Raw genomic sequence first — 113615 nt, 5'->3', positions numbered from 1 at the left:
CAGTCGTCGGGGCGGGTGAGCGTGAGGGTCGTCGGAGAAGAAGCGTTCATGGCGTTCGAATACAGCGCGATTACAACGATTACGGGCTAAAACAAGGCAACAACACGCAAATGCTGCGCAGCAAGGCAGATCGGGCTGACCGGCGCGCGCATGCGGCGCAACAGACAATGCGCCGCGCAGCCGCGCCCCCGAAAAGGAGGGCCCGCCAGCCGCAGCCGGGTGATATCCTTGGAAAATCATCATTGTACCGGGCCGCCAGGCAACCACGCGGGTCGCCACGCCCCGCCGTACCACGCATCAGATATGTGCCAACTTCTCGGAATGAACTGCGCCGCGCCGACGGACGTCACGTTTTCCTTCACCGGATTCGCAGCGCGCGGCGGCGTCACCGATCACCACGCCGACGGCTGGGGCATCGCGTTCTTCGAAGACAAGGCCTGCCGCCTCTTCATCGACCACGAAGCGTCCGCGCGCTCGCCCATCGCCGAAATGGTCAAGCGCTACCCCATCAAGTCGCGCAACACCATCGCCCATATCCGCAAGGCCACGCAAGGGCATATCCTGCTCGAGAACTGCCACCCGTTCATGCGCGAACTGTGGGGCCGCCACTGGATCTTCGCGCACAACGGCGACCTGCAGGACTTCAATCCGGCGATGTCGGGCGTCTATCATCCGGTCGGCACGACCGATAGCGAACTCGCGTTCTGCGCGCTGCTGGAGGGGTTGCGTAAAGCGTTTCCGGGTTCGCAGCCGCCGCTCGACGAACTCTTTGCCGCGCTCGAATCGCTCACGCGCGACATCACGCAGTTCGGCGTATTCAATTTTCTGATGTCGAACGGCCAGGCGCTTTTCGCGCACTGCTCGACGCATCTCTACTACCTCGTGCGCCGCTGGCCGTTCTCGACGGCGCATCTCGTCGATGCCGACGTCTCCGTCGACTTCGCGAATTACACGACGCCGGAAGACTGCGTCGCGGTGATCGCCACCTCGCCGCTCACCGACAACGAAGTCTGGACGCGCTTCGCACCCGGCGATCTGCTGATGTTCCAGCATGGCGACGTGGTCGCACAGGCGCGCGTGCCGGTGCCGCAACGTGTGCTCGACAAGCTGAAGAATCCGTCGACGGATGCCTCGGCGAGCGCGCCTTGCCCGCCGCCAGCCAGCAAGACCGTGGACGTCGCAACCGCTGCCGCGATGCAGACCTGGGGCGACTAGCGTCCGCTGCAGCACAACGCAACGCAGCGCAAAGTAAAACGCCGCGCGGGCCATCGAGCTCACGCGGCGTTCTTCGTTTCAGCGCAACGCCGGGTACCGGAATCAGTGCAGGATCTTCGCGAGAAAATCCTTCGCCCGATCCGACTTCGGATTCGCGAAGAAATCCTGCTTGCGGTCGTCCTCGACGATAGCCCCCTGATCCATGAAGATCACGCGATGCGCGACCTTCTTCGCAAAGCCCATTTCGTGGGTCACGCACATCATCGTCATGCCTTCCTGTGCGAGTTCGACCATCACGTCGAGCACCTCGTTGATCATCTCGGGGTCGAGCGCCGAGGTCGGCTCGTCGAACAGCATCGCGATCGGGTCCATCGAGAGTGCGCGCGCAATCGCCACGCGCTGCTGCTGGCCGCCCGAAAGCTGGCCCGGAAACTTCTCCGCGTGCGCGCGCAGGCCCACGCGGTCGAGCAGTTTCATGCCCTTCTCGGTCGCCTCGTCCTTGCTGCGGCCGAGCACCTTGATTTGCGCGAGCGTGAGGTTTTCGGTGATCGAGAGGTGCGGAAACAGCTCGAAGTGCTGGAACACCATGCCCACCTTCGAGCGCAGCGCCGACAGGTTGGTCTTCTTGTCGCCGACGCTCTGGCCGTTCACGAGAATCTCGCCCTGCTGGAACGGCTCGAGGCCGTTGACGGTCTTGATGAGCGTCGACTTGCCCGAGCCCGACGGCCCGCACACCACCACGACCTCGCCTTTCTTCACTTCGGTCGTACAGTCGGACAGCACCTGAAAATGACCGTACCACTTCGAAACGTTCTTGATTGAAATCATCTTGCGACCTTTTTCTGAAAGCCTTTCACAAGGCCCGACGCGACCACGCAAATGACGAAATAGCAGGCGCCCGCGAACAGTACCATCTCGACGGTCGTGCCGTCACGGTCGCCGATATTCGCCGCGGTGCGGAAGAAGTCCGCGAGGCTGATCACGTAGACGAGCGAAGTGTCCTGAAAGAGCACGATGGCCTGGGTGAGCAGCAGCGGAACCATCGCACGAAACGCCTGCGGCAGCACGATGTAGCGCATCGCCTGGCCGTAGCGCATGCCGAGCGCGAACGACGCGTTCACCTGCCCGCGCGACACCGCCTGAATGCCGGCGCGAATGATCTCCGAATAATAAGCCGCCTCGAAGAGCGAGAACGCCACCATCGCCGAAGCGAGCCGGATGTCGATGTCCGGCGAAAGATGGAGCACGCTTTGCAGCACTTGCGGCACGATCAGGAAGAACCACAGCAGGACCATCACGAGCGGAATCGAGCGGAACACCGTCACATAGGCGTTCGCGAACCATTCGAGCGGCTTGACGCCCGAAAGGCGCATGAGCGCGAGCAGCGTGCCCCACAGAATGCCGACGATGATCGCGCACAGCGTGATCTTGACCGTGACGATCGTGCCGGTCCACAAGGTCGGCAGCGCGCCCGGAATGCCGCTCCAGTCGAAATGATGCATCACTTGCCTCCGATGTAGCCCGGCAGCCGGCTCCGCCCTTCGACCCAGCGCATGAACGCCATGACGACAAGGTTAATCAGGACATACGCCAGCGTGACCGCGATGAACGACTCATAGGCCTGCGACGTATAGTCGACGAGCTGACGCGCCTGCGCGGACAGATCGAGCAGGCCGATCGTCGACGCCACGGCGGAATTCTTGAAGATGTTGAGGAACTCGGAGGTGAGCGGCGGCACGATGATGCGGTAGGCGACCGGCAACAGCACGTAGCGATAGGTCTGCCATTGCGTGAAGCCCATCGCGAGACCGGCGGCGCGCTGGCCGCGCGGCAGCGCGTTGATGCCCGAGCGCACCTGCTCGCACACGCGCGCGCCGGTGAAGAGGCCGAGGCAGATGATCGACGACGAAAAGAACTGCGCGTTGGGGGGCAATTGCTTGAACCAGTTGCCGAGCGACGGCGGCACCAGTTCCGGTATCACGAGATACCAGATGAAGAACTGGACGATCAGCGGGATATTGCGAAACACCGCGACATAGACGGTGCCGACGCCCGAGGCCCATTTGTTCGGCACCGTGCGCAGCACGCCGAAGAGCGATCCCACGACGAGCGCGATCACCCATGCAGAAAGCGACACGGTGACCGTGACCCACAAGCCCGAGATCAGCCACCCGAGATAGGTGGTGGGCTCGCCGGTCGAGACCGGGCTGAGCAGAATGCCCCAGTTCCAGTGGTAGGACATGAAGCGTCTCCCGTGAGAAGAGCGGAAGAAGCAGGGCTTCTTCCGCTCCGCACCAAAATCCGGAACGGAATAAAGGCGTAATGGACGGGCGACGTCTAGTCGATCGCCTTGTCGTTCGGGTTCTTGAACAGCGCCCGCATGTCGTCGCTAAGGGGGAAGTTGAGGTTGAGGCCCTTCGGCGGAATCGGCGACTCGAACCACTTCTTGTAGATGACTTCGCCTTGACCCGAGGTCTGGACCTTCGCGATGGCGTCGTCGGCGACTTTCTTGAACTCGGGATCGTTCTTGCGCATCATGCAGCCGTAAGCTTCACGCGACTGCGGCGTGCCGACAATCACGAAATCGCCCGGATTGTTCGACTTCGCACGCTCGCCCGCGAGCAGTGCATCGTCCATCATGAACGCGACCGCGCGGCCCGTCGAGAGCGTGAGGAACGATTCGCCGTGGTCCTTCGCGCTGATGATGTTCATGCCCATGCTCTTGTCCTGGTTCATCTTGCGCAGAAGACGCTCGGACGTCGTGCCTGCCGTCGTGACGACGGTCTTGCCCTTCAGGTCGGGGAAATCCTTGATGCCTGACTCCTTCTTCGCCATGAGGCGCGTGCCGATCACGAAGATGGTGTTCGAGAACGCCGCCTGCTGCTGACGCTCGGCGTTGTTCGTGGTCGAACCGCACTCGATGTCCACCGTGCCGTTCTGCACCAGCGGAATCCGGTTCTGCGACGTGACCGGCACGAGCTTGACCTTCAGGTTCGGCATGTTCAGCTTCTGCTTCACCGCATCGACGATCTTCAGCGCGTAGTCCTGCGAGTAGCCGATCACGTTCTGCTTGTCGTCGTAATACGAAAACGGAATCGACGATTCGCGGTGGCCGAGCGTGATGACGCCGGTGTCCTTGATCTTCTTGAGCGTGCCGGAATCCTGGGCGTGGGCGCCCGCGGCGACGAACCCGAGCGTGGCGCAAACGAGCACAACCTTCTTGATGTTCATTTTGCTCTCCTGTGCGAGAAACGCAGCCAGTTTAGCAAGGTAATGATTTTGAAAGAATTAGCCTGTGCCCTGGTGGCGGCAGGCGCCGTCGCCCGGCAGCGTCTGTCAGCGTCCAGCGGCGCGGGGCATGGCGCGCCGCCCGGAAATGCAAAAGCGGACGGCCCCGCCAAGGTCCCGTCCGCTTTTGACTACTGCGCAAGCAGCGGGTGCAAGCGCACCCGCATCGTTCCGGTCAGGGATACAGGCCGCGCATTTCACGCGCCATCAGAATGCGTTTGCAAGCAACGATGAACGCCGCCGTACGCATCGATACGCCCTGCTCGCTCGACACTTGCCAGACTGCGGCGAACGCTTCGCGCATCACGCGCTCGAGACGCTCGTTGATCTCCGCTTCGGTCCAGAAGAAGCTCGAGAAGTCCTGCACCCACTCGAAGTACGAAACGGTCACGCCGCCTGCATTCGCCACCACGTCCGGGATCACGAGGATGCCCTTGTCGTGCAGGATGTCGTCGGCTGCCGTCGTGGTCGGGCCGTTCGCGCCTTCCACGATGATCTTCGTGCGGATCTTCGCCGCGTTCTTCTCGGTGATCTGGTTTTCCAGCGCAGCCGGGATCAGGATGTCGGTCTCGATGGTCCAGAACTCGTCGTTCGAGAGGACATCGGCGCCGGCGAAGCCCGCCACGCCGCCCGTCTTCGCGACGTGCTCGAGCAGCGCGACCGAGTCGATGCCGCTGCTCTTGTAGAGCGAGCCGGTGTGATCCTGCACCGCAACGACGCGCGCGCCGGCTTCCTGGAACAGACGCGCAGCGATACCGCCCACGTTGCCGAAACCTTGCACGGCGATGCGTGCGCCTTCGATCGACATGCCCTTGCGGCGCGCCGCTTCGCTGCCGACGACGAACACGCCGCGGCCCGTCGCTTCGCGGCGGCCAAGCGAGCCGCCGAGCGAGATGGGCTTGCCGGTCACGACGCCCGTGGCCGTTTGGCCCTGGTTCATCGAGTACGTGTCCATCATCCACGCCATGATCTGCTCATTCGTGTTGACGTCCGGCGCGGGAATGTCGGTATTCGGTCCGATGATGATGCCGATTTCGCTCGTATAGCGGCGCGTCACGCGCTCGAGTTCGCCACGCGAGAGCGTGCGCGGATCGACGCGGATACCGCCCTTCGCACCGCCGTACGGCACGTTCACAGCAGCGTTCTTCACCGACATCCATGCGGACAGCGCCATCACTTCGGAAAGCGTGACGTCCTGGTGATAACGCACGCCGCCCTTGCCGGGACCGCGCGAGACGTTGTGCTGCACGCGATAGCCTTCGAAGTGCGCGACGGTACCGTTATCGAGTTCGATGGGTACGTCGACGATCAGAATGCGCTTCGGGCGCTTGAGCGTTTCGAGCCAGCGCGACAGCGAGCCGAGATACGGCGCGACGCGATCGACCTGGCGCAGGTAGTTGCCCCAGGGACCGAGGTTGTCGGCCTGGAGATAGGAAGGAACCGATGAAGGTGCTGCGGACTGCATTTGCGATGACATGAACGCTCCGACGTCGAACAGGTGGTGCCATTGTCAGAAAAGGCCCACACGAAATCCAATGCCGTTTGATCATCCCGTTATGCATTTCGCGCATAACGTACGTAAAAGCGAAAAAGTGTGTTGCACATACGCACTTATGGTTTCGCTGGCTTCATCGGTTTGCTGTCCGGTTTGTTGTCCGCCTGTTTGTTGTCCGCTTGTCACCCGCCCTTAGCGAGTTCCTCGCGCACCGCATCCCACACGCCGCCGACAAGCGCGCGGCGAGCTTCGTCCGGCGCGGCGAGCTTGTCGCGGTAGAGGCGGATTTCCATGTCGAGCGTGAACTGCCCGCCGGGCGTGCCGCGCGTCGCGCGGTCCAGACGGATCAGATGGCCCTCCGCGACAGCGTCCTCCACCGCGCTGCTCGGCAGGAACGCAATGCCGTGGCCCGCGAGCGTCATCGCCTTGAGCCCCTCGGCCATGTCGGTTTCGTAGACACGGTCCAGATAAAGGCGCGTCGGCGCGTTGCCGATGATCACCTCGGTCATGCGGCCGAGGTAGGCGTTCGGCGTGTACGAAAGATAGGGTGTGGGCGCATCCGGCGTGCCGGGCAGCGTGTAGCGCGCGCGACCGGCGCGCTGTACGGCGGAGTACGGACTGATCGATTCGATGCCGAGCGTGAGCGTGTCGTAGCGTGCGGGATCGAGCGTCACGGGATGGCTCGGATGGTGATAGCCCATCACGAGATCGCAGCCGCCCTCGACGAGCGAGAGCACCGCGTCGTGCACGTTGAGCGCACGCAAACGCGTGTGGATGCGGCCGAGCTTCCCTTCGAGGCGCAGCAGCCAGCTCGGAAAATACGTGAGCGAGAGCGTGTGCGGCACGGCGAATTCGATCGTCGCCACGGGCGCTGTCGTGTGACCGCGCAGCAGCGTGCGCGCCTCGTGGAACTGCGAGAGCATCGCGAGCGCCTGCTCGTTGAATACCTGGCCCGCGGCCGTGAGGCGCGTCGGGTAGACGGAACGATCGATCAATTCCGTGCCGAGCCATGCTTCGAGCGCCTGGATGCGTCGCGAGAACGCCGGTTGCGTGACGTGCCGTAGTTCGGCGGAGCGACTGAAACTATGCGTTTCCGCCAGCGAAACGAAGTCTTCGAGCCATTTGAGTTCCATGCGAATTGCGCGGCCGATAACGTAAAGTCCGCATTCTAGGCCCACCGGCGCACGTCATGGGCGTGACTGTGCCGTCTTGCATCAGGCCGGCGGCCAGCGCAGCCGCCGGGTCACGCACAGCCACCGTACAGTCATGTGCCGCCCGGCGGGCGCTGGCCGCCTGGGGCGTGGTGATAAAATACGCGGTTCCCGCCGTCTTTCATCCGACCATCATCTGACCGTAACCTCCGCCGTTACGTCCCCATCATGTCCGACACCCGTCCCGATACCCTCTTTGCGCTCACCGCGCTCTCTCCGCTCGACGGCCGCTACGCCGCGAAAACCGAAGCGCTGCGCGACTGGCTTTCGGAAGCCGCGTTCATGCGCCACCGCGTGACGGTGGAGATCCACTGGCTGATCGCGCTCTCGCACGCCGGTTTCGCGGAAATGCCGCGCTTTTCCGAAGCGTCCGAGCAGTTCCTGCTCCAGCTCGCCGCGAACTTCACGGCGCACGACGCCGCGCGCATCAAGGACATCGAGCGGGTGACGAACCACGACGTGAAGGCCGTCGAATACTGGCTCAAGGAATCGGTGAAGGGTCAGCCGGAACTGGAGCGCGCGAGCGAGTTCATCCACTTCGCCTGCACCTCCGAAGACATCAACAACACGTCGCACGGCCTGATGCTCGCGGGCGCGCGCGAACACGTGATCCTGCCCGCGCTGCGCTCGGTGCATCAGCGCCTCGTGGCGCTCGCGCATGCGCACGCCGCACAGCCGATGCTGTCGCGCACGCACGGCCAGCCCGCCAGCCCGACCACGCTCGGCAAGGAAATCGCCAACGTCGCCGCGCGCCTCGCGCGCGCCATCGAGCGCATCGAGAAAGTCGAGCTGCTCGGCAAGATGAACGGCGCGGTCGGCAACTTCAACGCGCACCTTTCGGCGTACCCGGAATTCGACTGGGAAGCGTTCTCGAAGGAAGTCGTCGAGCAACGCCTGAAGCTCACGTTCAATCCGTACACGATCCAGATCGAGCCGCACGACTACATGGCCGAACTGTTCGACGCCGTCTCGCGCGCGAACACGATCCTGCTCGATCTCGACCGCGACGTGTGGGGCTACATTTCGGTCGGCTATTTCAAGCAGCGCACGAAGGCTGGCGAGATCGGCTCCTCGACGATGCCGCACAAGGTCAATCCGATCGACTTCGAAAACTCCGAAGGCAACCTCGGCCTCGCGAACGCCACGCTGCGCCACCTCGCCGACAAGCTTCCGGTCTCGCGCTGGCAGCGCGACCTGACCGACTCGACGGTGCTGCGCAACATCGGCGTCGCGTTCGGCTACTCGCTGCTCGCGTACGACGCGCTGATCCGCGGTCTCGACAAGCTCGAAGTGAACCCGCAGCGTCTGAACGACGATCTCGACGCGACGTGGGAAGTGCTCGCCGAGCCGGTGCAGACGGTGATGCGCCGCTACGGCATCGAGAATCCGTACGAGCAGTTGAAGGAACTCACGCGCGGCAAGGGCATTACGCGCGAAGCGCTGCAAACGTTCGTGAGCGGCCTCGCGATTCCCGACGACGCGAAAAAGCGTCTGCTCGAGATGACGCCCGCGTCGTACGTCGGCAAGGCCGTCGAACTCGCGAAGCGTATTGCGTAAGCGCGTTTCTTGAGTTCATTGCCGCGGCGGTCGACTCAGTCGCAGCGGTCGACTCAGTCAACCTCGCGGCAATAAAAAAGCGCTCGACTCGCCGAGCGCTTTTTTCGTTTACCGCTGCGCGAACCGCCTCAGCCCTGCGTGTTGCGCATTGCCAGTTGCTTCATGACTTCGTCGACGATCTGCCCGGGCGTGTGTTCCACGTTGACCACGATCGCCTCCTCGGCGCCCGGCTCCTCCAGCGTGTCGAGCTGGCTCTGCAACAGCGACGGATCGAAGAAGTGTCCGGTACGCGCCCCGAGCCGCGCGTGCAGCACCTCGAAGGTGCCCTTCAGATAGACGAAGCACACGTCGCGATCGGTGCCGCGCAGGATGTCACGGTACGAACGCTTGAGCGACGAACACGTGAACACGGCCGTTTCGCGCGCGCGCTGTTTCTCGTCGATGGCCGCGCGGATGGTGCGCAGCCATGGCCAGCGGTCGTCGTCGGTGAGCGGAATGCCGTCGTGCATCTTCTTCTTGTTGGCTGCGCTGTGGAACGCGTCGCCATCGGTAAAGCTGCAGTGCAGGCGCTCGGCCAGCAACTCGCCAATACGTGTCTTGCCTGCTCCCGACACGCCCATCGCAATCAAAATCATTTTCGGCTCCTGTCGACCAGAGTGAGCGCTTCAGCGCTTACTCTGGTCCCATGCAAAGCTGGCAACCCGAGTCAGTGCTTCGGCGCCTGCTCGGGTTCCATACAGAGTATTCGCTCGTTACAGCACAGCGGCCAGCGCAAAAGTCAGCCCAAGCCCCATCAGGGAAATAATCGTCTCACACAGCGACCACGTCTTGAAGGTCTGCACGACTGTCATGCCGAAGTACTCCTTGATGAGCCAGAAGCCGCCGTCGTTCACATGCGAGAAGATCAGCGAGCCCGAACCGGTCGCGAGCACGAGCAGTTCGGGCCTGACCGTCGAAGCGCTCGCGGCGGCAATCGGCGCGACGATGCCGCAGGCCGTCGTCATTGCGACGGTGGCCGAGCCGGTCGCGAGCCGGATCAGCGCCGCGACGAACCAGCCGAACAACAGCGGCGAAAGGTGAGCCGACTCCGCCACCGCGACAATCTCCTTCGAAATGCCGCTGTCCATCAGCACGCGGCCAAAGCCGCCGCCCGCGCCGACGATCAGCGTGATGCCCGCGATCGGCGCGAGGCAATCGCCGCAGAACTTCTGGATCTGCTCGCGCGTGAAGCCCTGTCGCGCGCCGAAGGTCCAGAAGCTCACGAGTACGGCGATCAACAATGCGACGTCAGTCGTGCCGATGAATTTCAGCAGGCCGTTGGCCAGCGTCTTCGGCGCGAAGACGAGATCCGCCCAGCTCCCGATCAGCATGAGGATCACCGGCAGCAGAATCGTGAAGACGGTAATGCCGAACCCCGGCAGTTCACTGTCGGCCTTGGGCTTGACGGCGACGAACTGCGCGGCGAGCGGATTGTCCTCGGGCAGCTTGATCGCGCGGTGAATGAGCAGTGCGAACAGCGGACCGGCGACGATCGCGGTCGGCACCCCGACGATCAGACCGTAAGCGATGGTCTTGCCGACGTCAGCGTTATACGCCTGCACCGCGAGCAGCGCAGCCGGGTGCGGCGGAATCAGGCCGTGGACGACCGACAGGCCCGCCACCATCGGCAGGCCGACGAGCAGCAGCGACTTGCCGGTACGTTTGGCGACGTTGAACGCGATCGGAATGAGCAGCACGAAGCCGACTTCGAAAAACACCGGCAAGCCGACAATCACGGCGACGAACATCATCGCCCAGTGAATGTTCTTTTCGCCAAACCAGCGGATCAGCGTCGTGGCCACGCGCTCCGCGCCGCCGGACTCGGCCATCATCTTGCCGAGCATGGTGCCGAGGCCGACCACGATCGCGATGTGGCCGAGCGTATTGCCGTTTCCGGTCTCGAACGACTTGACGATCTGATCCATCGGCATGCCGACGGCAAGACCGAGCAGCAGCGAAACGATGATCAGGACTAGAAACGGATAGATCTTGTAGCGCGTGATCAGCAGGATCAGCGCAGCAATCGCGATGAGCGCGTAGACCAGCAGCATGCTGCCGTGGGCCACTCCCATGAGACTCCTCCACAGGTGAATATCAAGACGCGTTCGCGCATGCAGCGCGCAAGACGCAATGGCCGCCGCCAAGACCGGAGGCCGAGGGGGTAGAGGTTACAACGAGTTGGGTTACGGCGTTTATAACAGCACAAACCGCGCAAGGCGTGACCCTTGCGCGGTTTGTCTCACCATCGCAAACCAGCCGGTTGTCGATGCGCCGCGCGTCCGGAGGCTACTGCTGCGAACCCGCGTGCGAAGCCCGCGTCAGCGCACGGGACGCGACAACTCGCTTGCCGCGCGCGCGAGGCGCGTGACTTCGGCCCAATCCTGCGCCGCAAGCGCGGCCTTCGGCGTGAGCCACGAGCCGCCCACGCACACTACGTTCGGGAGTGCGAGGAAATTCGGCGCGGTTTCGGGCGTGATGCCGCCGGTCGGGCAGAACTTGAGCGTCGGGAACGGGCCGTGGAATGCGTTGAGCATCGCGATGCCGCCCGCAGGCACGGCCGGGAAAAACTTCACGATCTCGTAGCCCAGCTCCATCGCGAGGATGATGTCAGACGGCGTCATGACACCCGGCAGAAGCGGCAAACCCGCTTCGATCGACGCGTCGTGCATCTCGCGCGTGAGACCCGGCGAGACGCCGAACTGCGCACCGGCCTGCTTGGCGAGCGCGCATTGCTCCGGCTTCGTGATCGTCCCGACGCCGACGGCGATATCCGGCGCGATCTGCGACGCACGCGTGATCGCATCGAGGCCGGCAGCCGTGCGCAGCGTGATTTCGAGGACCTTCACGCCGCCAGCGTAGAGCGCACGCGAAACGTGCTCGCCCTGCCCGGCGGTTTCGAAGGCGAGCACCGGAATCACCGGGCCGAGGCGGACGATGTCAGCTACGGACGTTGTTGCCATGGTTACGCTCCTTGATGTTGGGTTGCAGTCGCCTTGCGGGCGTGGGTGACCGTCGCGCCCGCAGCCTTGCCGGCCGATTTGCTGTCCGCTGCGGTACCAACTTCGCCGACGAGCGCGCCGAACACCGACGCGCCCTGCTCCGCCGGCGCCGCCGCAGCGCGAAACACGCCGAACAGTTCGCGGCCGAAGCCGACTTCGTTGCTTTCCTGATGCGCGGGCTGCGCGACCGGGCGCGCATCCCATTCGGCGGCGTCGACTTCGACGTCGAGCACGCCTTCGACGGCGTCGATCACGACGATGTCACCGTCGCGCACCTTGCCGATCGGGCCGTGCAGCAGCGTCTCGGGCGAAACGTGGATCACGGCGGGGACCTTGCCCGATGCGCCCGACATGCGCCCGTCCGTCACGAGCGCGACGTGAAAGCCCTTGTCCTGCACGACGCCGAGCAGCGGCGTGAGGCGGTGCAGCTCCGGCATGCCGTTGGCGCGCGCGCCCTGGAAGCGCACGACGGCCACGAAGTCGCGTTCGAGTTCGCCGCGATCGAACGCTTCCTGCACGGCTTCCTGCGAATCGAACACGATTGCGGGCGCACGCACCTTGCGGCGCTCGGGCGCGACCGCCGAAACCTTGATGACGCCGCGCCCGAGACGCCCCTGCATGAGGCGCAGGCCGCCGTCCGGCTGGAACGGCTCGGCGAGCGGACGCAGCACGGCGGTGTCGGCGCTTTGCTCGACGGCGTCGACCCAGGTGAGCTTGCCGTCGAGCAGCTTCGGTTCCTTCGTGTAGTGGCGCAGGCCCTTGCCCGCGACGGTCATGACGTCTTCGTGCAGCATCCCGCCGTCGAGCAGCTCGCGCACGAGGAACGCGATGCCGCCCGCCGCGTGGAAGTGATTCACGTCGGCCTTGCCGTTCGGATAGACGCGCGCGAGCAGCGGAACGGCGTCCGAGAGCGCGTCGAAATCATCCCAGTCGATGATGATGCCGGCTGCGCGCGCAATCGCCACGAGGTGCATCGTGTGGTTCGTCGAGCCGCCCGTCGCGAGCAGCGCGACGATGCCGTTGATGATCGCGTGCTCGTCGATCACGTGGCCGATCGGCGTGTAGTTGCCGCGCTCGACGGTGAGATCGAGCACGCGGCGCGCAGCCGCTGCGGTGAGTTCGTCGCGCAGCGGCGTGTACGGATGGATGAACGCCGAGCCCGGCAGATGCAGGCCCATCACTTCCATCAGCATCTGGTTGCTGTTGGCCGTGCCGTAGAAGGTGCAGGTGCCGTGGCTGTGATAGGCCGCCGCCTCGGATTCGAGCAGCACGTCGCGTCCGCACTGGCCCATGGCGAACTGCTGGCGCACCTTGGCCTTCTCGTCGTTGGACAGGCCGCTCGCCATCGGGCCGGCAGGCACGAAGATCGCGGGCAGGTGGCCGAACTGCAGCGCGCCGATCAACAGACCCGGCACGATCTTGTCGCAGATGCCGAGGCACAGCGCCGCGTCGAACATGTTGTGTGTGAGCGCAACCGCCGTGCTCATCGCGATCACTTCGCGCGAGAAGAGCGACAGCTCCATGCCCGCATTGCCCTGCGTGATGCCGTCGCACATCGCGGGCACGCCGCCCGCGAACTGCGCGACGCCGCCGTTTTCGCGGGCCGCTTCCTTGATGATGTCGGGGTAGTTCTTGTAGGGCGCGTGGGCCGAGAGCATCTCGTTGTACGCCGAGACGATGCCGATGTTCGGCTCGCGGATCGACTTGATCGCAATCTTGTCGCGGCCTTCGAGACCCGCGAAGCCGTGGGCGAGATTCGCGCACGAGAGCACGCCGCGCGCCGGGAACTGGTCCTGCGCGGCGGCGATGCGCGCGAGATAGGCCTCGCGCGTCGGCTTGCTGCGCTCGATCACGCGCCGCGTGACCTTCATCAACTGGGAATGCGGGGAAACCATCGAATCTCCTTCCTCTCGGCCTGGCGGGACACATGGACTGGATCGGACGTCCAGTCCGCAATGGCGCGATGTTAGTAGAAAAACTACAAGCATGCAATCCTGCGCAACCCTGGCGTTTGCCCTACGGGGCAGGCGCTTAATTCCCGCAAATAGCGGGCCATTCCGAATGCCGCCTGTCCGGCATTGCAATTTTGGCCGCATGGATGTAGTTTTTGTACACGACCTCCGATCCGCTATAGTCCACGGATCTTTCAGCATAGTGCGAGTTTTCCGATGCTGCTGTCCCAGGTGAAGGCCATACGCGAGCAATTGCGCCCGTCCGAGCGCAAGCTCGCCGATTACATCGTCGATGCGGCGCGCGAAGTGCTCGACCTGTCGATGACCGAAGTCGCGCAGCGCGCGGGCGTGAGCCAGCCGACCATTGCGCGCTTCTGTCACGCGCTGGGTTTCTCGGGATTTCGCGAGTTCAAGATCCGGCTTGCGCAGGCCGTGGCCGCGGACCTGCCGCCCGCGGTCTATCGCGACGTGCGCCCCGACGAGCCCGTGCCGGGCGTCGCGGCCAAGGTGCTCGACCGCACCATCGGCGCGCTGCTGCAGGTGCGCAACAATCTGTCCGCCGACGCGCTCGCCGAGGCCATCGCGCTGCTCGCGAACGCGAAGCGCATCGAGTTCTACGGCGCGGGCGGCTCGGGCATCGCCGCGCAGGACATGCAGCACAAGTTCTTCCGGCTCGGCATGCCGAGCGTCGCCTACGCCGATCCGCACACGTTCCTGATGTCGGCGGCGTTGCTTGGCGCGGGGGACGTGGTCGTCGCGATCTCGAACACGGGGCGCACGCGCGATGTGGTCGATGCCGCGCGCACGGCGCTCGACCGCGGCGCGAAGGTGATCGCAATCACGCACGGCACATCGCCGCTCGCGCGTCTCGCGACGGTCGGCCTGCACGCGAACGTCGACGAAGACACGGACATCTTCTCGCCGATGACCTCGCGCACGTCGCATCTCGCGATCGGCGACATTCTCGCGGTAGGCGTTGCGCTGCAGCGCGGCCCGGAACTCACGGAAAAACTCGCGGGCGCGAAGGAGATCATCTCGCGCCGCCGCCTCGATCCGACCGGTTAGGCGAGGCGCTTTAGAGCGCGTGAAGGAGGGAATTGCGCGGGCGCGCGGCGCATACAGGCAATGCAGAAGCGGTGCAGACGCGCCGCAAGACGACGGGCGGCATCTGCGCCGCCCGCGAGGGAAGAAGCATCAGAACGGCTTGAGCACGACGAGCGCCACGGCCGCCAGCATGCCGAGCACCGGCAGTTCGTTGAACAGGCGATACCACTTGTCGGAGCGGCGGTTCTGACCGCGCTCGAAGGTCTTCAGAAGGCGCCCGCAATAGTGGTGATAGACGATGAGCAGCACGACCACGCCGACCTTCGCGTGAATCCAGCCCTGGCCGGCCCCGATGCCCACCACGAGCCACAGCCACAGCCCGCACAGCAGCGCGGGCACGGCGATGATCGTCATGAAACGGTACAGCTTGCGCGCCATGATCAGGAGGCGCCGCACGGCGGCAGGTTCGGTTTCCATCGCCAGATTCACGAAGATACGCGGCAGGTAGAACAGTCCTGCGAACCAGGACGCGATTAGAACGATGTGAAACGTCTTTACCCAAAGCATCCGGCGATCCTTCCTGTCTTCTTGTCTTCTTGATTGACCAGAGCACGTCGGCCGGACAAATGTGGCACAAGCGGCAGCACGAGCGGCATGGACATGCACGAAAGCGCGTGGCGCGCGCCGTCGCGCACGCCGCACAGAATTATTGCCGTCCTTCGCCGTGGCCGAAGACCACGTACTTGAGCGAAGTCAAGCCTTCGAGGCCGACCGGGCCGCGCGCGTGCAGCTTGTCGTTCGAAATGCCGATCTCCGCGCCGAGGCCGAATTCGAAACCGTCGGCAAAACGCGTCGAGGCGTTCAGCATCACGCTTGCCGAATCCACTTCGCGCAGGAAGCGCATCGCACGGTCGTGATCTTCGGTGACGATGGCATCGGTATGCGCCGAGCCGTACGTGTTGATGTGCGCAATCGCCTCGTCGAGGTGCTCCACCACCTTGATCGCCAGCACCGGCGCGAGGTATTCCGTGCTCCAGTCTTCAACGGTGGCGTCCACGAGCGGGCCGACGCCCGCATCGGTGAGAATCGCCCGCGCCGCGCCATCGACGCGCAACTCGACCTCCTTGTCGCGATACAGGCGGCCAAGCGGCGGCAGCACTTCGTGCGCGATGCCGCGCGCGACCAGCAGCGTTTCCATCGTGTTGCAGGTGCCGTAGCGGTGCGTTTTCGCGTTGTCGCAGACGTTGAGCGCCTTCGCGATATCGGCGCGGTCGTCCACGTAGACATGGCAGATGCCGTCGAGATGCTTGATCATCGGCACGCGCGCCTCGGCCATCAGGCGCTCGATCAGGCTCTTGCCGCCGCGCGGCACGATCACGTCGACATACCCGGTCATCGTGATGAGCTTGCCCACGGCCGCGCGGTCGGCCGTCTCGACTACCTGCACCGCTTCCTGCGGCAGCCCCGCCGCCGTCAGCCCTTCGCGGATCAGCCCGGCGAGCGCCGTATTGCATTCGAGCGCCTCGGAGCCGCCGCGCAGGATCGTCGCGTTGCCCGACTTCAGGCACAGCGCCGCGGCGTCGATCGTCACGTTCGGTCGCGATTCGTAGATGATGCCGATCACGCCCAGCGGCACCCGCATCTGGCCCACCTGAATGCCGCTCGGGCGGTACTTGAGGTTGCTGATCTCGCCGATCGGATCGGGCAGCGCCGCCACCTGGCGCAGGCCCTCGACCATCGTCTTGAGCGCCTTGTCCGACAGCGTGAGCCGGTCGATGAACGCCGCGTCGTGGCCCTTGTCCTTCGCGCGCGCGAGGTCGCGCGCATTCGCGTCCTTGAGCTGCTGCGCTTCACGCTCGATGGCCTGCGCCACCGCTTCGAGCGCGGCGTTCTTCGCGGCAGTCGTAGCGCTCGCCATCGCGCGCGAGGCTTCGCGGGCGCGGCGGCCAAGGTCCGTCATGTACTGGTCGATATCCATATGTGTGTCGTGATGAGGCGCGTGCAGCATGTGCAAACGTAGCCTGGAAAGCACGCTGGAAAGAATGATTGTAAGGCCGGTGCCCGAGGTGCGCCCGGCCCGTCCGGTGAGCGGCGGCGAGCGCGCATGGTGCCCGGTTTGCCCGGTGTGCGGAAGCAGGCGCCGGCCTGCAAGCCTCGTGAGCCCTTGCGGCTCAGCCCGGCCTACGCGCCAGCCCTGCGGACGGCGGTCGGCCGCCCGGCTGCGTGCGGCCCGCTGGCCCTGCCGCGCCGCGCGCAGCAGGAGCGGCCGATGGCCGCGCCCCGGCACCCGAGGCACCCGAGGCACCCGAGGCACCCGAGGCACCCGCGGCGCCCGCGGCACCCGCGGCGCCTGTGTCACGCGGCGATGCGACGGTCATCGCGAGTTCGAAGAGCCCGTCCCATGCGTCGGGCGGCAGCGCGTTGCGCCACTCGCCGCGCGCCTGCGCCGACAGTCCCTTGACCTGGCGGTCGAGCCGCGCCGCCATCGCAAGCGCGCGTTCGAGCGCCGCATCGTTCAGGCGCGAAAGCGCCGGGCCGATCAGCCGCTCGCGCGGCCCCCACACACGGTTCTCGCGCAACAGCATCGCGAGCGGCTTGCCCGCCGCGACGCCGCGCTTGATGCGCAGCAGCGTGCGGATTTCCTCGACGACGGCCCACAGCACGAGCACCGCAGCCTCGCCTTCGCCACGCAGGCCGTCGAGCATGCGCGCGAGCCGGCCGACATCGCCGGTCAGCATCGCTTCGTTGAGCTTGAAGACGTCGTAGCGCGCCACGTTGAGCACGGCGTCGTGAATCTGCTCGAAGCTCAGCACGCCTTGTTCATAAAGCAGGCTGAGCTTCTGGATCTCCTGATGCGCCGCGAGCAGGTTGCCCTCCACGCGCTCGGCGACGAACTGCAGCGCACGCCGCCCGTCCTCGCCGGGCGCGACGCGCTGGCCCTGCTGCGCGAGCCGCTGGCCGATCCAGTTCGGCAGTTGCGCGCGCTCGACGGGATCGATCTTCAGCGCGACGCCGGCTTCGGCGAGCGCCGAGAACCAGGCCGACTTCTGCGTCGCCGCATCGAGACGCGGCAGCGTGACGAGCGTGAGCACGTCGGGATTTGCAGCCGACCCGGCCGCCGACCTGGCCGATGCGGCGAGCGTCTTCAGCGCGTCCGCGCCTTCCTTGCCCGGCTTGCCCGAGGGAATGCGCAATTCGACGAGCTGCCGATCGCCGAACAGCGACATCGACTGGCTCGCGCCAAGCAGCGAACTCCAGTCGAACCCGCGCTCGACCGTGAACACCGACCGGTCCGTGAAGCCCGCCGCGCGCGCGGCCGCGCGAATGCGGTCGCACGCCTCCTGGGCGAGCAGGTGCTCGTCGCCATAAACGACGTAAAGCCCGGCGAGCCCGTTTGCAAGCCCTTTCGCGAGGTGCGGTTCGAGTGCGTCGAGTCGCAGTTGCATGGATGGCGCTTACGTGTGGTCGGAGAGAATGCCGCGCATCAGAGCGGCGGCGGCGGCAGCGGCGCGGCCGGCGCCACGCCGGGCACGACCTGGTCGGGCCTCGGCGTCAGCGTCTTCAGGACCGCCAGCCGACGCGTGAGCTGATCGACGGCATCGTTTTGCATGTCGGCGAACAGCAGATCGGCTTCCGTCACTTTGGCCGTGGAGAACTGGGTGCTGTAGGTCATCGCGCGGTTCAGCGCGATCACGCTCGGCTGGATCAGCACGGTGCCGTCGGGCGTCATCAGCGTGTAGCTGAGCGAATAGTTGATCTGGTATTCCTGGACCACGCCGAGCTCATTGAGCGTAAGCGTGCTGAAACTGCGCCCTTCCGCGACGTGCAGGACGGCGTCGGCGTTGGCCATCGACTGGACCACCACCGAATCGCTGCCCCCTTCGACGAGGCGTGCGATGCGCGCCTCGACGGGCGGCGGCGCGCCGACGATAGCGAGGCGCTTGAACGCGAAGTTCTGCTGCCCGCGCAACTGGAATCCGCACGCCGAGAGCATCAGCGCGCTGCCTGCCAGTAACAGAAACGATCTGCGATTCACATAAGCTCCCGGGTTCGAGACAGGCTCGGAGCGAGGGCGGCGCGCCGCGCGTTCCGCCCTCGCCGCAGCGAGTCTCTCCACATCAATCGCCGCATCAGTCGTCGCGTCAATCGCCACGTCAAACCACGACGTTCACGAGGCGGCCCGGCACGACGATGACCTTCTTCGGCGCGCGGCCTTCCGCGAACTTCACGTACATCTCGTGCGCGAGCGCCGCAGCTTCGATCACGTCCTTGCCTGCGTCCTTCGCGACGGTCACCGCGCCGCGCACCTTGCCGTTCACCTGCAGCACGAGTTCGATTTCGGCCTGCTCCAGCGCCTTTTCGTCGACCTTCGGCCAGGGCGCGTCGAGCAGCGTGCCGAATTCGTCGGCATAACCGAGTTCCTGCCACAGACGATACGTGATGTGCGGCACGACCGGATACAGCACGCGCAGCAGCACGCCGAACGTTTCGCGCTGCACCCCGGCGCCCGCGCCCTTCGCGCTGTCGATCGCGTTGAGCATCTTCATCGCGGCCGACACGACCGTGTTGTACTGCAGACGCTGATAGTCGAAGTCGGCCTGCTTGAGCACGCCGTAGACGTCGCGGCGCAGCGCCTTTTCGACCTCCGTGAGCGCGGCGACATCGAGTGCCGCACGCGCGTTGAGCGCCTGCGCGTTCGCGTGGCCGAACGCCCACACGCGCCGCAGGAAGCGGCTCGCGCCTTCGACGCCCGCGCCCGACCATTCGAGCTGCTGCTCGGGGGGCGCGGCGAACATCGTGAAGAGACGCGCGGTGTCTGCGCCGTACTGGTCGATCAGCACCTGCGGATCGACGCCGTTGTTCTTCGACTTCGACATCTTCTCGACGCCGCCGAGCACGACGGGCTGGCCATCGGCGTTGAGCGTCGCGCCGGTCGGGCGGCCCTTGTCGTCATGCGTGACGGTCACGTCGGCCGGGTTGTACCAGGTCTTCTTGCCCGACGCATCCTCGCGATAGAACGTCTCGTTGAGCACCATGCCCTGCGTGAGCAGGTTCTTCGCGGGCTCGCCGAACTTCACGATGCCGAGGTCGCGCGAAACCTTCGCCCAGAAGCGCGAATACAGCAGGTGCAGGATCGCGTGCTCGATGCCGCCGATGTATTGATCCATCGGCATCCAGTAATCGGTGCGCTCGTCGACCATCGCCTTCGCATCCGGCGCGGCGTAGCGGTAGAAGTACCACGACGAGTCGACGAAGGTGTCCATCGTGTCGGTTTCGCGCTTCGCGTCGGCGCCGCACTTCGGGCACTTGCAGTTCAGGAAGGCTTCGGACTTCGCGAGCGGGTTGCCGGTGCCGTCCGGCACGAGGTCTTCGGGCAGCACGACCGGCAGGTCCGCTTCGGGCACCGGCACGTCGCCGCAATCCGGGCAATGGATGATCGGGATCGGCGTGCCCCAGTAGCGCTGGCGCGAGATGCCCCAGTCGCGCAGACGCCACGTGACCTGCTTGTCGCCGAAACCGTGCGCCTTGAGGTCGGCCGCGACCGCGTCCACGGCCTGCTGGTAATTCAGGCCGTCCAACTTGCCGCTGTTGACGCAGACCGCGCGCTCCTTGTCGCCGTACCACTCCTGCCAGCCTTCGAGCGAGTAGGTCTCGCCTTCCGCGGCGATGACCTGCCTGATCGGCAGTTCGTACTTCTTCGCGAAGGCGAAGTCGCGCTCGTCGTGGCCCGGCACGCCCATCACCGCGCCTTCGCCGTAGCTCATCAGCACGTAGTTGCCGATCCACACCGGCACCGCTTCGTTCGTGATCGGGTGCGTGACCGTGAAGCCGGTCGGAAGACCCTTCTTCTCCATCGTCGCGACGTCGGCTTCCGCCACGCCGCCGCGCTTGCATTCGTCGATGAACGCCTGGAGCTGCGGCTTGCCCTGCGCGAGGCGCGTGGCCAGCGGATGCTCGGCGGCGATTGCGCAGAAGGTCACGCCCATGATCGTGTCGGCGCGCGTGGTGAACACGCGCAGCAGCTTCTTCTCGCCGTCGAGCTCGTACGGGAAGCCGAAGTTCACGCCGAAGCTCTTGCCGATCCAGTTCTGCTGCATGATCTTCACGCGCTCGGGCCAGCCGAGGTCGCCGAGGTCGCCCAGCAGTTCGTCGGCGTATTGCGTGATGCGCAGGTAGTACATCGGGATTTCGCGCTTTTCCACGAGCGCGCCCGAGCGCCAGCCGCGGCCGTCGATCACCTGCTCGTTGGCGAGCACGGTCTGGTCGACCGGGTCCCAGTTCACCGTGCCGGTCTTCTTGTACGCGATGCCCTTCTCGAGCATCTTCAGGAAGAACCACTGGTTCCACTTGTAGTAGTCGGGCTTGCAGGTGGCAATTTCGCGCGACCAGTCGATGGCAAGACCCATCGACTGCATCTGCCCCTTCATGTACGCGATGTTGTCGTACGTCCACTGCGCGGGCGGCACGCCGTTGGCCATCGCAGCGTTCTCGGCGGGCATGCCGAACGCGTCCCAACCCATCGGCATCAGCGTGTTGTAGCCGTTCATCCGCAGATAGCGGTACATCACGTCGTTGATCGTGTAGTTCCGCACGTGGCCCATGTGCAGCTTGCCCGACGGATACGGCAGCATCGAGACGCAATAGAACTTGGGCTTGTCGGTCGTTTCGGCCGTCAGGTAAGCGTCGTTGGCGCGCCATTCGCCTTGCGCGGCGGCTTCGACGTCGGTGGGAACGTATTTTTCGAGCATGGTGTGGGTGGGAAACGCTGATTCCGTGCCGCGTGCACCGGAGCCGGCAAGTCCGGCAATTCCCGGCAATTCTCGTTAGGCCGGCGGGTAGCGGTGGCTTTTCTGGGCCCTTTTTACAGGGAAACGGTGATTATACCGTTGAGTTGACCGCGCTTTCCGCCCTGCGGGGTTTGGTCTGCAAGGCAAGCGTTCGGGAGAGCGCGACGGCGCACGCACGGGCAGTCCGACAGACACCGCCGGTGCCGCCGGTGCATCGGCAACGGAGCAACGGCGGCGCGCTCAGTGCTTGCCGGGCGGCGGCGGCTCGGTCACGAAGCCGATGCGCGCAATCCCAGCCTGCTGCGCCGCACCCATGACCTGTGCGATCACCTCGTAGCGCGTCTCGCGCGCGGCGCGCAACTGCAGATCGGGCTGGGCATCCTCAGCCGCCTTGCCTGCGGCCGTGAAACGCGCCCGCATCTCGTCGAGCGAGACCGGCTGGCCGTTCCAGTAGATCTTGCCGGCGGCGTCGATGGACAGCGTGACGGTTTGCGGCGTCTGCCGCGTGGAGTCGGCGGCAACCTGCGGCAGATCGAGCCGGATCGCGTGCGTGAAGAGCGGCGCGGTGATGATGAAGATAACGAGCAGCACGAGCATGACGTCGATGAGCGGCGTCATGTTGATTTCGGCCATCGGCGCCGAGCCGTGCTTCTTGTCGAGTCCGCCGAATGCCATCGAATGCTCCTTTGCGCGAGCGCTACGTCAGTCGGAGTCCGATTCGAGCGCTGTTTGCCGTCGCGGTGCCGCCCCGGCAGGCTGGCACACGTAGGCGTGCAGATCGTGCGCGAAGCCGTCGAGATCGTCGCCGAGCTGGCGCGCGAGCCGCCCGAGCACGTTATAGGCGAGCACGGCGGGAATCGCGACGACGAGGCCGAAGGCCGTCATGATGAGCGCCTCGCCGACGGGGCCCGCGACGTTCTCGATCATCGCCTGCCCGCTCGCCGCAATGCTGCCGAGCGCGTGATAGATGCCCCACACGGTGCCGAGCAGGCCAACGAAGGGCGCCGTGCTGCCCACCGAAGCGAGCAGCACCTGGCCGAATTCGAGCCGCCGCTGCGACGCCTGAAGCGCGCCGCGCAGCGCGCGCAGCACCCGCTCGCTGCGATCGACGCGGGCAAGCAGCGCGCCGGACGTATCGGCCTCGGCCGCCGCCAGCGCGGCTTCGGCCAACGGCAGGAACACGCGTTCGCGGTCATCGCTTCGCATGAGCGCGACGCCCTCCGCGAGCGTGCGCGCCTGCCAGAACCGCGCGACCGCCCGCGGCCCCTGCCGCTTCGCCCGCACGAGCATCCAGCTCTTGACGATCAGGAAGCACCAGCTCGCGATCGACATCGCAAGTAACACCCACGCCACGGCATGCGTGACGGCGTCGCTCGTCTGCAGATAGTGAATGACTCCGGTACCCGCTGCCATCGGACCTCGCTACCCGGAAAGGCGGCCTGTCAGGCTGGGAACCCGCCAGGAAACTGGCCAGGGAACCGACCGGCGCCGGGGCCGCGCTTTGGCCAGTCAGGAACGCGCGGCTCAGCGCAGGCCGAGCACGTCCTGCATATCGTACAGCCCGTGCGCCTTGTCTTCGAGAAAGCGCGCAGCGCGCACGCTGCCCTGCGCATACGACAGGCGGCTCGACGACTTGTGCGTGATCTCGATGCGCTCGCCGATGCCCGCAAACAGCACCGTGTGGTCACCGACGATATCGCCGCCGCGAATTGCCGAAAACCCGATCGTCGACGGATCGCGCTCGCCGGTCACGCCGTGGCGCCCGTAGACGGCGCAGTCGTCCAGACTGCGGCCGAGCGCGTGCGCGACCGCCTCACCCATCGCGAGCGCCGTGCCCGAAGGCGCGTCGACCTTATGGCGATGGTGCGCCTCGATGACCTCGATGTCGTAGCCGGTCGCGAAGAAGCGCGCCGCGTACTCCAGCAGCTTGAGCGTGACGTTGACGCCCACGCTCATGTTCGCTGCAAATACGATGCCGATTTTTTCTGCGGCGGCGGCGAGCTGCGCTTTCTGCCCGGCATCGAAACCGGTCGTACCGATCACCATCTTGACGTTGTGGCGCTGGGCCGCCGCGAGGTGCACAAGCGTGCCCTCGGGGCGCGTGAAGTCGATCAGGCAGTCGCTCGCGGCGAACACGGCGTCGATGTCGTCCGTGACGCGCACGCCGGAGTCCTTGCCGAGGAAGGCACCCGCGTCCTGGCCGACGGCCGCCGAGCCCTGACGCTCCAGCGCGCCCGACAGCGTGACCTCGGGTGAATTGAGGACGGTTTCGATGAGCATCCGGCCCATGCGGCCCGACGCCCCGGCGATTGCGATTTTCATGCGGACTCCGGCAACGTTGGCGCAGCACCTTCAATTAAACCAGCGCTGCGAAAAAAACACGGCGGCCCGAAGCCGCCGGCTAGACGCGAAGCGCAACTCGTTCCAGCCGGTGCGCTTCGCCCTGTAGTGCTTACGGACAGCCCGATCAGCCGCCCGTTCCCGCCGCACCCGACGCAGGCACAGCAGGCGGCGCCGTAAGCGGCGCGCTCTGCGCCGGCGGCAGCGCGTTCGGCTCGCCGGTGCCCTGCGCGCCGGCGGTCGGGCCAACCGGATTCACCGGCTCGACACCCTGGACTTGCGGCGCGGGCTGACGGCGGAACTGAACCTGCGACGGCATCGTGCCGACGTTCGGCGGCAGCGCCGACGACGTCGGCGTATTCGCGCGCACCGACGGCGTCAACCCGGACGGCGTCTGCACCGCTTCGGTCGCGCGGTTCGCGGCGGCGGCGGCCTGAGCATTGGCATTGGCATTGGCGTCGGCCGGCAGCGCGGCCGTGGCGGCGCCGAGGTCGGACGACGGCGTGCGCGCGGTGTCGGGGACGGTCGGATTGACCGCTGCGGCGGCCGCTTCCGAAGCCGCCGCTGCTGCGGCGGCGGCCGAAACCGGAGCCGGTGCGGCAGCTCTCTTCTTCTTGCCGCCGCGGTCGCCGTCGATTTCGGCGAGCAGTTCGAGGTTGGACGGCAAATCGTCGCCGCCCGACCAGCTTGCGACGCGATCACCTTCAAACTTCACGACGAAGTCACGCTGCTGCACGACCGAGGTCGAGCCGCGCTTGAAATAGAAGATGTAGTCCCAGCGGTCGTTGTGGAACATGTCGGTCAGGAGCGGCGTGCCGAGCAGCTTGATCACGTCGGCGCGCGACATGCCGACGCGCATCTCAGCCGCGGCTTCCCTGGACACGAAGTTGCCCTGGACGATGGTGATGCGGTACGGCGTGATGCGCTGTGCGACGCGCTGGGTCAGGCTGTCGTACGTGGAGCAGCCGGCCAGCGCCGAAAGCGCCGCTGCGGCCAGCAGGGTGCACGCGAGAGCACTCGAAAGACGGCCGCTCCGGCCGGTCGTTTTGGATTCTGGAATCATTTCCCTCACCGTGCGGGCTTGTCGCGAAGCCGCGCTTGTTCTACGAAGATCTGTGTCGAAGATGACCGGAACAGCAAACCGCATTAACATAAGAGCCTGGTATTGTACTCCAGGGATTAATAGTCATGACCAATCCAGCCGATCTCAAGAATATCGGGCTCAAGGCGACGCTGCCTCGACTCAAGATCCTGGAGATTTTTCAGCACAGCACGGTGCGCCACTTGACCGCAGAGGATGTCTATCGACACCTGCTGACCGAGGAGCTCGACATCGGCCTTGCCACCGTCTACCGCGTGCTCACGCAGTTCGAGCAGGCCGGGTTGCTCACGCGCAGCAACTTCGAATCGGGCAAGGCGGTATTCGAGCTGAACGAGGGTAACCACCACGATCACCTGGTCTGTCTCGACTGCGGACGCGTCGAGGAATTCTTCGATCCCGAAATCGAAAAGCGCCAGCAGACGATCGCCGGCGACCGGGGCTTCAAGCTGCAGGAGCACGCACTCGCGCTCTACGGCGTGTGCACGAAGGAGAACTGCCAGTACCGCAAGCACTGATTCAAACGCTGCGCGGTAGAGTAAAACGCAAACGCCACGGCCTTCGGGCCGTGGCGTTTTGCTTTGGACGTGCAGAACGTGCGCCCCGAAAAAAACCGCCCCCGAAGGGACGGTTTTTCGTACTACGAGGTGCGAGGCAGTGCCCGTCGTCCGGAACAGCGCGCGCTTACTTCGCGTTTGCGAGCGCAACCGTCGTGTCCAGCATGCGGTTCGAGAAGCCCCACTCGTTGTCGTACCAGCTCGACACCTTCACGAGACGGCCCGAAACCTTGGTCAGCGTGGCGTCGAACGTCGACGAAGCCGGGTTGTGGTTGAAGTCGATCGAAACCAGCGGCGCCGTGTTGTAGCCGAGGATGCCCTTGAGCGCGCCTTCCGAGGCTTCCTTCATGATCGCGTTGACTTCTTCCACCGTCGTGTCGCGCTTCGCGATGAACGACAGGTCGACAACCGACACGTTGATGGTCGGAACGCGCATCGCGTAGCCGTCCAGCTTGCCGTTCAGTTCCGGCAGCACGAGGCCGACCGCAGCGGCAGCGCCCGTCTTCGTCGGAATCTGGCTTTGCGTGGCCGAGCGCGCGCGGCGCAGGTCTTCGTGGTAGACGTCCGTCAGGACCTGGTCGTTCGTGTACGCGTGGATCGTCGTCATCAGACCGGTTTCGAGGCCGATCTTGTCGTTCAGCGGCTTGACGAGCGGTGCGAGGCAGTTGGTCGTGCACGAAGCGTTCGAGATGACCGTGTGCTCGGCCTTCAGCACATTGTGGTTCACGCCGTAGACGACCGTCGCGTCGACGTCCTTGCCGCCCGGCGCCGAGATGATGACCTTCTTCGCGCCGCCCTTGAGGTGCGCGCTCGCCTTTTCCTTGCTCGTGAAGAAGCCCGTGCACTCCATCACGACATCGACGCCCAGTTCGCCCCACGGCAGTTCGGCCGGGTTGCGGTTGGCCAGCACACGGATACGGTCGCCGTTGACGACGAGGTAGTCGCCGTCCACCGAGACTTCGCCCGGGAACTTGCCGTGCGCCGTGTCGTATTGCGTCAGATGCGCGTTGGTTTTCGCGTCGCCGAGGTCGTTGATTGCGACGAACTGGATGTCGTGCTTCTTGCCACTCTCGTAGAACGCGCGAAGCGTATTACGGCCGATACGGCCATAGCCGTTGATAGCGACGCGAATAGTCATGGTTTATCTCCTGATGGCTGAAAAATTTCCGATCCCGGCGCCGCCTGCGCCCGTACCCGGGCGTTCCGTGCGGCGCACACAGCAGCGGGCCCGCGCGAACGCGGGCCCTTAAAGCATGCTCAGTAATCGAGCGCGGCCTTCGCCGTGGCAACCACGTGCTCGACCGTGAAACCAAAGTGCTTGAACAGTACACCGGCCGGAGCCGACTCGCCGAACGTGTCGATACCGACAACGCCGCCTTCCAGGCCGACGTACTTGCGCCAGAAGTCCGTCACGCCCGCTTCGATCGCGACGCAACGCACGCCCTTCGGCAGCACGTGCTCGCGATACTCGGCGTCCTGCTTGTCGAACACGTTGGTCGACGGCATCGAGACCACGCGGGCGCCGATGCCCTCGCGCTGCAGCGGCTCGACCGCCTTCAGCGCCAGTTCGACTTCCGAACCCGTCGCGATCAGGATGATCTTGCGGCCCGGGATGTCGTCGTTCCAGTCGCGCAGCACGTAGCCGCCGCGGGCGATGTTCTCGATCTGCGCGTCGGAGCGCTCGCTGTACGGCAGGTTCTGGCGGCTCAACACGAGGCACGACGGGCCATGATGCCCGATCGACTGGGTCCAGGCCACCGCGGTTTCGACCGTATCGGCGGGACGCCAGAGCGTCATGTTCGGGATCAGGCGCAGGCTCGCGACGTGTTCGATCGACTGGTGCGTCGGGCCGTCTTCGCCAAGGCCGATCGAGTCGTGCGTGAACACGAAGATCGACGGGCACTTCATCAGCGCGGCCACGCGCAGCGCATTGCGGCTGTAGTCCGAGAACGTGAGGAACGTGCCGCCGAACGCCTTGTAGCCGCCGTGCAGCGTGATGCCGTTGAGCGCGGCGCTCATGCCGAACTCACGCACGCCGTAGTTGACGTGATTGCCCCACTTGATCCCGCCCTCACCCGCGCGCACGGGCTTCGAGGCCTTCCAGTTGGTGAGGTTCGAGCCGGTCAGGTCGGCCGAGCCGCCAAGCAGCTCGGGCATGACGGCGGCGATCGCCTCGATCGCCTGCTGCGACGCCTTGCGGGTCGCAACGGTTTCCTGGCGCGCATCGGCGCCCGCGACGATCGCGGCGGCCTTCTGCGCCCAGTCGGCGGGCAGCTTGCCGGCCATGCGGCGCGCGAATTCCGCGGCTTCGACCGGGTACTTCGCCTCGTACTGCGCGAATGCGTCGTTCCACGCGCCTTCGAACTTCGCGCCGGCCGCCTTGGCGTCCCAGTCGGCATAGACTTCCTGCGGCAGCACGAACGGCTCCCACTTCCAGCCCGACGCCGCGCGCCACTTCGCGATTTCTTCCGCGCCGAGCGCCGCGCCGTGCACGTCGTGGCCGCCCTGCTTGGTGGGCGCGCCCTTGCCGATGATGGTCTTGCAGCAGATGAGCGTCGGCTTGTCCGAAGCCTTCGCCTTCGCGATGGCGGCGTCGACCGCGTCGACGTCGTGGCCGTCCACGTGCGCGATCACGTTCCAGCCGTACGCTTCGAAGCGCCTGGGCGTGTCGTCGTGGAACCAGTTCACGACGTCGCCGTCGATCGAGATGCCGTTGTCGTCGTAGAGCGCGATCAGCTTGTTCAGCCTGAGCGTGCCGGCGAGCGAGCAGGCTTCATGCGAGATGCCTTCCATCAGGCAGCCGTCGCCGAGGAACACGTACGTGTGGTGATCGACGATCTTCGCGTCGGCCTTGTTGAACTCGGCCGCGAGGAGCGCTTCGGCGAGCGCCATGCCGACCGCGTTCGCCAGACCCTGGCCGAGCGGGCCGGTGGTCGTTTCGACGCCCGGCGTGATGCCGTATTCGGGGTGGCCCGGCGTTTTCGAGTGCAGTTGACGGAAGTTCTTCAGCTCCCCGATCGGCAGGTCGTAGCCGGTCAGATGCAGCAGCGAGTACAGGAGCATCGAGCCATGGCCGTTCGACAGCACGAAACGGTCGCGGTCGCTCCAGTGCGGGTTCGACGGGTTGTGGCGCAGATGGCGCGACCACAGCGCGACGGCGATCTCCGCCATACCCATCGGCATACCGGGGTGGCCGGAATTCGCTTGCTGGACAGCGTCCATGGACAGCGCGCGGATCGCGTTGGCCATCAATTGGGTGGTAGCTGGGGAGGCTGAGGACGGGGTCGTCATGTCGAGTCCGGGGAACGAGTGCAAAAAGCGGCATGCGCGACGCTCGCGCACCGCAGCGCGGGGATCCGGAAGCTCGGCGGGATAGCTGCTCCGGCGCACGGTGCGGCGCCGGGAGACGCAAGAAGGCCAGAGCAAACGGAAGGGGCTGCAAAGCGAAATATTCTATCAGAACATGCGGGCTATCCCTGACACATGCGCGTCACAGAAGGGCATTTTCGGGATACCTGACGGGATACATGCGGGGATAACTGAAGAGCGCGCCGGGACCGCACGGCGGCGGTTCGATACGCGCCTGTCGAGCCGCCCACCGCCGGGTTTCGGCCCGTGCGCAAAGGAACCGACAGCGCGCGGATTTCGCCCGCAAAGCGCCGTTGCGCCTGCGCTTCGGGCACGCGCGCAGGCACACCGCACGCGTGCCGGGCGCATGCCGGGCGTGTGCCGGCTTCGGCGCGCGCGAACTGTGTGACACCGCAACGAACGACAGGCGCGTTTAGCCTCGTATAATGCGGCGTTGCCCATTTTTTAGACAGCGCGGCCGGTCAGGCCGGTCGCGCCCGCATCCGTGAACGTCCCGCTCCTCTTCCATCCCGCCGCCGACGCCCTGTACGGCTTCCCCGGCGCGCACCGCCTCGCCTGTGTGGATTCGGCCTGGCAGCGCATCGAGGTCTGGGATACGCCGCAACTCGGCTGCCTGTTCGCGCTGGACGGCCGCCCGATGACGTCCGCCGGCGACGAATTCGTCTACCACGAATGCATGACGCACCCGGCCGCGCTCACGCATCCGGCGCCGCGCACGGCGCTCGTGCTGGGCGGCGGCGATGGCGGCGCCGCGCGCCAGCTGCTTCGTCATCCTGACATCGCGCGCATCGTCGTGGCCGAACTCGACGCCGACGTCGTGCGGCTGACCGGCGACTACTTGCCGCAGGTGCGAGGCGGCGCATTCGACGATCCGCGCGTCGAACTGGTGATCGGCGACGCCGCGGCGTTCGTGAACCAGACGCAGGAACAGTTCGATCTCGTCGTATTCGATCTAACCCCGCCTGATTCGCCCGCCGCCGGCCTCTATACGACGACGTTCTACACGGCGCTCAAGCGCGTGATGACCGCCGACGCGCTGATCTCGCTTCATCTCGGCTCGCCCTATCACCATGCGGCGCGTATCGGCGCACTGCTCGACGGCCTGCGCGCCTCGTTCGCCGTGGTGCGCCCGCTCGCCGCTTACGTGCCGCTCTACGGCTCGCTCTGGCTCATGGCCGTCGCGAGCGACCGGCTCGACCCGGTTGCCATCGATACGGCCACGCTGTGCACGCGTCTTGAAGAACGCGCAATCGTTAGCCTGCGCTTTTACGATGCGAATCTGCACGCCGCGCTCTTCGCTACGCCGTGGACGGTTCGCGACAAACTAGGTCGATTCCTGGATCCATAGCGACCGCAGTTCTGCAAAATTATGTTCTGCGTGCCTTGAGCGCGCGTCCCTCGGGCACTGCAGTCACCCGTCCGAACCGCGAAATCTGGAGATACTCGATGCCCTCATCCCGCCCCGCAGGCGTGCCGTGGCTGACGCCCTATCTGACGGTGCGCGATGCACGCGCGGCGATGGTATTTTTCGAGTCGGCGTTCGGATTCGTCGTGCGCGATTGCGTGGAGGACGATGGCGCAGTCATGCACGTGGAGATGACCTACCACGACCAGTTGATTGTGATGTTTGCGCCGGAGGGCGCATTCGGCTCGACGGCGCACACGCCGAAGAGCGCGGGGGCAATCGCCCCACAGTCTTTTTATCTATATGTCGACGATGTCGACGCGGTTTATGCGCGGGCCCTCGAAGCCGGCGCGAAATCGCTGAGTGAGCCGCAGAACCAGTTCTGGGGAGACCGTTTCGCACAGGTCGAAGACCTCGACGGCTACCGCTGGGCGCTTGCTCGCCACCTGCACTGAAGCAATGAGAACCTGTCTTATGCCCCGTTTTTTCGTCGGCAGCCCGCTGCCGTCCGGCGATCTCGTCGTCCTGCCCGACGAAGTCACGCGACACGTCCAGGTGCTGCGTCTGCAGCCCGGCGACACGATCGTGCTCTTCAACGGCGAGGGCGGCGAATACAGCGCCGAAATCGTCGAGATGGAGCGCCGCGACACGAAGGTGCGCGTCGATTCGTTTCGCGACGTCGAAGCCGAGCCGCCGTACCGGCTCACGCTCGCCCAGGGCATCGCTGGCAGCGACAAGATGGACTGGCTGATCGAAAAAGCCGTGGAACTGGGCGCGACGAACTTCGTGCCGCTCACCACGTCGCGCAGCGTCGTGCGCCTCTCGGGCGAGCGCGCGCAGCGGCGCCAGCTGCACTGGAAGCGCATTGTTCAGTCGGCATGCGAACAATGCGGGCGGAACCGTCTGCCCGATGTCGCGCCGTCGCGCGAAATCGGCACCTGGCTCGGCGGCATGCCGAAAACAGCGGCTGAAGGCGAGCTGCGCGTGATCCTCTCGCCGCGTGCGAACGCGTCGTTCGCGTCGCTGCCGCACGATCCGCCCAGGGGCGAAGTGATCGTGCTGGTGGGGCCGGAAGGCGGATTTTCGTCGGCGGAGGAGGCGGCCGCGGAGAGCCACGGCTTCGTTCCGGTAGGGCTCGGGCCGCGCGTCCTGCGCACCGAAACGGCCGGTATCGCGGTTCTTGCGGCACTGGCCGCGCGCTGGGGCGGCTGGTAGAAACGACAAGGCCCGCCGTTTCCGCGTTGTCTCTTTAGCGGAAGGCGGGCCTGAGCGGAGCTTGCGCGCGAGCGGTGCGCAGCTTTCTGCGGAGTGCCGGGTGCCGACGACGGGCGTCAGGCGAATGAATAGAAGACGCGGAACGGCACCTTGCGCTCGCCCCAGTATTCGGAGGCTTCGCGAAACACGTCGAGCAGCGTCTCGCGCCCGTCCTTGTCGAACTTCTGCGCGATCGGCAGTCCGTCAAGGACGACCACGAAGCCCGGTTGCTCGCCTGCCTTCTGCACGAGATCGGTCAGGCAGTCGTACAGCCCGTCGTAGTTCTTGCCGAAATGCTTCGGAAACAGAAACGACGTGGCGATGGTTTCGAGCACTTCCTGCTTGCTCTTCGCGTTCGCGCAGTAGGCGTAGAGGAAATGCTGCTCGAGGCGCTGCGCCTCGTCGTGAAGATCCTGCACGCGAAACGCGCGGATCGACTGGACGATGTTCGGCCGGACCGTCGAGAACAGGTTCATGCCTTCCTCGTCTGCTGAAGACGCGCCGCCCTCGGCGGGCGCCGCTTGTCCTTGCGCCTGATCCTGCTGATCCTGCGTCTGTCCCTGCATTTGACCCTGTTCGTCGTGCTTCATCTGCATGACTCGCTGGAACAGGTTGCCTTCCCCGGCCGCGAACGGATCGCTCGCGACCCGCGGGTCGTGCGCGTAGATGTTCTCGCTCATTCCGCTCTTCCCGGTGTCATTCAACAATTCGCTTAAAACTGGCGTAATGGTCGTCGGAGTAGTAACAGTTGCCGGTCTGCCGCAACGGGCCGCCGCAGACGATGCGACGCGCGCCGCGATTGCGCGCGCGAGGCGTCGGTACGGTGTACTCATGGTAATAGCCGCGCCGGTGGTACGGCAGCATCCGCTCGAAGTTGCCGAACACGACACCGTCTTTGGCGAACGGATAAGGACCGCCCGCCGCGATGAGTCCGAGCGTATTGACCGCTTCGGACGGCAACTGGCTGACGGCAATCGTGCCGACGTCCGCAGCAACTTCTCCCGCAACGTCTGCGGAAGGCGTGCTTCGCGCCTGCGCGGGTACGAATCCGCCCGTCGCGAAGGTTGCCGCAACGACCAGCGCTGCGGCTGTCGCCACCCGGCGAATGCCGTCGAAACAATGGGTTAGCCCAGCGGATTTACCTGCAGCGTTGCGTTTCAGCTGGGGTTCCAGTTCAGATTCCCGGCTTTGCAGCCCCGTGCGCGCCATTTACGAGATTCCCGCTTGTCGGTTTCTGCGTTCGACGACCATCAAAATTGTAAGGGTATCGCTAAAGCACCCCGGAAGCAACGTTCGCCGGGGCGGGACGGTCGCTCGTTGACTGTGCACAAGGCAGAAATCAGTAGATTTTACAAAGGCCTGACCAGAGGCCGGGCGGAGCGGCGTAAGCGGCGCGCCTGTTTCGGGCACGCCGCTTTTACGGGGCGCGATTGCTCCGGCGGCGCCGGCTTCTCCAGCCGGCGCCGATGCTTAACGCGAGGCGTTCACATCCGCGACAACGAGCGCCGCCATGTTGACGATGCGGCGCACCGTCGCCGAAGCTGTCAGCACATGCACCGGCTTCGCCGCGCCAAGCAGAATCGGGCCAATCGCGATGTTGTTGCCCGCCGCCGTCTTGAGCAGGTTGTACGAGATGTTTGCCGCGTCGATGTTCGGCATGATCAGCAGATTCGCTTCGCCTTCGAGGGTCGAATCGGGCAGGATCTCGTGGCGCATGTGCGGGTCGAGCGCGACATCGCCGTGCATTTCGCCGTCCACCCGCAGATCGGGCGCACGCTCCTTCAGGATGTCGAGCAGATCGCGCATCTTCTGCGCCGAAGGCGCGAGGCTCGAACCGAAGTTCGAGTGCGAGCACAGTGCAATATTCGGCTCGATGCCGAAGCGGCGCACTTCCTCGGCGGCCATGATCGTGATCTCGGCGAGCTGGGCCGGTGTCGGGTCGATATTGACGTGCGTGTCCACGATGAAGATCTGGCGGTTCGGCAGCACGAGCCCGATCATCGCCGCGTAGACGCTGCAGCCCTCCTTCTTGCCGATCACCTGGTCGATGAAGTGCAGATGCCGATGCGTCGTGCTGATCGTGCCGCAGATCATGCCGTCGGCCTCGCCCCGCTTCACGAGCATCGAGCCGATCAGCGTGGTGCGGCGGCGCATTTCGAGTTTCGCCATTTGCGGCGTGATGCCCTTGCGGGCCATCAGCTTCGCGTAGCTCTGCCAGAAGTCGCGGTAGCGCTCGTCGTGGTCCGTGTTGACGACCGTGTAATCCTGGCCCGCGACCAGACGCAGGCCGTAGCGCGCGGCGCGCTGCTCGATCACCGCCGGGCGGCCAATCAGAATGGGCTTCGCAAGCTTTTCGTCGACGACGATCTGCACCGCGCGCAAGATGCGCTCTTCTTCGCCCTCCGCGAAGACGATGCGCTTTTTCTCCGGCTCGACCGACCGCGCGAGCTGGAAGATCGGCTTCATGGTCGTGCCGCTTTGATACACGAAATGCTGCAGGTGCTGTTCGTAGGCGTCCATGTCCTCGATCGGACGCGTCGCAACACCCGAGTCCATCGCCGCCTTCGCGACGGCCGGCGCGATCTTGACGATCAGGCGCGGATCGAAAGGCTTCGGAATCAGGTACTCGGAGCCGAACTGCAGGTCCTGAATGCCGTACGCCGTGGCGACGACGTCGCTCTGCTCCTGGCGCGCCAGGTCGGCAATCGCGTTCACCGCCGCGATTTCCATTTCCCGCGTCACCGTCGTTGCGCCCGCATCGAGCGCGCCGCGGAAGATGAACGGGAAGCACAGCACGTTGTTGACCTGGTTCGGATAGTCGGTGCGGCCGGTGGCGAGCACGGCGTCCGGGCGCACTTCGAGCGCGAGTTCAGGGAGGATTTCCGGCGTCGGGTTTGCGAGCGCGAGGATCAGCGGCTTCGCGGCCATCCCGGTGACCATCTCCGGCTTGAGCACGCCGCCCGCCGAAAGGCCGAGGAAAATGTCCGCGTCCGCCATGACTTCGGCGAGCGTGCGCGCGTTCGTCTCGCGCGCGAAGCGCTCCTTGACCGGGTCCATCAGTTCGGTGCGGCCCTTGTAGACCACGCCCGCCAGATCCGTGACGACGATGTTCTCCAGCGGCATGCCCAGATCGACGAGCAAGTCGAGACAGGCGAGCGCCGCAGCACCCGCGCCCGACGCGACGAGCTTCACTTCCTTGATGTTCTTGCCGACGACTTTCAGGCCGTTCGTGATGGCCGCGGCGACGACGATGGCGGTGCCGTGCTGGTCGTCGTGAAAGACCGGAATCTTCATGCGCTTGCGGCACTCGCGCTCGACGATGAAGCAGTCGGGCGCCTTGATGTCTTCGAGGTTGATGCCGCCGAAGGTGGGTTCGAGCGCAGCGATCACTTCGACGAGCTTGTGCGGGTCCGACTCGTTGAGTTCGATGTCGAACACGTCGATGCCCGCGAACTTCTTGAAGAGCACCGCCTTGCCTTCCATGACCGGCTTCGAGGCGAGCGGCCCGATGTTGCCGAGGCCGAGCACCGCCGTGCCGTTCGTCACGACGCCGACAAGGTTGCTTCGTGCGGTGAAGCGCGATGCGTTCAGCGGATCGTCGACGATCGCGTCGCACGCGAACGCCACGCCTGGCGAGTACGCAAGCGAGAGATCGCGCTGGTTGAGCATTTGTTTGGTTGGCGCGATCTCGATCTTTCCCGGAGTGGGAAACTCGTGATAATCGAGTGCGGCTTCGCGAAGCTTGGTCGTGGCGGAATTCGACATGACGGGCCTGAATGAAGTGCAGATTAGAATGGCGATTCGGACCCATTGTAGCGCCATTCTCCAGCGCGCCTGGTTGCCATTACGTACGATTCCGGCACAGGTGCCGCGACCGGAATCGCTGAAAAGCCGCAGCGGCACGAGCGCTCTGCGACAGCCCGCATGCCATTCGCCATAGTCCTTTCAATATGCTTTCAGAGTTCTCCCTGATCGACCGATTCTTCGCCCGGCGCGCGCGCGCGAACACGCGCCGCGCCGCGCTCGGCATTGGCGACGACTGCGCGCTGATCGCGCCGCCCGCCGGCGAAATGCTCGCCATTTCGACCGACATGCTCGTGGAGGGCCGCCACTTCCTGCCCGATGTCGATCCGCACGCGCTCGGCCACAAGGCGCTCGCGGTGAATCTCTCCGATCTCGCCGCGATGGGCGCCGCACCGCTCGGCTTCACCCTTGCATTTTCACTGCCGAAACCGCGCGAAGACTGGCTCACGGCGTTCAGCGCGGGCCTCTTCGAACTCGCCGACCGCTTCGGCTGCGAACTGATCGGCGGCGACACGACCGCAGGGCCGCTGAATCTTTGCATCACGGTGTTCGGCTCTGTGCCGCCAGGCGCCGCGCTCCGGCGCGATGCCGCGCAGCCCGGCGACGACATCTGGGTTTCCGGCACGCCAGGAGACGCGCGCGCGGGACTCGGCGTGCTGCGCGGCGAGTGGCAGGCCGATGCCGCCGACGCCGCCGTGTTCCGTCACGCGCTTGAGCGGCCCGAGCCGCGCATTGCGCTCGGCCTCGCGCTGCGCGGCGTGGCGCACGCGGCGCTCGACGTTTCGGACGGGCTCGCGGGCGACCTGCTGCACATCCTCGAGCGCTCGAACGCCTGCGCGCGCATCGATGTCGATGCGCTGCCGCGCTCGGCGGCGCTCGCGCGCCTGCCGCAAGCGGTGCAACGCCAGTGCGCGCTCGCGGGCGGCGACGACTACGAACTGTGCTTCACGGCGGCGCCGGGCGCGCGCAGCGCGGTCGAGGCAGCCGCGCAACATGCGGGCGTGCGCGCGACGCGCATCGGTACAATAACTGTCCTCGACCCGGCCGATCCGGCGCGCGCGAGGCCGGGCATCGCGTGGCACGACGGATCCGGTGCGCCGCTCAACCTCACGTTGCAAGGCTTCGATCACTTCCATGCAGACTGACCCCACGCCGACGCCCGCCGACAACCTGTCCGGGTCCGCGCTGCCGCCAGCCGCGCCGGACGACCGGGCTGCGGGCGCGATGGCAGCCGCCACGGCCGGCGCTGCGGCAGGCACGACCGCAGGCGCCGCTGCGGGCACCTCGGCGGGCACCGCAGCGTGCGCAACCGCCGCCGCGCGCCCGCGCCGCGCCGACGCGCAGTTCATGCTCACGCATCCGTTTCATATCATCTCGCTCGGCTTTGGCTCGGGCCTGTCGCGCATCGCGCCGGGCACGGCCGGCACGCTGTTCGCGTGGCTGTCGTTCGACGTGCTGAGCCGCTACCTGACGGTGATCGACTGGGGGCTCCTGATCGTCCTCGGCTACGTCGCCGGAATCGGGATCACCGGGTTCACGGCCCGCAAGATGCAGGTCGACGACCCGTCTGCGATCGTCTGGGACGAGATCGTCGCCTTCTGGCTCGTGATGCTGATGGTCACGCCCGTCGATTTCAACGGAAAACTCGCGGCTTTTCTCACCTTCCGCTTCTTCGACATGGTGAAGCCGCCGCCCATCCGCTACTTCGACCGCCGCTTCAAGGGCGGTTTCGGCATCATGTTCGACGACCTCGTCGCCGCGTTCTTCACGCTGCTCGTCATCGCGCTCTGGCGCATGTCGGTCTGAAACCCGCGCTCCGGCGCTCATCGGATAACGCACCATGGCTACCGATTCCGTCGTTCACCAACTCGCCATCCGCGTCGGCAACAAGCTGCGCGACGGGCGTCTGATGCTCGCCACCGCCGAATCGTGCACGGGCGGCATGGTCGCCACCGCGATCACCGACATCTCCGGCAGCAGCGGCTGGTTCGAACGCGGCTTCGTCACGTATTCGAACCTCGCGAAGAGCGAAATGATCGGCGTGCCCGCCGAGCTGATCGAGAAGCACGGCGCAGTCAGCGAGCCGGTCGCCCGCGCGATGGCCGAAGGCGCGCTGCGCAACAGCCGGGCACAGGTTTCGCTGTCGATCACGGGCGTGGCGGGGCCGGGCGGCGGCACGCCCGAGAAGCCGGTCGGCATGGTGTCGTTCGGCTGGAGCAACCGGCTGCATACGAGCGTGGAGACGCTCGTCTTCAAGGGTGACCGCGAACAGATCCGCGCGCAGGCTGCCGCGCATGCGCTGCGCGGGCTGCTCGCGCTGCTCGACGAAAAGGAACGCTAACCCGGCGTGCGGCATGCCGGGACACGGAAGGAGACCGCCACCATGGCTACCGTGAACACCGCAGTCGACGACCTGATCCGCCGCTTCGGGCTCGAACCGCATCCCGAAGGCGGCTACTACAGCGAAACCTACCGTGCGGACAAGCTCGTGCGCCGCGACGGCGCGCCCGCGAGCGAGGGCACGCGCACGGCCTCGACCGCGATCTACTTTCTGCTGACGGACGGCGCCTATTCGGCGTGGCACCGCATCCGCTCCGACGAGCTCTGGCACTTCTACGCGGGCGCGCCGCTCGAAATCCACTCGATCGACGAGCGCGGCGTGCTCTCCACGCGCAAGCTCGGCCACGCGCTCGATCATCCGGGCACGGTGTTTCAGGCCGTCGTGCCCGCGGGCCACTGGTTCGCGGCGCGCTGCTGCGATCCGTCGACTTTTGCGCTGGTGGGCTGCACAGTCGCGCCGGGCTTCGAGTTCAGCGAATTCGAAATCGCCGATGCCGCGGCGCTCGCGCAGAAGTTTCCGCTGCATCGCGCCATCATCGAATTGCTGGGCAAGCCTGCTGCTGCGGCGCGCAAGGGATGAGCGCGCCGCGGTTTTGACGGGCGGGTTTTAGCGGACCGGGTTTAGCGGACCGGGTTTGACGGGCGCGGCCCACGGCGCCGTGCAGGCGCCGCGAGCCGGTATGTTCAGCGGAATGCGTTGATGCGGTCGCGCGTGTCCTTCGCGGCCGTTGCAGCCGCCTGCGCGTAGTCGTCACCCTTGCTCGCATAGAGAATCGCGCGCGACGAGTTGATCAGCATGCCCGTGCCCGCTGCGGTGCGGCCCGCGCGCACGGTTGCTTCGACGTCGCCGCCCTGCGCGCCGATGCCCGGAATCAGCAGGGGCATGTCGCCAACGATCCCGCGCACCACTTCGATTTCCTTCGGAAACGTTGCGCCGACCACGAGACCGAGCTGGCCGCTCGCGTTCCACTTCTGCGCCGCCAGCGCCGCCACGACCTGGTAGAGCGGCTTGCCGTCGGTCGTCAGGAACTGCAGGTCCGAGCCGCCCGGGTTCGAGGTGCGGCACAGCACGATCACGCCCTTGCCCGCGTGCGCGAGATACGGCTCGATCGAATCGAAACCCATGTACGGGTTCACCGTCACGGCGTCCGCCGCATAGCGCTCGAACGCCTCGCGCGCGTACTGCCCGGCCGTGCTGCCGATGTCGCCGCGCTTCGCGTCGAGAATCACCGGCAAGCCGGGATGCTTCTCGTGGATGTGCGCGATCAGCGCTTCGAGCTGGTCTTCCGCGCGGTGCGCGGCGAAGTACGCGATTTGCGGCTTGAACGAGCACGCGTAAGCCGCCGTCGCATCGACGATGTCGCGGCAGAACGTGAAGATCGCATCGCTGCGTCCGGCGAGCGCGGCGGGAAACTTCGTCGGCTCGGGGTCGAGGCCGACGCACAGCAGCGAGCCGGTGCGCTTCCAGGCGGCGTCGAGGGTCTGGGTGAAAGCGGTCATGTTGAGTAACTCGAGGCGAGCCGTTGATTCGAAACGGCGCGTATTTTACCCGGCCTTGGGTTCGGTGACATGAGACGGGCCGCCTGCTGCCCGGCACGCGAAACGCCCGGTCGATTCGGGCCCGCGTGCCGCGCAGCAGGCGGCGGATCAAGCGTGAATCAAGCGCGGATCAGTGCGCCTCCTGCCGTGCGCGGCCCGCCTTGCCGCCGCGCGACGCACCCGTGCGGCGGTGCGCTGCCGCGCCATGCGGCCTGGCCGCCGCGCGCGCGTCCAGGCGCTCGACCGTGAAGCTGAACTGCCGCACGAGCCGCTCGCCGCGCGCGAGCACGGTCATGCCGTGCGCGTCGCCGCCGCCCGAAAGATTGACCGCGTTGATCGGATGGTCGACGGGCTCGAAGCAGAAGAAGTCCTCGCCCTGCGGCGTATAGAGCACGTAGTAATCGGTGTTCGCGGAAATCGACAGCGACAGCCGCCGCCGCTCCCACACCACGGCGGCACGTCCGCTCCAGCCGCTGAACGCGTGATTGACGAGCGTATCCGGCAGCGGATAGGCCACGCCGAATTGCCACGCGGGCGGCGCCGGGACATGCCGCACCGGCAGCCAGTCCTCGCCCGATAGCCACAGGCCGCTCGCAGGCGCGGAAAGCTCGGTGCTCGCATCGCGTGCGAGAAACGGGTGCACGCCGAGTCCGAACGGCATCGCATCGCGCCCGGTGTTCTCGACTTCGAGCGTCATCGCCAGCGTGGTGCCGTCCAGCGCGTAGGTAATCGCCGCACGATACGCGTACGGCTTGCCGTTGCTGCGGTCGAGCACGAGCCTCACGCACTCGCGCTCCGACTGCTCGACCTGCCACGGCACGAGCCAGCCGTCGCCGTGGATCGGCAGCGGCTCGCCTGCACGGTTGCACGGCACTTCGATATTGCGCCCGCCAAAGTGAAAGCGCCCCGCCCCGATGCGATTCGAAAACGGCACGAGCGGGTAGCAGGCGAGTTCATTCGGATCCATGCGCGCGCTGACGTGATCGCAGCGCCGGAAAACCGGCTCCAGCACGCCTTCGCTGCGACAGTCGAAACGGGTGATGCCGCCGCCCAGTTGCGGCGCGACGTCGAGCCTTAAATACGCGTTTGCCAGCGTCACGCAGGACACATCGTCCGTGCCGGCCGCGCCGATGGCGACGGCCGACGTGCTGGGCCCGGGCAGAACCGGATGGGTAGCGGCTTCGAGCCGCGCCCGGCGCGCGGCGGCCGGCGCGCCGGCCGGACGAACAGTTTGACGCAAGGCGGAATTCGCGACGCTCATAAGATGCTCCTCGAGAGGCATGAAAGGTGCCGCCTACGAAGGCGGTGCACACGCAGCCTGCCGGAGCGCCAGGTCCTCGCTCGGTGGCCGCTTCTTGTGTTCGCGTTTCTTTGCTGGCACTGCCGACTGCGGATTACCGATCGACTACGATCAACTGCGATCGACTGCAACTGTTGCCGTACGGCAACGACTGCCCCGCTACCTTTCAAGGTGGCCGGGTTCTGTGGCGCCCCGGCTTCGTATGAAGAACCCACTTAAACAGCGCGCCCGAACGGCGCCCGCCGCCCATTCAACCGCCCCGCCGTGCGCCCAGAAAAACCGGCTCGGCAAGGCCAGCGTGGCCTGAGTGCGCGACGAACACGCCGCCGGCGTGGATGTCGCGTGAGAGTGCTTCGGCATCGAACTCATCGCGCGCGCTCGTCACATAGAGCGTGTCGAGACGCGCACCGCCGAGCGTAACGCAGCTTGGCTGAGCCGTGGGAATCTTTACACGCGTGCTTTCGGTGCCGTCTGCGCGGTAGCGCACCACGCACGCGCCGCCCCACTGCGCGTTCCAGAGGCCGCCATCGGCATCGACCGTCGAGCCGTCCGGGACGCCTGCCTCCTTCGATAGATCGACAAACGGCCGGTCGTTAGCGATGCTGCCATCGGCGCCGTAGTCGCACGCGCGGATCGAGCGCATCGGCGTGTCGCAGTAGTACATCGTCGCGCCGTCCGGACTGAACGCAATGCTGTTCGGAATCGCGGGCGCGGGCAGCGGCAGGCGTTCAAGCGTCAGATCCCGATTGAGCCGGTAGAAGCCGCCGACCGGTTTCCTCGGCCGTACATCGTCCATCGTGCCGAACACGAAGCGGCCCTGCCGGTCGCAGCGGCCATCGTTCACGCGCGTCGTCTTGCCCGGCTCGACATCGACGACAAGATCGAGCTGGCCCGTCACGAGATCGAAGAACGCGAGCCGCCTGGCAAGACCGAGCAGCAGCGTGTTCTCGTCCTCGCACAGCGCGAAGCAGCCAAGACGCTCCGGCATGTCCCACGTTTGATGCGAGCCGTCGCGCGGGTCGTAGCGCGACAGCCGCCTGCCCACGATGTCGGTCCAGTAGAAGCGGCCCGTGCGCGCGCACCACGTCGCGCATTCGCCGAGCGTGTCGAGCGCGTCGATCAGCAGCGTGGCCGATGCGTTGGCCGATGCGTTGGCCGATGGGTGCGTCATACCCAGCCTCCGTCCACGACGATGTCCTGCGCCGTGATCATGCGGCTGTCGTCGGCCGCGAGGAAAAGCGCCGCGCGCGCGAGATCGGCGGGCAGCAGTTCGGCGTCGATGCACTGGCCGCGCCTGATCAGCTCGCGGCCTTCGTCGGTGAGCCACAAACGGCGCTGCTTGTCGGTCATCACCCAGCCCGGCACGAGCGTGTTCACGCGGATGCCGTACGGCCCGAGTTCCTTCGCGAGCCCGCGCGTGAGCCCCTGCACCGCCGACTTGCTCATCGCGTAGACCGGAAACTCGCTGTTCTTGAGCATCCAGCTAATCGAGCCGAGATTGATGATCGCCCCCGCGCGGGCCGCTTTCATGTCCTCGACCACGGCCTGCGCCGCGAACAACTGATGGCGCACGTTCACCGCAATGCCGTCGTCGAACGATCTGGGCGTGATGTCCGCAAGCGCCTCGCGACGGTCGTTCGCCGCATTGTTCACGAGCACCTGGATCGGGCCGAGCGCCGCCTTCATGCTCGCGACGGCGTGACGCAACGCGCCGATATCGGTGAGATCGCAGGTCACGAAGTGCGGCTTGTGGCGCGCGGCTCGATTCTGGCTTTGGTCCCGGCTTTGATCCTCGCTTTGCCCCTGGCCCGCAAGCGCATCGGCGAGCGCGACGCCCGCGCTCGCATCGATGTCGAGAAAGCCCACGCGCGCGCCCTGCGCGACGAAGTGTTCGACGAACGCCGCGCCGATGCCGGTCGCGCCGCCCGTAATCAGCACGACACGGTCGACCAGGCTCGGATAGCGCGCGCCGGGTTCGTGCGTGTCCCGTGCGACGGAGTTCGCTTCTTGCATCATCGTCCGGCCTCCTGATAGGTTAATCGCCTGGGGTCAGTCACGAGCGCCGCGATTCTTCAACTGATCGAGCAGCACCGCCGCGAGCAGAATCGCGCCGCGTACGAGGTACTGGTAGAACGCGTCGATGTTGAGCAGATTCATCACGTTCTCGACCGTACCCATGATGAGCACGCCGATCACCACGCCCGAGATCGTCGCGCGGCCGCCGAGCAGCGAGACGCCGCCCAGAACGCACGCGGAAATCACGTTCAGTTCGAAGCCTTCGGCGGCGTTCGGCTGGCCCGAGGTGATGCGCGACGCGAGAATCACGCCTGCGAGCGCGGTCACCGCGCCCTGGATCAGGAAGATCCACACGCGCGTGCGCTCGACATGAATACCGGCGAGACGCGACGCCTCCGGATTGCCGCCGATGGCGAGCGTATTGCGCCCGTACACGGTGCGGTTGAGCATCACGCCGAACACGATGAAGCAGAGGAGCGTGACCCAGATCGGCAGCGACACGCCGAAAAACGCCATCGTGCCGAGCGCGATGAACGTATCCGACGACACGCCGACCGCCTGCCCGTGCGAGACGATGAAGCCGAGGCCGCGCACGATTTCCATCGTGGCGAGCGTCGTGATCAGCGCGTTGATGCGCAAATAAGCGATCACCGCGCCGTTCACGAAACCGATGGCCGCGCCCGCCGCCACGGCCGCAATGATCGCGATGAACGTATTGTTCGTGGCGTTGAGCACCATCGCGCACAGCACACCCGCGAACGCGATGATCGAGCCGACGGAAAGGTCGAAGTCGCGCGACGCGAGACAGAACATCATCGTGCAGGCGACCATGCCGATCTGCGAAATCGACAGCGCGAGGCCGAGCATGTTCTCAATCGAGAAGAAGTGATCGACCGTGAGCGACATCGTGATGAACATGATCGCGAAGATCACGATCAGGCTGTACTCGGTGATCTGCTGCCACCACTTCTGCTTGTCGCTGGCACTCGGGATCAGCGCATCGGCGGCGGATTGCGCGACGCTCTTGGCCGCATCGGCCGCATCGGCCGCCAGGTTTTCTCTTGCTTGCATTTCAGTCACTCCTCCCCGTCCATTCATGCGGCACGTGCCTGCGTGCGCTGCGGCAACGCCAGATCGAGCACTGCGTGTTCGCTCGCCGCGCTGCGCGGCAACTCGCCCGAAATACGGCCTTCGCGCATCACGACGATGCGATCCGACACGCCGAGCACCTCGGGCAACTCCGACGACACCATCACGATCGCGCAACCGCGCGCGGCAAGCTGATAGATCACGTTGTAGATCTCGTGCTTCGCGCCGACGTCGATGCCGCGCGTCGGCTCGTCGAGGATCACGACCTTCAGATCGGGCTCCGCGAGCCAGCGAGACAGGATCACCTTTTGCTGGTTGCCGCCGGAAAGAAAGCGGATTTTCTGGCGGCGGTTCGGCGTCTTGATCTTCAGGAGCTTGATGAAGCGGTCCGCCGTCGCGGCTTCCTTCGTGAGATCGAGGAACATGCCCGCGCGCAGGAAGTGGCGGCGGCAACTGATGTTGATGTTCTCCGCGACCGATGCGAGCGCAACGATGCCCTGCTCCTTGCGGTCTTCGGGGCACAGCACGATGCCCTGGCGGATCGCGTCGGCGGCGCTCTTCACGCGCACGGTCTTGCCGTCGAGCACGATTTCGCCCGCGCGGCGCCTGTGCGTGCCGTAGACAAGCTGCATCAGTTCGCTGCGCCCGGCGCCGACGAGCCCGAAAAAGCCGACGATCTCCCCGGCCTTCACTTCGAAGCTCGCGGGCCCGGCAAGCGGATGCCCGGCGACGCCGCGCACCGCGAGCCGCACGCCGCCATGCTCGCGCGGCGTGTAGTTGTAGATGTCGCTGATCTCGCGCCCGACCATTTCCGCGACGATCGTCTCGCGCTTCAGGCCTTCGAGCGTCTCGTGCGACGCCACCTTGCGGCCATCGCGGAAGATCGTGCAGGCGTCGCACAGCTCGTAGATCTCGTCCATGCGGTGCGAGATGTAGATGAGCGCGCGGTGATCGGCGCGCAACTCGCGCACGAGCTTGAACAGCACCTCGGTTTCGCGGTGCGACAGCGAACTCGTGGGCTCGTCGAGTGCGATCACGCGTGCGTTGCGCAAGAGCGCCTTGCAGATTTCCACCATCTGGCGCTGCGCGATGGAGAGCTTGCGCAGCTTCGCGGCCGGATCGAGATCGACGCCCATTGCGGCGAGGCGCTCGCCCACGAACTTGCGCGCCTCGCGCCGCTTCACCCAGCCGAGCGCATTGGGCAGCGCGCCGAGCAGCAGGTTTTCCGCGACGGTGAGATCCGGCACGTACTGCAGCTCCTGGTGAATCACGGCAACGCCCGCGCCGATCGACGCCGCGGAATGGGCGAAATGCACTTCCTGGCCGTCCATCAGGATGCGGCCGGAATCCGGCTGATATTCGCCGCCGAGAATCTTGAGCAGCGTCGACTTGCCCGCGCCGTTCTCGCCCACGAGGCCGTGCACCTGGCCTTGATTGACGTCGAGCGACACGCCGTCGAGTGCGCGCACGCCCGGAAACACCTTGCCGATATTCTCAAAACGCAGTGTCGCTGACACTTCGGTTTCCTCTCGTTCGAAACGCCCGCTTTATTGGTGATGCACGACCGGTGCGACAGATAAAACGCGCACCGGTCATGGGCAGCGGGAAACGCTCAATGCACTTGCCGTTCAGGCCTTGTTTTCCGGCCATCGGTTCATGGCGATTACTTCGACGCGAGACCCATCTGCTCGCGCACCTGGTTCACGTTGTCGCGCGTGGCCAGCATGCCGCTCGTGAGCGTGAGCTTCGGCGGCGCCTTGCCTTGCGTGATCCACGCGTACATCAGATCCGAGGTCTCTTCGCCGTGACGCTTCGGGCTGATGATCACGGTGCCGAAGAAGCCGGTCGGCTGGGGCTTCTTGAACTCGTTGAGCGCCGAATCCGCGCCGCCGATGCCGATGCCGATCATGTTGTCGGTTTTGAAGCCGCGGCCTTCCGCTGCGCGCACCGCGCCCAGCACGGCTTCGTCGTTCAGGCCGTATGCGACCCAGTGCTTGAACTGCGGGTTCTTCGTGAGCGCGATGTTCGCGGCGTTGAAGGCGTTTTCCGTGTCGGTCTTCGCCTGGGGCGCGGCAATCACGTTCGCCTTCGGAAAGCCCGCGGCGAGGAGCACGTCGGTCGCGCCGCTCGTGCGGTCGTGCGCGGTCGGCAACTGCTCGTACGTCACGTCGATTGCGCCGACGTCCTTCATGTCCCAGCCGCGCTTCCTGATTTCGGCGACGATGCCGTCGCCCACCTGCTTGCCGATGTTGTAGGCCGAGATGCCCATATGCGGCACGGCCTCGATCGGCTTGCCCGAACCGTCGACGAGGCGGTCGTCGACGGTCATCATCTTGAGTTTGTCGGCCTTCGCCTTGGCGACGATGCCCGGCCCGAGCTTCACGTCAGGCGTGCAGATGATGAAGCCCTGGGCTTTTTGCGCGGCGAGGTTGTCGATTGCGCTCATGACCTTCTCGCCCGACGGCGCGCCGATCTTCACCAGCGTGAAGCCTTTTGCCTTCGCGGCCATTTCGGCGAATTTCCATTCGTCCTGGAACCACGGTTCTTCAGGCTGCTTCACGAGAAAGCCGATCTTCACCTGGTCGGCCGCCTGTGCGAGCGGGGCCGCGCCCAGCGCCGCGCCCACGGCAACCGCGGTGGCCATCAGCGTCAGAAAGATGCGTCGTTGCATGATGTCAGTCTCCAGTCTTTATCGTTCACGGGAAGGGTCGGCCGCTTCTTTTCTTCTCCCCGCCGTCGCGCGCGGCCAGCGCTTCGGCGGATTCCTGCGGATTCGGTCGATCGTCATTCGATCAATCGTGGTAGAGCGCCGTGCGCCCTCCGTCGATGGTGATACAGCTCGCGTTGATGAAAGGCGCCTCGTCCGACGCGAGGAACACCGCCGTCATCGCCACTTCCTCCGGGCGGCCGATGCGCTTCATCGGCGAAAGGGCGAGCGTTTCCTTGCGCGCGGCCTGCGGGTCGGGCTGTGCGTCCCACCAGTCGCGCGTCAATTGCGTCTCGATGTAGCCGGGCGCGATGGCATTCACGCGCACGTTCTTCAGCGCGTATTCGATGCCGAGCGCGCGTGTGAGGCCCAGCACGCCGTGCTTCGCAACCGGATACGGAAAGCAGCCCGGGATGATCTGGAATGCGTGCGTCGAGGCGATGTTCACGATGCTGCCCGCGCCGCGCGCGACCATGCCCGGCAGCACCGCGCGGCAACCGTTCCAGACGCCGTCGAGATCGACGGCGAAGCAGCGGCGCCAGTCGGCGTCGGTCATCGTGAGCGGATCGGCGAACACGTTGATGCCCGCGTTGTTCACGAGCACGTCGATCGGGCCGAACGCGCGCTCGGCTGCGTCCACCGCCGCACGCACCGAGTCGGGCTGCGTCACGTCGGTTTCGTGCGCAAGCACTTGCACCGCGTCGCCGTGCTGCCGCGCGATTTCGCGTGCGGTCGCCCGCGCGGTTTCGCCATCGAGTTCGGCGAGCACGACCGCCGCGCCCTCGGCAGCGAACGCGTGCGCAATCGCCGCGCCGATGCCGCGCCCGGCGCCGGTCACGAAAGCGACTTTGCCCGAGAGACGGTTCACGCCTGCGCTCCTTTAGCGGCACCCTGCGCGGCCTGCTCGGCCTGCCAGCCCGCAATGAACGCCTGCGCATTCGCGCGTGTCGCGGCCACGTCCTGGCCGGGCCGGTACAGTGCGGAGCCGAGGCCGAAGCCGCTCGCACCCGCCGCGAGTTGCGGCCCCATGTTGTCGGGCTTCACGCCGCCGACCGGCAACAGCGGCACGGCATGCGGAATCACCGCGCGCCAGGCCTTCGTCACCGCGGGGCCGAGCTGCTCGGCGGGGAACATCTTGAGCGCGTCCGCGCCGTGCTTCAGGGCGGCAAACGCCTCGGTCGGCGTGGCGACGCCCGGCACGCACGCCAGACCCTGCAGCTTCGCCGCCAGCACGACTTCGACATCGGCGTGCGGCATCACGATCAGTTGACCGCCCGCAGCCTTCACGTCGCGCACGCGCCCGGGCGTGAGCACCGTGCCTGCGCCAATCAGCGCGTCGCCGGGCAATGCCGCGCGCAGGGCCGCGATGCTGTCGAGCGGATCGGGCGAATTGAGCGGCACTTCGATAATCCGGAAGCCCGCCTCGTAGAGCGCACGGCCATGATCGGCGGCTTCGGCGGGCTGGATGCCGCGCATGATCGCGATCATCCGGCACGCGCCGAATGCCGCGACGAAGCCCGCATGCGGCGTGTAGGGAGCGGGCAGGTTCAACTCGGTTTCCATGTCGTGGTCCTGTATTTCGCTTTCCGTTTCCGGTTCCGTTCGATGCGGATGCAACTGATGCGGCGTACCGGGCGTACTTGACTCGGCTAACGCGGCGATCCGACCAGGCCCGCCTGCATCGCGATGTGCCACAGCCCGCGCTCGGTCGCGTGACGCACGAGATGCGCTCGCATGCAGCCGAACTGTTCGAGCGCGAGCCGATAGCGCTCGCAAAGCGAATCGGAGCCGATCAATTGCGGCGCGCACTGCGCGAGCGTCACGTCGCGGCGCGCGAGCGCCACTTCGAGTCCGGCGAGTTCATGGCCGATCACGACGCCCGAGAGATAGTCGGGCTGCTCGTCGGCGGCCAGTTGCCCCGTGAGTCCGAGCGTGCGCGCGCTGAACGCCGTCGCAAGCAACCCCTCGCAACCGTGCTCGCGCGCCACGGTCACGCCGCGCAGGAACGCGTGCGTATCCGGCTCGGCGGGCCGCTTCATCGTGCGGCCGAGGATCGTATGCGCCGTGAGCGCCGCGTAGATCTCGCCCGTCATGAACGTATAGAAGCGCGCGATACGGCCGCCCTCCACCACCACCCATTTCGCGTGCGTGCCGGGCAAGCCGATCAGCGCGGACTGCGTGTCGTGCCGGGTACCGCGCAGTGTCCCGTGCTGTGTCCCATGCAATGCGCCGTGCAGTGCACCGAACACCTGCGTTTCCTCGCCGCGCATGACATTCGGCAGCGCACCAGGCTCAAGCACGCCGGGCACGACGCAAAGCGACGCACCCTGCGCCGTTTTCACGCGGACGATGCCCGCCACCAGCGCATCCACGCTCGCCGGCGTCTCGACGTAAGGCGCCTGCACCCAGCCCTGCGCGCTGCCCACCATGCCCGCCGCGATCACGGGCAGCGTGGGCGCGTGTTCGAGCCAGACGCCGCACGCTTCGTCGAACGCGGCGTCGAAGCCGCCTTCTTCCGCAGGCACCGGCAAATTCATCACTCCGGCAGTCGAGACGCGCGTCGCGAGCACGTCACCCGATGCGTCGAGCAGATACGCGCGCAGCGAGGTCGTGCCCCAGTCGAGCGCGAGCAGTGCGGCGCGCCGAGCAGCTTCCGCGATCTCCGCTTCCTGCGCGCCTTGCTTGCCGGGTTGGTCCTTCTGGTGAGCCTTCATCGGCGGATCCTGCGCGCAGCCGGTTGCGGCGCGCGCCAGCCGAGTTCCTGCGAAATCGCGCGCGCCGTGCGTTGCACGACCGAAATCAGTTCCTCCATGCGCTCGTGCGGCATGTATGGAATCGTGCTCGCCACGGAGAGCGCGGCGACAATCGCACCCGATGCGTCGCGCACCGGCGCCGCCACGCAGCGGATCGAAATTTCGTTTTCCTCCAGATCGAACGTGTAGCCGCCCGCCGCATAGTTCGCCATGCGTTTCATGAACGTGTCGGCGTCGAGGTTGTGATCGGGACGAAAGCTCACGCCCGCGAGCGCGCGGCGCGACGCGTCGAAGAGTTCACGCCAGGACGGCGGCGAGAGATCGAGCATCATCGCCTTGCCGATGCCCGTCGACGCGAGCGGCATGCGATGGCCGACGCGCGAGCGCATTTCCAGTCCGCGCTGGCCGGGAATTTTGTCGATGTAGAGCACGTCGTCGCCGTCGCGCACGCCGAGGTGGATCGTGTCGAGCGTTTCATCGGCGAGGGCCGCGAGGTGCACGCGCGCAACCGTCGTGAGCGGCATCTGTTCGAGCGCGATGGTGCCGAGTTCGATCAGCTTCGGGCCCAGCAGGTAGCCGCCGTGCACCTGGCGCAGGTAGCGCGCCTGCACGAGGCTGGAGACGAGACGGTGCGTCGTGCTGCGCGTCGTGCCGAGCACCGCGCCAAACGAGCGCAGATCGCGCACGCCGGCCGCTGCGGCTTCGAGAATCGCGAGGCCGCGCAGGAGCGTTTGCGTGCCGGCCTGCTGCGTCGGGTCGTCGAGCAGCGTGCCGGGCAGCGCGATTTCGTCGGCGCCCGCGCGTGGTTTTGCGGCGGCGGGTTGGGCGGACGAAGTTTCGGGGGCTGCGGGCGGTGCGGCGTTCGCGGGCAGGCTCGCGTCGAGTGTCGAGGACATCGCTTTGGTCATGGCGTTGGCGATGAATCAGCGAAGTGAAGGGAGCGGATCGGGAGAAGCGCGGTCAGTCCGCGCGGCGGCGCGTAAAAGCGCCCATGGACGGCCCGATTGACACAGCGTGCGTGGCTGGCTGGAACATGGCATGTCTCCGAATCTTGTGCGGCAAGTCGCGCCCTGTGTGTGTATGGCGAGCGGCTTGCCGGTTTTCATCCCGGCTGCGTCGGACTGCGCGCGATCTCCACACAGCCCCCGGCGGGTTGGTCTGGATTGTAGGACGGTTTTTTCGCGATCTCCAATATGTGAATGTGGTGCTCATATATTGGGAAAAACAGGCGCGCCGTGGGGAAGCCGCCCGCAAAAAAGCGGCCATTGAATCAAGGGCCGCTTTAGCGGGTTTTCGAAGGATGCAGGGCGGTCGGCAACCCGGCACGGTCCTTCCGCACTTTGCGCTGGCCACGTCGGGTAGCAGCGTCTAACCGACATCTGTTAGGGCGCGCCTCGCTTGTCCTTTTCGCCGGACATGAACGGTTTCCTGTTTGTGTCATCGGAAAGAACCGTTTCATGTGCTAGCGTCGGTGTTCGGAGCCAGAAGGACGTACGTTTTAGCCGATCACCAAAGGACGCTCATGGAATTCAGCAATGGCGCTGTACTTGAAGCTCTCCGACTTGCTTTGTATCGACAAATACCGTGGCACAAGCGGCCGGCAATATTCACATCGCTTCGCTCGCAAGGTCTGATCCAGACCATCGACCAGAAACCTCCCCCCAGTACGAAGTATCTTCCGCCCCACCAGATTGCCATCCTGACCGATAAAGGACAGAAGGAAATCCAGCGCATCGAGGCATCGAAGCATGTTTCCGGATGGCTGGACGACGACTACTTCGCAACGTTCCTTGCAGAGGTTGCATTTGCGTGAGTGGCGTAGCTGGCGTCGATGAACGAAGCGCCGGTATCCAGAAACGACCTTCAGGCGTTGATCCAGGCTCGCGCCTGATCCAGTTCGTTGACGTGGAACGCCTTGATTTCAGCCTTTGTAAAGAACCGCGCCAGATGCATCGAGGCGTGAATCCATCTCGCGTCGGCCACCACGGCAGCACGCGAGACCTTGCGGGCGACGGAAACGCCGAGCGTCAAATCGGTCCACAGCGCCTTCGGCTCGATACCGCTGAAATGCTCAATGCGTTCGAGGACACGGGTCTTTCCGTTCACTTCAATATCGCCGCGCATGCGCTCGATGGCTTCGCGCAGTTCGTGGTCAGTGATCTTGCCTTCGACGGATATTTCGACGACCGACGAATCGGGAGAGGTGTGGTACAGGATCATGGCAGGCCCCTTGGTCAAGGAGACGTTTCACGCTCAGGCACGGAAGAACCTGGCGTTAGATGGCTTCCTCATGCTACCCCTTTCCACGCGCCCGGTTAGCTTGCGAGCACGGTAATACGACCCGCACGACCCGCGCCACGGCAAGCGAAACGACATGCGCAGCACGCCGCTACGATCCTTTTCCGTCTCACGGCCGTATTTCTGCGCGGCATGTGAACCGAGGTGCTATGCTGCCCACCTTGAACAACGACGGTGGCTAAGCCTGCATGGCGAGGCGTTAGCACAAACCACTCGTTAGCACCGGCAAAGTGGAGCGCTTTTCGCCTTCCCATCGTTCGTGGACGAAAAAATCTCCCCGAAACAAGGCTGGATTCAAGCTCGCATCCCAATGTTGAAAATGCCCCCGTGGCGAACGACGCCGCGGCCAGCATGCCGGTCCCTGCCTGTATTAACACCGCCACAGCACCGTGGCGACCGTATCCCAGTACCGATGTTACGTTTAAGCGAAATCAAACTCCCTCTCGATCATGCTGAAAGCGATCTCGACGCCGCGATTCGCGCGCGCCTCGCGGACCTCGGCATGGCGAAAGACGATCTCCTGCATTACACCGTGTTCCGCCGTGCGCACGACGCACGCAAGCGCTCGGACATCAAGCTGACCTATATCGTCGATATCGAAGTCAAGGACGAAGCGGCCGCGCTCAAGCAAATTGCAGGCAAGCCGCATTGCGGCGTGACGCCCGACATGACCTACCGCTTCGTCACGAAGGCCGACGAGCACACCACCGCCCTGCGCCCGGTCGTGATCGGCATGGGGCCGTGCGGCGTGTTTGCAGGACTGATCCTCGCGCAGATGGGCTTTCGTCCCATCATCCTCGAACGCGGCAAAGCCGTGCGCGAGCGCACCAAGGACACCTTTGGCCTGTGGCGCAAATCCGTGCTCAACCCTGAATCCAATGTTCAGTTCGGCGAAGGCGGCGCTGGAACGTTTTCCGACGGCAAGCTGTACAGCCAGATCAAGGATCCCCACCACTATGGCCGCAAGGTGCTGGAGGAATTCGTCAAGGCAGGCGCGCCGGAAGACATTCTTTATCTGAGCCGTCCGCACATCGGCACCTTCCGCCTCGTCAGCATGGTGGAAAAAATGCGCACGACCATCGAGCAGCTCGGCGGCGAAGTGCGCTTCGAAACCCGGGTCGACGACATCGAAATCGATCAGGGCAAGGTGCGCGCGCTCAAGCTCTCGAACGGGGAAACACTGCGGTGCGACCACGTGGTGCTGGCCGTGGGCCACAGCGCGCGCGACACCTTCCAGATGCTGCACGATCGCGGTGTTTTTATCGAAGCCAAGCCGTTTTCGCTGGGCTTTCGCATCGAACATCCGCAGGGGCTCATCGATCGCGCCCGCTTCGGCAAGTTTGCGGGCCACAAGCAGCTCGGCGCAGCCGACTACAAGGTGGTCCACCACTGCAGTAATGGACGGGCCGTCTACAGCTTTTGCATGTGCCCCGGCGGCACGGTGGTCGCGGCGACCTCCGAGCCGGGCCGCGTGGTCACCAATGGCATGAGCCAGTATTCGCGCGCCGAGCGCAACGCGAATGCGGGCATCGTCGTCGGCATCACGCCCGAAGACTACCCCGGCGGTCCGCTCGCCGGGATCGCGTTCCAGCGCAAATGGGAAGAGCGCGCCTTCGAACTCGGCGGCGGCGACTACAGCGCGCCCGGACAACTGGTCGGGGATTTCATCGCTGGCAGGCCGTCGACGTCGCTCGGCAAGGTGGTGCCGTCGTACAAGCCGGGCGTGCGCCCGACCGATCTCAGCACCGCGCTTCCAGACTATGTGATCGAAGCCATCCGCGAAGCACTGCCCCAGATCGACAGGAAGATCGCAGGCTTCGCAATGCACGATGCCGTGCTCACCGGCGTGGAAACGCGCACGTCGTCACCGATCCGGGTTCGACGTAATGACGAGTACCAAAGCGTGAACGTCGAAGGTCTGTATCCGGCCGGCGAAGGCGCGGGATATGCGGGCGGTATCTATTCGGCCGCCATCGACGGCATTGAAGTCGCGCAAGCGTTGGCACTCGATCTGACGTCGGCGCACGCAGGCTGACGCGCCACATTCCCCGGTCATATGCACTGCGCCAAACAAAAGCGGCCCTCGAATCAAGGGCCGCTTTTGCGTTTTTCGGTGAGGGCGCAACAAGCCGCGCCCGCGCGCCTACTTCCCGGCTGGCGCTTTATAGGCGACGCAGTCGATCTCGACCTTGCAGTCGACCACCATGCTCGACTGCACACATGCGCGTGCGGGCGGATGCTCGCCGAAGTACTCGCGAAAGACCTTGTTGAACGACTGGAAGTCGCGCGCATCGTCGAGCCACACGCCGCAGCGCACGACGTGTTCGGCGCCGTAGCCTGCTTCCTTCAGGATCGCGAACAGATTCTGGATCGCCTTGTGCGACTGCTCGACAATCCCGCCGTTGATGATTTCGCCGCCTTCCATCGGCGTCTGTCCCGACACGTACAGCCAGCCATCGGCTTCCACGGCGCGCGCGAACGGCAAATGCTGTCCGCCCTGTCCTTTGCCGCCTTCCGCTCCAATTCGCTTCATCGTTTGCTCCTTGCAGATCGTCCGGCGCGCGCGACGCCGTCATGGCTCACCCGCGCCGAGGGTCAAAATTCGTGGGTCGAGATTCGTGGTTCAAAACATCGTCGCCGACGCAGCTTGCGCCTCTACCTCACGCGCGCCGCGCGCGACGAACCGGCCCGCGCGCTCGCCGGTCGGCTGGCCATCGCGGTATGAAAGCACGCCGTTCACCCACACCGCGTCGATGCCGTCCGCCACCTGCTGCGGCGCGTCGAACGTCGCCGTATCGCGCACCGTCACCGGATCGAACAGCACGAGGTCGGCATGCCAGCCGACGCGCACCTCGCCGCGCTGCGTCAGTCCGAAGCGCCGCGCGGACAGGCTCGTCATCTTGCGCACCGCCTCTTCGAGCGGGATCAGCGCGGCGTCGCGCACGTAGTGGCCGAGCACGCGCGGAAACGCGCCCCATAGCCGCGGATGCGGCAAGGGATCGTTCGGCAGGCCGTCCGAGCCCACCATCGTCGCCGGATGCGCGAGGATGCGGCGCACATCGTCCTCGGACATGTTGTGGTACACCGCGCCCGCCGGTTGCAGGCGCCTGGCCGCTTCCAGTTGCGTCACGCCCCACCCGGCCGCGATGTCCTTGATGAGCTTGCCCGCCTGTTCGGGATGCGGCGTGGACCAGGTAATCGTGATGTCGATATCGCCGCTCACCTGCTTGAGATCGAGCGTCGACGAACTGCGGCTGTACGGGTAGCAGTCGCAGCCGACCGGCTGGTACTGGCGCGCGCCTTCGAGCGACGCGAGCACTTGCGCGCTGCGCCCCCAGTTCGACGGCCCGGCGCACTTCAGGTGCGAGATGACGACCGGCACGCGCGCGTGGCGGCCGATGCGATACGCCTCGTCCATTGCGTCGAGAATCGCATCGAACTCGGTGCGCATGTGCGTCGTGTAGAGCGCGCCCGCAGCGGCGAGCGGCTCGGCGAGCGTGGCGACTTCCTCGGTCGACGCCTCGTAGGCCGAGCCGTAGGCGAGTCCGGTCGACAGCCCGAGCGCGCCGTGCGCAAGCGCGTCTTCGAGCTGCGCGCGCATCGCGGCGATTTCGGCGGGCAAGGCCGCGCGCATGAGGTCGTCCATGTGGTTGTTGCGCAGCGCGGTGTGGCCGATCAGGGCGCCGACGTTGACGGCGGGCCTGGCGGCGCTCACGGCGTCGACATACGCTGAAAAAGTCGGATAGCAAAACGCATCGCGCTCGCCGAGCAGATTCATCGGATCGGGCGGATCGCCCTTGAGCGTGACGGGCGAAGCGCTGATTCCGCAGTTGCCGACGATCACGGTCGTCACGCCCTGGCTGATTTTGGGGAGCATCTGCGGCGAGCGGATCACGTGCGTGTCGTCGTGGGTGTGCACGTCGATGAAGCCGGGCGCGAGGGCGCGTCCGTTGGCCTCGATCACGTCTTCGGCGAGCCAGTTCGTGAGGTTGCCGATGGCGGCGATGCGGCCGTTGCGCAGCGCCACGTCGCGTTCGAGCGGCGGCGCGCCGGTGCCGTCGTAGAGTTGCGCGCCGACGATCAGCGTGTCGGCGGCTTCAGGATGCGAATGCATGTGGTTCTCCTGACTCTTATCCTGTTGACCGCGGCGGGCATGTCGATCCAGAGTGGGTGCTTTAGCGCTTACTCTGGTTTCATGGGAAGGGACATCGGCGAGCCAGGTGGGCGCACGCGGTTAGTTAATAACAATTCTGGCAGGCATGGCACGTCGCGTACTATCTCACAGTCGACACAAAACCTCAGTCAGCAGCGCAATGGAGCAAGGGTAAATGAAAGTTACAAACTATCTCAGTTCGACGATTGACCCGGGCAGCAAGGGCCTCGGCAACGTGCCGGGCGCAAGCGTGCCGCTCGCGGACGCCGCCCGGCTCGACTGGAACCTGCTGAACGAAGACGTGAGCCTGCCCGCCGCCGTCCTCTATTCGGACCGCGTCGAACACAACCTCAAGTGGATGCAGGATTTCGTCACGCGCTACGGCGTGAATCTCGCGCCGCACGGCAAGACGACGATGGCGCCGCAGCTCTTTCGCCGCCAGATCGAAACCGGCGCGTGGGGCATCACGCTCGCGACGGCGCATCAGACGCGCATGGCGTATCGCGGCGGCATCTCGCGCGTGCTGATGGCCAATCAGCTGGTCGGGCGTCACAACATGGCGATGATCGCCGAACTGCTCACCGATCAGGATTTCGAGTTCTTCTGCCTCGTCGATTCGGTGCAGGGCGTCGAGCAACTCGGCGAATTCTTCAGCGCGGCGGGCCGCAGGCTGCAGGTGCTGCTCGAACTCGGCGTGCCGGGCGGGCGCACCGGCGTGCGCGACGCGCAAACGCGCGACGCCGTGGTCGAAGCGATCAAGCGCTATCGCGGCACGCTCAGGCTCGTGGGCGTCGAAATCTACGAGGGCATCCTGAAGGAAGAAAGCGACGTGCGCGCGTTCCTGCGCGACGCGGCGAACATCACGCAGGAACTGGCCGCCGCGGGCCGCTTTGCGCGCATGCCCGCGCTGCTCTCCGGCGCGGGATCGGCCTGGTACGACGTGGTCGCCGAGGAATTCGCGCCGCTCTCGAAGGCCGGCGTGGTCGACGTCGTGCTGCGTCCGGGCTGTTACGTGACGCATGACGTCGGCGTGTACAAAGCGGCGCAATCGCAGATCCTCACGCGCAATCCGATCGCGCGCGAGATGGGCGTCGCGCTGCTGCCCGCGCTGCAACTCTGGGCCTACGTGCAGTCGATTCCCGAGCCGGGCCGCGCGATCATCGGTTTCGGCAAGCGCGATGCGGCGTTCGACGCGGGCTTTCCGGAACCGTCGCGTCACTATCGCCCGTCGCGCGACCGGGCAACGGGCGCAGCGCCGCGCGAGATCGACGCGAGCGAAGGCTGGAAAGTGTTTCAGATGATGGATCAGCACGCCTACATGCAGATCCCCGCCGATGCCGATATCGCGGTCGGCGACATGATCGCGTTCGACATCTCGCACCCTTGCCTCACGTTCGACAAGTGGCGTCAGGTGCTGATGGTCGATCCGTCGTATCGCGTGACGGAAGTGATCGAGACGTTCTTCTGATTTTTTTCAGGTGGCGCGCGTGGCGCGCGTGGCGCACGCGCCGCCCGCCGCCTCGCAGATGCGCGCCTCCATCATGCCGAGCGCACTGGAAAGCGCGGCGAGCGCATCGTCCGGAATCGACATCGTCAGGTTCAGGAATGCGTTGCGGCGCGGCAGGGCCGCTTCCGTCGCGGCGCGCCCCGCTTCGGTGAGCTTCACGTTCGTGATGCGGTTGTCGCGCTCGTCGGCGCTGCGCGCGATCCAGCCAAGCGACTCCAGCAGCTTCAACTGCCGCGTGAGCGCGCCCGGATCGACGCGCAGATGCTCGACCAGACGCTTCTGCGACGACTCGCCATCGCGCTGGTAAAGCGCAAGCATGATCCGCCAGCGCGGCAGCGGCTGGCCCACCTGCGACTCGAACGCCGCCATGAACGCGCGATAGGTCCGTCCGAACTGGTGGACGATGGCGATGCGGTCCTGTGTATCCATCTCGTATCTTTGGCCTCTGCGGTTTGGCGGCGCGCCGGAAACGGCCGCCTCAATCCGCGTGAATGACGGGCTCGATTTTGCGATTCAGGCTGATATGCGGCACCCGCCGGGTTTGCCAGATCGAGACGAGCGCAATCACGGCCGCCACGGCAATACCCATGTGAATCGCCCCGACGAGCGCTTCGCGCGCCGATTCGAGCAGCAGCGCGCCATTGTGCCCGGCGTGCGCCAACTCGCCTAGCAGGGTGGACTGTGCGTCGCGGTTGATGAGAATCTGCGGATCGGCGAGCTGGGGCAGCCAGTGCGTGGCGTGATCGGCGTCGAGCGCGCTGCGCACGCCGCTCTTGTAGAGGTGCGTGACCATCGTGCCGGTCAGCGCCGTGCCGATCATGCCGCCGATCATCCGCAGCGACTGCAACAGCGCCGTCGCGATGCCGAGGTGCTCGCGGCCCGCCGTCTGCTGCGCGAACACGGTGAGATTCGGCATGACGAAACCGAGGCCGAGGCCGCCGAGGATCATCAGCGCCATCAGGTGCGGGCGCGGCGTGGTGCGCGTCGCGACGACCACGGCCAGGCACGCGGCCGCCAGCATCGTGAAGCCGATGTACAGCATGATGTTCGGATTGCGGACGCGCGAGACGATGCGGCCATTGGCAATGCTGCCGATGGTGATGAACACGACGAGCGGTGTGATGACGACGCCCGCCTCCTTCGGCGACATGCCGAAGCCGCCCTGGAACAGCAGCGGCGCATAGAAGAGCAGCGAGAACATCGAGAAGCCGCCGAGCACCGCAAGCGTGAAGAGCGCGTTGAGGCTCGGGTTGCGGAACATGTCGACGGGAAGAATCGCCTGCGGCGCGCGGCGCTCCCATTGCCACAGCGCCCACGCGGCGGCGGCGGCCACCACGAGCAGCGCCGCCGTGGACAGGCTCACGCCATGCCGCGGCAACAGCTCGACGAAAAGCTGCGTGCTGCCGAGCGCGAGCGCGATGAGCAGCGCGCCCGGCCAGTCGAGCCGCATGCGCGCCTTATGCGCGACTTGCCGCAGATGCGGCAGATAGCGCCAGACGAAAATCAGCGAAATCAACCCAACGGGCAGGTTCACGTAGAACACCGAGCGCCAGCCGTAGTACTGGGTGAGAAAACCGCCCAGCGACGGCCCGACCGCGTTGGCGATGCCGAACGCCGAACTTATGAGCACCTGCCAGCGCAGGCGGACCATCGAATCGGGGAAGAGATCGGGAATGCAGGCGAATGCGGTGCCGACCAGCATGCCGCCGCCGATGCCCTGCAAGCCGCGCGCGATCACGAGGAACAACATGCTGTTGGCCGCGCCGCACAGCGCCGAGGCGCCCGTGAAGACGACAATCGACGCAATCACGAACGGCTTGCGTCCGTAGTAATCGCCGAGCCGCCCGAAAATGGGGACGGTGATGACCGAGGTGAGCAGATATGAGGTCGCGACCCACGCGTACAGCTCGAAGCCGCGCAGTTCCGAGACGATGGTGGGCAGCGCGGTTCCGACGACGGTCTGGTCGAGTGCGACCAGCATCGTCACGAAAGACACGCCGAGCATCGCCAGCAGCGACTCCCGGAATGGCAAAACCTGCCCGCTTGAGTGGTGGGCGCCACGGTGAACTGCCATTTTTGATTCAGCAATGATTGATGCGGCAAAGAATGTGCATCGTATCACGATGCGATCCTTTACACTCGGCGCTCATGCGCGGCGGGCGCGTCGCCTGCTTCCACCGCCGCGAGCCCTCATCCGCGGGAAATATATGGGGACACCGTCCAACATGTCCGACACGCCCGATATCCCGCAGATCGCCGGAACCTTGTCCGAGGCCGATCTGCTGGCGCTGCGCCGTGCGAAGCACGAACTCGAAAGTCCGCCGCTCGGCATGAAACTGGCCGCGCTCGTCGGCGCGCCGATCGAGAAGATGATCGCGAAGCTGCCCGCGCTGGCAAGCAACAAGGTGAGCGAAGCGACTCAGGCCGCGCTGCGCCGCTGCCTGCAAATCGCGCTCAAGACGCTCGGCAAGGCGGGCGGCGGCAACGGCATGCCCGGCGACGCCACGGGCACAGTCGTACCGGCCACGAAGCCGAGCAATCTGCTGCACAAGTTCGCGGTGGCGACCACCGGCGCGGCGGGCGGCGCATTTGGCCTCTTCGCGCTGCCGGTCGAACTGCCGGTCACGACCACGCTGATGTTCCGCTCGATCTGCGACATCGCGCGCAGCGAAGGCGAAAATCTCACCCATCCCGATGCCCAGCTGCAATGCCTGACCGTGTTCGGCATGGGCGGGCGCTCGGCTGTCGACGACGAAGCCGACTTCGGCTACTTCATCGTGCGCGGGGCGCTCGCGCAGGCGGTGTCGAGCGCATCGGCGGAAATGGCGACGAAGGGCTTTGCGGCGCATGGATCGACGGCGCTGCTCAGGCTCATGCAGAACATTGCCGCGCGCTTTTCCGTGCAGGTCAGCGAGCAGGTCGCCGCAAAGTCGATTCCGGCCATCGGCGCGGTGCTCGGCGCGATGGTGAACACGGTGTTCATCGATCACTTCCAGCACGTCGCGCACGGCCATTTCACTGTGCGGCGGCTCGAGCGCCGTTATGGCGGCGACGCCGTCAAAGCCGCCTACGACGCAATCGACGTCTCGCTCGACTGAGGTCCGGGCAGATCCGCCGCGCCGGTGACGCGCTGCACGAAGCGCGCCGCGTCGTCGAGCGCGCGCCGCGCTTCCGGCATGAACGGTGCGTAGATCGGCCAGATGTGCGGCAGGCCGCGCGCGATCTCGCATTCGACATGCACGCCTGCCGCGCGGGCGCGCTCGGCGACGCGGCGCGTATCGTCGAGCAGCACCTCCGTGCTGCCCGCCAGCATGAAAAGCGGCGGCAGGCCGTGCAGGCTCGCATGCAGCGGCGACACATACGGATCGGTCGCGCTCGCCCCGCCGAGGTAGAGCGGCGCCACGCGCGCGAACACCTCCCCCGTAAACATCGGATCGCGCCCGTCGTTCTCGCGAAGCGACGCGCCGGTACACGCCAGATCGGTCCACGCCGAGAACAAAACCGCGCCCGCGGGCAACCGGTCGCCGGCATCGCGCAGCGCAACGAGCGTCGCGAGTGCAAGACCGCCGCCCGCCGAATCGCCCGCGATCACGATCGACCCGGCACGCCGGCCCGCGGCGAGCATGTGGCGATACGCGGCGAGCGCATCGTCGAGGGCTGCGGGGAACGGATGTTCGGGCGCGAGGCGGTAGTCGAGCGAGAACACGTCGGCCCTGGCGCGCGGCGCAAGACCGAACGTGATCGTGCGATGCGACTTCGGCGAGCAGAAGTAGTAGCCGCCGCCGTGGAGGTAGAGCACGGTGCGCGTCGCGCCTGCTTCGCGCAGCAGCCACTCGCCGCGAAGCGGCACATCGGCGGCGTCGTATTGTTCGCGCAGCCCGAAGCCTCCTGGCGGACTCGGCGTCCAGACGCGTTTTGCCGTGTGCGCACGCACGCGCGCGACGTCGATCGGCTCGCGCGTCGCGGGCAGGAAGCGGTTCCGCAGATACCAGCGGACCAGCGCGTTTTGCCAGCTCATCGGCTCAGGCTCCGGCTCAGGCTCCGGCGAGCAGCGCCGCGCACGGAACGAAGGCGTGCACGCTCAATTGGACGGCAACACCTGGCCGCGAATTTCTCCGGGCGGATTCGCCGCCGTATGAACGTTGAAGTACCACTGACCCGCCATGAGATCGGCGGCCTGCTTGTCGTTGAGCGTCGCAGAGCCTTTCATCGGGCTCGCCAGTTCCGATTTTGCAATCCCTATCTGCACGTCCGCGTTCTGGCCGACGGGCGCCGGGCCGTGGAAGTGCGCCGACGTGACCGGGCTCGACAGGTCTGCGTACGTCACGGTCCATTTGAGCGACTTCGACGACGTGTCGAAGGTGGCATCGACCGTGCCATGGCCGCGGCTCACGCGCGGCGGGATTTCGCTGGACGGCTGGAGATTGGCTTTGAGCGCGACGGTATCGGCAAATGCGGCGCTCGATGCGAGGACGCACAGGGCGAGAGCGAACTGCAAGGGACGAAGCGCAAACATGAAAGTTCTCCATTGTTGTGGTGCGCCGCACCGAACGTCCTGGGCGGCGCATTCACATGCTAGAGCAAATTATGAGACAACGCCCGCGCGGGCCCCGGCGAAGCACCGCGGCGCGCGGCTCCTGGCATCGAAGTGAACTCGACGCTGCTCATCGATCGCAAGATGCGCGCCTGTTGCTCGCTGAATTGAAACTCGACTTGGACTCGCCCTGGACGCTTATACACACGAGCGTGCCGCCCGAATGTGCCGCCCGAATGTGCCGCCCGAATGTGCCGCCCGAGTGTGCCGCCCGAGTGTGCCGCCCGAGTGTGCCGCCCGAGTGTGCCGCCCGAATGTGCCACCCGAATGTGCCGCCCGAGTGTACGACCCACTACGCGCTGAATGATCGGCTGCGCAGCCAACCATTTCGGAAAACAGACTGAATCTGCACAGTCGATTCACAACACTTCGTGAAACAGTAATTTGAGCGATTTTGTCTCGATCTCGTCCGTGACTGCCTTTACTCTACGTACTGCGAGAAGCGACTCTTCCCCTAAGGGTCTCCAACCTTGTACGCGGCTTCGGCCGCGTTCTTTTTTTGCCCCGGTCCAGCCGGATTTCGCTCGATTCCCGTGCGAATGCCGCCTGCTGCGCGATGCAATCGCTCGTCGCACGACAAAGGCGGCGCGATGCAGCGCCGGTCGCTCAATGTTGCGCGCCGACCAGTTCCGAGAATCGCTGCAAATCGACGTTGCCGCCCGACACGACGATCCCCACGCGCTTGCCGCGCACATCCACCTTGCGTTCGAGCACCGCCGCCGCCGCGAGACAACCGGTCGGCTCGACGACGATTTTCATGCGGCTTGCGAAGAACTTCATCGTCTCGACAAGTTCGGCATCGCTCACGGTGACGATCTCGCTCACGCGCTCGCGAATCACGGCGAACGTGTACTGACCGAGATGCTGCGTCTGCGCGCCATCGGCGATGGTCTTCGGCGTGTCGATATGAACGATCGAGCCTGACTGCAGGCTGCGCTTGCCGTCGTCGCCCGCTTGCGGCTCCACGCCGATCACCGCGCATGCGGGCGCGAGCGCGTGCGCCGCCGTCGCGCAACCCGAGAGCAGGCCGCCGCCGCCGAGCGGCACGAACAACATGTCGAGCGCGCCGGTTTCCTCGAAGAGTTCTTTCGCCGCCGTGCCCTGCCCGGCCATCACGTGCGGATGATCGTACGGCGGAATCAGCGTGAGGCCGCGCTCGGCGGCGAGGCGCTTGCCGAGCGCTTCGCGATCCTCGGTAAAGCGGTCGTAGAAGATGACTTCGCCGCCATAGCCGCGCGTCGCCGCGACCTTGATGGCGGGCGCATCGTTCGGCATCACGATTACCGCTTTCACGCCGAGCAGTTGCGCCGAAAGCGCAATGGCCTGAGCGTGGTTTCCCGACGAGAACGTGATGACGCCGCCCGCCTTCTGCTCGGGCGTGAACTGGGCGATTGCGTTATACGCGCCGCGAAACTTGAATGCGCCGATGCGCTGAAAACTCTCGCATTTGAAGAAGAGTTCCGCGCCCGCGCGTTCGTTGGCAGTGCGAGACGTGAGCACGGGCGTGCGATGCGCGACGCCGCCGATGCGCGCGTGCGCGGCGACGACGTCTTCGAAGGAAATCGGCAGGGTGCTCATGATCGGTCTTCCGGAGGCAGGTAGGTATAGACGGTGGAGCGCGCGACGCCGAGCGTGCGCGCCACTTCGGAAAGCGCGTGGCGCAGGTTCAGCGCGCCGCTTTCGGCCAGTTCGCGCACGGCTTCGCGGCGCTGCGCGAGCGTGAGGCCGATGGGCGTGGTGTTGCGCGCGGCGGCGTAGCGTTCGAGGCTCGCGCGGACATCGTCGAGCCGGCGCGGCGCAAGCGTTTCGGCGACCGGCGCGCCAACCGGATCGGTCTGCATCAGCCGGCCGAGGCTCGCGGTCACGGCGCCCAGCAGCGAAACGTCCATGTTCAGACAGATGGCGGCGACGTACTCGCCCGCGCCGTTTCTCAGGCCAATCGACGTGCTCTTCGCCGGGCGTCCATCGGGAAAGCGGTTCGGATAGTTCTGCACGACCTCCGGAAAACCGGGGTCCGTGATGCGCGCAAGGCCGAGTTCGGTGGTAGCGTCGCCGACCTGGCGGCCCGAGAGATTGTTGGCGATGGCGACGACGGAGTGTCCGGGCTGCGTCAGATCGTGCAGCACCACTTCGACGAGCGGCGCGAGCGTCTCGCCGAGCGCTTCGACAATCTTGTGCGCCTCGCGCAGCAGGAGCTGGGTTTCACGGTCAGGTTTGCTCATGGATGACATTTTGACGATTTTCGACAAATTGTCAAACACAGCCTGTTTTTTACGCGCTCACGGCCCCATCAGGCTGTTCACTGGCAGCGCCAGCGTGCCCTTGTCGACGAAGCGCACGCCGCCGATGCCGCCCGCCAGTCGTCCGTGGATCACGTAGGGAACGCCGCCCGCCTGCACGCCGCCCGCGAAGGCGAACGCCTGGCGCACCGCCGCAAAGGCCGGAATGGTCAAGGGCACCTCGATCACCGTTTCGCCGAATCGCGGCACGACGCCGCTCTGATCGCTGACACCGCTGGCAAAGGATTGATCGTTCAGATCGAGGTTCAGCGACACGCCGCTGTAGGCGACCGGCGCGTCGTTGGGATTCTGGACGCGCAACTTGACGTTAAAGCGCATCTCCAGCCCTGTGCCCGCGAGCGGTTCGATGCCCGCCACGCTGACCCGCAGCGGCTCCTGGCCCGTCAGCCCCGCACAGCCGCTGAACCATATGAAGAGGCAAAGGATCGTGCAGAAGAGGCGAACTGAACTGCGAATCGGGCTGCAAACCGGGCTGCGAACCGGGCGCACCGCATCGAGGGCAGACATGGCGTCGTCCGAAGAGGATTGGGGGCGGCGATCAGTGTAGCGTGTTTGCCCAGTCGCGCTTCGCATGGCGGCGGCGCGTCTGTCTGCGGCGCCTGGCCATCGGGTAGGATCGCGGGGGATGGCGATGCAGGCTCCGGTTCCACGTTGGGCGTGTCAAGCATCCCGACAGTCCGCCTGGCGCAAGGCGACCACAGGGCAACCTGCATGGCTCAACGTCATGGAAATGTCACGACCGATACGCAAAGATATGGCCCCGACTGGCATCTGACAGGCCAACGCCTTCAGACGCGATCACGCGATACCGCGCCCCGCGCGCGCCCGTTCAATCCTTTTCCTCACCTTTGGACCTGCGATGAAAGACCGCGAACCACCCGCCTCGCCTGCCGTGAATGAAGAAGCCGACGCTGCACAGGCACCTGAGCGCCCGAGCCGCCGCCACTTTCTCGGCGGGGTTGCCGCGGTGGCCGTGGGAGGCGGACTGGGCGCCTGTGCCATGCCGCCGTCGCACGCGGCATCCGTAACGGGAGCCGCAGCGGGACCGCAATACGATCGTGCGCTGCGCTCGAAGGTCAAAACCGTCGTCGTGATCTACGCGGAAAATCGCAGCTTCAACAATCTGTTCGGCGACTTCCCCGGCGTCGAGCGCCCGCTCTCGGGCGTCAAGCCGGAACACTACGTGCAGCGCGACCGCGACGGCTCGGCCGTCCTGCCGCAACTGCCGACCGTGCCGGGCGGCTGGCTGCTGAAAGACCAGACCGTGGACGGCGTCTCCTACAAGGCCGGCGTTCAGTTCCAGACCAATCTGCCGAACGCGCCGTTCGCGCTGAAAGGCCCGGCTGGCGAGCCTCTGCCGCTGTCGCTCGTGACCCACGATCTGTGGCACGTGTTCTATCAGAACCAGATGCAGATCAACGGCGGCAAGAACGACATGTTCGTCGCGTGGGCCGATTCGGCGGGCTTCACGATGGGCCACTATGCGAATGCCAGCTACGACCTGCGGTTGTGGGATCTCGCCAGCCAATACGTGCTGTGCGACAACTTCTTTCAGGGTGCGTTCGGCGGCTCGTTCCTGAACCATCACTATCTGATCGCTGCCACGCCGCCCGTCTATCCCGATCCGGCGCACAGCATCGCGAAGTTCCAGATTGCAGAGACCGTCAGCGGACGCCCCGACGATCCGAACCTGAAACCGCTCGCCGTCTCGCCGAAGAGCGCAATGGATGGCATTCCGAAGTTCGGCCCGAGTGCGCTGACGCCGCCGGAAACGCTCGCGGACGGCCGCACGCTCAGCTATGCGGTCAACACGATGATGCCGCCGTTCGCGCCCACGCCCTACAAGGTCGGCGCGAACGGCATGGTCGATTTCACGCAGGACCGCAACGCGATGGCGGTGCCGCCGCAAACGCACGAAAACATCGGCGACAAGCTCAACAAGCGCGGCATCGGTTGGGCGTGGTACGCAGGCGCGTTCCAGCAGACCATCGACCTGCACGGCAAGAACACGAACGACGGCACGCCGCTGATTCCGAACTTCCAGTATCACCATCAGCCGTTCAACTACTACGCGAATCTCGGACCCGGCACGGCGGCGCGCGCAAAACATCTGCGCGACGGCGGGCTGGGCGACGACGAGTCGACCAACCGTTTCCTCGCCGATGCCCGCGCCGGCCGCCTTCCGGCTGTCACGTTCTACAAGCCGCAGGGCAACCTGAACATGCACGCGGGCTATGCGGACGTCGCATCGGGCGACCGCCATATCGTGCACGCGGTGAAAGCGCTCCAGGCGAGCCCGCAATGGGAAAACATGGTCGTGGTGATCACGGTCGACGAGAACGGCGGATGGTGGGATCACGTCGCCCCGCCGAAGGGCGACCGCTGGGGACCGGGCACGCGCGTACCGGCGCTCGTGGTTTCGCCGTTCGCGAAGAAGGGCTATGTCGATCACACCGTGTACGACACGGCGTCGATCCTGCGTCTGATTACGCGTGTGTTCGACCTCGAAACGCTCGACGGCCTTCGCACGCGCGACGCCGCGATGCAGGAACGCGGGCAGGCGGGCATGGGCGATTTGAGCAACGCGCTCGATCTGTCGTCGTGATTGGACGCGCCTGGCACCGGGCGCGGCTCAGAAAAAAAACCCAAAGGTCGGATCACCGTCCGACTTTCGGGGTGCAGTTCCTGGGCGATAAATGCAGCCACGACATCAGCTTGGCCCGGCTTTCCGAGCACAACAGCCACCTGTCCGTATCGGTCCAGTGGTCGGACAGGATAGGTATCGCCGACAGATCACGCGCCCCTGTCTTTATCTCGCAGGTATCGAATACTTTATTTACGCGTTCGAGCAAATCGGCAAACTTGCGCTTGCCAACGCCGCCGATGAGCATGAAGTCGTGAATCTCAACGATAACGTGTGCGTTTCGTAAGTTATAAAGGCACTCGTCCGTCAGAACATCGAATTCTGCTGATTCGATATCCACCAAAACGACGGACTTCGAAAAATCGACTCCGGCAGCCAAAAGGCCTTGTGCAAAATCTGGCGTGGCCTCGCCGTAGATATGAACTTTTTCGGAAACCCCGTTAGCGGCAGCGATTTCCCGAAGATTTTCGCGGCTCTCATTCGAAATCTCAAAACAACGAGACTCCGCGTACTTTCCCACCGCAACCATGCCGACAGCGTAGAACCCGTCCGCACCGCCGAGATCGACCAGCGTGTTGCGCGATTCGCTGAGTTGATCGAGGAGGCTGCAGACTTCCTGTTCATACAAACCGAGTAGCTTTGCGCTGTTGTCGGAAGCGCGCCATGTCGCCCGGTTGCCAATATTGAAACCCGCCAGGGGACCGTGCTGAACGATTCCTCTGGTGACGTCCATCAGGCGATTCATCAGGAAAAACCGCCGAAGCTCCGCGCCATCACGCGTCATTTTGTCCAGCACGGCAAGTGCTTCTTCGTGATTCAACATGTCAGGTCGTCCAGTCAGTGGTTTTGACCAGGTCGCGGTACGGATGATTATTAAAACAACTAAGAATCATGCATACCAAACCGATTTATCAATAATTAACATCTGCAAAATTATTTTGCATATCTCGACTAGCGCATTTAAGCGAGCAGCCGTGTCGGGTATTTCAGGATGCTGCTTCAGTCAACGTGCCGTCCGATGGACTATAGGGCGCGGATAGCTGACAGAATGCATGCGCATCAGCATCGACCCCTAATAAATACGTTCAATTCGGCCACAACAAAGGCCGTCGTACCCCGTTTTAGCACTCCCAACGAAATCAGGCGAACTCGACTTGCGTCAGGGCTGCAGACGCGGCAGCACAGGCATGGGCCGCCATGCCTCCTCCGATTTCGATCGCCCGCCAGCTAACAAACCTCACCTTACGATTAACTTTCCTTCACATTACGAGAAGAGAATACCTGCTATCATCCAGTCCGAGTTGACAGAGGCCGGTCTAATGGCACCACTCCACGGCGCCTCTGAGATATTCAAATTAAGTAATGCGAACTTTCTCGAATTGGTTTTCCGGCAGGTCACTCCAACCCTCATTAACAGGCACCCTCATGAAGAAGACTCTCCTCTCGCTCGTCATTGCCGTCGCTCCGATTTCGGCTGCGTTTGCACAAAGCAACAACACGATCAAGTTCATCGGCGAAGTCACGGACCAAACCTGTAACGTCGCGATCAACGGCACGACCGCCAATCCGACGGTGCTGCTCCCGGCCGTTTCAACGGCAGAGCTGGACACGTCCGGCAAGACCGCCGGCAAGACGGACTTCACCATCAGCGTGAGCGGCTGCACCGTGTCTAACACGGCGGATCAGGCAATCAAGACCGTGTTCGTCGGCAGCAAGGTCTCAGGCGGCAATCTCGGTAACACGGCGGGCGGTACCAATGCTGCCACACAAGTGGCGCTGCAACTGTTCGATCCGGCCAAGTCGGGCGCGCCGTTCGATCTGAGCAAGCCCGGCGGCCACACCGCGTCCGGCCTGAACCTGAAGAAGGGCGATACGTCTGCATCGTACGACTTCGCCGTTCAGTACATCTCGGAAGGCAAAGCAACGGCCGGTGCGGTGAACGGCAGCGTGCAGTACATGGTTAGCTACCAGTAAAAGCTGTGTCACATAAAAAACAGATGCGTCGGAGAGGCGCTGTGGGGCGGGTCAGTTCAAGTGTTTCGCTTGCGATCACACTGCTCGCTTCCAGCGCTTTCGCGGGAACGGCCTGGGGCAGCGTCGTGCTGCCCCATACCCGTGTGATCTACGACGGGAGTGCGAGCGAGCGAACACTCCGGTTGACGAACCGCGACGAGACCCCCAGCGTGATGCAAGTCTGGGTCGATACCGGGGACGCCACTTCCCCCCCGAGTACGGTGAACGCGCCTTTTGTCGTGAGTCCGCCGGTCTTCCGTATCGAGCCGAACAGTGGTCACTCGGTGCGGCTCGTATTCGTCGGCGAAGGCTTGCCGATGGATCGGGAAACGCTGTTCTATCTGAATACGTTGCAGATTCCGTCCGTAAGCGCGAGCGTCGCGGACAGAAACAGGATAACCCTGCTGCTGCGCAACCGGATCAAGCTTTTCTATCGTCCGGCTGAAATCGAGGGCGATCCGGCGCAGGCCCACGAAACGCTTGATTTTCATTTCACCACTGGTAAAGCAGGGAGCGAAAAAATCGTTGCAGATAACGGGTCGGGCTATTACGTATCGCTCGTCGAGGGAAAACTTAAGTGCGGCTCACACACTGCGACATTCGAACCCGACATGATCGCGCCGCACTCAAGCCACGAATGGAGCGTAAAGGGAAATTGTCCACTCAACGGGGAAATCGTCCGTGTTAGTGTTCGATATATTGACGATTACGGCGCAGTCAGGGATGCAGAATATAAAGCTGCAATCCCCGACTTGAAATGAGATGTCTTATCGCCGACATCCCAAAAGCACATCCTCACGTCGGTCAGTCAAGAAGAAAACCCTGCTCCGTTCGTCACTGTGTTGCGCCACATTCGCACTCGTCACCACGACGAGTCACGCAATAAATGTGGAAGCGCCAAAAGATGTGCCCTCGTCCAATAATTCACCCGACGATTTCGGTTTCGACAGTTCGCTGCTGGTCGGATCGCAGCTTGGCGTAGCCGATATCGAGCGCTTTAATAAGCCCAATGCGGCTGAGCCGGGTGAATATCGGGTTGATATTTACGTTAATAAGGTTTTTCTGGCGAGTAAGACAATCGAGTTTCGCCGGATTGACAACGACGATGAGGTTCGCCCGTGCCTGAGTGACGCGCTTCTGGAATCGAGTGGTGTGATCGTGCGAGCGGCGAGTCCAGCCGCCGCCGCGAGTGACGCTGCCGCGAGTGGCGCCGCGAACGGCGCTGCTGATGTACCGGCAAGCACCCCGGCGGCCAGCAACCCAACGGCCGGCACCGCCGATCGCCCGGCGGGCGATGATGCGAGCGGCTCCGTCGCCGGTGCCCAGCAGCAATGCGCACCGCTCGCAACGCGCGTGCCCGGTGCGTCCGCAACGTTCAATCTGCCGCACCTGCGTCTCGACCTCGACGTACCGCTCAATCAGATGAAGCGTACGGCACGCGGCGCGATCGATCCTGCCAACCTCGACGCTGGCCGGACGATGGGCTACGTCAACTATGACGCGAACTACTACACGGCATCGACCGCCCGGAATCTGGTTAATTCGCTTTATGTCGGAACCCAGTCCGGCATGAACGTCGGGCTGTGGCGCTTTCGCGAGCAGGGCACGCTCAACTACTACAGCGGCTCCGGGCGGAACACCAGCACCTGGAACAATATCCGCGCGTATGCCGAACGGCCGCTGGTTTCGATCGGCAGCAAGCTCGAAGTGGGTCAGAGCTATACGAATAGTCTGCTCAGCCCGGTCGCCTATACCGGCGTTCATATCGAATCCGACGAGCGGATGCTGCCCGATTCGATGCTCGGCTATGCGCCCACCGCCAAGGGTATCGCCCGGACCAACGCGCGCGTGGTCGTGAGCCAGAACGGCAGCACGATCTATCAGACGACGGTCGCGCCCGGTCCGTTCGTGATCGACGATCTCCAGCCGACAGGCTATTACGGCGATCTGGTCGTCCGTGTGTATGAAGCCGACGGGCAGGAATCCTCGTTCAAAGTACCGCTCCTGGCCGCCGTCACTTCACTGCGGCCGGGTATGTCGCGCTACGGCATCACAATGGGCCGGGTGCGCCAGATCGAAGGCGCAAAAGCCGTGTTCGCCGATCTCGCCTATGAACGCGGATTGAACAACACGCTCACGGTCAATGGCGCCTTGCGTGTGGCCACGGGCTATCAGTCCGCGCTCGTCGGCGCCGTGCAGGGCACGTCATTCGGCACGTTCGCCGCCAATGTCGTGTGGTCGAATGCGTTCGACGAAACCGGCAAGCGCGTGCATGGCTGGCAGACCACCCTCAGCCACAGCCATACGCTGCAGCCGACGAATACGACATTTGCCGTGACGGCATACCGTTACTCGTCCAGCGGCTATCGCGATCTGCTCGACGCGCTCGGCGCGCGCGCCGCCTACCAGGACGGCCGGACCTGGCGATCGAGCACCTATCGGCAACGCGACCGGCTTACCGCGAACCTCAACCAGGGCTTTGGCCGCTACGGCTCGGTGTTGTTGTCCGCATCGGCAAGCGGCTACTACAAATCGAGTTCCCGCGACACGCAGTACCAGCTGAGCTACAGCAACCACGTCAAGTCGGTCGACTTCGCGGTTTCGGTCGTCCGCCAACGATACCTCTCGCTCGACAGCAGCAGCGAGCCTGTTATCGGGAGCGGCTCGCCCTTCGTCGCGCGCCGGACGTACCGCGGCGATACGGCGGTCATGGCGACGGTCTCCATTCCGCTCGGCCGGAGCGCGCGTTCTCCGACCGTTTCCAGCAGCATCGCCAGCGCCGGCAATCAAGACGCGTCTTATCAAGTGTCCATGAACGGCACGCTCGGCGAAACGCGACCGTTGAGCTATGGCTTGAATGTCGCGGGGACGACGCAAGGCGGGCAACCGACCGTGAGCGGCGCCTTGCAGCACAACTTCTCCGCAATTCAGGCAGGCATGAGCGCATCGCAGGGCAGCGGTTTCTGGCAGGCAGGCACGAATCTACGCGGCGCGGCGGTCGTGCATGCGGGTGGTGTGACGTTCGGGCCGTACCTGAGCGATACGTTCGGGCTTGTCGAGGCAAAAGGCGCGGAAGGCGCGACGCTGCGCAATGCATCCGGTGTGAAGGTCAATAGTTCCGGGTACGCGATCGTGCCGTCACTCACGCCTTACCGGAACAACGATGTTGTACTCGACTCGAAGGGCATTCATCAAAAGGCCGAACTGACGACGAGCGAAGTTCGTGTCGCGCCATACGCCGGGGCGGCCGTGTTGCTGAAGTTTTCGACGAGAACCGGCCATGCCGTGCTCATTCGCGCGAACACGTCCGACGGCTTACCGATTCCGCTCGGCGCGAACGTGATCGACGCCACCGGCACGACGATCGGGATTGTCGGCCAGGGAAGCCAGGTCTATGCGCGCGTGCCCGATACGCAAGGGACGCTGATCGCCGAATGGGGCGGCCAGTCGAAAGATCGTTGCACGATCGACTATCGGCTGGATACGACGCAAACCAGCTCGGCCATTGCCCGTCTCGACGGCCTGTGCGTATCGCCGCCGCAGACGAAACTCGTTGCGAAGAAATGAAGCGCTTTCGTCAATCAAATGGATTGCTAAAGATGAAAACCGGATCGAAAACACTGCGCGCGCGGCACGCTGCCTGCGTGGCAACGCTAGCGCTCCTGGCAATGATGCTCGTGCCGGGTTCTGTCCTGGCTGCATCGACTTCGAAGGGTTGCTACAAGATCCAACAAGAAACGGGCGACAAGAACGCGGCGTGGTATACGCAACCCGGCTCCATCGCCAAATCCTGGTACGGCGCGGCTGACAAGGCGGGTAAAGGCGCGTATGCGATGACGGTCCAGCTGACGAATTTCTCCAACAACGGCGACTTGATCGGAAGCCGCACCGCACCGCTCGACGATATGGGCGCCGATGGCGTCCGTGGCTACACAGGCGAACAGATATTGTTTCGGTGCTCTCCCGATTCAGAAGGCACGATGTACGAATTCTTCTCGACAAACGGCGACAACTCTGAATTCGGCGGTACTGATGTTAGCGACACATCCGGCATCCCCGGTACCTACAAGTATCCTGAGAAGGGCATTGTCTCGCGCGTGACGAACGTGGACACGGGTCAGGTGGTGACGCGCCACTGGAAAGCGCGGTTGATGACCGGCCTGGATAGAGATGAACAGAATTGGTTTCTCGTGAAAGTGAAGAATTTCAGCCGGTACAGGGTCGATCTGTACCAATGCACAAACTGCGGTTCAAAAATGGATCACAGGATAGAGCCGATTGCGTACGTCGCGTTCAGGGGCGGTAAAAGCGGCAACATCCCCAGCAAGGATCTCAAAATCGGCGACGATCACAATGGCAACGTTTCGGGCTGGCATCACCATTGGCCTGGCGCGATTCACCCAAAGCATGATCTCATCGTGCGAACCGGAAAGTTGACCTGTGCCGTGCGCAATACGACGCCGATAGTTCGTTTTCCACCGATGTCGGTGGAGCAGCTGGAGCGCGGCGAGAAAGCCACGATGCCGATCACGATCGACATTCAGTGCGAAAACGGATTCGGCAAACTCAGCAGCGGATTGAAAGAGAATCAAACCGCAATTGGCTTCCTGGCCCGGGAGGAGAACGCGGCGTACGCAAGACCACTGGGACTCGTAACGGGCGGAAGCGCCGTGACGGATCTGCTGTCCGACGGCTACGGCACGAAGAATGTGGCAAAGGGCGTTAGCGTCACGCTGTCCCGGCCGAGCAACAATGGGGCGATAGTGCTTCTCACCAATCGTTACGTCACGCTGGGCGGCTACGGGGACGGCTGGTATCCGGTGCTTCTGGATACGACACAAACCGGCTCGGACAGCACCTGGGACTACTACACGCGCACAGTCAATGCGACCTTCGAGGCGTTTAACCCCAAGCGAGAGAAGGTCACCCCCGGAAAATACAATGCGACGGCGGAAGTCGTCATCGCGATCCAGTGACGTGAGGTCGGTGTCTCAACGCCATACGCTTGCCCCGATCAGAAGACGGTTCGCTCAGTGCGTGGCCCTGTCCGTATCCTGTGCTGGTTCCGGCATGGGTTGATGAACGCCTGAGCGGAACAACGACGTTGCACTCGACTCCAAGGGTATTCATCGCCCAGCCAAGGACTAGAGATGAAAACCGGATCGAAAACACTGCGCGCGCGGCAAGCTGCCTGCGTGGCAACGCTAGCGCTTCTGGCAATGATGCTCGTGCCGGGTTCTGTCCTGGCTCAGTCGAAGGCGAAGGGTTGCTTCAGGATCAATGGCAAAACGACCGACAAGAACTCGTCGTGGTATACGCAACCCGGCCTCATCGCCGAACCCTGGACGGGAGCGCTTGACTCGGCCGGTAAAGGCGCGTATCCCATGACGATCCAGATAACGAATTTCTCCACGCACGGCAGCTTGCTCGGAAGCGCCACCGCATCGCTCCACGATATGGGCGCCCCCGGCGTCGGTAGCTACAAAAACGAACAGGTATTGTTTCGGTGTTCTCCCGATTCAGCCGGCGAGATGTTCGAATACTACTCGACAAACGGCGACAGCCCCATGGCCGGCCACGTGGACGTTCATGAGCTCTCCGGCATCCCCGGTACCTACCGGTTCCCTCAGAACGACGTCGTATCGCGCGTAACCAACGTGGACACCGGTGAGTTGGTGACGCGCTACTGGAAGAGCCGGCGGATGCTCGGCGTGGATACAGATGAGCAGGGTTGGTTTCTCGTGAAAGTGAAGAATTTCAGCCGGTACACGGTCGATCTTTTTCAATGCAAAACCTGCGGTTCAGTAACCAATGACTGGTGGCAGCAGCCGATCGCCTACGTCGCGTTCAAGGGCGGCGCTGCTGGCGGGAACATCATCAGCCCGGGGCTAAGGGATAACGCCGATCACAACAACGAATGGTCGGGCTTTTATGAAATGTGGCCTGGCTCGATTAACCCAAAGCTGAACCTCAAAACGCACACCGGAACGACGACCTGTGCCGTGCGCAATACGACGCCGGTGATCCGTTTTCAACCGAAGTCGGTGGAGGATCTCATGCGCGGCGATAAGATCACGGTGCCGATCACGATCGATATCCAGTGCGAAAACAAATTCTACACATGGCATAGCGGAACGGCTGACAAGCAAACCGCAATGGGCATCATGGCTCGGCCGGAGAACGCGGCGAACGCGCGACCACTGGCACTTGTGACTGGAAGCGGAAGCGCCGTCACTTATCTGCTGTCTGACGGCTACGGCACCAAGAATGTGGCAAAGGGCGTTGGCGTCACGCTGTCCCGGCCGAACAACAGGCCGATGTATTTCCTCACCAACCGTTACATCACGATGGGCGGCGCCGCGGACGGCTGGGAGCCGGTGCTCGACGATGCAACGGAAAACGGCTGGGACAACGACTGGAAATACTACACGCGCACAATCAATGCGACCTTCGAGGCGTTTAATCCCAGGAGATATCCTGTCACCCCCGGAAAATACAACGCGACAGCGGAAGTCGTCATCTCGATCCAGTGATGTGATGTCAATGTCTAAACGCCATACGCCTGCCCCCGGCAGAAGAGGGTTCGCGCAGTACGTGGCCAGCCATGCGATTCGCGCGTCGCTCTGCGTGGCCATGTACGCGGCGTCGGCCGGTGCAATGCAGGCTATCGCCGGCGTGACGCCGACGATATCGCGCATTGTGATGCCTGCGGGCGCCACCGAAGTATCGGCTCGACTTGTCAACATCAACACGTATCCGGTGCTGGTTCAGGCGTGGGTCGACGACGGGCGACTCGATACGACGCCACAGGAATCGACTTCACCCGTCATCGCACTGCCGCCGATCTTCCGGATGGATGCCCACGAGCGGAAAAGCCTGCGGTTGATCAATTCGGGCGCGCCGTTGCCGACCGATCGAGAGTCGCTGTTCTGGCTGAGTCTGCACGAAATTCCATCGACGTCGAAAAACAGGTTCAGCGACGCGCAGACCGTGACGATCACGATGCGCACTCAGTTCAAAGTGTTCGTGCGTCCCGTTGACAAGCTTCCGTATCCGGCGACCGAGTTGCCGAAGCGGCTGACGTTCTCGGCGACAGGTGGGGACTCCGGTCTCGTGCTTTTGGTGCAAAACCCGACGCCCTATTACGCGACGATCAGCATGCTGGATGTTTCGGTGGGCGACACATCGCAACCGGCAACTGTCGACATGCTCGCGCCGTTTTCCGATTCGTCGGTTCGTTTGGACAGGCTTCGGGTGAAGGCTGGCGAGCTCGCGAAGGTTAAGTTCGCCTTGATCGATGACGATGGTAATTCGGTGGAGGGGGAGCGGAGCGTGGCTGTCAATGACTGAGGGGTGTTTGCGTAGCGGCGTGAGGCGTTTCGCGGTTTGGGTCTGCATCGTGACGTGGTTAGGATGATATTGCACCGGATTGCCGCTCTTGAAGTCATGAACGTCATGAACTAGCATTTGCCCATGGCCAAGATCCCTCCCCTCTCCGCCCCCGTCTTCGATCCGCTTCTGGGTGATGTCACATACGCCCGAGGCCCTTATTCGGATACCGAAACCGAAGCGGTTGTCCATCTGCCCTCGCCAGAAGGGGTGACGCGGCACGACTACTTTGCTGCCAAGGAAAAAGGGCCGGTCTGGAAATCTACCGATGAGACGATAGAGGTGACGAACCTTTCCCTGGGTGAGCCTGACCGCCTGGGCCGGTATTGCCTGCCCACCGCGTTGAGCAAGAAGGAACTGACGCGCATCGCAGGGTTCAAGGTCATCAGCCACCCGGACATCCACGCCCGAGGCAGCAAAAAGGCGCCACCGATCGTAAGCCCTCGGGACTTTCTCGATCTCGCAAAGCGGACGGCGGAACACCTCCCGGATACGATTGAGGGCCGTGTGGCGCATCTCTCGGTTCTCTTTGCCAAGGTCGCATCAGGTGAGCCGCCTGCCGCCATTTTCAAGGCGATGCCCGCGCTCGCCGCCAAGCCTCGCGAACAAGTAGCGCCCACCGATCCCCTTGCCGCTGCACGTGCGCGCGGTCGGCATCACGCGCTCGAACTTTACGAGCACCCGGACAACCTCACGTTGCTTGATGCGCGCGACTATGCGGGTCGCAACGAGCGGAAGATCAACGAGCAACGGCAGGCAGGCGAGGTCTACGCGCTACTGCCGCCGGGGAAAATGCGCGGTTTTCGCTACCCGAAGTGGCAGTTCGACGCCGAACCCGAGCGCCTGAAAGACGCCCTTAAACCGTTCGTCGACGCGTCCTCCAACTGCTGGGTCATTCACTCGTTCATGCTGGGCAAACGGGCATTGCTCAACAGCCGCGCCCCATCGGACGTCATCGTTGACAGCGCAGCCGACCTCAAACCCGTAATTGATCTGGCCGAATCCGAGATCGCTGGCGAGCAAGGGGCACAATGACGGCAGGCCCAACCTCGCCGTCGACCCTCGACGCACCGCTGCCGCCAGCCAATTTCGGCCGAGCGCAGTTGCCGGTTTTTGAGCTGAACCTGGCCGCGACGAACCTGTACCGGGTGCACCGTCGAAGCTATGGCCCGATCTTCTACAACCGCCGCTCCAGTTCGTCGACGACGTTCCGCTTCGATGCGCCGAACGACGAATATGGCGTGCTGTACGCCTCGCCCTCGTTCGACGCCTGTCTGGCTGAAACGCTTCTCCAGCACCCGCAACTCGCGAGCTTTCTGGACCGATACGATATCGGCATTGCCGTTTCTGATGGCACGCGCTGGCGTACTTAGGAAACCTGATACAGAAATCGCCGTGCTCGACACGCAGCCCGGCTTCGACCGCGGTACGCCTCGGGTTAATATTGCTAATTAGAAAACGGCCTGAATCCCAGATATAAAAAGAAAAACCCCGCACAAAGGCGGGGTTGAACTTTACCGTTTTCGATGACGCGAAACGTCAGAACGGAATATCGTCATCCATCTCATCAAAACCGCCGCCAGCCGGCGCATTCGAACGACCGCCACCACCGCCGCTCGCACGCGGCGCGCCGCCACCGGCCGCACGGCCACCGCCACGCGGCTGCTCGGCCGGCTCGCGGCTGTAGCCGCCGTCATCGCCGCCCATCGACGCACCGCCGCTGCGGCCACCCAGCATCTGCATCTGGTCCGCAACGATTTCCGTCGAGTAACGGTCGGTGCCGTCCTGCGCCTGCCACTTGCGCGTGCGGATACGACCCTCGATATACACCGACGAGCCTTTCTTCAGGTACTCCGACACGATTTCGGCCAGGCGGCCAAAGAACGACACGCGGTGCCATTCGGTCATTTCCTTGAATTCGCCCGAGGCTTTGTCCTTGTAACGGTCGGTCGTCGCAAGGCGAATGTTCGCCACCGCATCGCCGCTCGGCAGATAGCGCACTTCCGGATCGGCCCCGAGGTTGCCGACGAGAATGACCTTGTTCACGGATGCCATGAAATTCTCCTGTTGTGCCCAAGGACAGTTTCTTTTGTCTAAGGGACAAGCTATTTGTCAAAAATAGAGCCTGGGGACATTTTCCTGTCAAAGCCCGCGCTCTGCCAGCGTACGTCCAACAGGACATTCCAAATCAGATCCACACCCGTCGCAACACGGCCCCACATATTTGAACCCGTCGCAACTGGCCTGGCATCCCGAACGCCTTCTGCGAAGGAGTTCGATTTGCCCGAAATTGTAACCGAGCGCCGCGGGTTGCCCCATCGAGCATTCGAACGATGGCCATTATGGATAGGGCGACGCGGTCAAGCCTGGCCTTGGGCCGGGGATCGTTGCCCACCCTGCGCAGCAGGCAGCAACGGCTCGCCAGGTGCGCCATCAGCGCTATTCGTTCGTCTCGCATACGGTCGTCGTGGGCTACACTCAAGTCCGCCGGAACGACTGCGTGCGCCTTGTACCCAACAATGAACAGAGTTTCACCTTCAATTTCGGGGGAGATGAGTTATGGAACGCTGCCTTTGCCAAATTAAAGGTTCGCCAGGGAGCGACTAAGCATGCGTCTCAGCAAGTTGTTGCGACGGTCCTCCCATAGGGAATCCGGAACCGGGGACGGCAATTCACAGGGTTGGAGATTTGTACTTCACCGTATCGGCTTCGCGAAGTTTGTGGCGGCCGTCATTCTCATCCTGGGAGGCATGTGGCTGTTTCTCGGTATTCTTGAAGACGTCGTCAGCGGCGACCCTTTGGTCACCGTCGACCGGATGCTTCATGACGGGCTGCAGGTGCTTCGCGTTCCGCTGTTCGATCACGTGATGGTGGCCGTTTCGGAGCTTGGCGATGCGGCCGTCACGATTCCCGTGTCCCTGGCCGTGCTCGCCGTGCTCCTGTTTCGGCGCGAATGGCGGTCGGCCGGCTACTGGATCGTTGCGCTCGCAGCGGCTGAAGCTTCGGTCAAGTTGCTCAAGTTCGCTGTTCAGCGGTCCCGGCCCGTGTCGATCTACGAAGGCATTGAGCGTTTTTCCTTCCCCAGCAGCCACGCGACGTTGAGCATCGTGGTCTATGGTTTCCTCACCTACCTCGTGTGTCGCGGACATCGGAGGGAGGTGCAGTTCAGGATTGCCATGACAATCGGTTGGGTCATAGCGCTGATTTCCTTTTCCCGTCTATACCTTGGTGTTCACTGGTTTTCCGACATCATCGCGGGTCTCAGTCTCGGCATGGCCTGGATTACGTTTTTATCGGTCGCCCATCATCTGCGGGATCGAGACAGGCAAGGTTCCTCCGTGCTGTGGGTGTCTGCCCTCGTGACTTTTCTGGCCGCCGCTGTGATTCACATCGCCCTGTCCCACGCTGTTGATTTTGGGCGCTACGCCATGTAGCTGACGACGGAATCAGGGACGAATATCGACTTCAGGCATGCATGCTTTCATGCGCTGGCGCGCACGGTCATTGCGCATCACCTCATCTGACCGCGCGACGCCAGCCTTATGCCTCGGAGCAGGCACGACGGGAACATCACCGGAAGGCCTTCAGGGTTTCACGGTGTGCCACATGCCCTTGAATCCGTCGCCGTTCATTTGACCGGCCTGTTTGTCCTGCGCAAAGCGATACAGGGGGTGGCCCTTGTAGGTCCATTGATGCTTTCCGTTACTGGCAGCGATGAGCCCCCAGTCGCCGCTCGCCTTGTCGTATGAATCCGCGACGGCTGCGGACCACGTGGCGGTACAGGCGCCAACGCAGGCGCTCTTGCCCGGCACCGTGTCCTTGTCGAACGTGTAGAGCGTCATTCCATCGTCGTCGACGACCCTTCCGTTCGAAATCTTTGGAGTCTCCGCAACCGACACAATCGGCAGGGCGCAAGCAATGATGCACAACAGGGTTCTGGTCATGATTTCCATCCTTGCATAGATGCGGCGGCAGCGTCACCGCACGACGGAACGACGCGAAGATCGCAAACGTGGCGCGAAGTCGTGCCAAAGATCGACACTGCGCGACGCGCGTAACAGTTAAACGATTGATCCGGGGTCCTATTCCGTTCCCCGCGCGCTACGCTCTGCCGCACGGCGGACGGATGCGCGCGCATGGCGTAATGTCGAGGCGAAACCTCCGGTACTGCGATGTCACCTGCCAGGAATCCCGTTTCAAACCTGCTCCCGCCAGCGGGCGTGGACCGGCGTGCGCTGCTGCTGCTCGCTGCGCGGAGTCTGCGCGGGATCTGCGACGGGTTCGTCGCCGTGCTGCTGCCGGCGTATCTGCTGTCGCTCGGTTTCGGGAAGCTCACGGTAGGCCTGATCGGCACCGCGACATTGTTGGGCTCGGCCGTTGCGACTGTCGTTGTCGGCTTGATGGGCGGCCGTTGCCCGCAGCGCGCGCTGTTGCTCTTCGCCGCCGCCCTGATGGCGGCAACCGGCCTGGCGTTTGGATTCCTGTCGTCGCTGTGGCCGCTGCTCGTGGTGGCGTTTGTCGGCACGCTCAACCCGGGTTCAGGTGATGTCAGCCTGTTTCTGCCACTCGAGCACGCACGCCTCGCCGAATTCGCGCAGGGCGACGCCCGAACCGCGCTCTTCGCCCGCTACAGCCTCGTTGGCGGGCTGTCGGCGGCACTCGGCGCGCTCCTCACCGGACTCCCGGACTGGTTCGCCGCGCATACCGTCGTTTCCGCGCGCTTCACCATGCGCTCGATGTTCATCGTCTACGCATTAACAGGCGTCGTTGTATTTCTGCTGTATCTGCGTTTGCCGAAACGCGAGGCGCACGCGGCGACGCTCCACACGCCACTTGGGCCGTCGCGCGGGATCGTCACACGTCTTGCGCTCCTTTTCAGCGTCGACGCGTTCGCGGGAGGCCTGCTCGTCAACTCGCTGCTCACGCTGTGGCTGATTCAGCGCTTTGGTCTTTCGCTTGCCGCCGCGGGACAGTTCTTTTTCTGGTCCGGGCTGCTGGGCGCGGGTTCGCAACTGGCCGCTGCGCCCATTGCTCGCAGGATTGGCCTGCTCAACACCATGGTGTTCACCCACATTCCATCGAGCGTATGTCTGATCGCGGCCGCCTTCACGCCAACGCTACCGCCGACTCTGGCCTTGTTGCTGGTGCGCAGTGCGCTGTCGCAACTCGATGTGCCGACCCGGAGTGCTTACGTGATGGCCGTCGTGACGCCACCCGAACGGCCGGCCGCTGCGAGCTTTACGGCGGTGCCGCGCAGCCTCGCAGCGGCGGTGGCGCCGACGATCACAGGCGGGCTGCTTGGAGCCGGCTGGCTCGGCGCGCCGTTGATCGTGTGCGGCACGCTCAAGATCGCCTACGATCTCGCGATACTTGCCGCTTTCCGTCACATCAGACCCGACGGAGGCTGATCGCGACCGGCAGGCCGCTGAAAAACGCGTTGAGGGTGCGAGCCGTGAGCGGCGCGCGCAAGGCGAGTGTCTCCACGCGCGCGGAGCGCCTTGGCGCTCATGCCGTTGTGCCGGTATCAGGCGCGCTTGGGCGGCGCCTTCATGTTGGCCGCGACGATCAGCCAGGACAGGACGAGCCCGGAGCACGTATAGAACACCGTGCTCGCGCCGCCGTGCTTGAGGAGCCAGCCGCCGACCACGCCGCCGAGCGCGAGGCCGATGGACTGCGTGGTGTTGTACACGCCCGTGGCCGCGCCCTTGCGTGCGCCCGGCGCGAGCTTCGAGACAAGCGACGGCTGCGACGCCTCCAGGATATTGAAGCCGAGGAAGTAGATGAAGAGCACTGCGCCGACGATCATCAGCGTGTGCGCGAGCGAGCCGAGCAGAAGCTGGCCGATCAGGATGAGCGAAATCGCGCTGACGAGCACCGCCTTCATCTTGCCCTGCTTTTCGGCGACGATGATGGCCGGGACCATCAGCACGAATGCGAGGCCCATCACCGGCAGATAGATCATCCAGTGCGACGAGACCGGCAGGCCCGCATCGACGAGCAGGCGCGGCACGACGAGGAAGAGCGCCGTCTGCGTCGCGTGCAGCACGAGCACGCCGTAGTTCAGGCGCAGCAGCTCGACGTTGTGCAGCACTTCGGCGAAGGGCGCGCGCACGTGCACGGGCTTGGGCGCATCGGGCACCACCCAGAGCACGACGCCCACCGCGAGGATCGAGAACACGCCGACCAGCGTGAAAAGCCCGCTCATGCCGACCCAGTGAAACACGATCGGTGCGCCCACAATGGCGACCGCGAACGAAATGCCGATCGAGCCGCCCACCATCGCCATGGCCTTGGTGCGGTGCTCTTCGGCGGTGAGGTCGGCGATGAACGCGATCACCGCGGACGACACCGCGCCCATGCCCTGAATCACCCGGCCGACGATGATCCAGTCGATGTCGTGCGCGAACGCGGCGACGAAGCTGCCGAGTGCGAAGATCACGAGCCCCGCGGCGATCACGGGCTTGCGCCCGATCCGGTCGGAGAGCCAGCCGTAGAAGATGTAGAGAAGCGATTGCGTGACGCCGTAAGCGCCGAGCGCGATGCCGACCAGCAGCACGTTGTCGCCGCCGGGGATCGTTTTCGCGTAAACCGAAAATACCGGCATGATCATGAAGAGGCCCAGCATGCGCAGCGCGAAGATCGCAGCGAGCGACACGGTCGCGCGCAACTCGGGCGCGGACATGCGTGATGAAGTAGCGGACGGATTGGACATCGGAAAGGTGGTTTGATTAGGCTGCCGCTGCCCGCGGAAATGGAAGCAGGCGAGCGCGGACTTCGTTAGTGCCGTAATGGCTCCCGGCTTGACACCCCTGCGGCTCCGGCATCCTCGCGCGGCGCAACGTGCGCTTGTGCCGCGCTTGTGCCGCGCCTGTGCCGCATCTGGTTCCTCCGGTACTTCCGGCGCCGTCTTGCAACAGCACGCGAACGCCCCATCTGCGATGCAGGAACAACGGCCCGCCTGGTTTGACCAAAGCAGTGACCGCAGCGCTCATTGCAATGCTCGTCGCAGTGCTCATTGCAGTACCGGTAACCGCACCCGCGGCATTACCTTTCAAGAGCCTTTAAAGACCGTCAGCAAGCCGTAACGGCGGTCTGGAAAAGTCGTTATAGTAGCAGGTTTAGCCTTCCCTTCTGCTGCAGGTTCATGGAACAAATCCGTATCCGTGGGGCCCGAACCCACAACCTGAAGAACGTCAATCTGGACCTGCCGCGCCACCAGCTCGTTGTCATCACCGGGCTCTCGGGTTCGGGCAAATCGTCGCTCGCGTTCGACACGCTTTACGCGGAGGGCCAGCGGCGTTATGTGGAAAGCCTCTCGGCCTACGCGCGCCAGTTTCTGCAGCTCATGGAAAAGCCGGACGTCGATCTGATCGAGGGTCTGTCACCGGCTATTTCCATCGAGCAGAAAGCGACGTCGCACAATCCGCGCTCGACGGTCGGCACCGTCACGGAAATCCACGATTACCTGCGTCTTTTGTTCGCGCGCGTCGGAACGCCCTACTGCCCCGACCACGAAATCGCGCTCGAAGCCCAAAGCGTTTCGCAGATGGTGGACGCCGCGCTCGCACTGCCCGAAGACACCAGGCTGATGATCCTCGCGCCCGTGGTCGCCGACCGCAAGGGCGAGCACACCGAACTCTTCGACGACATGCAGGCCCAGGGCTTCGTGCGGTTTCGCGTGCGCTCGGGCGGCGGCACGGCCAACGAGGGCGAGGCGAAGATCTACGAAGTCGAATCGCTGCCGAAGCTCAAGAAGAGCGAGCGGCACAGCATCGACGTGGTCGTGGACCGGCTCAAGGTGCGCGCCGACACGAAGCAGCGCCTTGCCGAATCGTTCGAGACGGCGCTGCGCCTCGCCGAAGGCCGCGCCATCGCACTCGAAATGGACACGGGCAAGCAGCACCTCTTCAGCTCGAAGTTCGCGTGCCCGATCTGCTCGTACTCGATTCCCGAACTGGAACCGCGTCTTTTCTCGTTCAACAACCCGATGGGCGCGTGCCCGGAATGCGACGGCCTCGGCCAGATCACGTTCTTCGATCCGAAGCGCGTGGTCGCGCATCCGTCGCTGTCGCTCGCGGCGGGCGCGGTGAAGGGCTGGGACCGGCGCAACCAGTTCTACTTCCAGATGCTGCAGAGCCTCGCGGCGTTCTACGACTTCGACATCGACACCGCTGTCGAGGATCTGCCCGAGAACGTGCGCAAGATCCTGCTCTACGGCTCGGGCAAGGAAGAGATTCCGTTCTCGTACATCAACGAGCGCGGCCGCACTTCGGTGCGCGCGCACGTATTCGAAGGGATCATCCCGAACCTCGAACGCCGCTACCGCGAAACCGATTCGGTCGCCGTGCGCGAAGAACTCTCGAAGTACCAGAACAACCAGGCCTGCCCGCACTGCGAAGGCACGCGGCTGCGCCGCGAAGCGCGTTTCGTGCGGATCGGCTCAAATGCGGGTTCAAATGCGGACTCAAGCGCGGACTCAAGCGCGGGCGCGGCCGGCGACGCGCGCGGCATCTACGAGGTGAGCAGCTGGCCGCTGCGCGAGACGCTCGGCTACTTCCAGACGCTGCGGCTCGAAGGCGCAAAGCGCGAAATCGCCGACAAGGTCGTGAAGGAAATCGTCGCGCGCCTGATGTTCCTGAACAACGTGGGCCTCGACTATCTCTCGCTCGATCGCAGCGCGGAAACGCTCTCGGGCGGCGAAGCGCAGCGCATCCGCCTCGCTTCGCAGATCGGCTCGGGCCTCACCGGCGTGATGTACGTGCTCGACGAGCCGTCCATCGGGCTGCATCAGCGCGACAACGACCGCCTGATCGCCACCCTCAAGCACCTGCGCGACCTCGGCAATTCCGTGATCGTCGTCGAGCACGACGAGGACATGATCCGCATGGCCGACTATGTCGTCGACATGGGCCCGGGCGCGGGCGAGCACGGCGGCATGGTGATCGCCCAGGGTACGCCGGAGGAAGTGGAGAGCGACCCGGCGTCGATGACCGGCCAGTACCTCTCGGGCGCGCGCCGCATCGAATTCCCGGACGAGCGCAAGGAGCCCGACGAGCGCCGCCTGCGCATCGTGGAAGCGCACGGCAACAACCTCAAGCGCGTGACGCTCGATTTGCCCGTCGGCCTGCTCACCTGCGTCACGGGCGTCTCGGGCTCGGGCAAATCCACGCTCATCAACGACACGCTCTATCACGCGGTCGCGCAGCATCTGTACGGCTCGTCGGCGCAACCGGCGCCGTTCGAGGCGATCGAGGGCATGGAGCACTTCGACAAGGTCATCAACGTCGACCAGTCGCCCATCGGCCGCACGCCGCGCTCGAATCCGGCCACCTACACGGGCCTCTTCACGCCGATCCGCGAGCTGTTCGCGGGCGTGCCCGCGGCCAAGGAGCGCGGGTACGATCCGGGACGCTTCTCGTTCAACGTGAAGGGCGGACGCTGCGAAACCTGCCAGGGCGACGGCGTCCTCAAGGTGGAAATGCACTTTCTGCCGGACGTGTACGTCCCGTGCGACGTCTGCCACGGCAAGCGCTACAACCGCGAAACGCTCGAAGTGCAGTACAAGGGCAAAAACATCAGCGAGGTGCTCGACATGACCGTCGAGCAGGCCTACGGATTCTTCAAGGCCGTGCCGGTCGTGGCGCGCAAGCTGAAGACGCTGCTCGACGTCGGTCTCGGCTATATCCGGCTCGGCCAGTCGGCCACGACGCTTTCGGGCGGCGAAGCGCAGCGCGTGAAGCTCTCGCTCGAGCTATCCAAGCGTGACACCGGCCGCACGCTGTATATACTCGACGAGCCGACCACGGGCCTGCATTTCCACGACATCGCGCTCTTGCTGGAAGTGATTCACCGGCTCCGCGACCAGGGCAACACGGTGGTCATCATCGAGCATAATCTTGACGTCATCAAAACCGCCGACTGGATCGTGGACATGGGCCCCGAAGGCGGCGCGGGCGGCGGCCAGATCGTCGCACAGGGCACGCCCGAGCAGGTCGTAAAATCGAAGGCGAGCTTCACCGGACGGTACCTCGCGCCTCTGCTCAAACGGCAGACCGATGCGCTGGCAACATCGGCGGGGAAATAGGGCAGCTGCCCGGGGGAACACGCGGCAACGCGTGCGGGCACCAACAACAAGGCAGCGAATCAGGGGAATTTAGCGTTCCTGCCGATCTGGAAACGGGATACTCGGATCATGGTCAAGCGCAGCGAAGCGACAGACGAAAAACAGGTGCGCGACCTCAGGCCGCGGCCGGTCCGGCTGACGAGCGACATGAGCCTGCCGAATCTCTCGGCCGTCGAAATCGGCAGCTACATCGTTGCAATCGGCGGCTTGTGGACCGTGCTCTACCTGAGACTGCTCGGCGCGCTCCTCGCGGGCATGCTCGTCTACCAGCTGGTTCACACCATCGCGCCGTTCATCGAGCGGCGCATGTCGAGCCAGCGCGCGCGCTGGGCGTCGGTGGTGCTCGTCTCGATCGTGATCGTCGGCACCTTGACGGGGCTCATCGTCGGCGTCATCGAGCACTTCGAGCACGACGTGCCGAGCGTCCAGCAGGTCATGACCCAGATGATGTCCTTCGTCGACCAGGCGCGCGGCCGCATTCCGGAAGCCGTCGCGGCCTACCTGCCGGTGGACGTCGACCAGTTGAAGGTCAGGGCCGTCGCGCTCATGCACGAGCATGCCAACCAGCTGGGCCAGGGCGGCAAGAATGCCGCGCGCATTTTCGGGCACATTCTGATCGGCATGATCATCGGCGCGATCGTCGCCATCAGCGCGCAGAAGAACACGCAGCGCCTGCCGCTTTCCACCGCGTTCGTCACGCGCGTCGCGCGCTTCGCCGACGCGTTTCGCCGCATCGTCTTCGCCCAGGTGAAGATTTCAGCCATCAACACGGTGTTCACGGCCCTCCTCCTGCTGCTCGTCCTGCCGATCTTTCACTCGCGGCTGCCGCTGGCGAAGACGCTCGTCGTGGTGACGTTCGTGGTTGGCCTCCTGCCCGTGATCGGCAATCTGATCTCGAACACGCTGATCGCCGCCATCGCGCTCACGGTGAGCCTGCCCGCCGCGATCTCCGCGCTCGTGTTCCTGATCGTGATCCACAAGCTCGAATACTTCCTGAACGCGCGCATCGTCGGCGGCCAGATCGAGGCGCGCGCATGGGAGCTGCTCGTCGCCATGCTCGTGATGGAGGCCGCGTTCGGCCTCCAGGGCGTCGTGGCCGCGCCCATTTTCTACGCCTATATCAAGCGGGAACTGATTTATCTGCGGCTCGTTTGAATGCGGCCGCAACAAAAAACCGGCGCCCTCGCGGACAGCCGGTTTTTTTACGCCTGTTCTTTTACGCCCGCGAGTTTGCGCCCAATGATTTACGCCCGGTTTTTCCGGGCGCACAGCGCACTGAAGCCTAGCGGAACACCACCGTCTTGCTGCCGTTGAGCACGATGCGATGTTCGACGTGCCACTTCACGGCGCGCGCGAGCGTCACGCACTCGACGTCGCGGCCAATCGCCGTCAACTGATCCGGCGTCATGCTGTGGTCGACGCGCTCCACTTCCTGCTCGATGATCGGACCTTCGTCGAGGTGCGTCGTCACGTAGTGCGCGGTCGCGCCGATCAGCTTCACGCCGCGGTCGAATGCCTGGTAGTACGGCTTCGCGCCCTTGAAGCTCGGCAGGAACGAGTGGTGAATGTTGATCGCGCGGCCTGCGAGCGCGTCGCACAGTTGCGGCGAGAGGATCTGCATGTAGCGCGCGAGCACCACGAGATCGGCGCGCTCGCTTTCCACCACCTCCAGCACGCGCGCTTCCTGCGCGGCCTTCGCCTCCTGCGTGCCGCCGAGCAGCGGGAAATGATGGAACGGAATGTTGTAGCTGGCGGCGAGCTGGTAGAACTCCTTGTGGTTCGAGATGATCGCCGGGATCTCGATCGGCAGCTGGCCCGTGCGGTAGCGGAACAGCAGATCGTTCAGGCAGTGGCCGATCTTCGAAACCATGATGACGACGCGCGGCTTCACGTTCGCGTCGTGCAGTTCCCAGCGCATGCAGAATTCCTGCGCGAGCGGCGCGAATGACGCGCGCAGCCCTTCGAGGCCCGCATCGCCGCCCACCTGCTGGAAGTGGACGCGCATGAAGAACTCACCCGTGTGGCTGTCGCCGAACTGCGCCGAATCGAGAATATTGCCGCCGCGCTCGAACAGAAAACCCGACACGGCATGCACGATGCCCGGCCGGTCGGCGCACGACAGTTTGAGAATAAAGCTGTGATCGGTCGACATGACCCTCGTAACTCCTTCGTATTGCAGGGAAATTGCCGCGCCCCTTTTACAGTAACTGCGACCGTGACTGCGACAGAGGCGGCGGCTCGAAGATCGCGGCGATGCCTTCGCACGCGTCTTCGTCGATCCAGTTGCGGCGCAGCAGGCAGTCGAGCGTCGCGAGACTCGCATCCACGGTCATCGCGCCCTCTTCGATCCAGCACGCGGCCTCGTCGATGCGCGCCAGCCGGTGCTCGCCGACTTCACCGTCCTGATTGTGCGGAACGAAATCCTCGGGCAGCGCGAGATCGTAGACGAAGACCTGCTCGGCCTGCGTGCCTTCCGGCAGCGATTGCAGCACGTGCACGGTGCGGCCCGCGCGGGCGCGCTGCGCGAGGTCGGCCGCGATGCCCGCCTCTTCCCAGCATTCCTTGACGATCGTGGCCTCGATGCCGAAGCCCCAGCCGATGCCGCCCGCGACGACGTTGTCGAGCATGCCGGGGTCGGTGGCCTTGGTCGCGCTGCGGCGCGCGATCCAGAGCTGCGGCGCGCCGGGGGAAGGCGAACCCGCGTATTCTACGACGCCGTTCAGATGCACCGCCCAGGTCATCGTCCCGAAAAAGCGCGACGCGGCGCGTTCGATGTACGCGAGCGGCGGCGCATCGAAGGCGTTGCGGATCGCGTAGGTTTCGTCGCGCCAGCCCGGGATGCGACCGTCTGCCGCAAGCGCGCCGATCACGGCGCCGAGCGCCGCGCTGCGTGAAGTCAGGTTGTCGAGCGTCGGCGACATCGCCACGCGTGCGCCGTCCACAACGAACACGTCGGGCCAGCGCGCGAGCAGCGCGGCGTCGGCCCGGCGAACCCAGCCGACGCGCTCGGCGCCGATCCGGAACGGCAGATGGGCGCTCACGTCGAAACGGCGCGCGGCGCTAATGCAAGGCAAGGTCATCGTGAGAAGCTCCAGCGGAGCGGATCAGTCGCGCAGCGCGACACGAAGTCCGAGTCCGATGAACGTGAGACCGGCGAGCCGGTCGAGCCACACGCTCGCGCGCGGCCGGCGCTTGAGCCAGCCGCCGATGGTTCCCGCGCACAGGCCGATGACCGAGAACGCGACGACGGTCTGCAGCATGAAGGCAACGCCGAGTTCGAGCATCTGCAGCGTCACGCTCTGCGCGCCGTGCGCATCGACGAACTGCGGCAGGAACACGACGAAAAACAGCGTGACCTTCGGGTTCATCATGTTGCCGAGCACGCTCTGGCGGAAGATCGTCGAGAGCGGCTGACGCGGGCGGTCGCCCGCGGCGGCAAGCCCCTGGCTCCTGAGCGCCTTCACGCCGATCCAGACGAGGTACGCGGCGCCCGCGAGCTTGAGGATCTGGAACGCGAGCGGCGACGAACGCAGCAGCGCGGCGATGCCGAGCGCGGCGAGCGTCGTGTGGAACGTCACGCCGGCCGCGAAGCCGAGCGCCGCGACGAGACCCGCCGCACGGCCCTGCGAGATGCCGCGTGCGAGCACCTGGAGGTTGTCCGGGCCGGGCGCGAAGGTGATGGCGATCGACGTCGCGAGAAACAGCGCGAAATTGGGCATGGGATCAGTGTCCGCCGAAGGACGTGATGGTGAAAAGCGGCAGGCCGGCATCGGTCAGCAGCTTCGAGCCGCCGAGGTCGGGCAGGTCGATGATCGCCGCGCCTTCGACGACCGTCGCGCCGATCCGCTCCAGCAGCAGCTTGCCCGCGAGCATCGTGCCGCCCGTCGCGATCAGGTCGTCGACGATCACGACACGGTCGCCCTTGCGGCAGGCGTCGTCGTGAATCTCGACGGTCGATTCGCCGTATTCGAGCTTGTAGGTCTCGGCAACGGTCGTGTACGGCAGCTTGCCGATCTTGCGGATCGGAATGAAGCCCACGTTCAGTTCATACGCAACGATCGGCCCGATGATGAAGCCGCGCGCGTCGAGGCCCGCGACGTAGTCGAGCTTCGCGTCGACATAGCGCTCCACGAACAGGTCGATCAGGATCCGCAGGCCTTTCGCGTCGCCGATGAGCGGCGTGATGTCGCGAAACTGCACACCCGGCTGAGGCCAGTCGGGCACCGTGCGGATCAGGTTCTTCACCAACTGCGCAGGTTCGGCCGGCGCGTTCGCAGGTGCGTTAGACATGATTTCTCCGGGTAATTAATGTCAGTGCTAATAGCAGCAATATTCTGGATTCGGGTTTGGGGCGCTGATGCACACACGCTCTTGCAGCCGCATTCAGGCCGCCGACGTCCCCGCCGCGCCGGCACCGGCCTTGCGGTGCCGCGAAAGCCGTTCTTCGGCCTTGGCGAGGTGCTCGGGCAGGCCGCGAATGACGATGATGTCGTTTTCGCGCAGCTTCGTCGCCGGATCCGGCTCGACGCCGCGAATGCCATGCCGGCGGATCGCGGTCACCTCGACGCCGAGGTCGTACAGCCCCAGTTCGTCAAGCGTGCGGCCCACGGCGTCGGCGCGCGCATCGACCGGTACGGATTGTAGCCGCACCTGCTCGTGGCCGTCCTCGCCGGCATCGTCGGTGCCATGGAAATAGCCGCGCAGCAGGCTGTAGCGTTCGTCGCGCAGCTCCTCCACGCGCCGCACGACGCGGCGCATCGGCACGCCCATCAGCACGAGCATGTGCGAGGCGAGCATCAGACTGCCCTCGACGATCTCCGGAATCACCTCGGTAGCGCCCGCCGCGAGCAGGCGTTCGAGATCGGCGTCGTCGACGGTGCGCACGATCGTGGGCAGCGTCGGCTCCAGTTCGTGGATGTGGTGCAGCACGCGCATCGCCGACTGCGTATTTGCGTAGGTGATCGCTATCGCCGCCGCACGGTGAATACCGGCTGCGACAAGCGACTCGCGCCGCGCCGCGTCGCCGAACACCACCGATTCGCCCGCCGCCGCAGCGGCCGTCACGCGGTCCGGGTCGAGATCGAGCGCCACATACGAAAGCCCTTCGTATTCGAGCATGCGCGCGAGGTTCTGCCCGGCGCGCCCGTAGCCGCAGACGATCACGTGGCCGCTTTGCTTGATGCTCTGCGTGGCGATGCGCGTCATCATCAGCGACTGCTGCATCCATTCGGTCGACGACAGGCGCAGCACGATGCGATCGGCGTTCTGGATCAGGAACGGCGCGGCGAGCATGGAGAGCAGCATCGAGGCGAGGATCGCCTGGAGCAGCGTCGGATCGACGAGATGCTTGTCGAGGATGAGGTTCAACAGCACGAAGCCGAATTCGCCGGCTTGCGCGAGCCCGAGGCCCGTGCGCATCGCGACGCCGGGCGACGCGCCGGAGGCCCGCGCGAGCGCCGTGATCATGATCGCCTTGAGCACGACCGGGCCGATCAGGAACGCGGCCACCAGCAGCGGGTGCTGCACGATCACGTGCGGATTGAGCAGCATGCCGGTGGTCACGAAGAAGAGCCCGAGCAGCACGTCGCGAAACGGCTTGATGTCCTCTTCCACCTGATGCCGGTACGGCGTTTCGGCGATGAGCATGCCCGCGATAAAGGCGCCGAGCGCGAGCGAGAGGCCGAATTTATCGGTGATGAACGCCGCGCCGAGCGTGACGAGCAGCACGTTCAGCACGAACAGTTCCTGTGAGCGGCGCCGCGCGACGACGTTGAACCAGCGCGTCATGAACTTCTGGCCGACGATCAGCAACAGCGCGAGCGCAAGCACGATCTTGATCGCGGCGAGCCCGAGCGACTCCATGAGCGACTTCGAATCGCCGCCGAACGCGGCGATCACGATGAGCAGCGGCACGACGGCCAGATCCTGGAACAGCAGCACGCCGAGGATGTTGCGGCCGTGCGCCGATTCGATTTCGAGCCGCTCGGCGAGCATCTTGCTGACGATGGCCGTCGACGACATGGCGAGCGCGCCGCCCAGCGCGACGCACGCCTGCCAGGTGATATGCACCCACGGCTCCAGCACGAGCCCGAGCAGGAGCGCGACGGCGATCGTCCCGAGCACCTGCGACAGCCCGAGCCCGAACACGGCGTAGCGCATCGCGCGCAGCTTGGACAGCGAAAATTCGAGGCCGATCGAGAACATCAGGAACACGACGCCGAACTCGGCGAGGTTCTGCGCGCCGTGCATGTCCGGCACGATGCCGAGCGCGCGCGGCCCGACGAGGATGCCCACGCTCAGATAGCCGAGCATCGGCGGCAGGTTCAGGTAACGGAACAGCACGACGCCGACTACCGAGGCAAGCAGCAGAAACAGCGTCATTTCCAGCGGGGAGATCATCGTGTGAAGCGTCCTCGTGTAGCGTTGCGTCTGCGGCTTATTGTCTTTGGCCCCTGATTGCCTCCCTCAATGGCCACGCAAAGGAAACGGATGTTTGCATCGGGCACGCGCCGGCTGCGTCAATGATCGGCGCAAAGCGGGCCAAAAGGGAAGCGCTTTCGGGAAGCAACGCAGAAGCACGACAGGGGTGAAAAGCTTCGCGCGGACGCCCGGCTCGACAGGCTGCCGACAGCCCGCGAACATGCCGCCAACAGCGCACCGACGGGGGCTTTCGGGCCTTGTGCGCCGGCACGGCGAACAGGCGCCTTTGCTATACTCCGCGGATGATAGCGAAAATCAATGGCGATCGGGCGCTGAAGCTCGCTCGCAACGTGCTCGACACCGAAGCCGACGCCGTGCGCGCGCTTCGCGAACGACTCGACGACAGCTTCGTCGGCGCAGTCGATCTCATCCTTGGCTGCCGCGGCCGCGTGGTCGTTTCCGGCATCGGCAAATCGGGCCACATTGCCCGCAAGCTGGCCGCCACGCTCGCCTCGACCGGCACGCCGGCCTTCTTCGTCCACCCTGCTGAAGCCAGTCACGGCGACCTCGGCATGGTCACCGCCGACGACGTGTTCGTGGCGCTCTCGAACTCCGGCGAATCGGAAGAACTGGTCGCGATCCTGCCGCTCGTGAAGCGCATCGGCGCGAAACTCGTCGCCATGACGGGCCGCCCGCAATCGACGCTCGGCCAACTCGCGGACGTGCATCTGAATTCCGGCGTGGAAAAGGAAGCCTGCCCGCTGAACCTCGCGCCCACCGCCAGCACGACGGCGGCGCTTGCGCTCGGCGACGCGCTCGCGCTCGCGGTGCTCGACGCGCGCGGCTTCGGCGCCGACGACTTCGCACGCTCGCATCCGGGCGGCGCGCTCGGCCGGCGTCTGCTCACTTATGTGCGCGACGTGATGCGCACGGGCGAGCAGATCCCGTCGGTGCGCGAGGGCGCCACCGTGAGCGACGCCCTTTTTCAGCTCACGGCGAAGCGCATGGGCATGACGGCGATCGTCGACACGGAAGACCGCGTGAGCGGCATCTTCACCGACGGCGACCTGCGCCGCGTGCTGGAGCGCGTGGGCGATTTCCGCAATCTGCCGATCGAATCGGTCATGACGAAGGGCCCGCGCACGATCGGGCCCGACAATCTTGCGGTCGAAGCCGTGGAACTGATGGAGCGCCACCGCATCAATCAGATGCTGGTCGTCGACGGCGCAGGCAAGCTGATCGGCGCGCTCAACATGCACGACCTGTTTGCGAAAAAGGTGATCTGAACATGACGGCCCTCCCACTCGACGCCACCGCACGCGCCGCGCGCGTGCGCCTGATGATTTTCGACGTCGACGGCGTGCTGACCGACGGCGGCCTGATGTTCACCGGCGCGGGCGACACGATGAAGGCGTTCAACTCGCTCGACGGCCACGGCGCGAAGCTCCTGCGCGAAGCCGGCATCGACACGGCCATCATCACCGGGCGCCGCTCGGAGATCGTGGCCGTGCGTGCGAAGGAGCTACGCATCACGCATCTGCACCAGGGCGTGGAAGACAAACGCGTCGCGTTCGCGCAACTGCTCGCCGAAACGGGCGTGACGGCGCAGGAATGCGGCTACATGGGCGACGACTGGCCCGACCTCGCGGTGATGCTCCAGTGCGGCTTCGCGGCCGCACCGGCGAACGCCCACGCCGACGTGCTCGCGCGCGCCCATTGGGTCGCCGCCGCGCACGGCGGCCACGGCGCGGTGCGCGAAGTCACCGACATGATCCTGCGCGCGCAGAACCGCTATGAGGCGCTGCTTGCGGCCGCCTGCGCGCCGCATGCGGCGAAGCCGTGATGAGCGCACAGAGATTCCGCCTTACGTCGCTTGTTCCGCTCGTCTGCGTGGCGGCGCTGGCAGGTTTCACGTGGTGGCTGCTGCAGGCGGTCCAGCCGCACGAAAAGGAAGCGGCGCCGCGCCCGCTCACGCACACGCCGGATTATTTCGCCGATAACTTCTCGGTGTCCGAGCTCGACCAGTCGGGCGCGACGCAGTACCGGCTCACCGCGACGCACCTCACCCACTACGAGGACGACGACGACAGCGAGCTTGCGATGCCCGCCGTGCGGGCGTTCCAGCCCGGCAAGCCGATCGTGACGGCCACGGGCCAACGCGGCACGGTGAACGCCGACGCCTCGATCGTCGATCTCTACGACAACGCGCACATCCTGCGCGCGGCGGGCGAGGGCGACCCGGATATGCAAGCCGATTCCGAGCATTTCCGCGTGCTCGTCAATGACGATGTGATCCAGACGGAAAAGCCGGTTAAACTTCGTCGCGGCCTGTCGGTCATGACGGCCAGCAGCGGCATGAATTACAACAACGTCACCCGGGTCATCCAGCTTCACGGCAACGTCCGCGGCGCAATCGCCCCGGCTGATTCCGGCGGCTCGTCCTGACCCGCGGGCCGTCCACCCCAGGCACGATTGCATGAACGAATCGCTTCCCCGTCCTCCGTCCGGCGCCTTGCGCGCTTATCGCACCATGGCTCGCGCCATGGCTGGCGCCCTGGCTGCGCTCGCGGCCGCGCTGTCGCTCGTCGCCTTCGCACCCGCAGCACACGCCGAGCGCGCCGACAAGGACAAGCCGCTCAACATCGAAGCGGACAACGTGACCTATGACGATCTGAAGCAGCAGACCATCTTCACCGGCCACGTCGTCGCAACGAAGGGCACGATCCTGATCAAGGCCGACAAGCTCGTCGTCACCCAGGATCCGCAGGGCTACCAGTACGCGACCGGCACGGTGCCGCCGGGCAGCTCGACGCTGGCGTTCTTCCGCCAGAAGCGCGAAGCGGTCGACGAGTACGTCGACGGCACCGCCGAGCGCATCGACTACGACGGCCGCCAGGATCTCACCACGCTTACGACGCGCTCGACGGTGCGCCGCCTGCAGGGGCTCTCGACCGTGATGGATCAGGTTCACGGCAGCATCATCACCTACGACGGCCAGAACGACTTCTATACCGCGAAGTCGGGCAAGGACGTCGCAGGCCCGGGCAACCCGACCGGCCGCGTGCGCGCCACGCTCTCGCCGCGCAACAGCGGCGGGCAGCAGCTCACCGGCGCGCCGGCCACGCTCGCGCCGTCAACCACGCTGCAGGAAGCGCCGCAACAATGAACACCGTGACCGCCCCCCTCAGCCACGGCCGGCAGCTCGAAGGCAAGACGAGTTCGCTCGTCGTGCGCAACCTGAAAAAGCGCTACGGCTCGCGCACGGTCGTCAAGGACGTCTCGCTCGACGTGAAGAGCGGCGAAGTCGTCGGCCTGCTCGGCCCGAACGGCGCGGGCAAGACCACGTCCTTCTACATGATCGTCGGCCTCGTGCCGCTCGACGCGGGCGAGATCGATCTCGACGGCCAGTCGATCAGCCTCCTGCCGATCCACAAGCGCGCCGCGCTCGGGCTTTCGTATCTGCCGCAGGAAGCGTCGGTGTTTCGCAAGCTCACCGTCGAAGAGAACATCTGCGCGGTACTCGAACTGCAGGTGGACAGCGACGGCAAGCGCCTGTCGAAAGACATCGTCGCGCAACGCGCCGAAGCGCTGCTCGACGAACTGCAGATCGCACATCTGCGCGAAAACCCGGCGCTCTCGCTATCGGGCGGCGAGCGCCGGCGCGTGGAAATCGCGCGCGCCCTCGCCACCGATCCGAGCTTCATCCTGCTCGACGAACCGTTCGCCGGCGTCGATCCGATCGCCGTGCTGGAAATCCAGAAGATCGTGAAGTTCCTGAAGCAGCGCAACATCGGCGTGCTAATCACGGACCACAACGTGCGCGAGACGCTCGGCATCTGCGACCACGCGTACATCATCAGCGACGGCACCGTGCTCGCGGCCGGCGCGCCTGGCGACATCATCGAAAACGAAAGCGTGCGCCGCGTGTATCTCGGCGAGCACTTCCGCATGTAATTCCCGCACGCGCGCCCCGGCCCGTGCCGCCGGGCGCCGCGTGCAAGCCTTCCCTTCCGCAGCGTTTTTCCCTTGCCGCGCCGCTCGCCTCGCGAGAGCCGCGGGTCGCCGCGCGCGCAAAAGGGATTGAAACGTGTGCGGAGCGCCGCTATCTGCAAAGTAATCGCGACCTGATTTGCAGATCGGTTCGCAGGCGATGAACCGGACACAAGCCGATCGAAAAGCGAGCCGAAAAGCCGAAGAGCCGAATCATTTGAGGGCCGCACCAACGCGGGGCGCGCGCGTTTTTGTGGGTGCTGCGTGGTATCGCGGGCGTGGCAAACTCTTTACAATGAATCGCAGACCGCCATGAAAGCCAGCCTCCAACTCCGCCTCTCGCAGCATCTTGCGCTGACCCCACAACTGCAACAGTCCATCCGGCTGCTGCAGCTCTCGACGCTCGAACTGCAGCAGGAGGTGTCCACGGCGATTGCACAGAATCCGCTGCTCGAAAACGACGACGACTGGATCGCAAGCCCGCTGCGCGTCGCCGCCGACGGCTCGCTCATCGCGCAGCCGCCCATGTCTTCGGGCGAGGCGATCTCCACGACGGGCGCACCTGCGGCATCGACATCGGCATCTTCGGCGAACGGCGGCGAAAACGGCGAAGGCGAACCGCAGGGCGTCGACGAATACGATGGCCTGGGCGCCGATGCTACCGGCGACACAACCCAGTGGAACCTCGACGACTACGGCCGCTCCGGCGCCGCTTCCGACGACGACGACCTGCCGCCGCTGCAGATCCACGAATCGACCACGACGCTGCGCGATCACCTGATGGCGCAATTGCGCGTGACGCAGGCAAGCCCGCGTGATCGCGCACTCATCACGTTCCTGATCGAATCGCTCGACGACGATGGCTATCTGTGCGCGACGTGCGATGAAATTCTTGCCGATATCCCCGAGGAACTCGAAGTCGACGCCGACGAGCTGAACGCCGCGCTCGCGCTGCTGCACAGCTTCGATCCGGCGGGCGTGGGCGCACGCTCGGCATCCGAATGTCTGAAGCTGCAGTTGATGCGCGTCAACACATCGCCCACGCGCACGCTCGCGCTGGAGATCGTGTCCCACTATCTGGAACTGCTCGCGGCACGCGATTTCACTCGGTTGCGCAAGCAACTGAAGACCGGCGACGACGAACTGCGCGAGGCGCATGCGCTGATCCGCTCGCTCGAACCGTTCCCGGGCGCCGCCTACGGCAAGGCCGAGGCGGACTACGTGGTGCCGGACATCATCGTCCGGAAGACGGGCCAGAGCTGGCATGCTGAGCTCAACCCCGAAGTCGTGCCGAAGCTGCGCATCAACCATCTGTACGCCAATATCCTGCGCAACAACCGTGGGGATCCGGGCAGCGGATCGCTGCGCCAGCAACTGCAGGAAGCGCGCTGGCTGATCAAGAACATCCAGCAACGTTTCGAAACGATCCTGCGCGTGGCGCAGGCCATCGTCGAGCGTCAGAAGAATTTTTTTGCGCATGGTGAAATCGCCATGCGCCCCTTGGTTTTGAGAGAGATTGCTGATACGCTGGGCCTACACGAATCAACTGTCTCGCGTGTGACAACCGGCAAATACATGCTGACTCCATTCGGCACACTTGAATTTAAGTACTTCTTTGGATCGCATGTCTCGACCGACACAGGAGGCGCGGCGTCATCAACGGCCATCCGCGCACTCATCAAACAATTGATAGGAGCCGAGAACCCTAAAACTCCTCTTTCAGACAGCCGCATCGCCGAACTGCTGGCGGAACAGGGTTTCGTGGTTGCGCGACGCACCGTCGCCAAGTACCGCGAGGCGCTGAAGATTCCGGCAGTCAATCTGCGCAAGTCTCTTTAGCCTTTTGCCGGGAGTCCGGCATGGGCGTTTTCCGGCCGCCGCGCCAGTTGGCGGATATGGCCGGCCGAGGTAGTCCGCCGCGCAGGCCTTTCGGGGAAACCGCGCGCGGCCGCACCAGTCGACCGGCATAGCCGCGTTTCACGCGCCAAGCGGCCAATAGCCTGGAGAAGCACTATGAATCTCAAGATCAGTGGACACCATCTCGAAGTAACGCCAGCTTTGCGAGAATACGTGATCACCAAGCTAGACAGGGTGCTAAGACATTTCGATCAGGTAATCGATGGCAATGTGGTCCTCTCGGTCGACAACTACAAGGAAAAGGATAAGAGACAGAAGGTTGAAGTGAACCTTCATCTGAAGGGCAAGGACATTTTCGTGGAAAGCGCGAACGGCGACATGTACGCGGCCATCGACCTGCTCGTCGACAAGCTCGACCGCCAGGTCGTCCGCCACAAGGACCGTCTGCAAGGTCACCAGCACGATGCACTGAAGTACCAGGAAGCCACGCCGGCCGCCGAAGCACCGCCGCAATGATCGCGGCGCGTTTTATCGGTGATCCTCATCGGCGAGTTTCATCTGCGAGTTTCGTCTGCGATACTCACCGATGAGCGAGGCTCCCCAGCAGCCGGAGAACCGGCCGCAAGCACGAGCCGCCCTGAAACGGGCGGCTTTTTCGTGTAGGCAGCACTTCGAATGGTTCGATCGGGTGCAACCCTGCACAATGGGTTGCACGTATGCGAGGCGCATCGCACCATCGGCCCGTATGCTTGCACTATAATGATCCAGTCGTATTTGGGGCGTATCGCCCTACGGTCCCGGCACCGGCTTCGTCGCGAAAATCACATGCACTACGGAGACGCGGGGCTCGGCGCCGGATTTCGGGCCGCATGCCGAGGTAAAGAGCATCCAGGCCACGTTTTCGCCTGCCAATATGAATCGTTTAGCCAAAATACTGCCTGTCGAGAACGTCGTCGTCGGCCTGTCCGTCACCAGCAAGAAGCGCGTCTTTGAACAAGCCGGCCTGATCTTCGAAAATCAGAACGGCATTGCCCGCAGCACCGTCACCGACAATCTCTTCGCGCGCGAGCGCCTGGGTTCCACGGGACTTGGCGAAGGCGTCGCCATTCCGCACGGCCGCATCAAGGGCTTGAAGCATCCGCTCGCCGCGTTCGTGCGCCTCGCCGAGCCCATCCCGTTCGAAGCGCCCGACGGCCAGCCCGTCTCGCTCCTCATCTTCCTGCTCGTGCCCGAACAGGCCACGCAGCAGCACCTCGAAATCCTGTCCGAGATCGCACAATTGCTGTCGGACCGCGAGGCGCGCGAGCGTCTGAATACGGAACAGGAACGCGAAACGTTGCATCGTCTGCTCACCCAGTGGCAACCTTGAGGTAACGCGCCGCATCGCGTGCCGGTCCCGCGGGCGAGACGCCCCGGGCAACGGACACTTGCAGGCCCTCGCGGGCACGGCGGCCAGCCATGGCGCCGGGCCCCGGCCAGCGGCAGCGCCCGGCTCAGGCCGGGCGCGGATCATAACGGTGTCACTCGCGGAGTCATGGATTCATGGATACTTCCAGCATCAACGCCCAAAGCATCTTCGACGACAACGCCACCACGCTGAAGCTCAGCTGGCTGACGGGGCACGAAGGCTGGGAACGCGGCTTTTCCACCGAGACGGTGGCGACGGCCACGGCGAGCGCGGACCTCGTCGGCCACCTGAACCTGATCCACCCGAACCGCATCCAGGTGCTGGGCGAAGCCGAAATTCAGTACTACCAGCGCCAGACCGACGAAGACCGCTCGCGCCACATGGCCGAGCTGATCGCGCTTGAGCCGCCGTTCCTCGTCGTCGCCGACGGCATGACCGCGCCGCCCGAACTGGTCCTGCGCTGCACGCGCTCCTCGACGCCGCTCTTCACAACGCCGATGTCGGCGGCAACGGTCATCGACAGCCTGCGCCTTTACATGTCGCGCATCCTCGCGCCGCGCGCGACGCTGCACGGCGTGTTCCTCGACATTCTCGGCATGGGCGTGCTGCTCACCGGCGATTCGGGCCTCGGCAAGAGCGAACTGGGCCTCGAACTGATCAGCCGCGGCCACGGCCTCGTCGCCGACGACGCAGTCGATTTCGTGCGTCTCGGCCCGGATTTCGTCGAGGGCCGCTGCCCGCCGCTCCTGCAGAACCTGCTGGAAGTGCGCGGCCTCGGTCTGCTCGACATCAAGACGATCTTCGGCGAAACCGCCGTGCGCCGGAAGATGAAGCTCAAGCTCATCGTGCAACTGGTGCGCCGCCCGGACGGCGAGTTCCAGCGGCTGCCGCTCGAAAGCCAGACGGTGGACGTGCTGGGCCTGCCGATCAGCAAGGTCACGATCCAGGTGGCGGCGGGCCGCAACCTCGCGGTGCTCGTCGAGGCCGCCGTGCGCAACACGATCCTGCAGCTGCGCGGCATCGATACGCTGCGCGACTTCATGGACCGACAGCGCCTCGCGATGCAGGACCCCGACAGCCAGTTCGCGGGCAAGCTGATCTGACGCGAGAAGCAAGCCACGCACGCCAGACCCGCGAGGCTTGCTTCTCGCAGGTATTCGCGGGTCTTCGCATCACGACGTACTGTACGCCCGCCCTGTCATCACGGCCGTGCGGGTCCAATGCTATGATGGCCGAATCGGGTTCTTCTGCTTTTCCATGCGAATCATCCTGATCACCGGTATCTCAGGCTCCGGCAAGTCGGTGGCGCTCAATGCGCTCGAAGACGTCGGCTACTTCTGCGTCGACAACCTGCCGCCGCGCCTTCTGCCGCAGCTCGCGCATTATCTGACCGACGACGGTTACGATCGCCTCGCCGTCGCGATCGATGCGCGCTCGAGTTCGTCGCTCGACGACATGCCGCAGATGATCCGCGACCTCTCGCACGAGCACGACGTGCGCGTGGTGTTCCTCAACGCGAGCACACAGTCGCTGATTCAGCGCTTTTCGGAGACGCGCCGCCGTCACCCGCTTTCCGGCTCCGCAGCGCACGACGCAAACGTTGGCATGCTGAAATCGCTCGAAGAGGCCATCGAGCACGAACGCGAACTCGTCGCGAATCTCGCCGAATTCGGCCACCAGATCGACACGAGCAACCTGAGCGCCAATGCGCTGCGCGCGTGGGTCAAGGCGTTCGTCGAGAGCACGCGCGGCTCGCTCATGCTCACCTTCGAATCGTTCGGCTTCAAGCGCGGCGTGCCGCTCGACGCGGACCTCGTGTTCGACGTGCGCACACTGCCCAATCCGCACTACGACGCCCGTCTGCGTCCACTCACGGGCCTCGACCAGCCCGTGATCGACTTTCTTCGCGCACAGCCGGCCGTCCACGAAATGATCGACGATATCTATGGATTCGTCGCCAGGTGGCTGCCGCATTTTCGTGCGGACAACCGCAGCTATCTCACCGTGGCGATCGGCTGCACGGGCGGCCAGCATCGCTCGGTTCACATCGCCCAGACGCTCGCCACGCGCTTTGCGGGCGAATCGAACGTCATCGTGCGTCACCGCGATGCACCACTCGATGTTGGAGAATCGTCCCGGCTGATTGCCTAACCGGCCCGCGTGCGGGCCTTGACCGAAAGCGCTGCGCCATGTCCTCGTCCCCTGCCGTGCTCGCCGAATTGCCGTTGTTTCCACTTCATACGGTGCTCTTTCCAGGCGGCCTGCTGCCGCTGAAGATCTTCGAGGCGCGCTACCTGGACATGGCAAGCGAGTGCCTGCGCGAGAAGACGCCGTTCGGCGTGTGCCTGCTCAAGAGCGGCGCCGAAGTTGCGCAACCCGACGAAATCGCAGTGCCCGAAACGGTCGGCTGTCTCGCTGAAATCGAGCAGTTCGACGTCGAGGCATTCGGCATGCTGCTGATCCGCGCGCACGGCACACGGCGGTTTCGCCTGCTGTCGCATCACGTCGAAACCGACGGCCTGCTCGTCGGCACCGCCGAGCTGCTGCCCGACGACATTCCGATGGAAGGCAGCGATCGGCTTGCGCGTTTCGGCGCATGTGCGGAGGTGCTCGAACGCATCATCGCGACGATGCGCGAACGCGATCCGGACAACGTGCCGTTCGCGCAGCCGTTGAGCCTGAACGATCCCTCGTGGGTGTCCAATCGCCTCGCCGAAGTGCTGCCGATCGCGCTGCGTGCGCGCCAGAAGCTCATGGAACTGCCCGACGCCGGCGCGCGCATCGACGTCGTGCATCACTACATGCAGCAACATCAGTTGCTGTAGTTCTGTCATTCGTTCGATCCGCGCACGTCAGATCAGCGAACCGCGTAGCCCGTCGAGCAGCTTGCGCACCGGCGCGGGCACGCCGAATGCGTCGATCTCGCCCAGCGCGACCCACGCGGTTTCTTCATCGGAAAGTTCAAGCGCGGACGCTGCGCCGCCGTCGCGAGACAGCTCGATCACACGCGGCTCGATTTCAAGCTTGAAGTGCGTGAACGTATGCGAGAACGGCGCGAGCGGCGACACTGCGCCCGCCGCGCCGAGCGACTGTGCACGCGCGGCAACCGCCGCTTCGCCGTCCGCTTCGGGCAGGCTCCAGAGGCCGCCCCAGATGCCGCTCGGCGGACGCTTTTGCAGCATCACCGTATCGCCGTCGAGCAGCACGAGCATCCACGTGCGGCGCGTGGGCACCGTCTTCTTCGGGCGCGCCGCAGGCAGTTCGCGCTGGCGCCCGGTCGTATTCGCGACGCAATCCGCCGCGAACGGGCAGCGCGCACAATCGGGCTTGCCGCGCACGCACAGCGTCGCGCCGAGATCCATCAGTCCCTGCGTATAGGCGCTCACGTCTGCACTGCTCGCGCCGTCGTTCGGCACGAGCGAATCGGCAAGCGTCCACATCGCGTTTTCCACGCGCTTTTCCCCCGGAAAACCCTCCACGCCGAACACGCGCGCAAGCACGCGCTTCACGTTGCCGTCGAGGATCGTTGCACGCGCACCGAATGCGAACGATGCGATGGCCGCCGCCGTCGAACGTCCGATGCCGGGAAGCTCGGCCAGTCCCTCGACCGTGGACGGAAATTGCCCGCCATGCTCGCCTGCGACCACCTGCGCGCACCGATGCAGGTTGCGCGCCCGCGTGTAGTAGCCGAGTCCGGCCCACCTCGCCATCACGTCGTCGAGCGGCGCGCGCGCTAGCGCCTCGACCGTGGGAAAGCGTTCGAGAAATCGTGCGTAGTACGGAATCACGGTGCCGACCTGGGTCTGCTGCAACATGATTTCCGAAAGCCAGATGCGATACGCATCGCGCGTGTTCTGCCACGGCAGGTCGTGGCGGCCGTGCTCGCGCTGCCACGCGATGAGGCGCGGCGCGAAGCTCGCGCGCAGTTCCGCGGGATAGCCGGCGAGTTGTTCGGCAGAATGCGCGCCGGAAGATGGCGAAGAAACGTACATGAAATAGCCGGTGAATCAGCGCTGGCAGCGCGGACAGAAATAAGTGGACCGCTGGCCCTGGACGATCTGCCGGATCGGCGTGCCGCACACGCGGCACGGCTGGCCCGCGCGGTCGTAGACGAAATATTCGAGCTGGAAATAGCCGCTTTCGCCGTTGCTGCCGACGAAGTCGCGCAATGTGCTGCCGCCTTTTTCTATCGCCGAAGCGAGCACGGCACGCACGGCATCCGCAAGCAGTTCGTAACGTGCGAGCGATACGCGGCCCGCGGGTGTGGTCGGACGAATGCCCGCGCGAAACAGGCTCTCCGACGCGTAGATATTGCCGACGCCCACCACGATGTCGCCCGCGAGCAGCGCCTGCTTGACGGAAACCTTGCGGCCGCGCGTTTTCCGATAGAGCAGCGCGCCGTCGAACGCCGGCGTGAACGGCTCGATGCCGAGATTCGCCAGCAACGGATGGCCGAGCACGTCGCCCGCCTCGCGCGGATGCCAGAGCACCGCGCCGAAACGGCGCGGATCGCGAAAGCGCAGCGTAAAGCCGTCGAAGAGCCAGTCGACGTGATCGTGCTTTTCCGCTGCGTGCAGCTTCGCCCCATTCCGGAGCACGCGCAACGTCCCGGTCATGCCGAGGTGGACGATGAACCAGCCCTCCTCCACTTCGAACAGCAGATATTTTCCCCGGCGGCCCACGGAACGGATCGTGCGGCCGCGTAGCGTGCGTGCGAGCGCAGGCGGCACCGGCCAGCGCAGCGCGGGATTGCGCACGTCCACGCGCTCGATGCGACGGCCCGCGACCCAGGGCTCGATTCCGCGGCGGGTAACCTCAACTTCCGGCAATTCGGGCATGTCTAACGTCTTGACCTGGTGATGTTCGGAGTTGGTCTGCAACTTGCGTCGTCGTTGTGCGCGTATTGTAGCCAGCGCGTTACAATCGACCGAAACATTCGACCGAAATCCATGGAACCGTCTTTCGTAAAACTGTTTGCGAAGCGCCCGGCCCCTTACGCGCCACGCCTGCCTTCCACCATGGGCGTCCGCCTGATCGGCGCGGCGGTTGTCGCGGCCTGGGCGTTGACCACATCGAGCGCGTACGCACAGGATCCGGCCCCGAACACGGACGATACGTCCGTTTCGATCCCGGACGCATTCGGACCGGAAACGCCCGATGAGATAAAAGATCTGCCCGGCACGCCGCTGTCGAGCCAGATACTGTTCCAGGTTCTCGCCGCGGAAATCGCGCTCCAGCGCGACCAGCCGGCACCCGCTTATCAAACGTACCTCGCACTCGCGCGCGACACGCACGATCCGCGCATGGCGCAGCGCGCGACGGAAATCGCGCTTGCCGCGCAAAGCCCGTCCGACGCGCTGAACGCCGTCCAGCTCTGGCAGCAGTACGCACCCGATTCGGAGCGCGCCGCACAACTCGACGCATCGCTGCTCGTGCTGTCCGGCCGCCCCGAAGACGCCGCGCCGCTGCTCGCGCGCGAACTCGCGCATGTGCCCGCGGAGAATCGCGGACCGGCGCTCGTCTCGCTGCAGCTCCTGCTTTCGCGTGGACCGAACCGCATCGGTGGTCTGGCGGTGCTGAAGGATCTGCTGAAGGACGACATGAACCGTCCCGAGGCGCAACTTGCGATCGGCCGTCAGCAATTGCTCGCCGACGATCTGCCCGGCGCGCGCAAGTCGTTCGAGCAGGCGCTCACGCTCAAGCCCGGCTACCTGCCCGCGGCCTTGATGCTCTCGCAGATGGGACCTGAAGAGCGCAGCGAGGGCATCGCGGCCATCGAGAAATTCGTGCAGCAGAACCCGAAGTCGCGTGAAGGGCGGCTCGCACTCGCACAGACCTACCTGGCCGCCGACCGCCTCGACGACGCGCAAAAGCAGTTCGAAATCTTGCGCAAGAACGGTCCGAAAGACCTGATGCCGCTGATGGCGCTCGCGCTGATCAACGTGCAGCAGAAGAAGTTCGAGTCCGCGCAAAAGTATCTGACGCAATACGTGCAGCTTGCGGAAAAGACGCCGGATGCGGACGCGGGCCAGGGTTACATCTACCTCGCGCAACTTGCCGTCGAACAGAAGGACGACGCCGCGGCGCAGAAATGGCTCGACAAGATCAGCACGACGAGCCAGCAGTATGTTCCGGGGCAGATCGCGCGCGCGCAGCTGCTCGACAAGGAAGGCAAGACCGACGACGCGCGGCGCCAGCTCGCGAGCATTCACTCCGACGATCCGCACGACCAGGCGCTGATCGCACGCACGGACGCTACGATCCTGTTCGACGCGAAGCGCTATCCGGAAGCGGAAGAGCGGCTCGCGAAGGCCGTGAGCGACTTCCCGGACGACGCCGATCTCGTCTACGACTACGCCATGACGGCCGAAAAAACCGGCCATTACGACGTGATGGAAGCGCAGTTGCGCAAGCTCATGAAGGCGCAGCCCGACAACCCGCAGGCGTACAACGCGCTCGGCTATTCGCTCGCGGATCGCAATCTGCGCCTGCAGGAAGCCGACAGGCTGGTCGAGAAGGCTTCGGCGCTCGCGCCCGACGACGCGTTCATCATGGACAGCGTGGGCTGGGTGAAATACCGCCTCGGCGACAACGCCGACGCCATCAAGCTGCTGCGCAAGGCGTACAGCATGCAGCCGAACGCCGAGATCGGTGCGCACCTCGGCGAAGTGCTGTGGAAAAACGGCGACCAGGACGGCGCGCGTGCCGCATGGCGCGAGGCGCACAAGCTCGAACCCGATAACGACACGCTCCTGAAGACGCTCAAGCGCTTCCGGGTGAACGATCTCTGATATACCGCCTGCCCCGCTGATGCCTGTGCTGAAACCTGCGTTGAAACTCGCGTTGAAACCCGCGTTGAAACCCGATACCCGGCCGACTTCCGGCCCCGCCGTATTTCATTCGTTCTACAACCGCCTCGTGCGGCGCCCGGCGCTCAGCGTAGCGGCGTCGGCGCTGCTCGCGCTCGCAGGTTGCGCCACGCAGCCGCCGCACCAGCCGTCCACGTCGAACGCCACGACGTCGCTCACGACGCAGACGAACCGCGCATGGCATGGCCGCTTCGCCGTGCAGTACGTCGACCAGTACGGCCGCCCGAACAATGCCTACGGCAACTTCGACATGCGCGAAGCCGACTCGACGGTGACGCTGCAACTGCGCAATCCGCTTGGACAGACGATGGCGATCGTCACGTCGTCGCCGGCGCAGGCGACGCTCGAATTGCCGAACCGGCAGCCGCTCACCGCCGACAACGTGTCGACCCTGATGCGGCAGGCGCTCGGTTTCGCGCTGCCGGTCGAGGGCCTGCGCTACTGGCTGCAGCCCTCGGTCGCGCCGACTTCCCACGCGTACACGAAAGCCGATCCGCAGGATCCGTCGCGCCTTGCACAAATCGAGCAGGACGGCTGGACCATCGACTACATGGCCTATGCCGATGCGCCTGCCACCGGCGTGAAGCGCCTTAACCTCACACGCGACAACCCGCCGCTCGCGATCAAGCTGGTGCTCGACCAATAAACCGGGCGGCCCCGTCCGTCACACGCATCATGACCGAAACTCAAGACTCGCTGCGCGATTGCCTCGCGCCCGCGAAACTCAATCTGTTCCTGCACATCACCGGCCGCCGCGCGGACGGCTATCACAACCTGCAGACCGTATTCCAACTGCTCGACTGGGGCGACACGCTGCACTTCAAGCGCCGCCAGGACGGCCGCATCACGCGCACGACCGAAGTGGACGGCGTTCCCGCCGAGCAGGACCTCACCGTGCGCGCGGCGACGCTGCTCAAGGAGCATACGGGCACGCGGGACGGCGTCGAGATCGACATCGAAAAGCGCCTGCCGATGGGCGCGGGACTCGGCGGCGGCAGTTCGGACGCGGCAACGACGCTGCTCGCGCTGAACCGCCTCTGGAAACTTCATCTGACGCGGGGCGAACTCCAGACGCTCGCACTAAAACTGGGCGCGGACGTGCCATTCTTCGTGTTCGGGAAGAACGCGTTTGCAGAGGGTGTTGGCGAAGCACTGGAAACTGTACAATTGCCCGCGCGTCATTTTCTGGTTGTGACGCCGCAGGTACATGTTCCGACTGCCGCGATTTTTTCGGAAAAATCGTTGACACGAGATACGAAGCCTTGCACAATAGCAGTCTTTCTTGCACAGCAAGCAACGCAAAACGGATGGCCAGACAGTTTCGGCCAGAACGATATGCAAGCGGTTGTCGCAGGAAAATACGCGGAAGTAGCGCAGGTGTTGAAGTGGTTTAGCGGTATCAAAACCAGCATCACGCCAGCGCGGATGACCGGATCGGGCGCGAGCGTTTTTGCAGCGTTTTCCAGCCGGGCCGAAGCAGAAGCGGTGCAAACCGAACTGCATGAAGTCCAACCGGCGTGGAGGAGCGCGGTGACATCGAGTCTTGATACCCATCCTCTCTTCGCTTTCGCGGCATAGATTTATGCCTCGCTGAACGGCCCTGCCCACTCAGCGAAGCGCAGAGTTAAGTGTAGGGGAGTCGCCAAGTTGGTTAAGGCACCGGATTTTGATTCCGGCATGCGAGGGTTCGAGTCCTTCCTCCCCTGCCAAATATTCCTGCAGCAACGCCTGCAGATATCCCGTAGTTCTTCTCGCCCCAAGTCCGCAGCAGGTGCATGATGAGCAGCCATGACGGCCTGATGGTTTTTACTGGCAACGCAAATCCCGCGCTTGCACAGGAAGTCGTCAAGATCCTCGGTATTCCCCTCGGTAAGGCTATGGTTAGCCGCTTCTCCGACGGTGAAATCCAGGTCGAAATCCAGGAAAACGTACGCGGCAAGGACGTCTTCGTCCTGCAGTCCACCTGCGCGCCGACGAACGACAACCTGATGGAATTGATGATCATGGTCGATGCGCTCAAGCGCGCATCCGCAGGCCGGATCACCGCCGCGATCCCCTACTTCGGCTATGCCCGTCAAGACCGCCGCCCGCGTTCGGCGCGCGTCGCCATCTCGGCGAAGGTCGTGGCGAACATGCTGGAAATCGCCGGCGTCGAGCGGATCATCACGATGGATCTGCACGCCGACCAGATTCAGGGCTTCTTCGATATCCCGGTCGACAACATCTACGCGACGCCCGTGCTGCTCGGCGATCTGCGCAAGCAGAACTACGAGAACCTGCTGGTCGTGTCGCCGGACGTCGGCGGCGTGGTGCGCGCCCGTGCGCTCGCCAAGCAGCTCAACTGCGACCTCGCGATCATCGACAAGCGCCGCCCGAAGGCGAACGTCGCCGAAGTGATGAACATCATCGGTGAAGTCGACGGCCGCACCTGCGTGATCATGGACGACATGGTCGACACCGCCGGCACGCTCTGCAAGGCCGCACAAGTGCTCAAGGAACGCGGCGCGAAGAAGGTGTTCGCTTACGCCACGCACCCGGTTCTCTCGGGTGGCGCAGGCGAGCGTATCGCCGCCTCGGCGCTCGACGAACTCGTTGTGACCGACACCATTCCGCTCGGCGCCGAAGCACGTTCGTGCGCGAAGATCCGCGCGCTTTCGAGCGCCGGTCTGCTTGCGGAAACCTTCTCGCGTATCCGTCGCGGCGACTCGGTGATGTCGCTGTTCGCGGAAGGCTAAAGAGATTCGCGTCAAGGCGCGGCGTTCGCAAGAAAGCCGCGCCTTCGGCGTAATCAGCGCAAACGGACGAAGGTTTGCGCTGTATTGTTTGGGGCCTTCAGGCAGCTAATTTGCCGGAAAGGCCCCGTTTTACTGCCTGGTCGCGGGCAGTGCATAGGAGAAAAACATGAAAGTCGTCGCTTTCGAGCGCAACCTGCAAGGTACGGGTGCAAGCCGCCGCCTGCGCAATGCTGGCAAGACCCCTGGCATCGTTTACGGTGTCGGCGTCGAGCCGCAGATGATCGAACTCGATCACAACGCGCTGTGGCACGCCCTGAAGAAGGAAGCCTTCCACTCGTCGATCCTCGAACTCGAAGTGGCCGGCAAGTCGCAGCAAGTCCTGCTGCGCGACGTGCAATACCACCCGTTCCGTCAGCTCGTGCTGCACGTGGACTTCCAGCGCGTCGACCCGAACAAGAAGCTGCACACGAAGGTGCCGCTGCACTTCATGAACCAGGAAGAAAATCCTGCCGTGAAGCTGTCGGGTGCGATCATCTCGCACGTCGTGAACGAAATCGAAGTGCTCTGCCTGCCGACCTCGCTGCCCGAGTTCGTCGAAGTCGACCTCGCCAAGATCGAAGCTGGCCAGACGCTGCACGCGAAGGACATCGCACTGCCCGCAGGCGTGACGCTCGTCGCGCACGTCGAAGCGGAAAACCCGGTGATCGTCTCGGCGACGGTTCCGGCCGGTGCCGTGGCGGCAGCCGAAGGCGAAGAAGCAGCAGCCGAGTAAGCTGCGGCCGCAAGCCGATATCCTCTCGATCCGTTTCAATGAAACGGTCGACGTAACCCGCCGCGGTTTGCCCCGGCGGGTTTTTTTTCGCGCTTTTTCTCGCGTTTTTTCATTCTTTCGCGCATTTGACCGCATCGGGCCACAGCACATGATCAGGTTGATCGTCGGACTCGGCAATCCAGGCGCCGAATACACCGCGACGCGCCACAACGCCGGTTTCTGGTTCGTGGACCAGCTCGCGCGCGAAGCAGGCACGTCGCTGCGCGACGAACGGCGCTTTCACGGCCACTACGCGCGCGCGCGGCTTTTCGGCGAGGAAGTGCATCTGCTCGAGCCGCAAACCTACATGAACCGCTCGGGACAGTCGGTCGTCGCGCTCGCGCACTTCTTCAAGATCCTGCCCGACGAGATCCTCGTCGCGCACGACGAGCTCGACCTGCCGCCCGGCGCCGTCAAGCTCAAGCTCGGCGGCGGCAGCGGCGGGCACAACGGCCTGAAAGACATTTCCGCGCATCTGTCGACCCAGCAGTACTGGCGTCTTCGCATCGGCATCGGGCATCCGCGCGACCTGATTCCGGAAAGCGCGCGCGCCGGCGCCAAGCCCGATGTTGCGAACTTCGTGCTCAAACCCCCGCGCAGGGAAGAGCAGGATGTGATCGATCGGTCGATCGAGCGCGCGCTCGTTGTGATGCCAACCTTCGTGAAAGGCGAAACGGAACGTGCAGTCATGCTGCTGCATCGCAATGGTTAGTTGATGGCTTTGCATGGGACCGGAGCAGGCACTGAAGCGCCAACTCCGGTCGACAGCATTGTTTGGGATAGGAGAGTGTCTTGAGTCGTTACTGGAGTGACATCGTCCACCGTCTCGTGCCCTATGTGCCGGGCGAACAGCCCGCACTCGCGAAACCGGTGAAGCTCAACACCAATGAGAATCCGTATCCGCCGTCGCCGCGCGTGCTTGAGGCAATCCGCGCAGAACTCGGCGAGCACGCAGAATCACTGCGCCGCTATCCCGATCCGGTCTCCAGACGGCTGCGCGCCGTCGTCGCCGCGCATCACGGGCTGAGCGCCGATCAGGTGTTCGTCGGCAACGGCTCCGATGAAGTGCTCGCGCACGCGTTCCAGGCGCTGCTCAAGCACGACTTGCCGATCCTCTTTCCCGACATCACCTACAGCTTCTACCCGACTTACGCACGGCTCTACGACGTGCAGTACCGCACGGTGCCGCTCGACGATGCCTTCGCGATCCGTATCGAGGATTACGCGCAACCCAACGGCGGCGTGATCTTTCCGAATCCGAATGCGCCGACCGGCCACGCACTGCCGCTCGCGCAAATCGAAAAACTCGTCGCGGCGAACACGGAATCGGCAGTGGTGATCGACGAGGCCTACGTCGATTTCGGCGCCGAATCGGCAATCGCGCTAATCGACCGCTATCCGAACCTGCTCGTCGTGCACACGACGTCGAAGTCGAGATCGCTCGCCGGCATGCGCGTTGGTTTCGCGTTCGGCCATCCCGATCTGATCGATGCGCTCAACCGGGTGAAGGACAGCTTCAATTCGTATCCGCTGGACCGCCTGGCGCAAGCAGCAGCCGCCGCCGCCTATGAAGACACCGAGTGGCTGCACACGACAAGCGCACGCGTGATGGCAAGCCGGGCAAGACTCACCGCGGCGCTCACGGAACTGGGTTTCGACGTTGTGCCGTCGGCGGCGAACTTCGTGTTTGCGCGCCATCCGTCGCACGATGCGGCAGCCATCAGCGCGAAGCTGCGCGAGCAGGAAATCTTCGTGCGCCACTTCAACGCGCCGCGCGTGAACCAGCATCTGCGCATCTCGATCGGCACCGACGCTGAATGCGAGAAGCTCGTCGCCGCGCTAAAAGGCATCGTGAAATAACGCCGGCGTCAGGCCCAGAAAAAGAAAACGCGCCCATAAAGCGCGTTTTTTCATGTCGCAAGCAGAAACAGCGCTCAGCCTTTCTTCGCCGCCATCAGCGCGTGGTACTTCTGCATCAACTGCTCGGGCGACTCGACATGCGCAGGATCGCGCGGAATGCAATCGACCGGGCACACCTGCTGACACTGCGGCTCATCGAAGTGGCCGACGCACTCCGTGCACTTGTTCGGGTCGATCACGTAAATTTCCGGGCCCATCGAAATCGCGTCGTTCGGGCACTCAGGCTCGCAAACGTCGCAGTTGATGCACTCGTCGGTAATCATCAGGGCCATACTTCCACCAACTTTTCGTTCAAAAACAGTGCATTATAGCTTTTCAGCCTTCCGCACGGTCGTGCAAAATTCACCGAAATCCATGTTTTTGAGTTGCGGCTGAGTTGCACAGGTGTTGCAGATTTTGCAGCGCGCAAAGTCCAGATAGCACGCCACGCAATGAGCAACAAGACGTTTTCCGCACAATTGCGACGTCAGCGAGCCGGAGTGCCCGAACGACGCGATTTCGATGGGTCCGGAAATTTACGTGATCGATCCACCTCATATGGGGCCACATCAAACTAAATCAGGTCTTGTAATGGACTACGAGTGATGTCGCTTCACGCTTTGTCGGTTGAGCCGACAAATACCGGACCTGGGCGATACGCGATTTAATCCGCATATTGCTCCATGAACCGCAGCTTTCCACGTGTTTATTGCCGGGTTGTAGTCGATATAAAGCGTCATACAGCATATAAATGTCGGTTTTTTTGGGTTCCGTTATTGCGCACACCGTGTCAAACTTCGGCCACGCAAAAATTACACGTAGGATAATTATACGTAGAGGATGACCGGCATGCTGGACCTGAGTTTGCTCAAGATCGACCGCCTCGCTGTTCACGATGTGCATCCGCGCGGCCCAGATCAGTCGTACGTGAAGCCGACACATCGCCCCAATTTAGTGAACCTGCCAGTCTCCGGCATGGACATGTTCAACCGTCGGCTCGCTCAGGCGCTTGGGCACAAGTCGAGGGGCGTACGAGCCGACTTTCGTGAAATTGCTGCTGGCAGTTTCTTCCAGGAAGCGGCCGGTTTGATGCACGGTGACGATCAGCAGTTTATCGATTTTTCGATGGCTGCGGCGGATCGCTTGGCGCGTGCGCAGTTAAACCGGGACTACGCGCCCAGCAAGATGATTGTGCTCGCCGGCACCGTGACGCAACTTCAGCGCCCGTTTGCTGCAGTGGTGAAAGCCGACATGCAGGATGCGCTGGGTGAGAAGACAGAGAACGGCAAGACCGTCATCGATTATCTGGAACATATCTTCCTGACTGTTGATTTGCACGGAATCCTGACCCACGAATTGCATTGAATTCTGACCCACCCGTTGGACCAGCTTTACGGGTTATTCGGTGGGTATCTGGGTCTTCTTTCTCTCCTTCTTTGGCTGTG

Annotated in this window: 104 protein-coding genes, 1 tRNA gene and 2 pseudogenes (1 of these 107 running past the window's edge); 49 read left to right on the top strand and 58 right to left on the bottom strand. The window is 64.5% G+C overall.

All coding sequences use genetic code 11. The features are described 5' to 3' along the window. Positions 1 to 50 carry the 5' portion of a dihydroorotase gene (gene pyrC / locus EPN59_RS19090; RefSeq protein WP_293035143.1) on the bottom strand. 1006 nt of this gene lie to the left of the window's left edge, so only the first 50 of its 1056 coding nucleotides appear in the window; the start codon lies at positions 48 to 50; the stop codon falls past the left edge of the window. A 253-nt stretch (positions 51 to 303) separates the two neighbouring features. Here pyrC and EPN59_RS19085 point away from each other — a divergent pair, with 253 nt between their 5' ends. Next, on the top strand, positions 304 to 1215 hold the full coding sequence (locus EPN59_RS19085; RefSeq protein ID WP_293035145.1) for a class II glutamine amidotransferase: 912 nt from the start codon (positions 304 to 306) through the stop codon (positions 1213 to 1215). 102 nt (positions 1216 to 1317) lie between these two features. Here the strand turns inward: EPN59_RS19085 and EPN59_RS19080 are convergent, their stop codons facing one another. From EPN59_RS19080 to EPN59_RS19055, 6 genes are all read right to left on the bottom strand, one after another. Next, positions 1318 to 2043 carry an amino acid ABC transporter ATP-binding protein gene (locus tag EPN59_RS19080; RefSeq protein WP_293035147.1) on the bottom strand — a complete coding sequence of 242 codons (726 nt, stop codon included), beginning with the start codon at positions 2041 to 2043 and terminating at the stop codon, positions 1318 to 1320. Further along, on the bottom strand, positions 2040 to 2717 hold the full coding sequence (gene gltK / locus EPN59_RS19075; protein WP_293035149.1) for a glutamate/aspartate ABC transporter permease GltK: 678 nt from the start codon (positions 2715 to 2717) through the stop codon (positions 2040 to 2042). Before gltK ends, EPN59_RS19080 begins: the two co-directional genes overlap by 4 nt. Next, positions 2717 to 3457, bottom strand: a complete 741-nt coding sequence (locus tag EPN59_RS19070) for an amino acid ABC transporter permease (protein WP_293035151.1) — start codon at positions 3455 to 3457, stop codon at positions 2717 to 2719. Before EPN59_RS19070 ends, gltK begins: the two co-directional genes overlap by 1 nt. 95 nt (positions 3458 to 3552) lie before the next feature. Further along, positions 3553 to 4446: a glutamate/aspartate ABC transporter substrate-binding protein gene (locus EPN59_RS19065; protein ID WP_293035153.1), complete on the bottom strand. Its 894-nt coding sequence runs from the start codon at positions 4444 to 4446 to the stop codon at positions 3553 to 3555. A 232-nt stretch (positions 4447 to 4678) separates the two neighbouring features. Then, a complete protein-coding gene (locus EPN59_RS19060) occupies positions 4679 to 5980 on the bottom strand; it encodes a Glu/Leu/Phe/Val dehydrogenase (RefSeq protein ID WP_293035155.1) in 1302 nt (433 codons plus the stop codon). A gap of 200 nt (positions 5981 to 6180) precedes the next feature. After that, positions 6181 to 7131: a LysR family transcriptional regulator gene (locus tag EPN59_RS19055; RefSeq protein ID WP_293035157.1), complete on the bottom strand. Its 951-nt coding sequence runs from the start codon at positions 7129 to 7131 to the stop codon at positions 6181 to 6183. Positions 7132 to 7377: 246 nt separating this feature from the next. Here EPN59_RS19055 and purB point away from each other — a divergent pair, with 246 nt between their 5' ends. After that, positions 7378 to 8766: an adenylosuccinate lyase gene (gene purB / locus EPN59_RS19050; protein WP_293035159.1), complete on the top strand. Its 1389-nt coding sequence runs from the start codon at positions 7378 to 7380 to the stop codon at positions 8764 to 8766. Positions 8767 to 8894: 128 nt separating this feature from the next. On the opposite strand, the gene EPN59_RS19045 is transcribed toward purB, so the two are convergent. The 4 genes from EPN59_RS19045 to edd all read right to left on the bottom strand — a co-directional run bounded on the left by EPN59_RS19045 (position 8895) and on the right by edd (position 13699). Beyond that, the gene (locus EPN59_RS19045) at positions 8895 to 9401 is read right to left on the bottom strand and encodes a gluconokinase (RefSeq protein ID WP_293035161.1); all 507 of its coding nucleotides are present in this window, start codon (positions 9399 to 9401) and stop codon (positions 8895 to 8897) included. 117 nt (positions 9402 to 9518) lie between these two features. After that, positions 9519 to 10877, bottom strand: a complete 1359-nt coding sequence (locus EPN59_RS19040) for a gluconate:H+ symporter (protein WP_293046597.1) — start codon at positions 10875 to 10877, stop codon at positions 9519 to 9521. Positions 10878 to 11123: 246 nt separating this feature from the next. Further along, positions 11124 to 11765: a bifunctional 4-hydroxy-2-oxoglutarate aldolase/2-dehydro-3-deoxy-phosphogluconate aldolase gene (eda, locus tag EPN59_RS19035; RefSeq protein ID WP_293038418.1), complete on the bottom strand. Its 642-nt coding sequence runs from the start codon at positions 11763 to 11765 to the stop codon at positions 11124 to 11126. Positions 11766 to 11767: 2 nt separating this feature from the next. Beyond that, positions 11768 to 13699: a phosphogluconate dehydratase gene (gene edd / locus EPN59_RS19030; RefSeq protein ID WP_293038416.1), complete on the bottom strand. Its 1932-nt coding sequence runs from the start codon at positions 13697 to 13699 to the stop codon at positions 11768 to 11770. Between the two features lie 273 nt (positions 13700 to 13972). On the opposite strand from edd, the gene EPN59_RS19025 reads away from it, so the two are divergent. Beyond that, positions 13973 to 14821: a MurR/RpiR family transcriptional regulator gene (locus EPN59_RS19025; protein WP_293038413.1), complete on the top strand. Its 849-nt coding sequence runs from the start codon at positions 13973 to 13975 to the stop codon at positions 14819 to 14821. Positions 14822 to 14950: 129 nt separating this feature from the next. On the opposite strand, the gene EPN59_RS19020 is transcribed toward EPN59_RS19025, so the two are convergent. From EPN59_RS19020 to bamE, 9 genes are all read right to left on the bottom strand, one after another. After that, positions 14951 to 15367 carry a CopD family protein gene (locus EPN59_RS19020; RefSeq protein ID WP_293038410.1) on the bottom strand — a complete coding sequence of 139 codons (417 nt, stop codon included), beginning with the start codon at positions 15365 to 15367 and terminating at the stop codon, positions 14951 to 14953. Positions 15368 to 15506: 139 nt separating this feature from the next. Beyond that, positions 15507 to 16778 (bottom strand): glutamate-5-semialdehyde dehydrogenase, encoded by a 1272-nt coding sequence (locus EPN59_RS19015; protein WP_293038407.1) that lies wholly within the window; start codon positions 16776 to 16778, stop codon positions 15507 to 15509. A 193-nt stretch (positions 16779 to 16971) separates the two neighbouring features. Continuing rightward, positions 16972 to 18246, bottom strand: a complete 1275-nt coding sequence (holA, locus tag EPN59_RS19010) for a DNA polymerase III subunit delta (RefSeq protein WP_293038404.1) — start codon at positions 18244 to 18246, stop codon at positions 16972 to 16974. Between the two features lie 38 nt (positions 18247 to 18284). Next, positions 18285 to 18836, bottom strand: coding sequence for an LPS assembly lipoprotein LptE (gene lptE / locus EPN59_RS19005; RefSeq protein ID WP_293038401.1), 552 nt, complete (start codon positions 18834 to 18836; stop codon positions 18285 to 18287). A 118-nt stretch (positions 18837 to 18954) separates the two neighbouring features. Next, a complete protein-coding gene (gene leuS, locus EPN59_RS19000) occupies positions 18955 to 21549 on the bottom strand; it encodes a leucine--tRNA ligase (RefSeq protein ID WP_293038398.1) in 2595 nt (864 codons plus the stop codon). A gap of 279 nt (positions 21550 to 21828) precedes the next feature. Beyond that, entirely contained in the window at positions 21829 to 22263 is a 435-nt protein-coding gene (locus EPN59_RS18995; RefSeq protein WP_293038395.1) for a biopolymer transporter ExbD, read from the bottom strand. Positions 22264 to 22290: 27 nt separating this feature from the next. Beyond that, positions 22291 to 23001 carry a MotA/TolQ/ExbB proton channel family protein gene (locus tag EPN59_RS18990; RefSeq protein ID WP_293038392.1) on the bottom strand — a complete coding sequence of 237 codons (711 nt, stop codon included), beginning with the start codon at positions 22999 to 23001 and terminating at the stop codon, positions 22291 to 22293. 111 nt (positions 23002 to 23112) lie between these two features. Further along, positions 23113 to 23910 (bottom strand): 4-hydroxy-tetrahydrodipicolinate reductase, encoded by a 798-nt coding sequence (gene dapB / locus EPN59_RS18985; protein ID WP_293038390.1) that lies wholly within the window; start codon positions 23908 to 23910, stop codon positions 23113 to 23115. 145 nt (positions 23911 to 24055) lie between these two features. Next, on the bottom strand, positions 24056 to 24991 hold the full coding sequence (gene bamE, locus EPN59_RS18980) for an outer membrane protein assembly factor BamE (protein WP_293038387.1): 936 nt from the start codon (positions 24989 to 24991) through the stop codon (positions 24056 to 24058). A gap of 125 nt (positions 24992 to 25116) precedes the next feature. Here bamE and fur point away from each other — a divergent pair, with 125 nt between their 5' ends. Continuing rightward, positions 25117 to 25545, top strand: coding sequence for a ferric iron uptake transcriptional regulator (fur, locus tag EPN59_RS18975; protein WP_293038384.1), 429 nt, complete (start codon positions 25117 to 25119; stop codon positions 25543 to 25545). Between the two features lie 166 nt (positions 25546 to 25711). Here the strand turns inward: fur and gap are convergent, their stop codons facing one another. Both gap and tkt read right to left on the bottom strand, forming a co-directional pair. After that, positions 25712 to 26722, bottom strand: a complete 1011-nt coding sequence (gap, locus tag EPN59_RS18970; protein ID WP_293038381.1) for a type I glyceraldehyde-3-phosphate dehydrogenase — start codon at positions 26720 to 26722, stop codon at positions 25712 to 25714. 119 nt (positions 26723 to 26841) lie between these two features. After that, complete coding sequence (gene tkt / locus EPN59_RS18965; RefSeq protein ID WP_293038378.1) at positions 26842 to 28875, bottom strand: transketolase; 2034 nt, start codon at positions 28873 to 28875, stop codon at positions 26842 to 26844. A 562-nt stretch (positions 28876 to 29437) separates the two neighbouring features. Between tkt and speE the strand changes: the two genes are divergently transcribed. The 3 genes from speE (at position 29438) to EPN59_RS18950 (ending at position 31573) form a co-directional block, all read left to right on the top strand. Then, complete coding sequence (gene speE / locus EPN59_RS18960; protein ID WP_293038375.1) at positions 29438 to 30301, top strand: polyamine aminopropyltransferase; 864 nt, start codon at positions 29438 to 29440, stop codon at positions 30299 to 30301. 98 nt (positions 30302 to 30399) lie between these two features. Next, positions 30400 to 30813, top strand: a complete 414-nt coding sequence (locus EPN59_RS18955; RefSeq protein WP_293038372.1) for a VOC family protein — start codon at positions 30400 to 30402, stop codon at positions 30811 to 30813. Positions 30814 to 30832: 19 nt separating this feature from the next. Beyond that, the gene (locus EPN59_RS18950) at positions 30833 to 31573 is read left to right on the top strand and encodes a 16S rRNA (uracil(1498)-N(3))-methyltransferase (RefSeq protein ID WP_293038370.1); all 741 of its coding nucleotides are present in this window, start codon (positions 30833 to 30835) and stop codon (positions 31571 to 31573) included. 116 nt (positions 31574 to 31689) lie between these two features. On the opposite strand, the gene EPN59_RS18945 is transcribed toward EPN59_RS18950, so the two are convergent. From EPN59_RS18945 to EPN59_RS18935, 3 genes and pseudogenes are all read right to left on the bottom strand, one after another. Continuing rightward, positions 31690 to 32292 carry a barstar family protein gene (locus EPN59_RS18945; RefSeq protein ID WP_293038367.1) on the bottom strand — a complete coding sequence of 201 codons (603 nt, stop codon included), beginning with the start codon at positions 32290 to 32292 and terminating at the stop codon, positions 31690 to 31692. Between the two features lie 16 nt (positions 32293 to 32308). Beyond that, positions 32309 to 32578: pseudogene (locus EPN59_RS18940) on the bottom strand (ribonuclease); the annotation flags it as partial. 504 nt (positions 32579 to 33082) lie between these two features. Beyond that, positions 33083 to 35377, bottom strand: a complete 2295-nt coding sequence (locus tag EPN59_RS18935) for an NADP-dependent malic enzyme (protein ID WP_293038364.1) — start codon at positions 35375 to 35377, stop codon at positions 33083 to 33085. A 185-nt stretch (positions 35378 to 35562) separates the two neighbouring features. On the opposite strand from EPN59_RS18935, the gene thiL reads away from it, so the two are divergent. From thiL to EPN59_RS18915, 4 genes are read left to right on the top strand one after another with little or no spacing between them, the layout of a single operon-like run. Further along, the gene (gene thiL / locus EPN59_RS18930; protein WP_293046594.1) at positions 35563 to 36561 is read left to right on the top strand and encodes a thiamine-phosphate kinase; all 999 of its coding nucleotides are present in this window, start codon (positions 35563 to 35565) and stop codon (positions 36559 to 36561) included. Then, positions 36551 to 37222: a phosphatidylglycerophosphatase A gene (locus EPN59_RS18925; RefSeq protein WP_293042235.1), complete on the top strand. Its 672-nt coding sequence runs from the start codon at positions 36551 to 36553 to the stop codon at positions 37220 to 37222. The genes thiL and EPN59_RS18925 overlap by 11 nt, the downstream gene beginning before the upstream one ends. 34 nt (positions 37223 to 37256) lie before the next feature. Then, positions 37257 to 37757: a CinA family protein gene (locus tag EPN59_RS18920; protein ID WP_293042232.1), complete on the top strand. Its 501-nt coding sequence runs from the start codon at positions 37257 to 37259 to the stop codon at positions 37755 to 37757. Positions 37758 to 37799: 42 nt separating this feature from the next. Continuing rightward, positions 37800 to 38336 (top strand): cupin domain-containing protein, encoded by a 537-nt coding sequence (locus tag EPN59_RS18915; protein WP_293042229.1) that lies wholly within the window; start codon positions 37800 to 37802, stop codon positions 38334 to 38336. Positions 38337 to 38440: 104 nt separating this feature from the next. Here the strand turns inward: EPN59_RS18915 and pyrF are convergent, their stop codons facing one another. The 11 genes from pyrF to EPN59_RS18860 all read right to left on the bottom strand — a co-directional run bounded on the left by pyrF (position 38441) and on the right by EPN59_RS18860 (position 50068). Further along, positions 38441 to 39256, bottom strand: a complete 816-nt coding sequence (pyrF, locus tag EPN59_RS18910; RefSeq protein ID WP_293046591.1) for an orotidine-5'-phosphate decarboxylase — start codon at positions 39254 to 39256, stop codon at positions 38441 to 38443. Positions 39257 to 39425: 169 nt separating this feature from the next. Then, positions 39426 to 40556, bottom strand: coding sequence for an aldose 1-epimerase (locus tag EPN59_RS18905; protein WP_293042474.1), 1131 nt, complete (start codon positions 40554 to 40556; stop codon positions 39426 to 39428). A 289-nt stretch (positions 40557 to 40845) separates the two neighbouring features. Beyond that, a complete protein-coding gene (locus tag EPN59_RS18900; protein WP_293042471.1) occupies positions 40846 to 41766 on the bottom strand; it encodes an SMP-30/gluconolactonase/LRE family protein in 921 nt (306 codons plus the stop codon). After that, positions 41763 to 42611 carry an SDR family oxidoreductase gene (locus tag EPN59_RS18895; protein WP_293042468.1) on the bottom strand — a complete coding sequence of 283 codons (849 nt, stop codon included), beginning with the start codon at positions 42609 to 42611 and terminating at the stop codon, positions 41763 to 41765. The genes EPN59_RS18900 and EPN59_RS18895 overlap by 4 nt, the downstream gene beginning before the upstream one ends. 33 nt (positions 42612 to 42644) lie before the next feature. Further along, a complete protein-coding gene (araH, locus tag EPN59_RS18890; RefSeq protein WP_293042466.1) occupies positions 42645 to 43682 on the bottom strand; it encodes an L-arabinose ABC transporter permease AraH in 1038 nt (345 codons plus the stop codon). Positions 43683 to 43705: 23 nt separating this feature from the next. Next, positions 43706 to 45217, bottom strand: coding sequence for an L-arabinose ABC transporter ATP-binding protein AraG (gene araG / locus EPN59_RS18885; RefSeq protein WP_293042464.1), 1512 nt, complete (start codon positions 45215 to 45217; stop codon positions 43706 to 43708). Between the two features lie 146 nt (positions 45218 to 45363). Next, a complete protein-coding gene (locus EPN59_RS18880) occupies positions 45364 to 46371 on the bottom strand; it encodes an arabinose ABC transporter substrate-binding protein (protein WP_293042462.1) in 1008 nt (335 codons plus the stop codon). 121 nt (positions 46372 to 46492) lie between these two features. Continuing rightward, positions 46493 to 47275, bottom strand: coding sequence for an SDR family oxidoreductase (locus tag EPN59_RS18875; RefSeq protein ID WP_293042460.1), 783 nt, complete (start codon positions 47273 to 47275; stop codon positions 46493 to 46495). Beyond that, positions 47272 to 47970, bottom strand: a complete 699-nt coding sequence (locus EPN59_RS18870) for a 2-dehydro-3-deoxy-6-phosphogalactonate aldolase (RefSeq protein ID WP_293042458.1) — start codon at positions 47968 to 47970, stop codon at positions 47272 to 47274. The genes EPN59_RS18875 and EPN59_RS18870 overlap by 4 nt, the downstream gene beginning before the upstream one ends. An 86-nt stretch (positions 47971 to 48056) precedes the next feature. Next, positions 48057 to 49121, bottom strand: a complete 1065-nt coding sequence (locus tag EPN59_RS18865) for a 2-dehydro-3-deoxygalactonokinase (RefSeq protein WP_293042455.1) — start codon at positions 49119 to 49121, stop codon at positions 48057 to 48059. Then, on the bottom strand, positions 49118 to 50068 hold the full coding sequence (locus tag EPN59_RS18860) for an IclR family transcriptional regulator (RefSeq protein ID WP_293046588.1): 951 nt from the start codon (positions 50066 to 50068) through the stop codon (positions 49118 to 49120). Before EPN59_RS18860 ends, EPN59_RS18865 begins: the two co-directional genes overlap by 4 nt. A 614-nt stretch (positions 50069 to 50682) precedes the next feature. Here EPN59_RS18860 and EPN59_RS18855 point away from each other — a divergent pair. After that, positions 50683 to 50973 carry a hypothetical protein gene (locus EPN59_RS18855; protein WP_293035537.1) on the top strand — a complete coding sequence of 97 codons (291 nt, stop codon included), beginning with the start codon at positions 50683 to 50685 and terminating at the stop codon, positions 50971 to 50973. Between the two features lie 50 nt (positions 50974 to 51023). On the opposite strand, the gene EPN59_RS18850 is transcribed toward EPN59_RS18855, so the two are convergent. Beyond that, positions 51024 to 51380, bottom strand: a complete 357-nt coding sequence (locus tag EPN59_RS18850) for an STAS/SEC14 domain-containing protein (protein ID WP_293035538.1) — start codon at positions 51378 to 51380, stop codon at positions 51024 to 51026. Positions 51381 to 51870: 490 nt separating this feature from the next. Here EPN59_RS18850 and EPN59_RS18845 point away from each other — a divergent pair, with 490 nt between their 5' ends. Further along, positions 51871 to 53493, top strand: coding sequence for an NAD(P)/FAD-dependent oxidoreductase (locus EPN59_RS18845; RefSeq protein WP_293035539.1), 1623 nt, complete (start codon positions 51871 to 51873; stop codon positions 53491 to 53493). A gap of 108 nt (positions 53494 to 53601) precedes the next feature. On the opposite strand, the gene EPN59_RS18840 is transcribed toward EPN59_RS18845, so the two are convergent. Both EPN59_RS18840 and EPN59_RS18835 read right to left on the bottom strand, forming a co-directional pair. Then, on the bottom strand, positions 53602 to 53991 hold the full coding sequence (locus EPN59_RS18840; protein WP_293035540.1) for a RidA family protein: 390 nt from the start codon (positions 53989 to 53991) through the stop codon (positions 53602 to 53604). 90 nt (positions 53992 to 54081) lie between these two features. Continuing rightward, positions 54082 to 55572 (bottom strand): D-aminoacylase, encoded by a 1491-nt coding sequence (locus EPN59_RS18835; RefSeq protein WP_293035541.1) that lies wholly within the window; start codon positions 55570 to 55572, stop codon positions 54082 to 54084. 214 nt (positions 55573 to 55786) lie between these two features. Here EPN59_RS18835 and EPN59_RS18830 point away from each other — a divergent pair, with 214 nt between their 5' ends. Continuing rightward, positions 55787 to 57079: an amino acid deaminase gene (locus tag EPN59_RS18830; protein WP_293035542.1), complete on the top strand. Its 1293-nt coding sequence runs from the start codon at positions 55787 to 55789 to the stop codon at positions 57077 to 57079. 6 nt (positions 57080 to 57085) lie between these two features. Here EPN59_RS18830 and EPN59_RS18825 read toward each other — a convergent pair whose 3' ends face one another. Together EPN59_RS18825 and EPN59_RS18820 are read right to left on the bottom strand one after the other, a co-directional pair. Then, a complete protein-coding gene (locus EPN59_RS18825) occupies positions 57086 to 57547 on the bottom strand; it encodes a MarR family transcriptional regulator (protein WP_293035543.1) in 462 nt (153 codons plus the stop codon). Between the two features lie 49 nt (positions 57548 to 57596). Beyond that, complete coding sequence (locus EPN59_RS18820; RefSeq protein WP_293035544.1) at positions 57597 to 59192, bottom strand: MFS transporter; 1596 nt, start codon at positions 59190 to 59192, stop codon at positions 57597 to 57599. A gap of 151 nt (positions 59193 to 59343) precedes the next feature. Here EPN59_RS18820 and EPN59_RS18815 point away from each other — a divergent pair, with 151 nt between their 5' ends. Further along, the gene (locus EPN59_RS18815) at positions 59344 to 60216 is read left to right on the top strand and encodes an EcsC family protein (RefSeq protein ID WP_293035547.1); all 873 of its coding nucleotides are present in this window, start codon (positions 59344 to 59346) and stop codon (positions 60214 to 60216) included. Here EPN59_RS18815 and EPN59_RS18810 read toward each other — a convergent pair. The 5 genes from EPN59_RS18810 to EPN59_RS18790 form a co-directional block, all read right to left on the bottom strand. Then, positions 60186 to 61136: an alpha/beta hydrolase gene (locus EPN59_RS18810; protein ID WP_293035545.1), complete on the bottom strand. Its 951-nt coding sequence runs from the start codon at positions 61134 to 61136 to the stop codon at positions 60186 to 60188. The genes EPN59_RS18815 and EPN59_RS18810 overlap by 31 nt on opposite strands. 63 nt (positions 61137 to 61199) lie before the next feature. Continuing rightward, positions 61200 to 61634: a CHRD domain-containing protein gene (locus tag EPN59_RS18805; RefSeq protein WP_293035546.1), complete on the bottom strand. Its 435-nt coding sequence runs from the start codon at positions 61632 to 61634 to the stop codon at positions 61200 to 61202. Positions 61635 to 62318: 684 nt separating this feature from the next. Continuing rightward, a complete protein-coding gene (locus tag EPN59_RS18800) occupies positions 62319 to 63290 on the bottom strand; it encodes a threo-3-hydroxy-L-aspartate ammonia-lyase (RefSeq protein ID WP_293038074.1) in 972 nt (323 codons plus the stop codon). Beyond that, positions 63287 to 63934, bottom strand: coding sequence for a PAS domain-containing protein (locus tag EPN59_RS18795; RefSeq protein WP_293038072.1), 648 nt, complete (start codon positions 63932 to 63934; stop codon positions 63287 to 63289). Before EPN59_RS18795 ends, EPN59_RS18800 begins: the two co-directional genes overlap by 4 nt. A 57-nt stretch (positions 63935 to 63991) precedes the next feature. Next, positions 63992 to 64519, bottom strand: coding sequence for an LEA type 2 family protein (locus EPN59_RS18790; RefSeq protein ID WP_293038070.1), 528 nt, complete (start codon positions 64517 to 64519; stop codon positions 63992 to 63994). A 352-nt stretch (positions 64520 to 64871) separates the two neighbouring features. Here EPN59_RS18790 and acpA point away from each other — a divergent pair, with 352 nt between their 5' ends. After that, on the top strand, positions 64872 to 66617 hold the full coding sequence (gene acpA / locus EPN59_RS18785; protein ID WP_293038069.1) for an acid phosphatase: 1746 nt from the start codon (positions 64872 to 64874) through the stop codon (positions 66615 to 66617). Positions 66618 to 66669: 52 nt separating this feature from the next. Here the strand turns inward: acpA and EPN59_RS18780 are convergent, their stop codons facing one another. Further along, positions 66670 to 67479 (bottom strand): hypothetical protein, encoded by an 810-nt coding sequence (locus EPN59_RS18780; RefSeq protein WP_293038068.1) that lies wholly within the window; start codon positions 67477 to 67479, stop codon positions 66670 to 66672. A gap of 602 nt (positions 67480 to 68081) precedes the next feature. Between EPN59_RS18780 and EPN59_RS18775 the strand changes: the two genes are divergently transcribed. The 8 genes from EPN59_RS18775 (at position 68082) to EPN59_RS18740 (ending at position 77431) form a co-directional block, all read left to right on the top strand. Beyond that, positions 68082 to 68630 (top strand): fimbrial protein, encoded by a 549-nt coding sequence (locus EPN59_RS18775; protein WP_293038067.1) that lies wholly within the window; start codon positions 68082 to 68084, stop codon positions 68628 to 68630. Positions 68631 to 68671: 41 nt separating this feature from the next. Further along, entirely contained in the window at positions 68672 to 69430 is a 759-nt protein-coding gene (locus EPN59_RS18770; protein ID WP_293038066.1) for a molecular chaperone, read from the top strand. Position 69431: 1 nt separating this feature from the next. Beyond that, on the top strand, positions 69432 to 72236 hold the full coding sequence (locus tag EPN59_RS18765) for a fimbria/pilus outer membrane usher protein (RefSeq protein WP_293038065.1): 2805 nt from the start codon (positions 69432 to 69434) through the stop codon (positions 72234 to 72236). Positions 72237 to 72268: 32 nt separating this feature from the next. Next, positions 72269 to 73645, top strand: a complete 1377-nt coding sequence (locus EPN59_RS18760) for a fimbrial protein (RefSeq protein WP_293038063.1) — start codon at positions 72269 to 72271, stop codon at positions 73643 to 73645. A gap of 174 nt (positions 73646 to 73819) precedes the next feature. Further along, entirely contained in the window at positions 73820 to 75202 is a 1383-nt protein-coding gene (locus EPN59_RS18755; protein WP_293038061.1) for a fimbrial protein, read from the top strand. 10 nt (positions 75203 to 75212) lie between these two features. Beyond that, positions 75213 to 76019, top strand: a complete 807-nt coding sequence (locus EPN59_RS18750; protein WP_293038059.1) for a molecular chaperone — start codon at positions 75213 to 75215, stop codon at positions 76017 to 76019. A gap of 123 nt (positions 76020 to 76142) precedes the next feature. Beyond that, positions 76143 to 77093, top strand: coding sequence for a hypothetical protein (locus EPN59_RS18745; RefSeq protein WP_293038057.1), 951 nt, complete (start codon positions 76143 to 76145; stop codon positions 77091 to 77093). Next, complete coding sequence (locus tag EPN59_RS18740; RefSeq protein WP_293038055.1) at positions 77090 to 77431, top strand: RES domain-containing protein; 342 nt, start codon at positions 77090 to 77092, stop codon at positions 77429 to 77431. Before EPN59_RS18745 ends, EPN59_RS18740 begins: the two co-directional genes overlap by 4 nt. Before the next feature lie 166 nt (positions 77432 to 77597). On the opposite strand, the gene EPN59_RS18735 is transcribed toward EPN59_RS18740, so the two are convergent. After that, positions 77598 to 78113, bottom strand: coding sequence for a single-stranded DNA-binding protein (locus EPN59_RS18735; RefSeq protein ID WP_293038053.1), 516 nt, complete (start codon positions 78111 to 78113; stop codon positions 77598 to 77600). A 554-nt stretch (positions 78114 to 78667) separates the two neighbouring features. Here EPN59_RS18735 and EPN59_RS18730 point away from each other — a divergent pair. Then, positions 78668 to 79492, top strand: coding sequence for a phosphatase PAP2 family protein (locus EPN59_RS18730; protein ID WP_293038051.1), 825 nt, complete (start codon positions 78668 to 78670; stop codon positions 79490 to 79492). Positions 79493 to 79642: 150 nt separating this feature from the next. Here EPN59_RS18730 and EPN59_RS18725 read toward each other — a convergent pair whose 3' ends face one another. Next, positions 79643 to 80002: a hypothetical protein gene (locus EPN59_RS18725; RefSeq protein WP_293038049.1), complete on the bottom strand. Its 360-nt coding sequence runs from the start codon at positions 80000 to 80002 to the stop codon at positions 79643 to 79645. Positions 80003 to 80230: 228 nt separating this feature from the next. Between EPN59_RS18725 and EPN59_RS18720 the strand changes: the two genes are divergently transcribed. Further along, entirely contained in the window at positions 80231 to 81466 is a 1236-nt protein-coding gene (locus EPN59_RS18720; protein WP_293038047.1) for an MFS transporter, read from the top strand. Between the two features lie 116 nt (positions 81467 to 81582). On the opposite strand, the gene EPN59_RS18715 is transcribed toward EPN59_RS18720, so the two are convergent. Beyond that, entirely contained in the window at positions 81583 to 82770 is a 1188-nt protein-coding gene (locus EPN59_RS18715) for an MFS transporter (RefSeq protein ID WP_293038045.1), read from the bottom strand. Between the two features lie 432 nt (positions 82771 to 83202). On the opposite strand from EPN59_RS18715, the gene uvrA reads away from it, so the two are divergent. Together uvrA and EPN59_RS18705 are read left to right on the top strand one after the other, a co-directional pair. Next, on the top strand, positions 83203 to 86142 hold the full coding sequence (uvrA, locus tag EPN59_RS18710; RefSeq protein WP_293038043.1) for an excinuclease ABC subunit UvrA: 2940 nt from the start codon (positions 83203 to 83205) through the stop codon (positions 86140 to 86142). 108 nt (positions 86143 to 86250) lie between these two features. Further along, positions 86251 to 87336 (top strand): AI-2E family transporter, encoded by a 1086-nt coding sequence (locus EPN59_RS18705; RefSeq protein ID WP_293038041.1) that lies wholly within the window; start codon positions 86251 to 86253, stop codon positions 87334 to 87336. Positions 87337 to 87463: 127 nt separating this feature from the next. Here EPN59_RS18705 and purU read toward each other — a convergent pair whose 3' ends face one another. The 5 genes from purU to EPN59_RS18680 form a co-directional block, all read right to left on the bottom strand. Further along, the gene (gene purU, locus EPN59_RS18700; RefSeq protein ID WP_293038039.1) at positions 87464 to 88333 is read right to left on the bottom strand and encodes a formyltetrahydrofolate deformylase; all 870 of its coding nucleotides are present in this window, start codon (positions 88331 to 88333) and stop codon (positions 87464 to 87466) included. A gap of 46 nt (positions 88334 to 88379) precedes the next feature. Beyond that, entirely contained in the window at positions 88380 to 89261 is an 882-nt protein-coding gene (locus tag EPN59_RS18695; RefSeq protein ID WP_293038037.1) for an NUDIX hydrolase family protein, read from the bottom strand. A gap of 24 nt (positions 89262 to 89285) precedes the next feature. Continuing rightward, positions 89286 to 89900 (bottom strand): LysE family translocator, encoded by a 615-nt coding sequence (locus tag EPN59_RS18690; protein WP_293038035.1) that lies wholly within the window; start codon positions 89898 to 89900, stop codon positions 89286 to 89288. Positions 89901 to 89904: 4 nt separating this feature from the next. Next, on the bottom strand, positions 89905 to 90471 hold the full coding sequence (locus tag EPN59_RS18685; protein WP_293038034.1) for an adenine phosphoribosyltransferase: 567 nt from the start codon (positions 90469 to 90471) through the stop codon (positions 89905 to 89907). Between the two features lie 93 nt (positions 90472 to 90564). After that, complete coding sequence (locus EPN59_RS18680; RefSeq protein ID WP_293038032.1) at positions 90565 to 92580, bottom strand: cation:proton antiporter; 2016 nt, start codon at positions 92578 to 92580, stop codon at positions 90565 to 90567. A 323-nt stretch (positions 92581 to 92903) separates the two neighbouring features. On the opposite strand from EPN59_RS18680, the gene kdsD reads away from it, so the two are divergent. From kdsD to EPN59_RS18625, 11 genes are all read left to right on the top strand, one after another. Continuing rightward, positions 92904 to 93887 (top strand): arabinose 5-phosphate isomerase KdsD, encoded by a 984-nt coding sequence (gene kdsD / locus EPN59_RS18675; RefSeq protein WP_293038030.1) that lies wholly within the window; start codon positions 92904 to 92906, stop codon positions 93885 to 93887. A gap of 2 nt (positions 93888 to 93889) precedes the next feature. Then, the gene (locus EPN59_RS18670; RefSeq protein ID WP_293038028.1) at positions 93890 to 94444 is read left to right on the top strand and encodes a 3-deoxy-D-manno-octulosonate 8-phosphate phosphatase; all 555 of its coding nucleotides are present in this window, start codon (positions 93890 to 93892) and stop codon (positions 94442 to 94444) included. Continuing rightward, positions 94444 to 95046: an LPS export ABC transporter periplasmic protein LptC gene (lptC, locus tag EPN59_RS18665; RefSeq protein WP_293038026.1), complete on the top strand. Its 603-nt coding sequence runs from the start codon at positions 94444 to 94446 to the stop codon at positions 95044 to 95046. The genes EPN59_RS18670 and lptC overlap by 1 nt, the downstream gene beginning before the upstream one ends. 31 nt (positions 95047 to 95077) lie before the next feature. Continuing rightward, positions 95078 to 95767: a lipopolysaccharide transport periplasmic protein LptA gene (lptA, locus tag EPN59_RS18660; RefSeq protein WP_293038024.1), complete on the top strand. Its 690-nt coding sequence runs from the start codon at positions 95078 to 95080 to the stop codon at positions 95765 to 95767. Then, positions 95764 to 96555 carry an LPS export ABC transporter ATP-binding protein gene (lptB, locus tag EPN59_RS18655; RefSeq protein ID WP_293038022.1) on the top strand — a complete coding sequence of 264 codons (792 nt, stop codon included), beginning with the start codon at positions 95764 to 95766 and terminating at the stop codon, positions 96553 to 96555. Before lptA ends, lptB begins: the two co-directional genes overlap by 4 nt. Before the next feature lie 348 nt (positions 96556 to 96903). Continuing rightward, a complete protein-coding gene (locus EPN59_RS18650; protein ID WP_293038020.1) occupies positions 96904 to 98430 on the top strand; it encodes an RNA polymerase factor sigma-54 in 1527 nt (508 codons plus the stop codon). Positions 98431 to 98604: 174 nt separating this feature from the next. Next, positions 98605 to 98964 (top strand): ribosome-associated translation inhibitor RaiA, encoded by a 360-nt coding sequence (gene raiA / locus EPN59_RS18645; protein ID WP_293038019.1) that lies wholly within the window; start codon positions 98605 to 98607, stop codon positions 98962 to 98964. Positions 98965 to 99361: 397 nt separating this feature from the next. Then, on the top strand, positions 99362 to 99817 hold the full coding sequence (gene ptsN, locus EPN59_RS18640) for a PTS IIA-like nitrogen regulatory protein PtsN (protein WP_293038017.1): 456 nt from the start codon (positions 99362 to 99364) through the stop codon (positions 99815 to 99817). Positions 99818 to 99990: 173 nt separating this feature from the next. Beyond that, a complete protein-coding gene (hprK, locus tag EPN59_RS18635) occupies positions 99991 to 100959 on the top strand; it encodes an HPr(Ser) kinase/phosphatase (protein ID WP_293038015.1) in 969 nt (322 codons plus the stop codon). Positions 100960 to 101113: 154 nt separating this feature from the next. After that, positions 101114 to 102007: an RNase adapter RapZ gene (gene rapZ / locus EPN59_RS18630; RefSeq protein WP_293038013.1), complete on the top strand. Its 894-nt coding sequence runs from the start codon at positions 101114 to 101116 to the stop codon at positions 102005 to 102007. A 38-nt stretch (positions 102008 to 102045) separates the two neighbouring features. Further along, positions 102046 to 102681, top strand: coding sequence for an LON peptidase substrate-binding domain-containing protein (locus EPN59_RS18625; RefSeq protein ID WP_293038011.1), 636 nt, complete (start codon positions 102046 to 102048; stop codon positions 102679 to 102681). Between the two features lie 27 nt (positions 102682 to 102708). On the opposite strand, the gene mutY is transcribed toward EPN59_RS18625, so the two are convergent. Next, positions 102709 to 103848, bottom strand: coding sequence for an A/G-specific adenine glycosylase (gene mutY / locus EPN59_RS18620; protein ID WP_293038009.1), 1140 nt, complete (start codon positions 103846 to 103848; stop codon positions 102709 to 102711). Positions 103849 to 103863: 15 nt separating this feature from the next. Beyond that, complete coding sequence (mutM, locus tag EPN59_RS18615) at positions 103864 to 104694, bottom strand: bifunctional DNA-formamidopyrimidine glycosylase/DNA-(apurinic or apyrimidinic site) lyase (RefSeq protein ID WP_293038078.1); 831 nt, start codon at positions 104692 to 104694, stop codon at positions 103864 to 103866. A gap of 111 nt (positions 104695 to 104805) precedes the next feature. Here mutM and EPN59_RS18610 point away from each other — a divergent pair, with 111 nt between their 5' ends. The 8 genes from EPN59_RS18610 (at position 104806) to hisC (ending at position 112131) form a co-directional block, all read left to right on the top strand. Further along, a complete protein-coding gene (locus tag EPN59_RS18610) occupies positions 104806 to 106647 on the top strand; it encodes a tetratricopeptide repeat protein (protein ID WP_293038007.1) in 1842 nt (613 codons plus the stop codon). A gap of 127 nt (positions 106648 to 106774) precedes the next feature. Then, positions 106775 to 107371 (top strand): lipoprotein insertase outer membrane protein LolB, encoded by a 597-nt coding sequence (lolB, locus tag EPN59_RS18605; protein ID WP_293038076.1) that lies wholly within the window; start codon positions 106775 to 106777, stop codon positions 107369 to 107371. Positions 107372 to 107400: 29 nt separating this feature from the next. Next, positions 107401 to 108303 (top strand): 4-(cytidine 5'-diphospho)-2-C-methyl-D-erythritol kinase, encoded by a 903-nt coding sequence (ispE, locus tag EPN59_RS18600; protein WP_293038006.1) that lies wholly within the window; start codon positions 107401 to 107403, stop codon positions 108301 to 108303. Positions 108304 to 108357: 54 nt separating this feature from the next. Further along, positions 108358 to 108434: transfer RNA gene (locus tag EPN59_RS18595), tRNA-Gln, on the top strand. Between the two features lie 69 nt (positions 108435 to 108503). Beyond that, positions 108504 to 109460 (top strand): ribose-phosphate pyrophosphokinase, encoded by a 957-nt coding sequence (locus tag EPN59_RS18590; RefSeq protein ID WP_293046603.1) that lies wholly within the window; start codon positions 108504 to 108506, stop codon positions 109458 to 109460. Between the two features lie 166 nt (positions 109461 to 109626). Beyond that, positions 109627 to 110232 (top strand): 50S ribosomal protein L25/general stress protein Ctc, encoded by a 606-nt coding sequence (locus EPN59_RS18585; protein ID WP_293034378.1) that lies wholly within the window; start codon positions 109627 to 109629, stop codon positions 110230 to 110232. Positions 110233 to 110380: 148 nt separating this feature from the next. Further along, positions 110381 to 110983, top strand: a complete 603-nt coding sequence (gene pth, locus EPN59_RS18580; RefSeq protein WP_293034377.1) for an aminoacyl-tRNA hydrolase — start codon at positions 110381 to 110383, stop codon at positions 110981 to 110983. 80 nt (positions 110984 to 111063) lie between these two features. Further along, positions 111064 to 112131, top strand: coding sequence for a histidinol-phosphate transaminase (gene hisC, locus EPN59_RS18575; protein WP_293034376.1), 1068 nt, complete (start codon positions 111064 to 111066; stop codon positions 112129 to 112131). A 74-nt stretch (positions 112132 to 112205) separates the two neighbouring features. Here the strand turns inward: hisC and EPN59_RS18570 are convergent, their stop codons facing one another. Then, the gene (locus tag EPN59_RS18570; protein ID WP_293034375.1) at positions 112206 to 112463 is read right to left on the bottom strand and encodes a YfhL family 4Fe-4S dicluster ferredoxin; all 258 of its coding nucleotides are present in this window, start codon (positions 112461 to 112463) and stop codon (positions 112206 to 112208) included. Positions 112464 to 112647: 184 nt separating this feature from the next. On the opposite strand from EPN59_RS18570, the pseudogene EPN59_RS18565 reads away from it, so the two are divergent. Next, positions 112648 to 112722: pseudogene (locus tag EPN59_RS18565) on the top strand (ferredoxin); the annotation flags it as partial. Between the two features lie 288 nt (positions 112723 to 113010). Then, on the top strand, positions 113011 to 113535 hold the full coding sequence (locus EPN59_RS18560) for a hypothetical protein (RefSeq protein WP_293034374.1): 525 nt from the start codon (positions 113011 to 113013) through the stop codon (positions 113533 to 113535). The last annotated feature ends 80 nt before the right edge of the window (positions 113536 to 113615 follow it).

Origin of the sequence: Paraburkholderia sp., assembly GCF_004298475.1 — a bacterium.
In the GTDB taxonomy this organism is placed as follows: domain Bacteria; phylum Pseudomonadota; class Gammaproteobacteria; order Burkholderiales; family Burkholderiaceae; genus Paraburkholderia; species Paraburkholderia denitrificans.
The sequence above is the reverse complement of the archived record's forward strand: the minus strand, read 5'-3'. Positions and strand labels throughout refer to the sequence as shown.

Excerpts from the sequence above, each read along its gene's own strand:
- EPN59_RS19085 (WP_293035145.1), top strand. The coding sequence starts at position 304 with ATGTGCCAACTTCTCGGAATGAACTGCGCCGCGCCGACGGACGTCACG.
- EPN59_RS19080 (WP_293035147.1), bottom strand. The coding sequence starts at position 2,043 with ATGATTTCAATCAAGAACGTTTCGAAGTGGTACGGTCATTTTCAGGTG.
- gltK (WP_293035149.1), bottom strand. The coding sequence starts at position 2,717 with ATGCATCATTTCGACTGGAGCGGCATTCCGGGCGCGCTGCCGACCTTG.
- EPN59_RS19070 (WP_293035151.1), bottom strand. The coding sequence starts at position 3,457 with ATGTCCTACCACTGGAACTGGGGCATTCTGCTCAGCCCGGTCTCGACC.
- EPN59_RS19065 (WP_293035153.1), bottom strand. The coding sequence starts at position 4,446 with ATGAACATCAAGAAGGTTGTGCTCGTTTGCGCCACGCTCGGGTTCGTC.
- EPN59_RS19060 (WP_293035155.1), bottom strand. The coding sequence starts at position 5,980 with ATGTCATCGCAAATGCAGTCCGCAGCACCTTCATCGGTTCCTTCCTAT.
- EPN59_RS19055 (WP_293035157.1), bottom strand. The coding sequence starts at position 7,131 with ATGGAACTCAAATGGCTCGAAGACTTCGTTTCGCTGGCGGAAACGCAT.
- purB (WP_293035159.1), top strand. The coding sequence starts at position 7,378 with ATGTCCGACACCCGTCCCGATACCCTCTTTGCGCTCACCGCGCTCTCT.
- EPN59_RS19045 (WP_293035161.1), bottom strand. The coding sequence starts at position 9,401 with ATGATTTTGATTGCGATGGGCGTGTCGGGAGCAGGCAAGACACGTATT.
- EPN59_RS19040 (WP_293046597.1), bottom strand. The coding sequence starts at position 10,877 with ATGGGAGTGGCCCACGGCAGCATGCTGCTGGTCTACGCGCTCATCGCG.
- eda (WP_293038418.1), bottom strand. The coding sequence starts at position 11,765 with ATGGCAACAACGTCCGTAGCTGACATCGTCCGCCTCGGCCCGGTGATT.
- edd (WP_293038416.1), bottom strand. The coding sequence starts at position 13,699 with ATGGTTTCCCCGCATTCCCAGTTGATGAAGGTCACGCGGCGCGTGATC.
- EPN59_RS19025 (WP_293038413.1), top strand. The coding sequence starts at position 13,973 with ATGCTGCTGTCCCAGGTGAAGGCCATACGCGAGCAATTGCGCCCGTCC.
- EPN59_RS19020 (WP_293038410.1), bottom strand. The coding sequence starts at position 15,367 with ATGCTTTGGGTAAAGACGTTTCACATCGTTCTAATCGCGTCCTGGTTC.
- EPN59_RS19015 (WP_293038407.1), bottom strand. The coding sequence starts at position 16,778 with ATGGATATCGACCAGTACATGACGGACCTTGGCCGCCGCGCCCGCGAA.
- holA (WP_293038404.1), bottom strand. The coding sequence starts at position 18,246 with ATGCAACTGCGACTCGACGCACTCGAACCGCACCTCGCGAAAGGGCTT.
- leuS (WP_293038398.1), bottom strand. The coding sequence starts at position 21,549 with ATGCTCGAAAAATACGTTCCCACCGACGTCGAAGCCGCCGCGCAAGGC.
- EPN59_RS18995 (WP_293038395.1), bottom strand. The coding sequence starts at position 22,263 with ATGGCATTCGGCGGACTCGACAAGAAGCACGGCTCGGCGCCGATGGCC.
- EPN59_RS18990 (WP_293038392.1), bottom strand. The coding sequence starts at position 23,001 with ATGGCAGCGGGTACCGGAGTCATTCACTATCTGCAGACGAGCGACGCC.
- dapB (WP_293038390.1), bottom strand. The coding sequence starts at position 23,910 with ATGAAAATCGCAATCGCCGGGGCGTCGGGCCGCATGGGCCGGATGCTC.
- bamE (WP_293038387.1), bottom strand. The coding sequence starts at position 24,991 with ATGATTCCAGAATCCAAAACGACCGGCCGGAGCGGCCGTCTTTCGAGT.
- fur (WP_293038384.1), top strand. The coding sequence starts at position 25,117 with ATGACCAATCCAGCCGATCTCAAGAATATCGGGCTCAAGGCGACGCTG.
- gap (WP_293038381.1), bottom strand. The coding sequence starts at position 26,722 with ATGACTATTCGCGTCGCTATCAACGGCTATGGCCGTATCGGCCGTAAT.
- tkt (WP_293038378.1), bottom strand. The coding sequence starts at position 28,875 with ATGACGACCCCGTCCTCAGCCTCCCCAGCTACCACCCAATTGATGGCC.
- EPN59_RS18955 (WP_293038372.1), top strand. The coding sequence starts at position 30,400 with ATGCCCTCATCCCGCCCCGCAGGCGTGCCGTGGCTGACGCCCTATCTG.
- EPN59_RS18950 (WP_293038370.1), top strand. The coding sequence starts at position 30,833 with ATGCCCCGTTTTTTCGTCGGCAGCCCGCTGCCGTCCGGCGATCTCGTC.
- EPN59_RS18945 (WP_293038367.1), bottom strand. The coding sequence starts at position 32,292 with ATGAGCGAGAACATCTACGCGCACGACCCGCGGGTCGCGAGCGATCCG.
- EPN59_RS18935 (WP_293038364.1), bottom strand. The coding sequence starts at position 35,377 with ATGTCGAATTCCGCCACGACCAAGCTTCGCGAAGCCGCACTCGATTAT.
- thiL (WP_293046594.1), top strand. The coding sequence starts at position 35,563 with ATGCTTTCAGAGTTCTCCCTGATCGACCGATTCTTCGCCCGGCGCGCG.
- EPN59_RS18925 (WP_293042235.1), top strand. The coding sequence starts at position 36,551 with ATGCAGACTGACCCCACGCCGACGCCCGCCGACAACCTGTCCGGGTCC.
- EPN59_RS18920 (WP_293042232.1), top strand. The coding sequence starts at position 37,257 with ATGGCTACCGATTCCGTCGTTCACCAACTCGCCATCCGCGTCGGCAAC.
- EPN59_RS18915 (WP_293042229.1), top strand. The coding sequence starts at position 37,800 with ATGGCTACCGTGAACACCGCAGTCGACGACCTGATCCGCCGCTTCGGG.
- pyrF (WP_293046591.1), bottom strand. The coding sequence starts at position 39,256 with ATGACCGCTTTCACCCAGACCCTCGACGCCGCCTGGAAGCGCACCGGC.
- EPN59_RS18905 (WP_293042474.1), bottom strand. The coding sequence starts at position 40,556 with ATGAGCGTCGCGAATTCCGCCTTGCGTCAAACTGTTCGTCCGGCCGGC.
- EPN59_RS18900 (WP_293042471.1), bottom strand. The coding sequence starts at position 41,766 with ATGACGCACCCATCGGCCAACGCATCGGCCAACGCATCGGCCACGCTG.
- EPN59_RS18895 (WP_293042468.1), bottom strand. The coding sequence starts at position 42,611 with ATGATGCAAGAAGCGAACTCCGTCGCACGGGACACGCACGAACCCGGC.
- araH (WP_293042466.1), bottom strand. The coding sequence starts at position 43,682 with ATGCAAGCAAGAGAAAACCTGGCGGCCGATGCGGCCGATGCGGCCAAG.
- EPN59_RS18880 (WP_293042462.1), bottom strand. The coding sequence starts at position 46,371 with ATGCAACGACGCATCTTTCTGACGCTGATGGCCACCGCGGTTGCCGTG.
- EPN59_RS18870 (WP_293042458.1), bottom strand. The coding sequence starts at position 47,970 with ATGGAAACCGAGTTGAACCTGCCCGCTCCCTACACGCCGCATGCGGGC.
- EPN59_RS18865 (WP_293042455.1), bottom strand. The coding sequence starts at position 49,121 with ATGAAGGCTCACCAGAAGGACCAACCCGGCAAGCAAGGCGCGCAGGAA.
- EPN59_RS18860 (WP_293046588.1), bottom strand. The coding sequence starts at position 50,068 with ATGACCAAAGCGATGTCCTCGACACTCGACGCGAGCCTGCCCGCGAAC.
- EPN59_RS18855 (WP_293035537.1), top strand. The coding sequence starts at position 50,683 with ATGGAATTCAGCAATGGCGCTGTACTTGAAGCTCTCCGACTTGCTTTG.
- EPN59_RS18850 (WP_293035538.1), bottom strand. The coding sequence starts at position 51,380 with ATGATCCTGTACCACACCTCTCCCGATTCGTCGGTCGTCGAAATATCC.
- EPN59_RS18845 (WP_293035539.1), top strand. The coding sequence starts at position 51,871 with ATGTTACGTTTAAGCGAAATCAAACTCCCTCTCGATCATGCTGAAAGC.
- EPN59_RS18840 (WP_293035540.1), bottom strand. The coding sequence starts at position 53,991 with ATGAAGCGAATTGGAGCGGAAGGCGGCAAAGGACAGGGCGGACAGCAT.
- EPN59_RS18835 (WP_293035541.1), bottom strand. The coding sequence starts at position 55,572 with ATGCATTCGCATCCTGAAGCCGCCGACACGCTGATCGTCGGCGCGCAA.
- EPN59_RS18830 (WP_293035542.1), top strand. The coding sequence starts at position 55,787 with ATGAAAGTTACAAACTATCTCAGTTCGACGATTGACCCGGGCAGCAAG.
- EPN59_RS18825 (WP_293035543.1), bottom strand. The coding sequence starts at position 57,547 with ATGGATACACAGGACCGCATCGCCATCGTCCACCAGTTCGGACGGACC.
- EPN59_RS18820 (WP_293035544.1), bottom strand. The coding sequence starts at position 59,192 with ATGGCAGTTCACCGTGGCGCCCACCACTCAAGCGGGCAGGTTTTGCCA.
- EPN59_RS18815 (WP_293035547.1), top strand. The coding sequence starts at position 59,344 with ATGTCCGACACGCCCGATATCCCGCAGATCGCCGGAACCTTGTCCGAG.
- EPN59_RS18810 (WP_293035545.1), bottom strand. The coding sequence starts at position 61,136 with ATGAGCTGGCAAAACGCGCTGGTCCGCTGGTATCTGCGGAACCGCTTC.
- EPN59_RS18805 (WP_293035546.1), bottom strand. The coding sequence starts at position 61,634 with ATGTTTGCGCTTCGTCCCTTGCAGTTCGCTCTCGCCCTGTGCGTCCTC.
- EPN59_RS18800 (WP_293038074.1), bottom strand. The coding sequence starts at position 63,290 with ATGAGCACCCTGCCGATTTCCTTCGAAGACGTCGTCGCCGCGCACGCG.
- EPN59_RS18795 (WP_293038072.1), bottom strand. The coding sequence starts at position 63,934 with ATGAGCAAACCTGACCGTGAAACCCAGCTCCTGCTGCGCGAGGCGCAC.
- EPN59_RS18790 (WP_293038070.1), bottom strand. The coding sequence starts at position 64,519 with ATGTCTGCCCTCGATGCGGTGCGCCCGGTTCGCAGCCCGGTTTGCAGC.
- acpA (WP_293038069.1), top strand. The coding sequence starts at position 64,872 with ATGAAAGACCGCGAACCACCCGCCTCGCCTGCCGTGAATGAAGAAGCC.
- EPN59_RS18780 (WP_293038068.1), bottom strand. The coding sequence starts at position 67,479 with ATGTTGAATCACGAAGAAGCACTTGCCGTGCTGGACAAAATGACGCGT.
- EPN59_RS18775 (WP_293038067.1), top strand. The coding sequence starts at position 68,082 with ATGAAGAAGACTCTCCTCTCGCTCGTCATTGCCGTCGCTCCGATTTCG.
- EPN59_RS18765 (WP_293038065.1), top strand. The coding sequence starts at position 69,432 with ATGTCTTATCGCCGACATCCCAAAAGCACATCCTCACGTCGGTCAGTC.
- EPN59_RS18760 (WP_293038063.1), top strand. The coding sequence starts at position 72,269 with ATGAAAACCGGATCGAAAACACTGCGCGCGCGGCACGCTGCCTGCGTG.
- EPN59_RS18755 (WP_293038061.1), top strand. The coding sequence starts at position 73,820 with ATGAAAACCGGATCGAAAACACTGCGCGCGCGGCAAGCTGCCTGCGTG.
- EPN59_RS18750 (WP_293038059.1), top strand. The coding sequence starts at position 75,213 with ATGTCTAAACGCCATACGCCTGCCCCCGGCAGAAGAGGGTTCGCGCAG.
- EPN59_RS18745 (WP_293038057.1), top strand. The coding sequence starts at position 76,143 with ATGGCCAAGATCCCTCCCCTCTCCGCCCCCGTCTTCGATCCGCTTCTG.
- EPN59_RS18740 (WP_293038055.1), top strand. The coding sequence starts at position 77,090 with ATGACGGCAGGCCCAACCTCGCCGTCGACCCTCGACGCACCGCTGCCG.
- EPN59_RS18735 (WP_293038053.1), bottom strand. The coding sequence starts at position 78,113 with ATGGCATCCGTGAACAAGGTCATTCTCGTCGGCAACCTCGGGGCCGAT.
- EPN59_RS18730 (WP_293038051.1), top strand. The coding sequence starts at position 78,668 with ATGCGTCTCAGCAAGTTGTTGCGACGGTCCTCCCATAGGGAATCCGGA.
- EPN59_RS18725 (WP_293038049.1), bottom strand. The coding sequence starts at position 80,002 with ATGACCAGAACCCTGTTGTGCATCATTGCTTGCGCCCTGCCGATTGTG.
- EPN59_RS18720 (WP_293038047.1), top strand. The coding sequence starts at position 80,231 with ATGTCACCTGCCAGGAATCCCGTTTCAAACCTGCTCCCGCCAGCGGGC.
- EPN59_RS18715 (WP_293038045.1), bottom strand. The coding sequence starts at position 82,770 with ATGTCCAATCCGTCCGCTACTTCATCACGCATGTCCGCGCCCGAGTTG.
- uvrA (WP_293038043.1), top strand. The coding sequence starts at position 83,203 with ATGGAACAAATCCGTATCCGTGGGGCCCGAACCCACAACCTGAAGAAC.
- EPN59_RS18705 (WP_293038041.1), top strand. The coding sequence starts at position 86,251 with ATGGTCAAGCGCAGCGAAGCGACAGACGAAAAACAGGTGCGCGACCTC.
- purU (WP_293038039.1), bottom strand. The coding sequence starts at position 88,333 with ATGTCGACCGATCACAGCTTTATTCTCAAACTGTCGTGCGCCGACCGG.
- EPN59_RS18695 (WP_293038037.1), bottom strand. The coding sequence starts at position 89,261 with ATGACCTTGCCTTGCATTAGCGCCGCGCGCCGTTTCGACGTGAGCGCC.
- EPN59_RS18690 (WP_293038035.1), bottom strand. The coding sequence starts at position 89,900 with ATGCCCAATTTCGCGCTGTTTCTCGCGACGTCGATCGCCATCACCTTC.
- EPN59_RS18685 (WP_293038034.1), bottom strand. The coding sequence starts at position 90,471 with ATGTCTAACGCACCTGCGAACGCGCCGGCCGAACCTGCGCAGTTGGTG.
- EPN59_RS18680 (WP_293038032.1), bottom strand. The coding sequence starts at position 92,580 with ATGATCTCCCCGCTGGAAATGACGCTGTTTCTGCTGCTTGCCTCGGTA.
- kdsD (WP_293038030.1), top strand. The coding sequence starts at position 92,904 with ATGATAGCGAAAATCAATGGCGATCGGGCGCTGAAGCTCGCTCGCAAC.
- EPN59_RS18670 (WP_293038028.1), top strand. The coding sequence starts at position 93,890 with ATGACGGCCCTCCCACTCGACGCCACCGCACGCGCCGCGCGCGTGCGC.
- lptC (WP_293038026.1), top strand. The coding sequence starts at position 94,444 with ATGAGCGCACAGAGATTCCGCCTTACGTCGCTTGTTCCGCTCGTCTGC.
- lptA (WP_293038024.1), top strand. The coding sequence starts at position 95,078 with ATGAACGAATCGCTTCCCCGTCCTCCGTCCGGCGCCTTGCGCGCTTAT.
- lptB (WP_293038022.1), top strand. The coding sequence starts at position 95,764 with ATGAACACCGTGACCGCCCCCCTCAGCCACGGCCGGCAGCTCGAAGGC.
- EPN59_RS18650 (WP_293038020.1), top strand. The coding sequence starts at position 96,904 with ATGAAAGCCAGCCTCCAACTCCGCCTCTCGCAGCATCTTGCGCTGACC.
- raiA (WP_293038019.1), top strand. The coding sequence starts at position 98,605 with ATGAATCTCAAGATCAGTGGACACCATCTCGAAGTAACGCCAGCTTTG.
- ptsN (WP_293038017.1), top strand. The coding sequence starts at position 99,362 with ATGAATCGTTTAGCCAAAATACTGCCTGTCGAGAACGTCGTCGTCGGC.
- hprK (WP_293038015.1), top strand. The coding sequence starts at position 99,991 with ATGGATACTTCCAGCATCAACGCCCAAAGCATCTTCGACGACAACGCC.
- rapZ (WP_293038013.1), top strand. The coding sequence starts at position 101,114 with ATGCGAATCATCCTGATCACCGGTATCTCAGGCTCCGGCAAGTCGGTG.
- EPN59_RS18625 (WP_293038011.1), top strand. The coding sequence starts at position 102,046 with ATGTCCTCGTCCCCTGCCGTGCTCGCCGAATTGCCGTTGTTTCCACTT.
- mutY (WP_293038009.1), bottom strand. The coding sequence starts at position 103,848 with ATGTACGTTTCTTCGCCATCTTCCGGCGCGCATTCTGCCGAACAACTC.
- mutM (WP_293038078.1), bottom strand. The coding sequence starts at position 104,694 with ATGCCCGAATTGCCGGAAGTTGAGGTTACCCGCCGCGGAATCGAGCCC.
- EPN59_RS18610 (WP_293038007.1), top strand. The coding sequence starts at position 104,806 with ATGGAACCGTCTTTCGTAAAACTGTTTGCGAAGCGCCCGGCCCCTTAC.
- ispE (WP_293038006.1), top strand. The coding sequence starts at position 107,401 with ATGACCGAAACTCAAGACTCGCTGCGCGATTGCCTCGCGCCCGCGAAA.
- EPN59_RS18590 (WP_293046603.1), top strand. The coding sequence starts at position 108,504 with ATGAGCAGCCATGACGGCCTGATGGTTTTTACTGGCAACGCAAATCCC.
- EPN59_RS18585 (WP_293034378.1), top strand. The coding sequence starts at position 109,627 with ATGAAAGTCGTCGCTTTCGAGCGCAACCTGCAAGGTACGGGTGCAAGC.
- pth (WP_293034377.1), top strand. The coding sequence starts at position 110,381 with ATGATCAGGTTGATCGTCGGACTCGGCAATCCAGGCGCCGAATACACC.
- EPN59_RS18570 (WP_293034375.1), bottom strand. The coding sequence starts at position 112,463 with ATGGCCCTGATGATTACCGACGAGTGCATCAACTGCGACGTTTGCGAG.
- EPN59_RS18560 (WP_293034374.1), top strand. The coding sequence starts at position 113,011 with ATGACCGGCATGCTGGACCTGAGTTTGCTCAAGATCGACCGCCTCGCT.